This window comes from Sphingomonas tagetis (genome assembly GCF_024211275.1).
Taxonomy (GTDB): Bacteria; Pseudomonadota; Alphaproteobacteria; order Sphingomonadales; family Sphingomonadaceae; genus Sphingomonas; species Sphingomonas tagetis.
The window spans coordinates 1-110648 of sequence record NZ_JAMLDX010000012.1 but is presented as its reverse complement, the minus strand read 5'-3'; the positions used below and the strand labels follow the sequence as shown (position 1 = coordinate 110648).

Annotated in this window: 123 protein-coding genes and 2 tRNA genes (1 of these 125 running past the window's edge); 64 read left to right on the top strand and 61 right to left on the bottom strand. The window is 66.5% G+C overall.

The features are described 5' to 3' along the window. Positions 1-2724, top strand: partial view of a DNA gyrase subunit A gene (gyrA, locus tag M9978_RS15335; RefSeq protein WP_254294698.1) — the 3' portion only. It extends 27 nt beyond the left edge of the window; 2724 of the gene's 2751 nt are visible here — the last part of the coding sequence; its start codon lies off the left edge, out of view; the stop codon is at positions 2722-2724. Further along, complete coding sequence (locus M9978_RS15330; RefSeq protein ID WP_254294696.1) at positions 2721-3068, top strand: DUF952 domain-containing protein; 348 nt, start codon at positions 2721-2723, stop codon at positions 3066-3068. The genes gyrA and M9978_RS15330 overlap by 4 nt, the downstream gene beginning before the upstream one ends. On the opposite strand, the gene M9978_RS15325 is transcribed toward M9978_RS15330, so the two are convergent. The 3 genes from M9978_RS15325 to M9978_RS15315 are packed head-to-tail and all read right to left on the bottom strand — an operon-like array spanning position 3046 to position 4213. Beyond that, the gene (locus tag M9978_RS15325) at positions 3046-3369 is read right to left on the bottom strand and encodes a DUF6665 family protein (protein WP_254294694.1); all 324 of its coding nucleotides are present in this window, start codon (positions 3367-3369) and stop codon (positions 3046-3048) included. The two genes, M9978_RS15330 and M9978_RS15325, sit on opposite strands and share 23 nt — an antisense overlap. Then, on the bottom strand, positions 3366-3815 hold the full coding sequence (locus M9978_RS15320; protein ID WP_254294692.1) for a DUF488 domain-containing protein: 450 nt from the start codon (positions 3813-3815) through the stop codon (positions 3366-3368). The genes M9978_RS15325 and M9978_RS15320 overlap by 4 nt, the downstream gene beginning before the upstream one ends. A gap of 8 nt (positions 3816-3823) precedes the next feature. Continuing rightward, a complete protein-coding gene (locus M9978_RS15315; RefSeq protein ID WP_254294690.1) occupies positions 3824-4213 on the bottom strand; it encodes a VOC family protein in 390 nt (129 codons plus the stop codon). A 42-nt stretch (positions 4214-4255) separates the two neighbouring features. Between M9978_RS15315 and M9978_RS15310 the strand changes: the two genes are divergently transcribed. The 4 genes from M9978_RS15310 (at position 4256) to M9978_RS15295 (ending at position 6577) form a co-directional block, all read left to right on the top strand. Then, the gene (locus M9978_RS15310) at positions 4256-4807 is read left to right on the top strand and encodes a GbsR/MarR family transcriptional regulator (RefSeq protein WP_254294689.1); all 552 of its coding nucleotides are present in this window, start codon (positions 4256-4258) and stop codon (positions 4805-4807) included. Positions 4808-4876: 69 nt separating this feature from the next. After that, positions 4877-5695, top strand: coding sequence for a fatty acid desaturase (locus M9978_RS15305; protein ID WP_254294687.1), 819 nt, complete (start codon positions 4877-4879; stop codon positions 5693-5695). A 17-nt stretch (positions 5696-5712) separates the two neighbouring features. Further along, positions 5713-6087, top strand: a complete 375-nt coding sequence (locus tag M9978_RS15300) for a hypothetical protein (RefSeq protein WP_254294685.1) — start codon at positions 5713-5715, stop codon at positions 6085-6087. Between the two features lie 133 nt (positions 6088-6220). After that, entirely contained in the window at positions 6221-6577 is a 357-nt protein-coding gene (locus M9978_RS15295) for a hypothetical protein (RefSeq protein WP_254294683.1), read from the top strand. Here M9978_RS15295 and M9978_RS15290 read toward each other — a convergent pair. Next, the gene (locus tag M9978_RS15290; RefSeq protein WP_254294681.1) at positions 6544-7179 is read right to left on the bottom strand and encodes a lysoplasmalogenase family protein; all 636 of its coding nucleotides are present in this window, start codon (positions 7177-7179) and stop codon (positions 6544-6546) included. The genes M9978_RS15295 and M9978_RS15290 overlap by 34 nt on opposite strands. 140 nt (positions 7180-7319) lie before the next feature. Between M9978_RS15290 and trmFO the strand changes: the two genes are divergently transcribed. Continuing rightward, entirely contained in the window at positions 7320-8660 is a 1341-nt protein-coding gene (gene trmFO, locus M9978_RS15285; RefSeq protein ID WP_254294679.1) for a methylenetetrahydrofolate--tRNA-(uracil(54)-C(5))-methyltransferase (FADH(2)-oxidizing) TrmFO, read from the top strand. Position 8661: 1 nt separating this feature from the next. Here trmFO and M9978_RS15280 read toward each other — a convergent pair whose 3' ends face one another. After that, positions 8662-9156, bottom strand: a complete 495-nt coding sequence (locus M9978_RS15280; protein WP_254294677.1) for an EF-hand domain-containing protein — start codon at positions 9154-9156, stop codon at positions 8662-8664. 46 nt (positions 9157-9202) lie between these two features. After that, positions 9203-9850: a hypothetical protein gene (locus M9978_RS15275; RefSeq protein WP_254294675.1), complete on the bottom strand. Its 648-nt coding sequence runs from the start codon at positions 9848-9850 to the stop codon at positions 9203-9205. A gap of 110 nt (positions 9851-9960) precedes the next feature. Between M9978_RS15275 and M9978_RS15270 the strand changes: the two genes are divergently transcribed. The 3 genes from M9978_RS15270 to M9978_RS15260 are packed head-to-tail and all read left to right on the top strand — an operon-like array spanning position 9961 to position 13315. Beyond that, complete coding sequence (locus M9978_RS15270) at positions 9961-12036, top strand: TadE/TadG family type IV pilus assembly protein (protein WP_436977196.1); 2076 nt, start codon at positions 9961-9963, stop codon at positions 12034-12036. Further along, positions 12033-12662 carry a TadE/TadG family type IV pilus assembly protein gene (locus M9978_RS15265; RefSeq protein ID WP_254294671.1) on the top strand — a complete coding sequence of 210 codons (630 nt, stop codon included), beginning with the start codon at positions 12033-12035 and terminating at the stop codon, positions 12660-12662. The genes M9978_RS15270 and M9978_RS15265 overlap by 4 nt, the downstream gene beginning before the upstream one ends. Next, on the top strand, positions 12659-13315 hold the full coding sequence (locus M9978_RS15260) for a TadE/TadG family type IV pilus assembly protein (protein ID WP_254294669.1): 657 nt from the start codon (positions 12659-12661) through the stop codon (positions 13313-13315). The genes M9978_RS15265 and M9978_RS15260 overlap by 4 nt, the downstream gene beginning before the upstream one ends. Before the next feature lie 34 nt (positions 13316-13349). On the opposite strand, the gene M9978_RS15255 is transcribed toward M9978_RS15260, so the two are convergent. The 4 genes from M9978_RS15255 to eno all read right to left on the bottom strand — a co-directional run bounded on the left by M9978_RS15255 (position 13350) and on the right by eno (position 17571). Continuing rightward, entirely contained in the window at positions 13350-14741 is a 1392-nt protein-coding gene (locus M9978_RS15255) for a pyruvate dehydrogenase complex E1 component subunit beta (protein ID WP_254294667.1), read from the bottom strand. A 1-nt stretch (position 14742) separates the two neighbouring features. Beyond that, complete coding sequence (pdhA, locus tag M9978_RS15250; protein ID WP_254294665.1) at positions 14743-15792, bottom strand: pyruvate dehydrogenase (acetyl-transferring) E1 component subunit alpha; 1050 nt, start codon at positions 15790-15792, stop codon at positions 14743-14745. A gap of 104 nt (positions 15793-15896) precedes the next feature. Then, positions 15897-16208, bottom strand: a complete 312-nt coding sequence (locus M9978_RS15245; RefSeq protein WP_254294663.1) for an FtsB family cell division protein — start codon at positions 16206-16208, stop codon at positions 15897-15899. 88 nt (positions 16209-16296) lie between these two features. Next, the gene (gene eno / locus M9978_RS15240) at positions 16297-17571 is read right to left on the bottom strand and encodes a phosphopyruvate hydratase (RefSeq protein WP_254294661.1); all 1275 of its coding nucleotides are present in this window, start codon (positions 17569-17571) and stop codon (positions 16297-16299) included. Between the two features lie 139 nt (positions 17572-17710). Between eno and M9978_RS15235 the strand changes: the two genes are divergently transcribed. The 5 genes from M9978_RS15235 (at position 17711) to M9978_RS15215 (ending at position 19634) form a co-directional block, all read left to right on the top strand. Continuing rightward, positions 17711-18220 (top strand): DUF883 C-terminal domain-containing protein, encoded by a 510-nt coding sequence (locus M9978_RS15235; protein WP_254294659.1) that lies wholly within the window; start codon positions 17711-17713, stop codon positions 18218-18220. A 21-nt stretch (positions 18221-18241) separates the two neighbouring features. Continuing rightward, positions 18242-18589: a phage holin family protein gene (locus tag M9978_RS15230; RefSeq protein WP_254294657.1), complete on the top strand. Its 348-nt coding sequence runs from the start codon at positions 18242-18244 to the stop codon at positions 18587-18589. Then, a complete protein-coding gene (locus M9978_RS15225) occupies positions 18586-18930 on the top strand; it encodes a hypothetical protein (RefSeq protein WP_254294655.1) in 345 nt (114 codons plus the stop codon). Before M9978_RS15230 ends, M9978_RS15225 begins: the two co-directional genes overlap by 4 nt. Next, positions 18927-19268 carry a hypothetical protein gene (locus M9978_RS15220; protein WP_254294653.1) on the top strand — a complete coding sequence of 114 codons (342 nt, stop codon included), beginning with the start codon at positions 18927-18929 and terminating at the stop codon, positions 19266-19268. The genes M9978_RS15225 and M9978_RS15220 overlap by 4 nt, the downstream gene beginning before the upstream one ends. A 150-nt stretch (positions 19269-19418) precedes the next feature. Next, positions 19419-19634: a DUF4170 domain-containing protein gene (locus tag M9978_RS15215; protein WP_254294651.1), complete on the top strand. Its 216-nt coding sequence runs from the start codon at positions 19419-19421 to the stop codon at positions 19632-19634. Between the two features lie 38 nt (positions 19635-19672). Here the strand turns inward: M9978_RS15215 and greA are convergent, their stop codons facing one another. From greA to carA, 4 genes are all read right to left on the bottom strand, one after another. Continuing rightward, positions 19673-20149 (bottom strand): transcription elongation factor GreA, encoded by a 477-nt coding sequence (gene greA / locus M9978_RS15210; RefSeq protein ID WP_254294649.1) that lies wholly within the window; start codon positions 20147-20149, stop codon positions 19673-19675. 80 nt (positions 20150-20229) lie between these two features. After that, positions 20230-23562, bottom strand: coding sequence for a carbamoyl-phosphate synthase large subunit (carB, locus tag M9978_RS15205; protein ID WP_254294647.1), 3333 nt, complete (start codon positions 23560-23562; stop codon positions 20230-20232). A gap of 97 nt (positions 23563-23659) precedes the next feature. Beyond that, the gene (locus tag M9978_RS15200; RefSeq protein WP_254294645.1) at positions 23660-24103 is read right to left on the bottom strand and encodes a hypothetical protein; all 444 of its coding nucleotides are present in this window, start codon (positions 24101-24103) and stop codon (positions 23660-23662) included. Positions 24104-24120: 17 nt separating this feature from the next. Beyond that, the gene (gene carA / locus M9978_RS15195; RefSeq protein ID WP_254294644.1) at positions 24121-25284 is read right to left on the bottom strand and encodes a glutamine-hydrolyzing carbamoyl-phosphate synthase small subunit; all 1164 of its coding nucleotides are present in this window, start codon (positions 25282-25284) and stop codon (positions 24121-24123) included. Positions 25285-25428: 144 nt separating this feature from the next. Between carA and M9978_RS15190 the strand changes: the two genes are divergently transcribed. From M9978_RS15190 to rpoD, 3 genes are read left to right on the top strand one after another with little or no spacing between them, the layout of a single operon-like run. Then, complete coding sequence (locus M9978_RS15190; RefSeq protein ID WP_254294642.1) at positions 25429-25881, top strand: GatB/YqeY domain-containing protein; 453 nt, start codon at positions 25429-25431, stop codon at positions 25879-25881. Position 25882: 1 nt separating this feature from the next. Next, entirely contained in the window at positions 25883-27730 is a 1848-nt protein-coding gene (gene dnaG, locus M9978_RS15185) for a DNA primase (protein ID WP_254294640.1), read from the top strand. A gap of 50 nt (positions 27731-27780) precedes the next feature. Beyond that, entirely contained in the window at positions 27781-29805 is a 2025-nt protein-coding gene (gene rpoD / locus M9978_RS15180; protein WP_254294638.1) for an RNA polymerase sigma factor RpoD, read from the top strand. A 36-nt stretch (positions 29806-29841) separates the two neighbouring features. Here rpoD and chrA read toward each other — a convergent pair whose 3' ends face one another. Then, entirely contained in the window at positions 29842-31239 is a 1398-nt protein-coding gene (chrA, locus tag M9978_RS15175; RefSeq protein WP_254294636.1) for a chromate efflux transporter, read from the bottom strand. Beyond that, positions 31236-32060, bottom strand: coding sequence for a chromate resistance protein ChrB domain-containing protein (locus tag M9978_RS15170; protein ID WP_254294634.1), 825 nt, complete (start codon positions 32058-32060; stop codon positions 31236-31238). Before M9978_RS15170 ends, chrA begins: the two co-directional genes overlap by 4 nt. A 278-nt stretch (positions 32061-32338) precedes the next feature. Here M9978_RS15170 and M9978_RS15165 point away from each other — a divergent pair, with 278 nt between their 5' ends. The 3 genes from M9978_RS15165 to M9978_RS15155 all read left to right on the top strand — a co-directional run bounded on the left by M9978_RS15165 (position 32339) and on the right by M9978_RS15155 (position 35646). Then, a complete protein-coding gene (locus M9978_RS15165; protein WP_254294632.1) occupies positions 32339-33004 on the top strand; it encodes a DUF6975 family protein in 666 nt (221 codons plus the stop codon). A gap of 190 nt (positions 33005-33194) precedes the next feature. After that, positions 33195-34043, top strand: coding sequence for an AAA family ATPase (locus M9978_RS15160; RefSeq protein WP_254294630.1), 849 nt, complete (start codon positions 33195-33197; stop codon positions 34041-34043). A gap of 58 nt (positions 34044-34101) precedes the next feature. Further along, positions 34102-35646, top strand: coding sequence for a tetratricopeptide repeat protein (locus M9978_RS15155; protein ID WP_254294628.1), 1545 nt, complete (start codon positions 34102-34104; stop codon positions 35644-35646). 4 nt (positions 35647-35650) lie between these two features. Here M9978_RS15155 and M9978_RS15150 read toward each other — a convergent pair whose 3' ends face one another. The 7 genes from M9978_RS15150 to M9978_RS15120 all read right to left on the bottom strand — a co-directional run bounded on the left by M9978_RS15150 (position 35651) and on the right by M9978_RS15120 (position 42005). Further along, positions 35651-36652, bottom strand: coding sequence for an NADPH:quinone oxidoreductase family protein (locus M9978_RS15150; RefSeq protein WP_254294625.1), 1002 nt, complete (start codon positions 36650-36652; stop codon positions 35651-35653). Further along, on the bottom strand, positions 36615-37244 hold the full coding sequence (gene leuD / locus M9978_RS15145) for a 3-isopropylmalate dehydratase small subunit (protein WP_254294623.1): 630 nt from the start codon (positions 37242-37244) through the stop codon (positions 36615-36617). Before leuD ends, M9978_RS15150 begins: the two co-directional genes overlap by 38 nt. Positions 37245-37467: 223 nt before the next feature. Continuing rightward, positions 37468-38907, bottom strand: coding sequence for a 3-isopropylmalate dehydratase large subunit (leuC, locus tag M9978_RS15140; RefSeq protein ID WP_254294621.1), 1440 nt, complete (start codon positions 38905-38907; stop codon positions 37468-37470). 70 nt (positions 38908-38977) lie between these two features. Continuing rightward, positions 38978-39637 (bottom strand): ferritin-like domain-containing protein, encoded by a 660-nt coding sequence (locus M9978_RS15135; protein ID WP_254294619.1) that lies wholly within the window; start codon positions 39635-39637, stop codon positions 38978-38980. Positions 39638-39691: 54 nt separating this feature from the next. Continuing rightward, positions 39692-40342, bottom strand: coding sequence for a CoA transferase subunit B (locus tag M9978_RS15130; RefSeq protein ID WP_254294616.1), 651 nt, complete (start codon positions 40340-40342; stop codon positions 39692-39694). Further along, positions 40342-41301, bottom strand: a complete 960-nt coding sequence (locus M9978_RS15125; RefSeq protein ID WP_254294614.1) for an HAD family hydrolase — start codon at positions 41299-41301, stop codon at positions 40342-40344. The genes M9978_RS15130 and M9978_RS15125 overlap by 1 nt, the downstream gene beginning before the upstream one ends. After that, complete coding sequence (locus M9978_RS15120; protein WP_254294613.1) at positions 41298-42005, bottom strand: CoA transferase subunit A; 708 nt, start codon at positions 42003-42005, stop codon at positions 41298-41300. Before M9978_RS15120 ends, M9978_RS15125 begins: the two co-directional genes overlap by 4 nt. A 233-nt stretch (positions 42006-42238) precedes the next feature. Between M9978_RS15120 and M9978_RS15115 the strand changes: the two genes are divergently transcribed. Continuing rightward, positions 42239-42463 carry a hypothetical protein gene (locus M9978_RS15115; RefSeq protein ID WP_254294611.1) on the top strand — a complete coding sequence of 75 codons (225 nt, stop codon included), beginning with the start codon at positions 42239-42241 and terminating at the stop codon, positions 42461-42463. Positions 42464-42525: 62 nt separating this feature from the next. Here M9978_RS15115 and M9978_RS15110 read toward each other — a convergent pair whose 3' ends face one another. Further along, positions 42526-42798: a GlsB/YeaQ/YmgE family stress response membrane protein gene (locus M9978_RS15110; RefSeq protein ID WP_302054034.1), complete on the bottom strand. Its 273-nt coding sequence runs from the start codon at positions 42796-42798 to the stop codon at positions 42526-42528. Between the two features lie 114 nt (positions 42799-42912). Between M9978_RS15110 and M9978_RS15105 the strand changes: the two genes are divergently transcribed. Then, a complete protein-coding gene (locus tag M9978_RS15105; protein WP_254294609.1) occupies positions 42913-43437 on the top strand; it encodes a gamma carbonic anhydrase family protein in 525 nt (174 codons plus the stop codon). A 61-nt stretch (positions 43438-43498) separates the two neighbouring features. After that, positions 43499-44482: an NAD(P)H-dependent flavin oxidoreductase gene (locus M9978_RS15100; RefSeq protein WP_254294607.1), complete on the top strand. Its 984-nt coding sequence runs from the start codon at positions 43499-43501 to the stop codon at positions 44480-44482. Here the strand turns inward: M9978_RS15100 and M9978_RS15095 are convergent. Both M9978_RS15095 and M9978_RS15090 read right to left on the bottom strand, forming a co-directional pair. After that, positions 44479-44943 carry a DUF1465 family protein gene (locus tag M9978_RS15095; protein WP_254294605.1) on the bottom strand — a complete coding sequence of 155 codons (465 nt, stop codon included), beginning with the start codon at positions 44941-44943 and terminating at the stop codon, positions 44479-44481. The two genes, M9978_RS15100 and M9978_RS15095, sit on opposite strands and share 4 nt — an antisense overlap. 79 nt (positions 44944-45022) lie before the next feature. Next, on the bottom strand, positions 45023-45220 hold the full coding sequence (locus tag M9978_RS15090) for a YdcH family protein (protein WP_254294603.1): 198 nt from the start codon (positions 45218-45220) through the stop codon (positions 45023-45025). 152 nt (positions 45221-45372) lie between these two features. Here M9978_RS15090 and M9978_RS15085 point away from each other — a divergent pair, with 152 nt between their 5' ends. Beyond that, a complete protein-coding gene (locus tag M9978_RS15085) occupies positions 45373-45528 on the top strand; it encodes a YdcH family protein (protein WP_254294602.1) in 156 nt (51 codons plus the stop codon). A gap of 241 nt (positions 45529-45769) precedes the next feature. Here M9978_RS15085 and M9978_RS15080 read toward each other — a convergent pair whose 3' ends face one another. Continuing rightward, positions 45770-46141 (bottom strand): PilZ domain-containing protein, encoded by a 372-nt coding sequence (locus M9978_RS15080; protein ID WP_254294600.1) that lies wholly within the window; start codon positions 46139-46141, stop codon positions 45770-45772. A 90-nt stretch (positions 46142-46231) separates the two neighbouring features. Further along, complete coding sequence (gene dksA / locus M9978_RS15075; protein ID WP_254294598.1) at positions 46232-46696, bottom strand: RNA polymerase-binding protein DksA; 465 nt, start codon at positions 46694-46696, stop codon at positions 46232-46234. A 493-nt stretch (positions 46697-47189) separates the two neighbouring features. Between dksA and M9978_RS15070 the strand changes: the two genes are divergently transcribed. Further along, complete coding sequence (locus M9978_RS15070; protein ID WP_254294596.1) at positions 47190-47960, top strand: PEP-CTERM sorting domain-containing protein; 771 nt, start codon at positions 47190-47192, stop codon at positions 47958-47960. On the opposite strand, the gene M9978_RS15065 is transcribed toward M9978_RS15070, so the two are convergent. Further along, positions 47961-48419, bottom strand: a complete 459-nt coding sequence (locus tag M9978_RS15065) for a host attachment family protein (RefSeq protein ID WP_254294594.1) — start codon at positions 48417-48419, stop codon at positions 47961-47963. It abuts the gene before it with no gap. Positions 48420-48507: 88 nt separating this feature from the next. Here M9978_RS15065 and serS point away from each other — a divergent pair, with 88 nt between their 5' ends. The 5 genes from serS (at position 48508) to rimO (ending at position 54053) form a co-directional block, all read left to right on the top strand. Continuing rightward, a complete protein-coding gene (serS, locus tag M9978_RS15060; protein ID WP_254294592.1) occupies positions 48508-49785 on the top strand; it encodes a serine--tRNA ligase in 1278 nt (425 codons plus the stop codon). Beyond that, positions 49782-50546, top strand: a complete 765-nt coding sequence (gene surE, locus M9978_RS15055; protein ID WP_254294590.1) for a 5'/3'-nucleotidase SurE — start codon at positions 49782-49784, stop codon at positions 50544-50546. Before serS ends, surE begins: the two co-directional genes overlap by 4 nt. Before the next feature lie 55 nt (positions 50547-50601). Beyond that, entirely contained in the window at positions 50602-51630 is a 1029-nt protein-coding gene (locus M9978_RS15050; RefSeq protein WP_254294589.1) for a M23 family metallopeptidase, read from the top strand. Continuing rightward, positions 51631-52650, top strand: a complete 1020-nt coding sequence (locus M9978_RS15045; protein WP_254294587.1) for a potassium channel family protein — start codon at positions 51631-51633, stop codon at positions 52648-52650. 74 nt (positions 52651-52724) lie between these two features. After that, complete coding sequence (rimO, locus tag M9978_RS15040; RefSeq protein WP_254294586.1) at positions 52725-54053, top strand: 30S ribosomal protein S12 methylthiotransferase RimO; 1329 nt, start codon at positions 52725-52727, stop codon at positions 54051-54053. A gap of 18 nt (positions 54054-54071) precedes the next feature. Here rimO and M9978_RS15035 read toward each other — a convergent pair whose 3' ends face one another. Then, positions 54072-54533: a hypothetical protein gene (locus M9978_RS15035; protein WP_254294585.1), complete on the bottom strand. Its 462-nt coding sequence runs from the start codon at positions 54531-54533 to the stop codon at positions 54072-54074. A 92-nt stretch (positions 54534-54625) separates the two neighbouring features. Here M9978_RS15035 and M9978_RS15030 point away from each other — a divergent pair. After that, positions 54626-54699: transfer RNA gene (locus M9978_RS15030), tRNA-Gly, on the top strand. A 5-nt stretch (positions 54700-54704) separates the two neighbouring features. Here the strand turns inward: M9978_RS15030 and M9978_RS15025 are convergent. Genes M9978_RS15025 through glmU form a run of 4 tightly spaced genes read right to left on the bottom strand, consistent with a single transcriptional unit; the run spans position 54705 to position 58683 of the window. Next, complete coding sequence (locus M9978_RS15025) at positions 54705-55145, bottom strand: hypothetical protein (protein WP_254294584.1); 441 nt, start codon at positions 55143-55145, stop codon at positions 54705-54707. 29 nt (positions 55146-55174) lie between these two features. Continuing rightward, the gene (gene glmS / locus M9978_RS15020) at positions 55175-56998 is read right to left on the bottom strand and encodes a glutamine--fructose-6-phosphate transaminase (isomerizing) (RefSeq protein ID WP_254294583.1); all 1824 of its coding nucleotides are present in this window, start codon (positions 56996-56998) and stop codon (positions 55175-55177) included. Positions 56999-57019: 21 nt separating this feature from the next. Continuing rightward, the gene (locus M9978_RS15015; protein WP_254294582.1) at positions 57020-57331 is read right to left on the bottom strand and encodes a hypothetical protein; all 312 of its coding nucleotides are present in this window, start codon (positions 57329-57331) and stop codon (positions 57020-57022) included. Further along, positions 57328-58683, bottom strand: a complete 1356-nt coding sequence (gene glmU / locus M9978_RS15010; protein ID WP_254294579.1) for a bifunctional UDP-N-acetylglucosamine diphosphorylase/glucosamine-1-phosphate N-acetyltransferase GlmU — start codon at positions 58681-58683, stop codon at positions 57328-57330. The genes M9978_RS15015 and glmU overlap by 4 nt, the downstream gene beginning before the upstream one ends. 73 nt (positions 58684-58756) lie before the next feature. Here glmU and M9978_RS15005 point away from each other — a divergent pair, with 73 nt between their 5' ends. After that, positions 58757-59470, top strand: a complete 714-nt coding sequence (locus tag M9978_RS15005) for an HAD-IA family hydrolase (RefSeq protein ID WP_254294577.1) — start codon at positions 58757-58759, stop codon at positions 59468-59470. On the opposite strand, the gene M9978_RS15000 is transcribed toward M9978_RS15005, so the two are convergent. The 4 genes from M9978_RS15000 to M9978_RS14985 are packed head-to-tail and all read right to left on the bottom strand — an operon-like array spanning position 59412 to position 61949. Beyond that, positions 59412-60416: a nucleotidyltransferase domain-containing protein gene (locus tag M9978_RS15000; RefSeq protein ID WP_254294574.1), complete on the bottom strand. Its 1005-nt coding sequence runs from the start codon at positions 60414-60416 to the stop codon at positions 59412-59414. The genes M9978_RS15005 and M9978_RS15000 overlap by 59 nt on opposite strands. After that, entirely contained in the window at positions 60413-61276 is an 864-nt protein-coding gene (locus M9978_RS14995) for an HprK-related kinase A (RefSeq protein ID WP_254294572.1), read from the bottom strand. The genes M9978_RS15000 and M9978_RS14995 overlap by 4 nt, the downstream gene beginning before the upstream one ends. Beyond that, the gene (locus tag M9978_RS14990) at positions 61276-61545 is read right to left on the bottom strand and encodes an HPr-rel-A system PqqD family peptide chaperone (protein ID WP_254294570.1); all 270 of its coding nucleotides are present in this window, start codon (positions 61543-61545) and stop codon (positions 61276-61278) included. Before M9978_RS14990 ends, M9978_RS14995 begins: the two co-directional genes overlap by 1 nt. Positions 61546-61550: 5 nt before the next feature. Continuing rightward, a complete protein-coding gene (locus M9978_RS14985) occupies positions 61551-61949 on the bottom strand; it encodes a hypothetical protein (protein ID WP_254294568.1) in 399 nt (132 codons plus the stop codon). A gap of 376 nt (positions 61950-62325) precedes the next feature. Between M9978_RS14985 and M9978_RS14980 the strand changes: the two genes are divergently transcribed. The 9 genes from M9978_RS14980 (at position 62326) to M9978_RS14940 (ending at position 70928) form a co-directional block, all read left to right on the top strand. Beyond that, complete coding sequence (locus M9978_RS14980) at positions 62326-63522, top strand: ATP-binding protein (RefSeq protein WP_254294566.1); 1197 nt, start codon at positions 62326-62328, stop codon at positions 63520-63522. A 121-nt stretch (positions 63523-63643) separates the two neighbouring features. Next, complete coding sequence (locus M9978_RS14975) at positions 63644-64684, top strand: substrate-binding domain-containing protein (RefSeq protein WP_254294564.1); 1041 nt, start codon at positions 63644-63646, stop codon at positions 64682-64684. Positions 64685-64699: 15 nt separating this feature from the next. Further along, on the top strand, positions 64700-66073 hold the full coding sequence (gene pstC, locus M9978_RS14970) for a phosphate ABC transporter permease subunit PstC (protein ID WP_254294562.1): 1374 nt from the start codon (positions 64700-64702) through the stop codon (positions 66071-66073). Beyond that, positions 66066-67331, top strand: a complete 1266-nt coding sequence (pstA, locus tag M9978_RS14965) for a phosphate ABC transporter permease PstA (RefSeq protein ID WP_254294560.1) — start codon at positions 66066-66068, stop codon at positions 67329-67331. The genes pstC and pstA overlap by 8 nt, the downstream gene beginning before the upstream one ends. A gap of 71 nt (positions 67332-67402) precedes the next feature. Continuing rightward, positions 67403-68149, top strand: a complete 747-nt coding sequence (gene pstB, locus M9978_RS14960) for a phosphate ABC transporter ATP-binding protein PstB (protein ID WP_254294726.1) — start codon at positions 67403-67405, stop codon at positions 68147-68149. Continuing rightward, positions 68150-68848 carry a phosphate signaling complex protein PhoU gene (phoU, locus tag M9978_RS14955; protein WP_254294558.1) on the top strand — a complete coding sequence of 233 codons (699 nt, stop codon included), beginning with the start codon at positions 68150-68152 and terminating at the stop codon, positions 68846-68848. It abuts the gene before it with no gap. Between the two features lies 1 nt (position 68849). Next, positions 68850-69542 carry a phosphate regulon transcriptional regulator PhoB gene (gene phoB, locus M9978_RS14950; protein WP_254294556.1) on the top strand — a complete coding sequence of 231 codons (693 nt, stop codon included), beginning with the start codon at positions 68850-68852 and terminating at the stop codon, positions 69540-69542. 83 nt (positions 69543-69625) lie between these two features. After that, positions 69626-69925, top strand: a complete 300-nt coding sequence (locus M9978_RS14945) for a hypothetical protein (protein ID WP_254294554.1) — start codon at positions 69626-69628, stop codon at positions 69923-69925. Positions 69926-70031: 106 nt separating this feature from the next. After that, positions 70032-70928 (top strand): SDR family NAD(P)-dependent oxidoreductase, encoded by an 897-nt coding sequence (locus tag M9978_RS14940; protein WP_254294552.1) that lies wholly within the window; start codon positions 70032-70034, stop codon positions 70926-70928. A 22-nt stretch (positions 70929-70950) separates the two neighbouring features. On the opposite strand, the gene M9978_RS14935 is transcribed toward M9978_RS14940, so the two are convergent. Then, a tRNA-Ser gene (locus M9978_RS14935) sits at positions 70951-71040 on the bottom strand. Positions 71041-71172: 132 nt separating this feature from the next. On the opposite strand from M9978_RS14935, the gene hspQ reads away from it, so the two are divergent. The 4 genes from hspQ to M9978_RS14915 all read left to right on the top strand — a co-directional run bounded on the left by hspQ (position 71173) and on the right by M9978_RS14915 (position 73174). Continuing rightward, entirely contained in the window at positions 71173-71553 is a 381-nt protein-coding gene (hspQ, locus tag M9978_RS14930) for a heat shock protein HspQ (RefSeq protein WP_254294550.1), read from the top strand. A gap of 248 nt (positions 71554-71801) precedes the next feature. After that, positions 71802-72170 (top strand): 50S ribosomal protein L21, encoded by a 369-nt coding sequence (gene rplU / locus M9978_RS14925; protein ID WP_254294548.1) that lies wholly within the window; start codon positions 71802-71804, stop codon positions 72168-72170. Positions 72171-72183: 13 nt separating this feature from the next. Continuing rightward, complete coding sequence (rpmA, locus tag M9978_RS14920) at positions 72184-72453, top strand: 50S ribosomal protein L27 (RefSeq protein WP_254294546.1); 270 nt, start codon at positions 72184-72186, stop codon at positions 72451-72453. Positions 72454-72622: 169 nt separating this feature from the next. Continuing rightward, positions 72623-73174: a GNAT family N-acetyltransferase gene (locus tag M9978_RS14915; RefSeq protein WP_254294544.1), complete on the top strand. Its 552-nt coding sequence runs from the start codon at positions 72623-72625 to the stop codon at positions 73172-73174. Positions 73175-73231: 57 nt separating this feature from the next. On the opposite strand, the gene M9978_RS14910 is transcribed toward M9978_RS14915, so the two are convergent. The 4 genes from M9978_RS14910 to M9978_RS14895 all read right to left on the bottom strand — a co-directional run bounded on the left by M9978_RS14910 (position 73232) and on the right by M9978_RS14895 (position 80063). Further along, complete coding sequence (locus M9978_RS14910; protein WP_254294542.1) at positions 73232-74689, bottom strand: efflux transporter outer membrane subunit; 1458 nt, start codon at positions 74687-74689, stop codon at positions 73232-73234. Further along, positions 74686-77871 carry an efflux RND transporter permease subunit gene (locus tag M9978_RS14905; RefSeq protein ID WP_254294540.1) on the bottom strand — a complete coding sequence of 1062 codons (3186 nt, stop codon included), beginning with the start codon at positions 77869-77871 and terminating at the stop codon, positions 74686-74688. Before M9978_RS14905 ends, M9978_RS14910 begins: the two co-directional genes overlap by 4 nt. Before the next feature lie 12 nt (positions 77872-77883). Further along, the gene (locus M9978_RS14900; RefSeq protein WP_254294539.1) at positions 77884-79068 is read right to left on the bottom strand and encodes an efflux RND transporter periplasmic adaptor subunit; all 1185 of its coding nucleotides are present in this window, start codon (positions 79066-79068) and stop codon (positions 77884-77886) included. A gap of 125 nt (positions 79069-79193) precedes the next feature. Beyond that, positions 79194-80063, bottom strand: a complete 870-nt coding sequence (locus M9978_RS14895; RefSeq protein ID WP_254294537.1) for a metal-dependent hydrolase — start codon at positions 80061-80063, stop codon at positions 79194-79196. A gap of 33 nt (positions 80064-80096) precedes the next feature. On the opposite strand from M9978_RS14895, the gene M9978_RS14890 reads away from it, so the two are divergent. The 10 genes from M9978_RS14890 (at position 80097) to M9978_RS14845 (ending at position 89115) form a co-directional block, all read left to right on the top strand. Continuing rightward, positions 80097-80720 carry a TetR/AcrR family transcriptional regulator gene (locus M9978_RS14890; RefSeq protein WP_254294535.1) on the top strand — a complete coding sequence of 208 codons (624 nt, stop codon included), beginning with the start codon at positions 80097-80099 and terminating at the stop codon, positions 80718-80720. A 4-nt stretch (positions 80721-80724) separates the two neighbouring features. Then, complete coding sequence (obgE, locus tag M9978_RS14885) at positions 80725-81774, top strand: GTPase ObgE (protein WP_254294533.1); 1050 nt, start codon at positions 80725-80727, stop codon at positions 81772-81774. A gap of 51 nt (positions 81775-81825) precedes the next feature. Next, complete coding sequence (locus M9978_RS14880; RefSeq protein WP_254294531.1) at positions 81826-82620, top strand: MipA/OmpV family protein; 795 nt, start codon at positions 81826-81828, stop codon at positions 82618-82620. A 40-nt stretch (positions 82621-82660) separates the two neighbouring features. Next, positions 82661-83764, top strand: coding sequence for a glutamate 5-kinase (gene proB, locus M9978_RS14875; RefSeq protein ID WP_254294529.1), 1104 nt, complete (start codon positions 82661-82663; stop codon positions 83762-83764). After that, positions 83761-84663, top strand: a complete 903-nt coding sequence (locus M9978_RS14870; protein WP_254294527.1) for an NAD-dependent epimerase/dehydratase family protein — start codon at positions 83761-83763, stop codon at positions 84661-84663. Before proB ends, M9978_RS14870 begins: the two co-directional genes overlap by 4 nt. A gap of 215 nt (positions 84664-84878) precedes the next feature. Next, positions 84879-85124 (top strand): acyl carrier protein, encoded by a 246-nt coding sequence (locus M9978_RS14865; RefSeq protein ID WP_254294525.1) that lies wholly within the window; start codon positions 84879-84881, stop codon positions 85122-85124. A 1-nt stretch (position 85125) separates the two neighbouring features. Continuing rightward, positions 85126-86379, top strand: coding sequence for a serine palmitoyltransferase (gene spt, locus M9978_RS14860; RefSeq protein ID WP_254294523.1), 1254 nt, complete (start codon positions 85126-85128; stop codon positions 86377-86379). 94 nt (positions 86380-86473) lie between these two features. Continuing rightward, positions 86474-87673, top strand: coding sequence for an LPS export ABC transporter permease LptF (lptF, locus tag M9978_RS14855; RefSeq protein ID WP_254294521.1), 1200 nt, complete (start codon positions 86474-86476; stop codon positions 87671-87673). Beyond that, on the top strand, positions 87670-88770 hold the full coding sequence (gene lptG, locus M9978_RS14850; RefSeq protein ID WP_254294519.1) for an LPS export ABC transporter permease LptG: 1101 nt from the start codon (positions 87670-87672) through the stop codon (positions 88768-88770). The genes lptF and lptG overlap by 4 nt, the downstream gene beginning before the upstream one ends. A 99-nt stretch (positions 88771-88869) precedes the next feature. Continuing rightward, positions 88870-89115 carry a hypothetical protein gene (locus M9978_RS14845; RefSeq protein ID WP_254294517.1) on the top strand — a complete coding sequence of 82 codons (246 nt, stop codon included), beginning with the start codon at positions 88870-88872 and terminating at the stop codon, positions 89113-89115. Here M9978_RS14845 and M9978_RS14840 read toward each other — a convergent pair whose 3' ends face one another. Beyond that, complete coding sequence (locus M9978_RS14840) at positions 89116-89733, bottom strand: hypothetical protein (protein ID WP_254294515.1); 618 nt, start codon at positions 89731-89733, stop codon at positions 89116-89118. It lies immediately after the preceding gene. Positions 89734-89809: 76 nt separating this feature from the next. Further along, positions 89810-90907 (bottom strand): fatty acid desaturase family protein, encoded by a 1098-nt coding sequence (locus tag M9978_RS14835; protein WP_254294513.1) that lies wholly within the window; start codon positions 90905-90907, stop codon positions 89810-89812. Positions 90908-91022: 115 nt separating this feature from the next. Between M9978_RS14835 and M9978_RS14830 the strand changes: the two genes are divergently transcribed. Then, entirely contained in the window at positions 91023-92180 is a 1158-nt protein-coding gene (locus M9978_RS14830; RefSeq protein WP_254294511.1) for an N-acetyltransferase, read from the top strand. 84 nt (positions 92181-92264) lie between these two features. On the opposite strand, the gene M9978_RS14825 is transcribed toward M9978_RS14830, so the two are convergent. The 7 genes from M9978_RS14825 to M9978_RS14795 all read right to left on the bottom strand — a co-directional run bounded on the left by M9978_RS14825 (position 92265) and on the right by M9978_RS14795 (position 99152). Continuing rightward, positions 92265-92507 (bottom strand): hypothetical protein, encoded by a 243-nt coding sequence (locus tag M9978_RS14825; RefSeq protein ID WP_254294510.1) that lies wholly within the window; start codon positions 92505-92507, stop codon positions 92265-92267. A 196-nt stretch (positions 92508-92703) separates the two neighbouring features. Further along, positions 92704-93477 carry an exodeoxyribonuclease III gene (gene xth, locus M9978_RS14820; protein ID WP_254294508.1) on the bottom strand — a complete coding sequence of 258 codons (774 nt, stop codon included), beginning with the start codon at positions 93475-93477 and terminating at the stop codon, positions 92704-92706. A gap of 6 nt (positions 93478-93483) precedes the next feature. Continuing rightward, the gene (gene erpA / locus M9978_RS14815) at positions 93484-93825 is read right to left on the bottom strand and encodes an iron-sulfur cluster insertion protein ErpA (protein ID WP_254294506.1); all 342 of its coding nucleotides are present in this window, start codon (positions 93823-93825) and stop codon (positions 93484-93486) included. A 107-nt stretch (positions 93826-93932) separates the two neighbouring features. Then, positions 93933-95018 (bottom strand): peptidoglycan DD-metalloendopeptidase family protein, encoded by a 1086-nt coding sequence (locus M9978_RS14810; RefSeq protein WP_367305108.1) that lies wholly within the window; start codon positions 95016-95018, stop codon positions 93933-93935. Positions 95019-95200: 182 nt separating this feature from the next. Further along, positions 95201-95989, bottom strand: a complete 789-nt coding sequence (locus M9978_RS14805) for a ferritin-like domain-containing protein (RefSeq protein WP_254294503.1) — start codon at positions 95987-95989, stop codon at positions 95201-95203. 2 nt (positions 95990-95991) lie between these two features. Continuing rightward, on the bottom strand, positions 95992-96459 hold the full coding sequence (locus M9978_RS14800; RefSeq protein ID WP_254294502.1) for a peroxiredoxin: 468 nt from the start codon (positions 96457-96459) through the stop codon (positions 95992-95994). A 2-nt stretch (positions 96460-96461) separates the two neighbouring features. After that, positions 96462-99152, bottom strand: coding sequence for a bifunctional [glutamine synthetase] adenylyltransferase/[glutamine synthetase]-adenylyl-L-tyrosine phosphorylase (locus M9978_RS14795; RefSeq protein ID WP_254294501.1), 2691 nt, complete (start codon positions 99150-99152; stop codon positions 96462-96464). A 125-nt stretch (positions 99153-99277) separates the two neighbouring features. On the opposite strand from M9978_RS14795, the gene M9978_RS14790 reads away from it, so the two are divergent. Beyond that, entirely contained in the window at positions 99278-99415 is a 138-nt protein-coding gene (locus tag M9978_RS14790; protein WP_254294500.1) for a hypothetical protein, read from the top strand. A gap of 15 nt (positions 99416-99430) precedes the next feature. Here the strand turns inward: M9978_RS14790 and M9978_RS14785 are convergent, their stop codons facing one another. The 3 genes from M9978_RS14785 to M9978_RS14780 all read right to left on the bottom strand — a co-directional run bounded on the left by M9978_RS14785 (position 99431) and on the right by M9978_RS14780 (position 101130). Further along, the gene (locus M9978_RS14785; RefSeq protein WP_254294498.1) at positions 99431-100063 is read right to left on the bottom strand and encodes a sigma-70 family RNA polymerase sigma factor; all 633 of its coding nucleotides are present in this window, start codon (positions 100061-100063) and stop codon (positions 99431-99433) included. Positions 100064-100138: 75 nt separating this feature from the next. Continuing rightward, entirely contained in the window at positions 100139-100273 is a 135-nt protein-coding gene (locus M9978_RS23180; RefSeq protein WP_302054033.1) for a hypothetical protein, read from the bottom strand. Positions 100274-100329: 56 nt separating this feature from the next. After that, complete coding sequence (locus M9978_RS14780; protein WP_254294496.1) at positions 100330-101130, bottom strand: response regulator; 801 nt, start codon at positions 101128-101130, stop codon at positions 100330-100332. A gap of 234 nt (positions 101131-101364) precedes the next feature. Between M9978_RS14780 and M9978_RS14775 the strand changes: the two genes are divergently transcribed. Continuing rightward, positions 101365-101532, top strand: a complete 168-nt coding sequence (locus M9978_RS14775) for a NepR family anti-sigma factor (protein WP_254294494.1) — start codon at positions 101365-101367, stop codon at positions 101530-101532. A 19-nt stretch (positions 101533-101551) separates the two neighbouring features. Next, on the top strand, positions 101552-103120 hold the full coding sequence (locus M9978_RS14770; RefSeq protein WP_254294491.1) for a sensor histidine kinase: 1569 nt from the start codon (positions 101552-101554) through the stop codon (positions 103118-103120). Between the two features lie 172 nt (positions 103121-103292). On the opposite strand, the gene M9978_RS14765 is transcribed toward M9978_RS14770, so the two are convergent. Together M9978_RS14765 and ykgO are read right to left on the bottom strand one after the other, a co-directional pair. Beyond that, complete coding sequence (locus M9978_RS14765; RefSeq protein ID WP_254294490.1) at positions 103293-103907, bottom strand: HAD family hydrolase; 615 nt, start codon at positions 103905-103907, stop codon at positions 103293-103295. Between the two features lie 10 nt (positions 103908-103917). Then, the gene (ykgO, locus tag M9978_RS14760) at positions 103918-104043 is read right to left on the bottom strand and encodes a type B 50S ribosomal protein L36 (protein WP_254294489.1); all 126 of its coding nucleotides are present in this window, start codon (positions 104041-104043) and stop codon (positions 103918-103920) included. 192 nt (positions 104044-104235) lie between these two features. On the opposite strand from ykgO, the gene M9978_RS14755 reads away from it, so the two are divergent. From M9978_RS14755 to M9978_RS14740, 4 genes are all read left to right on the top strand, one after another. After that, on the top strand, positions 104236-104832 hold the full coding sequence (locus M9978_RS14755) for a DUF4136 domain-containing protein (protein ID WP_254294488.1): 597 nt from the start codon (positions 104236-104238) through the stop codon (positions 104830-104832). Then, entirely contained in the window at positions 104829-105947 is a 1119-nt protein-coding gene (locus tag M9978_RS14750) for a M14 family metallopeptidase (RefSeq protein WP_254294487.1), read from the top strand. Before M9978_RS14755 ends, M9978_RS14750 begins: the two co-directional genes overlap by 4 nt. Next, a complete protein-coding gene (locus tag M9978_RS14745) occupies positions 105947-106405 on the top strand; it encodes a GNAT family N-acetyltransferase (RefSeq protein WP_254294486.1) in 459 nt (152 codons plus the stop codon). Before M9978_RS14750 ends, M9978_RS14745 begins: the two co-directional genes overlap by 1 nt. An 85-nt stretch (positions 106406-106490) precedes the next feature. Then, complete coding sequence (locus tag M9978_RS14740; RefSeq protein WP_254294485.1) at positions 106491-107117, top strand: hypothetical protein; 627 nt, start codon at positions 106491-106493, stop codon at positions 107115-107117. A 7-nt stretch (positions 107118-107124) separates the two neighbouring features. On the opposite strand, the gene M9978_RS14735 is transcribed toward M9978_RS14740, so the two are convergent. Genes M9978_RS14735 through M9978_RS14720 form a run of 4 tightly spaced genes read right to left on the bottom strand, consistent with a single transcriptional unit; the run spans position 107125 to position 110571 of the window. Further along, a complete protein-coding gene (locus tag M9978_RS14735; protein ID WP_254294483.1) occupies positions 107125-107385 on the bottom strand; it encodes a DUF1467 family protein in 261 nt (86 codons plus the stop codon). Between the two features lie 11 nt (positions 107386-107396). Next, on the bottom strand, positions 107397-109037 hold the full coding sequence (locus M9978_RS14730) for a ribonuclease J (RefSeq protein ID WP_254294481.1): 1641 nt from the start codon (positions 109035-109037) through the stop codon (positions 107397-107399). 33 nt (positions 109038-109070) lie between these two features. Continuing rightward, positions 109071-109847, bottom strand: coding sequence for a type III pantothenate kinase (locus M9978_RS14725; protein ID WP_254294479.1), 777 nt, complete (start codon positions 109845-109847; stop codon positions 109071-109073). 10 nt (positions 109848-109857) lie between these two features. Next, positions 109858-110571, bottom strand: a complete 714-nt coding sequence (locus M9978_RS14720) for a biotin--[acetyl-CoA-carboxylase] ligase (RefSeq protein WP_302054032.1) — start codon at positions 110569-110571, stop codon at positions 109858-109860. Positions 110572-110648 lie beyond the last annotated feature (77 nt).

Here is a 110648-nt window from a genome sequence, read left to right as displayed (position 1 = left end):
CCCTCGGATATCACGCCCATCTCGATCGTCGACGAGATGAAGACCTCGTACCTCGATTACGCGATGAGCGTGATCGTGGCGCGCGCCCTGCCCGACGTCCGCGACGGCCTGAAACCGGTCCACCGCCGCATCCTCTACGCGGCGCAGGAGGGCGGCTATCTGCCCGGCCGCGCCTATCGCAAGTCCGCCCGCCTGGTCGGTGACGTGATGGGTAAATATCACCCGCACGGCGACAGCTCGATCTATGACGCGATGGCGCGCATGGCGCAGGACTGGGCTATGCGCGTGCCGCTGATCGACGGTCAGGGCAATTTCGGCTCGATGGACCCCGATCCGCCCGCGGCGATGCGCTACACCGAAGCGCGCCTCGCCAAGGTCGCGATGTCGCTGCTCGACGATATCGACAAGGATACGGTCGACTTTCAGGACAATTATGACGGCTCGGAAAGCGAGCCCACCGTACTCCCTGCCCGCTATCCGAACCTGCTCGTCAACGGCGCCGGCGGCATCGCGGTCGGCATGGCGACCAACATCCCGCCGCACAATCTCGGCGAAGTGATCGACGCCTGCCTCGCCTATATGGACAATGGCGCGGTCACGGTCGAGGAGCTGATGGAGATCGTCCCCGGTCCCGATTTCCCGACCGGCGGCATCATCCTCGGCCGCTCGGGCTGCCGCTCGGCCTATCAGTCGGGCCGCGGCTCGATCATCCTGCGCAGCCGCCACATCACCGAGCAGCGCGGCGAGCGCCGGTCTATCGTGCTCACCGAAATCCCCTATCAGCAGGGCAAGAACCGGCTGGTCGAACTGATCGCCGAGGCCGCCAAGGAAAAGCGCGTCGAGGGCATCAGCGACATTCGCGACGAATCGAGCCGCGAAGGCGTGCGCATCGTCATCGATCTCAAGCGCGACGCCACGCCCGAAGTCGTGCTCAACCAGCTGTGGCGCAACACCCCCGCGCAATCGAGTTTCCCGGCCAACATGCTCGCGATCCGCGGCGGCCGCCCGGAATTGCTCAACCTGCGCGACATCATCGAGGCGTTCGTCCGCTTCCGCGAACAGGTCATCACGCGCCGCTCCAAGTTCGAGCTGGCCAAGGCCCGCGACCGCGCGCACATCTTGCTCGGCCTCGTCATCGCGGTCACCAATCTCGACGAGGTCGTCCGCATCATCCGCGGCTCGTCCAGCCCGACCGCCGCGCGCGAGGCGCTGCTGATGCGCGAATGGCCGATCGCCGAGATCGCCTCGTACATCCGCCTCGTCGAAGCGGTCGAGACCGAGATCACCGGCGACATCTATCGCCTGTCGGACGTGCAGGTCCGCGCAATCCTCGACCTGCGCCTCCACCGCCTCACCGCGCTGGGCCGCGACGAGATTGGTGATGAGCTCGCCAAGCTCGCGGAATCGATCGCCGAACTGCTCGAGATCCTCGCCAACCGCGCCAAGCTCTACGAAGTCATGCGCGGCGAGTTCACCGCCGTCCGCGACCAGTACGCCACCCCGCGCCGCACCGAGATCGCCGCCGCCGCCGACGGGATCGAGGACGAGGACCTGATCGAGCGCGAGGACATGGTCGTCACCGTGACCATGCAGGGTTACATCAAGCGCACCCCGCTCGACGCCTTCCGCGCCCAGGCCCGCGGCGGCAAGGGCCGCGCCGGCATGGCGACCAAGGACGAGGATGCGGTCGGCGAGCTGTTCGTCACCTCGACTCACACGCCCGTCCTGTTCTTCTCGACGCTCGGCAAGGTCTACCGCATGAAGGTCTGGCGCCTGCCCGAAGGCGGCGCCAACACCCGCGGCCGGCCGATGATCAACCTGCTCCCGCTCGCGGCGGGCGAGACGATCTCGACCGTTTTGCCGTTGCCCGAGGACGAGACCGAGTGGGGCAAGCTCCACGTCATGTTCGCCACCGCCAAGGGCAGCGTCCGCCGCAACTCGATGGACGCGTTCACCAACGTGCCGTCGAACGGCAAGATCGCGATGAAGTTCGAGGGCGAGGACGAGGACGACCGGCTGATCGGCGTCGCCTTGCTCGACGAGGGCGACGACGTCCTGCTCGCAACACGCCAGGGCAAAGCGATCCGCTTCGCCGGCGACGACGTCCGCGAATTCCAGAGCCGCAACTCGACCGGCGTGCGCGGCATGCGCCTCGCCGACGGCGACGAGGTCATCTCGCTCTCGATCCTGCACCGCGTCGGCACCAGCTCGGACGAGCGCGAAGCCTATCTCCGCTTCGCCCCGTGGAAAGCCGAGAAGGAAGGCGAGCCCGACCTTGTGCCGGAGCGCTTCGAGGAATTGCGCACGCGTGAGCAGTTCATCCTCACCATCTGCGCCAACGGCTATGGCAAGCTCAGCTCGGCTTACGAGTATCGCCGCACAGGCCGCGGCGGCCAGGGTATCACCAATATCGACAACATCGCCCGCAACGGCCTCGTCGTCGCCAGCTTCCCGGCGACACGCTCGCACCAACTGATGCTTGTCACCGATCAGGCGAAGATGATCCGCCTGCCGCTCGACAGCCTGCGCATCATCAGCCGCGGCTCTGCCGGCGTGCGGCTGTTCAACGTCGCCGACAACGAACATGTCGTCTCCGCCGCACGCATCGAGGAGACCGAGGAGGACGCCGAGGCGAATCTGGCCGACAACGAGGCCGAGACGGCACCCGTGCCGGATGCGACCCCGGGCGACGACCTCGCCGCGGGGCCTGAGGACGGCGAATGAGCCGTCCCGTCACCGCCTACAAGGTCCTCACCGCCGATCAGATGACCGCGCTCGAGGCCGGCAGCTTCACCGGTGCGCCGATCGACGTGGCGGACGGCTATATCCACCTCTCCACCGCCGCCCAGCTCACCGAAACCATCGACAAGCATTTCGTTGGCCAGCCGGACCTGTGGGTCACCGCGGTCGACCTCGAAGCGCATGGCGACGCGATCAAATGGGAAATCTCGCGCGGCGATGCCGAATTCCCGCACCTCTACGGCAGGCTCACGCTCGCAACCGTGATCGCCTATTCCCCGCTCGAACGCGACGACGACGGCAGCGTCAGGCTGCCGGTGGCGGGCTAGGCCGCGCCCCGATCCGCACCCGCACCTCGCCCGGCACGCCGAAATCCTCGAGCGGCGAGCCAAGCCGATGGATCCCCGCCGCCTCGCGCTGGATCAGATAGACATGAGCCGCATCCGCCGCGGCCTGCACCAGCGCATCGCGATCCTCGTCCGCGCCCGCCCCACGCAGCGTCGCCAGCGCCACCTCCAGCGCCTTTCCCGCCCGTCCCAGCGATGCCGCCTTCTCGGCCAGCACCTCGCGCTGGAAATCATTGTAAACTTCCTCGGCGCGCGAGGAGACCGAAAGCGGACGGCTGCTCATGCCGCCGATATAGCATCCGCGAACAGGTCTTCCACCTCGACCCCCTCGCCCTCGGCCGCGATCAGCAAGGTCCGATGGCACATGCACGGATCGCGTTCGAAACACAGCAAGGCGCTAGGCTTCTCCGCGATCAGCTCGCGCATCTTCGCCGCCTGCGCCTGCGCCTCGGGCAATTCCAGCTGCCCGGCATAGACCGCCTCCAGCGTCGCGCGATCACCCTTCTTCGCCGCATCGCGCCCCGGCTTGGGCGTACCCAGCGCCTTCAGATGCACATAGCCGATCCCGCGCTCGGCCAGCGCCGCGGTCAGCGGCGCCTTGGAAAAGCCCGGCCGCCGCGACAAGGGCAGCTGCCGCACATCGATCACCTGCCCGACCCCGGCCCGTTCCAGCGTGCCCAGGAACGAGTCCATCGTCGCGCCCTCATAACCGATGGTGAAAACCTTCATGGCGTCCCTCATTCAGCCGCGTAGCAAACCGCCTCGATATTGATCCCATCGGGATCGAAAACGAAAGCCGCATAATAGGCCGGGCCATAATGGGGCCGCAGCCCCGGCGCGCCATGGTCGCGCCCGCCCGCCGCGATCGCCGCTTCGTAAAAGGCATCGACCTGCGCACGCGTTTCCGCCCGAAACGCCACATGCGTCCCCTCGCCGACCCTCTCATTGTCGCCCACCCAGAACTCGCCGCCACCCTCGACGCCGAAGCCATAGGCCGCCCCGCCCGACCCATTTTCCTCTGCCGGCACTTCGGTCAGGCATTTCATCCCCAACGGCTTCAGCGCGGCCTCGTAAAACGCCTTCGATCGCTTCGCATCGCTGACCGCCACGCCCATATGATCGATCATCGGTTGACTCCTTTAATTTCTGAAATTACAGAAATAACAAACATGACAAATTTCGCTGCCCATCCCGACGCCAAGGCGTTCATCCTCCACTGGGGCGAGATGGGAACGCATTGGGGCGTCAACCGCTCCGTCGCGCAGGTCCATGCCTTGCTCTACCTCGCCGACCGCCCGCTCCATGCCGAGGAAATCGTCGAGACGCTCGGGCTTGCCCGCTCCAACGTCTCGACCGGGCTCAAGGAGCTGCAAGGCTATGGCATCGTCCGCCGCGTGCATGTCGAGGGCGACCGCCGCGCCCATTTCACCGCCGAGACCGATTTGTGGGAAATGCTCATGCGCATCGTCGCCGAGCGCAAGCGCCGCGAGATCGACCCCACCGTCCAGCTGCTCGGCGAGCTCGCCCAGCGCCTCGCCGCCGACAAGTCCGCCCCGCCCCAGCTGCGCGAGCGAGTTACGCGGATGCACGAATTCATCGGCACGCTCGGCGGCTGGTACGATCAGGTCCGCGTCCTGCCCAAGCCTACGCTCGTCGCGCTGATGAAGCTCGGCGGCAAGGTCGCCCGCTTCCTCCCCGGCGCCCGCTCACCCAAGGACTGACCCAACCCGACCGAAGACCGCACATCCTCGTCAATCTATTTCTGAAATTACAGAACAGGGAGACATGACATGGCCAGACCCCATCAAGCCGCCACCGATCCGGCGCTGCGCCATGTTTCCTGGCGCGATCTCGTGCCCATGCGTCCGCGTGACGGCGCGATCGAGTGCCTCCACCCGCTCCCCTGGCTCGCCCTATCCCTGACCGCGGCGCAATTCCGCCTGTGGCCGCTTGCCGCGCTCAGCTCCTTCCTGTTCTTCCTCACCGCGTTGCGCCTCAACCATGAGGCGATCCACCACAATCTCGGCTTCGGCCCGCGCGGCACTCGCCGGGTGCTCCACGTTCTCAGCGCGCTGATGCTCGGCTCCAACAGCTCGGTCGCATTCAATCATCTGCATCACCACGCCCGGATCGGCACCGCCGACGATATCGAGGGCAAGTGCGGTCATATGAAGCTGTGGCAGGTGCTGCTCTACGGCCCGCGCTTCCCCATCGAGACCCACCTCTACGGCTGGCGCCATGGCGGCCCGCAGCTGCGGCGGCGGATGACTATAGACCTCGCGCTCAACCTGCTCATCGTCGCAATCGCACTCGTCACGCTATGGCCGCCGTTGCTCTACCACCTCGCCGCGATGCTGACCGCGCAATGCCTGACCGCCTTCTTCGCGGTGTGGATCACGCATCACGGCTGCGAGGACGGTCCGATCGCCCGCACCCAGCGCGGCCGGCTGCTCAACCTCGTCAGCTACAATATGTTCTTTCACCTCGAACACCACCTCTTCCCCGCGGTGCCCGTCAGCCGCCTCCCCACCCTCGCCGCCCGCCTCGACACCGCCGCGCCAAGGCTGGCCGCGCGGATGCGGATGGTCGTTCCTCTGCCAAGCCTCTAACTCAAAGGAGACGAACAATGGTCGAAACCACTTACGCGCTCTACCTCGTCATCACGATCGCGCTGACGATCTGGGTCGCCCGCACGCTCAGCCGCAACGGTATCGTGTTCCTGATCCAGTGCTTCGGCCAGAACGAGACACTCGCCCGCTCCACCAACCATCTGTTGGTCGTCGGCTTCTACCTGATCAACCTTGGGTTCATCACCCTGACGCTCAGCCTAGGCCGGGAGCCGACCACTGTTCCCGAGGCGATCCGTTTCCTCAGTAGCAAGGTCGTTCTTGCTGTGATCGTGGTCGGCGCGATGCACTTCTTCAACATGGGCGCCATCGCCCAGTTCGGCCGCAAAGTGAACCACTGGCTTGATAGCGAGACACGGCCGGTAGCCGCCTGACAGCAAGCAGCGAGCTCGTCGGAGCGGGCGCGCTGCTTCTCACCAGACGAATGCGGGGAGAGCCCTAATGCAAACCGAATTTTCGCACAGGCGTTTCATCGCTACACTGACCGCCGGCCCGCTGTTTCTGCTCATGATCGCACTCGCAACTATGATGCTCGACCCCGGCCAGGCAATCGAACCGAACCTTACACTGAACGATCTGACCGGCATTGCAGCGGCCCTTATCATGGCGACGATGTTCGGCGCGGCCCTCGCGCTGGTGCCGGTGTGGATTGGCGGCCGGCTGATGGGCCGGGCCGCCGCACTCAATCCGGGCCTCGCCCACCCCGCCATCTGGGCAATCGTGGGCGGTGCCGTAATGGCTTTGGGCGTTTTACCGCTCGATCCAGCTCTCGAATCGCCGCTAGGCTTGGCATTGATCGCCACTGGATCGATCAGCGGCGTAATCGTCCGTTACGACACCCGCTGGTCCGACGACAGCGCCTGAACGACGCCCCAGGCAACCAACGCCTGCCCCGCAAAATATAGCGGCCAGATCAGCATCCCCGGCACCGCCGATCCCGCCAGCGGCCCCATCCGCGCAAAGATCAGCAGGTCAGACGCCACGAACAGCATCGCGCCGATCCCCACGCGATAGCGCGGAAAGCGGCTGATCCACGCGGTCGCCGCCATCGCGCCGAGCAGCACGGCATAGACCGCCACGCCCTTGTCGCCGCGCGAGAACAGCAGCGCGATCAGCGTCACCAGCGGCACCAGCGCCCAGCCCAGCAGCCACTGGCTCATGCTCGGCGCCGCACGCCGATTGCGCAGATACAGCCAGATCGCCGCCACATGCCCCGCCGCGAACGCCGCGCCGCCCGCGGCAAAGCCATGCGTCTCCAGCAACAGATCGCCCAGCGCCCCAAGCGCCAGCACGCCCGCGATCAGCCCGCCATCGGCGTTCCGCGCCTGCGTCGCCGCCCACGCCGCCAGCAAGGCGACCCCCGACGTCTTCCACGCCGCCTGCCACGTGCCGGCCTCGACCAGCCCCCAGGCGCTCAGCGAATTGCTCGCCCCCGTCAGCACAGCGACCCAGAACAGCCAGCGCATCACTTTCCCTTTTCCTACAGCCCCACCCTTGGACTAAGGGTCGGTCAACGTCCGGCACATTCGGACAGACTGTCAAGCTCGCGCATGACACCCTGCAAAACTGTCAACTTCCCCTCAGAGACCTGTCAACTTCGATCATTATGAGTAACCACCAAATCCACATCATCGGCGGCGGCCTCGCCGGGTCCGAAGCCGCCTGGCAGCTCGCTCAGGCTGGTATCCGGGTGAAGCTGTCCGAAATGCGCGGCTCCGGCGACATGACCCCCGCGCACCATACCGACGGCCTTGCCGAGTTGGTCTGCTCGAACAGCTTCCGCTCCGACGATGCCAACAGCAACGCGGTAGGGCTGCTCCATCAGGAGATGCGCGCGCTCGGCTCGATCATCATGGCGCAGGGCGACCTCCACAAGGTCCCCGCCGGTTCGGCGCTGGCCGTCGACCGCGACGGCTTCTCGGACGGCGTCACCGCCGCCCTCGCCGCGCATCCCAACATCACCATCGTGCGCGAGCGCGTCGACCAGCTCCCCGCCGAGGGCCTGACGATCATCGCCACCGGCCCGCTCACTGCGCCCGGCCTTGCCGACAGCATCGGCGCGGCCACCGGCAAGGACGCGCTCGCCTTTTTCGACGCCATCGCGCCGATCGTCCACCGCGACAGCATCGACATGGACATCGCCTGGTTCCAGTCGCGCTGGAACAAGGGCGATGGCCATGATTACATCAACTGCGCGCTCTCCAAGGACCAGTATCTCGCCTTCCACCAGGGCCTGCTCGACGGCGAAAAGGCCGAATTCAAACAGTGGGAGAACGTGCCCTATTTCGAAGGCTGCATGCCGATCGAGGTGATGGCCGAGCGCGGCGTCGACACGTTGCGCTATGGCCCTATGAAGGGCGTCGGTCTCGACGATCCGCGCACGGCCTCGGCGGAGTTTCCAAACGGCCGCTGGCCCTATGCCTGTGTCCAGCTGCGGCAGGACAACGCGACCGGCACGCTGTGGAACATCGTCGGCTTCCAGACGAAGCTCAAACATGCTGCGCAAGTTGCTCTGTTCAGGACGATTCCAGGTCTCGAGAACGCCGAGTTCGCCCGGCTCGGCGGGCTTCACCGCAACACCTTCATCCGCTCGCCAGAACTGCTCGACGCGACGCTGCGCCTGAAGTCACGCCCCAACATCCGCTTTGCCGGCCAGATCACTGGCTGCGAGGGCTATGTCGAAAGCTCGGCGATCGGGCTGCTGGCCGGCCGCTTCGCCGCCGCCGAGATCCTCGGCCGCACCATGGCGCCACCCCCGGTCGAGACCGCGCTCGGCGCGCTGCTCGGGCACATCACCGGCGGCGCGGAAGCCGAGACCTATCAGCCGATGAACGTCAATTTCGGCCTGATGCCGCCGATCGAGGGCCGCACCAAAAAGGCTGACCGCAAGCTCATGTACACCGCCCGCGCCCGCGCCGCGCTCGAACCCTGGCTGGAGACGGTCTGAACTATTCCTCCGCCTCGGCCAGCGCCTTCGCCACCGCCTCGCGGCAATCGCATTTCGGCGCCGCCGCGGCCTTGCGCTTCGGCGCCGTCGTGGCGAACTCGGCCCGGCTCAGCACCGCTGACTTGTCGACATCGGCCCCGGCAAAGCGCGTCATCCCGCGCACCGCCCACTCCTCGAACGACAGTCTGCCGTCGCGGTCGCGGTCGAGCTTGGCGAACGCCTTGCGCCGCGGCTCCATCAGTTCGGCCAGCGTGATGCCGTCGCTGCGGTCCTTGTCGTACCGGTCGAACCGTTTCTGCTCGCGCGTCCGATCGCTGGCACGCGGAATCCGGGCGAGCGCCGGCAATGCCTCATCCACCGCCTCGCTGCCGTTGCCGACCTGTGCCGCCGGCGGTGCGGGCGGGAGCGCTTCGGGCGCCGCGCGGCTCTGGAACAGGAACACCCCCGCTCCCGCCATCAGCAACGCCGCGACCCCGCCCGCGAAATAGCGCCACATGCCGACTCTCCCGCCCTCGTCCCGCCACGCTAGCGACAGCAAGGCGTCACCGCCCGGTGAATCGATGCCATAATAGACGTAACACCCGCCGCGGCGATCCCGTGCGGCTGCCCGCTAGGTCCAGCCGCGCGAGATGCGCCATCGCCCCCAGCGCCCGCCCGCCACGACCCCACTGCAACCGCAACGCCGCATCCAGCCGCACCTGCGCCGCCGCCCGGGCCATCGCCGCCTCGCCGGCATCGCGCAGCCCCTGCGCCAGATCGGCCAGCGCCCATCCCTCACCCGCCAGCACGAGCGGATCGCCGCCTCCGGCACCCGCAATCCGCCCTGCCGCCTCGAACAACACCCGCCCGCGCACCGCGAACCGCTCGAGCGCCGCCGCATCCAGATCGTCGGTGAGCAACTCGCTCCACGCCTCGGCAAGCACGGCCACCTCCTCCCCGGCCACCCCAGCCGCGACGACGTCGCGCGCCACCGCTTCCAGCACGGGTTCGGCCGGGGACGGTCCGCTATCCAGTCCGGCGATGGCGTCATGCCACCATTTCAACCTTATCTGCCCGAGCGTCGGCTCGCTGGTCGTCCGCACCGCCTCCGCCAGTCGATCGTCGAGCATCAGCAGTGCCGCGAGCGCGCGCGCCGCCGCCGGGGTCGGCGAATAGGTCAGCACCAGCGGGCGTTCGGGATTGTCAGTCACCGCAAGCTCCGCGCCAGTTCATGGGTGCACGCGATGTTAACCATCCGCCTTCAACACCCGTTAGCCCAACGCAGTGCATGGCGTTGAATCGAACTGGGGGCCAGGCAGTGATGAGCGATCGCGAACAGAGTGCGAAAGGCGCGGGTGCGTGGCTCACCCGGCTTGCGCGCGACACGCGCGGCAACACGATGGCGATCGTGGCGATGTCGCTTATCCCGTTGGCGGGCATGGTCGGCGGCGGCGTGGACATCAGCCGCATGTACATCGTCAAGACGCGCCTGCAACACGCCTGCGACGCCGGCGCGCTCGCCGGCCGCAAGCAGATGGGCGGCGGCACCTGGGCCTATAATGGCTACGAGGCGCGGACTCAGGCAGAGAAGTTCTTCGATGCCAACATCCAGGCCAACCCCTATGGCGCGAACACGGTGACCAAGGCGTTCACCGAAAACGCAGGCAAGGTCACCGGCACCGCCTCGGCAGTACTGCCGATGACGATCATGCGCATCTTTGGCCGCACTACCGAAACGCTCGCCGTCACCTGCGACGCCGAAATGCGGCTGCCGAACACGGATGTGATGTTCGTGCTCGACGTCACCGGTTCGATGGCAAGCAAGGCGGTATCGACCGACACACAGACGAAGATCGAGGCGCTGCATTCGGCGGTCAAGTGCTTCTACGAGACGGTCGCGCGGCTCGACACGACCGAGAACTGCGTCGGCGGCGCGCCGTCCGGCGGCACCGGCAACACCGTGCAAGTGCGCTTCGGCTTTGTGCCCTATTCCGTGAACGTCAATGTCGGGAAACTACTGCCGCTCGACTTCATCGCTGACCGCTGGTCCTATCAATCTCGCGAGCCACTCTACCGCAAGGAACAGCAAACGACCTGGACCGACGGCACACCGACATTGGTCAGCGGTGTGCAAGGCACGGAAAGCACTGGCAATTGGAGCACGCAAAACACCATTTCGGGTCAGGCGAATCAGACGCCCGCTCAGGATCAGACCTGGTGCGCTGGCCTGGTGCCGGAAAACACCGAATGGGCGGCCACCGGGACTGAAGGCAGTCGGCAAAACGTCCAGACGACGACGCAAGGCACGACGCGCGTGACCACCTGGTACACCAACCAGGCGGGCGCGCGGTACGAGTATCGCTACCAATGGACCAACACCTCATCCAACCCACGGCGCTGCCAGATCCAGAGACGCACCGTCACCTCGACGCTTCGCCGTAACTACAGCCAGACCGACACCGGTACGACGGTCGAGGTCGATGTGTTCGACCGCTACCGCTATGCCTTCCTCGAAAAGGATGTCAGCGCCCTCAAGGACCGCGCCTCCAATACCTGGAACTCGTCGTTCGTCACCAACACCGGCAACAACGGCGCCGCAGCGACGATCGGTTGGGATGGCTGCATCGAGGAGCGTCCGACCGTACGTCAGGCAACCTATTCCCCGATCCCTTCGGGCGCGAAGGATCTCGACATCGATCTCGTTCCGAGCACGTCGGACTCGACCACGCAGTGGGGCCCGATGCTGCGCGGGCTGATCTACACGCGGCGCGGCTCGCAATCGAACTGGGACTTGGCTCCGGTCGAAACGCCGTCCAACTATGGCAATTCGTCCAGCTATTCCTGCCCGCCGGAAGCACGGCTTCTGCAGCGCTGGGACACCGCGTCCACCTTCGAAACCTACGTTGATAACCTGCTGCCGACGTCGAACACTTATCACGATATCGGCCTGTTGTGGGGTGCCCGCTTCATCTCACCCACCGGCATCTTTCGTGCGCAGAACCAATTCACCCCGCAGGGCGCGGAGATCGAACGTCATCTGATCTTCATGACCGACGGTGAGGCCTGTACGGAGAACTACAATTACACCGCCTATGGTGTGGCATGGTTCGACCGGCGGCAGACCGACGAAGGCAGTGTGCCAACCGACGGCTGCCTCACTACCGGTACAATTACGCAACAGGTCAACGCCCGCACCGCAGCGTTGTGCACGGCCGTCAAGAACAAGAACATCACGCTATGGGTGATCTGGTTCGGCACGTCCAACTCAACGATCGAGGACATGCTGGAGAATTGTGCGACGTCGGGCCGTTTCTTCACCGCACGCAACTCGACCGATCTGCAGACGACCTTCCGCTCGATCGCCGATCAGATCTCCCAGCTCAGGCTCACCAAATGACGCGGCGATTCTCCCTCCGCCGCATCACCGCCGGCGCGCTCGCGCGCGACGAGGCTGGCGTCACCATCGTGGAATTCGCGATGGTGGCGCCGGTCCTGTGCCTCGTGCTGCTCGGCGCGTTCGACGTGTCGCACACGCTCTACACCCGCGCCGCGCTGCAAGGCATCGTGCAGAAGACCGCGCGCGACTCCACGCTGGAAAGCGGCGCGATTACGACGCAGCAGACCGCGCTCGACAACAAGGTCAAGGACCAGGTCCGCGCGCTCGCCAATAACGCGACGATCGACATCACGCGGCGCTATTACCGCACCTTCGCCGAGGCGTCGGCGGCGCGGGCTGAGGTCTATTCCGATACCAACAGCAATGGCACCTGCGACAATGGCGAACCCTATGAGGACGCCAACCGCAATAGCAGCTGGGACAAGGACGGCGCCAATTCGGGTCAAGGCGGCGCGAAGGACGCAACGCTCTACACCGTCACGATGAGCTATCCGCGCTTCTTCCCGATCTACAATCTGGTCGGCGGGTCGAACACGACCAAGGTCACCGCCTCGACCGTGCTGCGCAACCAGCCGTACAGCGATCAAGGGACGTATGCGGCCATGCAGGTACGAAATTGCACATGACCCGCCGCCTCACCTCCTTCGCGCACCGGTTGCGCCGCGATCGCAGCGGTGTCGCGCTGCTCGAATTCGCCTTCTCGCTGCCGCTCCTGTTGCTGCTCAGCCTCACCGGCGCGGAGCTGACCAACTACATCATCACCCGCATGCGGATCAGCCAGATCGCGCTGCACCTCGCCGATAACGCCGCGCGGATCGGCTCGGGCAGCCAGCTTCAGGCGAAGCAGATCACCGAGGCCGACATCAACGACCTGTTGACTGGCGCTGGCCTGCAAAGCGGCGAACTCGCGCTGTTCACCAATGGCCGCGTGATCATCTCGAGCGTCGAGCCGTCGACGGTCAATACCGCCAATTCGCGCATCCGCTGGCAGCGCTGCCGCGGTGCGAAGACTTCGCACGCCTCGACTTATGGCACTGTCGCCAACAGCACCAACGTCACTGGCATCGGCCCGACCGGCCGCCAGGTCGCGGCGCCGGCGAGTGGCGTGACGATGTTCGTCGAGGTGTATTACGAATATCAGCCGCTGGTGAAGACCTCGCTCGCGCCCACCACCGACATGACCGAAATCGCCTCGATGATGGTCCGCGACCGCCGCGACACCACCGGCGGGACGAACGGCGTGTATCAAGTCACCGGCGTGACGGCGTCGGGCTGCTGAACTCTGATCCTCCCCCGCCAGGGGGAGGATTGAGTCAGCGGTAAGTCACCGTCTTCACCGCCGCGACGACCTTGTCCGCGGTGATCAGCGCCAGCTTTTCGAGGTTGGCGGCATAGGGCAGCGGCACGTCCTCGTTCGCAACGCGCACGACCGGCGCGTCGAGATCGTCGAATCCGTCTTCCATCGCGATCGTCACGATTTCCGACGCGATCGAGCAGACCGGCCAGCCTTCCTCGACCACCACCATGCGGTTGGTCTTCTTGAGGCTCTTGAGCACCGTGTCCTTGTCGAGCGGGCGCAGCGTGCGCAGGTCGATGACCTCCGCGTCGATCCCCTCGCCCGCCAGCGTCTCGGCGGCTTCCAGCGCCAGCCCGACGCCGATCGAATACGACACGATCGTCACGTCCTTGCCCTCGCGCATGATGCGCGCCTTGCCGATCGGCAGCACCCAGTCGTCGAGCTTGGGCACCTCGAAGCTGCGGCCGTACAGCAGCTCATTCTCGAGGAACACGACCGGATCTTCCGATCGGATCGCCGCCTTGAGCAGGCCCTTGGCATCGGCCGCGTCGTAGGGCGCGATCACGATCAGGCCGGGCACGCCGGCATACCAAGGACCATAATTCTGCGAATGCTGCGCGCCGACGCGGCTCGCCGCGCCGTTCGGGCCGCGGAACACGATCGGACAGCGCATCTGGCCGCCGGACATATAGTTGGTCTTGGCCGCCGAATTGATGATGTGGTCGATCGCCTGCATGGCGAAGTTGAACGTCATGAACTCGATCACGGGCTTGAGCCCGCCCATCGCCGCGCCGGTGCCGACGCCGGCAAAGCCATATTCGGTGATCGGCGTGTCGATCACACGCTTGGCGCCGAACTCGTCGAGCAGGCCCTGCGTGACCTTGTACGCGCCCTGATACTCCGCGACTTCCTCACCCATCACGAACACGCGCGGGTCGGAGCGCATTTCCTCGGCCATCGCGTCGCGCAGCGCTTCGCGGACGGTGGTCTTCACCATCTCGGTGCCGGCCGGCACCTCGGGATCGGCCACGCTCGCCGCCTTGTCGCTGGCGAGCTGCTTGGTGCCGCTATCGGCCTTCTTTGGCGCGGGCGCTTCGGACTCTGCCGCCTTCTGCTCTACGGCAGGCGCCTCGGCCTTGGGTGCAGGCGCAGCGGATGCATCCTCGCCCTCACCCGCGATCGTCGCGATCACGGTTCCGACCTTCACGCCGTCGGTGCCTTCGGCGACCAGGATCGACGCGATCGTGCCTTCATCGACCGCTTCGAATTCCATCGTCGCCTTGTCGGTCTCGATCTCGGCGATGATGTCGCCCGACTTGATCGAGTCGCCTTCCTTGACCAGCCACTTGGCGAGCGTGCCCTCTTCCATCGTGGGCGACAGCGCCGGCATCTTCAGTTCGATCGCCATCTCAGTACGTCCCCACCAGCACATCGGTATAAAGCTCGCTCGGATCGGGTTCCGGCGTCTGCTCGGCGAAGTCGGCGGATTCGTTCACGGCCTTGCGGATTTCCGCCTCGATGGGTTTCAGCTGATCCTCGGTCACGCCCAGCGCTTCCAGCTCCTTCTTCACGCCCTCGATCGGATCGCTGTTGTCGCGCATCGACTGGACTTCGTCGCGCGAGCGATATTTTGCCGGGTCGGACATCGAATGGCCGCGATAGCGATAGGTCTTCATCTCGAGGATGATCGGCCCCTTGCCGCTGCGCACCCATTTGAGCGCTTCCTCGGCCGCGCCGCGGCACGCCAGCACGTCCATGCCGTCGACCTGGATGCCAGGGATGCGGAAGCTCTCGCCGCGGCGGAACAGCTGGTCCTCGGCCGACGAACGGTTGACGCTCGTGCCCATGGCATATTGGTTGTTCTCGATCACATAAATGATCGGCAGCTTCCACAGCTCGGCCATGTTGAAGCTCTCGTACACCTGGCCCTGGTTCGACGCGCCATCGCCGAAATAGGCCATCGCGACGCCGCCATCCTCGTTGTACTTGTGCGCGAAGGCGAGGCCGGTGCCGAGCGAGACCTGCGCGCCGACGATGCCGTGGCCGCCATAGAACTTCTTCTCGGTCGAGAACATGTGCATCGACCCGCCCTTGCCGCGCGAAATACCCGCGGCACGGCCGGTCAGCTCGGCCATGATCTCCTTGGGATCGATCCCGTAGGCGAGCATGTGACCATGATCGCGATAGCCGGTGATCACCGAATCCTTCTCGCCATCGAGCGCCGACTGCAGGCCGACCGCGACCGCTTCCTGGCCGATATAAAGGTGGCAGAATCCGCCGATGAAGCCGAGGCCATAGAGCTGGCCGGCTTTCTCCTCGAAGCGGCGGATTAGCAGCATCTGCCGATAGAATTGGAGCAGCTCCTCCTTGGAGGCGCTGTACCGATCCGGTTCGTTTGGACGCTCGCGGTTTGTCACCGGCGGTTCGATCTTACGGCTTTTAGCAGGCGTTTTTGCCACGATGTCCTCATCCTGGGGAAAGATGGAAGGCGCGCTATAGGGCGGTTACCCGCGCCCGGCAATGCTAACGCTGGCGTAAAGTCGTATGATTGATCGCCCGCGCCTCAATTCAGCGGGACGATGACCTCGTCGGGATGCACGACATTGAGCTTCTTGCGGGTCAATTCGTCGACCATGTCGGGGTCCGCGCCCTTCTGGTCGAGCAGCGCGACGCGGTTGCGCAATTCGGCGCGCTGCTTCTCCAATTTGGCGAGTTCGACGCCCTTCGCTGCCTGCTGGCGCTTATAGTCGCCATAGACCAGCACGCCATTGGGGCCGAGCACCGCCGAATAAGCGAAAAAGCCCATGAAGATGATCGCCACCGCGGGCAGGCCCGCGCGCGTCAGGATCGTCTTCAAGGGGATGGTCCGTGCCATGACCCCTTTGTGACGCAACGCGACTCGCGGATCAAGCCCGCAGAGTCGCGCCTCGTTCAAAAATCAAGCTGATTCGATTCCGTAATGTTCAACGCAGAATCGAGCGCCCGGCATAGACCGCCGCATCGCCCAGTTCCTCCTCGATCCGGATCAGCTGGTTGTACTTCGCCAACCGGTCCGACCGCGCCAGCGAGCCCGTCTTGATCTGTCCGCAATTGGTCGCAACGGCAAGGTCGGCGATCGTCGCGTCCTCGGTCTCGCCCGACCGGTGCGACATGACCGCGGTATAGGCCGAACGCTGCGCCAGGCTGACCGCCTCCAGCGTCTCGGTCAGCGTGCCGATCTGGTTGACCTTGACCAGCAATGAGTTGGCCAGCCCCTTCTCGATCCCCATCGCCAGCCGCTTGGGGTTCGTCACGAACAGATCATCGCCGACCAGCTGGACCTTGCCGCCGACCTTGTCGGTCAGCGCCTTCCAGCCCTCGAAATCGTCCTCGCTCATCCCGTCCTCGATCGACAGGATCGGATAGGCGGCGCACAGATCGGCGAGATAATCGGCCATCTCGACCGGCGACAACGACAGGCCCTCGCCCGAAATCTCGTATTTGCCGTTCTTGAAGAACTCGGTCGCCGCGCAATCGAGCGCCAGCATCACGTCGTCGCCCGGCTTGTAGCCCGCCTTCTCGACGCTGGTCATGATGAAGTCGAGCGCCTCGCGGGTCGAGGCGATGTTCGGCGCGAAGCCGCCCTCGTCGCCCACCGAGGTCGCCAGCCCGCGGTCGTGCAGGCCCTTTTTGAGCGTGTGGAAGATCTCCGCGCCACAGCGCACCGCCTCGGCCAGGCTCTGCGCGCCGACCGGCATGACCATGAATTCCTGGAAGTCGATCGGGTTGTCGGCATGCTCGCCGCCATTGATGATGTTCATCATCGGCACCGGCAGCACATGCGCCGAGACGCCTCCTACATAGCGGTAGAGCGGCAGCCCGCGCGCATCCGCCGCCGCCTTCGCCACGGCCAGCGAGACGCCCAGGATCGCGTTTGCGCCCAGCCGGCCCTTGTTCTCGGTCCCGTCGAGCTCGATCATCGCGCGGTCGACATCGGCCTGATCCTCGGCATCGAGCCCGACGATCTCCTCGGCGATCTCGCCGTTGACGCCTTCGATCGCCTCCAGCACGCCCTTGCCGAGATAGACCGACTTGTCGCCGTCGCGCTTCTCGACCGCCTCATGCGCACCGGTCGATGCGCCCGACGGCACCGCCGCGCGGCCGAAACTGCCATCCTCCAGCAGCACGTCGACCTCCACCGTGGGGTTACCGCGGCTGTCGAGAATCTGGCGTGCATGGATGTCGATGATTGCGGTCACGAAACGGCCTCCCTAACTTGTGCCAATCGGCGTCGCGCGGGCCTCTATCCCGTTCGCCGCCGCCGGGCAAATCGTGACGTGAAGGGAACCCTCCCCGCGCGCCATGGTTGAACCGGAAACGGCAGAAAGGTCTTGAGCGATGGCTGACGAAACATTCCCCAGGGACACGAGCCTCGATCCGGCGAGCGACGCGCTGGTCGCCACCGCGCCGGTCAAGGATACCGGCGACGCGGCTGTCGAGGGCAAACGCGGCGCCGGCCAATATGCGCGCGAGGAAGCTGGCAAGCTGTTCAACCAGGCCGGCGACAAGGCGCGGTCCTTTGCCGATACCGGCAAGGAAAAGGCGACTGGCGCGCTCGACGAATTCTCGACGCTGATGCGCGACGCCGCCGGCTCGGTCGATGAAAAGCTCGGCGAGCAATATGGCGCCTATGCCCGCAACGCCGCCGACCAGATTTCGGGCTTTGCCGAATCGCTGCGCGGCAAGCAGGTTGATGACCTGATCGGCGACGCGCGCGACTTCGTGAAGAAGAGTCCCGCGGTCGCGGTCGGCATCGCCGCCGGCGTCGGCTTCGTGCTGGCCCGGCTGCTCAAATCAGGCCTCGATGCGGCAGGCGATCTGGCCGACAAGGGCGACAAGAAGGCGTAAGCGCCGCATCCGGGGGGCGAGGTGGACGAACGCAACGAAGACGATAACGGCATCGGCGCCCTGGTCGCCCGCGCGATCGCGGACGGCCGCGCCTATGCCGATGCCGAGATTGCCTATTGGCGAGCGCTTGTGCTCGACCGCGTCGCTGACGCGCGCGCGGTCGCGATGCTCGGCATCGTCGTGTTCCTGCTCGCCCAGGCGGCGGCAATCGCGCTGATCGTCGGGTTCGTCATGATCCTCACCCCCCATGTTGGCCCGGCGTTGGCGACGCTGATCGTGGTGCTCGTCGCCGCGGGCGCGGCGGCGCTGTTCGCCCGCGTCGCAATCAAGCGCTTCCGCCGCGTCACCCGCCCACGGAGCGAGCCATGAGCGATACGCCCCTGCCCCCGGCACTCATCGAGGCCGAAGCACGCAGCCGCAATGCGCGCGAGCGGCTGTTCGGCACGCTCGGTCAGGTGCAGGAAAAGCTCAACCCGATGGCGCTGGCACAGGGCGCGGTCGAGAGCGTCGCGATCAATGTCGTTCGCGATACGGTCGAGACGGTCCGCGCTCGCCCTCGCACCATGGCCGTAGCAGCGGGCGCAGCGCTGCTGTTCATGGCCCGCAAGCCGCTCGCGCGCCTGCTTTGGAAGGGCGCGCGGAATGCAACTGCTACCGTACCTGCGAGTTTGAAAGCTCGCGCCAAGCGTAAGAAAGGATCGAGCAAATGACCGAAGCGAACGAGGCTCAGCCGCAGACCCGCCGCGAGAAGGCCGGCGAGGCGATCGAGAACAATCCGCTGGCGCTGGTCGCGGGCGGTGTGGCGCTCGGCGTGGTGCTCGGTGCGCTGATCCCGCGCCTCGCCAAGGAAAAGGAACTGCTCGCCCCGGTCGGCAAGCGCATCGCCGAAGGCGCGACCGCAGCAGCCGCAGCCGCGCGCGACGCGGGCAAGGCCGAGATCGACGCCCTCCTGCCCCAGCGCGACGCAGCCAAGGAGCAGATCGGCAAGATCATCGGCAACGCCTTCACCGCGGCCAAGGATGCGGCAAGGCCGAAGACCGACGCCTGAGTGGCAGCGCGAGCCTGACCGACCGACAGCTGTCGTCCCCGCGAAAGTGGGATGACAGTAGAAGGACAGTTTCGGGGGTTACTGCGCGCGCTTGAGTGCAGTGCGGCGCCGCCCTAAGGGCATCGCGCAATCCCTTCCCCAGGAGCTTCCATGAGCCAGCTTTTGCACCTCGTCTTCGGCGGCCGCGTCAAGGACCCGATGACGCTTGATTTCGTCGATCCGGGCAATCTCGACGTCGTCGGCATCTTTCCCGACTATGCCAGCGCCGAAAAGGCGTGGCGCGGCGCGGCGCAGCGCACGGTCGACGATGCCGAGATGAAATATGTGGTGGTGCACCTCCATCGCCTGATGGAGCCGGATCTATAAGCAAAATCTCCCCTCCCGCCTGCGGGAGGGGAACTCGCTCAAATAAACTCGATCTTGCTGACCTCGTACCAGCGATCCCCCGCCGGCACAGTCACCTCGACCTCATCGCCGACGCTCTTGCCGATCAGCGCCCGCCCGATCGGCGAGTTGTAGCTGATCCGGCCGGTCTTCACGTCCGCCTCGGCCTGGCCGACGATCTGGTACTTCACCGACTTCTCGTCCTCGTCCAGCAGCGTCACCGTCGCGCCGAACACGATCTTGTCGCCTGACAGCTCGCGCGGATCGATGATCTGCGCGCGCGACAGCTTGTCCTCGATGTCGGCGATGGTCGCCTCATTCTGGCCCTGCTGCTCCTTGGCGGCATGATATTCGGCGTTTTCCGACAGGTCGCCATGCGCGCGGGCTTCCTCGATCGCGTCCACGATCAGCGGCCGCTCGGCTTTGAGGCGCTTCAGTTCCGTCGAGAGCTTCTCATAGCCCTCCTGGAGCATCGGCATCTTTTCGACCGTGGCCATCGCATTCGTCCTTCGTCAAAGCCCCTACCCCAAGCGTGCCCGTTCCGGCACGCCCGCACACTAACCTCGATTGTGGGGGATCAATTGTGCGACTGCGAATAATAAGCCTGTAACGGGCGGACTTCAAGGGACTGGCCGCGCAACCCTGCAATCGCCCGCGCCACCGCTACGCTGCCCGGCGCCGTCGTGACGTGCGGAATCTTCTGCGACACCGCCGACGCGCGGATCGATTGCGAGTCCTTGAGGCTCTGCCAGCCCTCGGTGGTGTTGAAGATCAGCGCGATATCGCCGTCGCGGATTCGGTCGACGATATGCGGCCGCCCCTGCGCCACCTTGTTGACGCGCTCCACCGAAACGCCATTGGCTTCCAGATAATCCGCCGTGCCGCCGGTCGCGATGACCGAAAAGCCCTGCTCGACCAGGATCTTCACGCCCGGCAGGATCACCGGCTTGTCGCTGTTCTTGACGCTGACGAACACCGTGCCCGATTCGGGCAGCACCACGCCTGCACCCAGCTGCGCCTTGGCGAAGGCGATCGAGAAATCACTATCGATTCCCATAACTTCGCCGGTGGACTTCATTTCCGGTGACAGCACCGGATCGGTGCCGGGGAAGCGCGCGAACGGGAATACCGCTTCCTTGACCGCGATATAGTCGATGTCGCGGTCGATCTTGGGCAGGTCCTTCAATTTCTCGCCCGCCATCACCCGGCTTGCGATCTTGGCGATCGGGGTGCCGATCGCCTTTGCAACGAAGGGAACGGTGCGCGAGGCGCGCGGATTGACCTCGATCAGATAGACCACGCCATCCTTGACCGCGAACTGGATGTTCATCAGCCCCTTGACGCTCAGCGCACGCGCCAGCGCATCGGTCTGCCGCTCGATCTCGGCGATCACCTCGTCCGACAGCGAATAGGGCGGGATCGAACAGGCGCTGTCGCCCGAATGGACGCCGGCTTCCTCGATATGCTGGAGCACGCCCGCGACCACGACATCGTCGCCATCGGCGATGGCGTCGACATCGACCTCGATCGCGTCTCGCAGATACTGGTCGATCAGCACCGGCGCGTCGCCCGACACCTGCACCGCGGTCTGGATATAGTGATCGAGTTGCTCGGGCGTATCGACGATCTCCATCGCCCGCCCGCCGAGCACGAAGGACGGCCGCGTCAGCACCGGATAGCCGATCCGCTCCGCTACCGCGATCGCCTCGTCGCGGCTGCGCGCGATCCCGTTGGCGGGCTGCTTGAGGCCCAGCCGCGACACCAGATCAGCGAACTGCTCGCGGTCCTCGGCCAGATCGATCGCGTCGGGCGAGGTGCCGAGGATCGGGATGCCCGCCGCCTCCAGCGCGCGCGCCAGGTTCAGCGGCGTCTGCCCGCCGAACTGGACGATCACGCCGACCAGCTCGCCCTTCGACTGTTCGACGTGGAGGATCTCCAGCACGTCCTCGGCGGTCAGCGGCTCGAAATAAAGCCGGTCCGACGTGTCGTAATCGGTGCTGACCGTTTCCGGGTTGCAGTTGATCATGATCGTCTCGAACCCGGCATCTGCCAGCGCGAAACAGGCATGGCAGCAGCAATAATCGAACTCGATCCCCTGCCCGATCCGGTTCGGCCCGCCGCCCAGAATGACGATCTTGCGGCGGTCGCTCGGCCCCGCCTCGCACTCGGGCTCGCCAAAGCTCGGCGCTTCATAGGTCGAGTACATATAGGGCGTCTTGGCGTCGAACTCCGCCGCGCAGGTGTCGATGCGCTTGAACACCGGCCGCACGCCGAGCTTGTGGCGATGCGCGCGCACGTCGGCTTCGGTGACGCCGCCGGTCATCGCCTTGACGACCTCGCCGATCAGCCCGGACGAGCGCGCCATCTGTGCCGCGCCCTCGCGCAGGTGGGCCGAACTCAGCGCCAGCCACGACAGGCGCTTGTCGGAAAAGCCCATCGACTTGAGCTTGCGCATCCCGGCCGCGTCCTGCGGCAGGCCATTGGCGCACACGTCGCGCTCGGCACGGATGATCTCGGCGATCCGCTCGAGGAACCACGGATCATATTGCGCCAGCGCATTGACCTCGGCGACCGTGAAGCCTTCCCGAAGGGCCTGCGCCGCGATCAGCAGCCGGTCGGGCGAACGCACGGCCAGCGCCGCCTCGATCTCCGCGCGCGGCGCGCCCTGCAAGCGCTCGACATTGTTGAAGCCGGTCAGCCCGGTCTCGAGGCCCCGCAGCGCCTTCTGCATCGATTCATGGATGTTGCGGCCGATCGCCATCACTTCGCCGACCGACTTCATCGCGGTGCCCAGCACCGCCTCGGCGCCCTTGAACTTCTCGAACGCGAAGCGCGGGATCTTGGTCACGACATAGTCGATCGTCGGCTCGAACGACGCCGGCGTCGCGCCGGTGATGTCGTTGTCGATCTCGTCGAGCGTGTAGCCCACCGCCAGCTTCGCCGCGACCTTGGCGATCGGGAAGCCGGTCGCCTTCGACGCCAGCGCCGACGAACGCGACACGCGCGGGTTCATCTCGATCACGATCAGGCGCCCGTCCTTCGGGTTCACCGCGAACTGCACGTTCGACCCGCCGGTCTCCACGCCGATCTCGCGCAGCACCGCGATGCTGGCGTTGCGCATGATCTGATATTCCTTGTCGGTCAGCGTCAGCGCGGGCGCGACCGTGATCGAATCGCCGGTGTGCGTGCCCATCGCATCGACATTCTCGATCGAGCAGATGATGATGCAGTTGTCCTTCTTGTCGCGGACCACCTCCATCTCATATTCCTTCCAACCGAGGAGCGATTCCTCGATCAGCACCTCGGTCGTGGGCGAGGCATCCAGCCCCTTGCGCACGATCTCCAGGAATTCCTCGCGATTATATGCGATGCCGCCACCGGTACCGCCCAGCGTGAAGCTCGGCCGGATGATCGCGGGCAGCCCGACCTGCTCCAGCCCGGCCAGCGCCTCGGCCTCGCTATGCGCGATCGCCGAGCGGGCGGATTCGAGCCCGATCTTGTCCATCGCCTCGCGGAATTTCAGCCGGTCCTCGGCCTTGTCGATCGCCTCGGCATCCGCGCCGATCATGATGCAGCCAAACTTTTCCAGCGTGCCGTCATTGGCCAGCGCCAGCGCAGTGTTGAGCGCGGTCTGCCCACCCATCGTCGGCAGCACCGCGTCGGGCCGCTCCTTCTCGATGATCTTGGCGACGATAGCGGGCGTGATCGGCTCGACATAGGTCGCGTCGGCCAGCTCGGGATCGGTCATGATCGTCGCCGGGTTCGAATTGACCAGGACGATGCGATAGCCCTCTTCCTTGAGCGCCTTGATCGCCTGCGTGCCCGAATAGTCGAACTCGCACGCCTGACCGATCACGATGGGGCCGGCGCCGATGACGAGGATGGAGGAGATGTCGGTGCGTTTGGGCATTATTTTTCTTCCGGAACCAGTTCGTTACCGACAAAGCCGAATTTCAGAGCGAGTAAGCTGTCCTGCGCCACCGCTACAGCGAGCGCGAAAAGCACATTCATTCCGTTGCCTTCCTCGCCGCGGCATCCACTACGTCCCGCGCGTTCGCCGCCGCAAAGGCTTCGCCGAAGCCGGCCATCAGAGCCGCCTCGGTGACTGGTGCCGCGCCGCACTTCGCTGCGAACTTGAGAAACGCATCATGTATTTCGCGCCGAACCACGTCGGCTGGCTTCACCGCCGGATCGTCGAAGACCAGTCGTGCGCCGAACCATTGGTCGCGGCATGATTTGGTTGCTGGGAAGTCCGTCGAAACGCTCCCGCCCTCGCCCTTCGCGAACGTGACGTAGGTCACAGTCACGCCGGACGCGGTCTTGCTGATCTGCGCGACGGTGTTGCTGCCATTGTCGACCGCCGTGGCGGGATCAGCGAGCGTCCAGCCGGCAACAACCTCGCTGCGCTCCTGCGCCATCGCCGCGACACCCAGGGACGCGAGCAGCGCCATGCCTAGCACGGCGCGCTTCACCGCATCATCCCCACGAACCGCTCGAACAGATAGAAGCTGTCCTGCGGCCCCGGCGACGCCTCGGGATGATACTGCACCGAAAACGCCCGCCCGCCGTTCAGCTCGATCCCGCAATTGCTGCCGTCGAACAGCGACACATGCGTCTCGACCACGCCCGCCGGCAGGCTCGCGCTCTCGACCGCAAAGCCGTGGTTCATCGACGTGATCTCGACCGCGCCATCGCTCAGCCGCTTGACCGGATGGTTCGCGCCGCGATGCCCCTGGAACATCTTGGTCGTCGTCGCGCCCACCGCCAGCGCCAGCAGCTGATGGCCGAGGCAAATGCCGAACAGCGGCTTGCCGGTCTCCAGCAGCTCGCGGATCACCGGCACCGCATAGGCGCCCGTCGCCGCCGGATCGCCCGGCCCGTTGGACAGGAAGATGCCATCCGGCGCGAACGACAGCACTTGGCTTGCAGTCGCGGTCGCGGGCAGCACCGTCACCTTCGCCCCGGCCTTCACCAGATTGCGGAAGATATTGTGCTTCGAGCCATAGTCGATCGCCACGACATGCGGCCGCGCGTCGTTCACCGCATCCGCATCATAGCCGAACCCCAGCCGCCACACGCCGCCTTCCCAGCCGAAATGCGTCTCGGTGGTGACGGTAATGGCGAGGTCCATCCCCTCCAGCCCCGGCCACGCCTTTGCGCGCTCCAGCAGCCAGGGAATGTCGAACTCGCCGCTTGCCGAATGCGCGATCACGCCATTGGGCGCGCCGGACCCGCGAATCCGCCGCGTCAGCGCGCGCGTGTCGATCCCCGACAGGCCGATGCGGCTGTGTTGCTTCATCCAGTCGTCGAGCCGCTGGACGCTGCGGAAATTGCTCGGCTCGGTCACGTCCTCGCGCACGATCATGCCCAGCGCGTGCGGGTTGTCCGCCTCGACATCGTCCGGATTGGCGCCGACATTGCCGATATGCGGGAAGGTGAAGCAGATCATCTGGCCCGCAAAACTCGGGTCGGTCATGATCTCCTGATAGCCGGTCATCGCGGTGTGGAAACACACCTCGCCCGCGGCATTGCCCTCGGCCCCGAATCCACGCCCCCAGATCACCTCGCCGCTGGAAAGAACCAGAACGCCGGTGGCGTTTTCAGGCACGGTAAAGGGCGTCGCGTCGGCCATTATGAAAGGGCGCTCCTAAGGGGGTTTCCGGCAATGTGTGCTAAGGCCCGCCCGCTAGACCCCTCCCCCCCTTCCGTCAACCCTCGCCTCGGGCGTTCGCGGGGTCTATTGCCGCTAAATTCCGATTCATTTTTGGGTAGAAGCATGATCCGCGACGACATCCAGGCCGCCGTCATCACCGCGATGAAGGGCGGCGACAGGGCGACGACCGCCGCCATCCGCCTGATTCAAAGCGCGATCAAGAACCGCGACATCGAAGCGCGCACCCAGGCGCCGGTCGCCGACGACGACGCGCTGGTGGTCGAGGTGCTGCAAAAGATGGTCAAGCAGCGCCGCGAATCGATCGAGATGTACGAAAAGGGCAACCGCCAGGAACTCGCCGACAAGGAAAAGGCCGAGGTCGCGGTGATCGAGGGATTTTTGCCGGCGCAGATGAGCGAAGCGGAAACGAGCGCCGCGATCGAGGCGATCAAGGCTGATCTCGGCGCCAGCGGGATGAAGGACATGGGCCGCGTCATGGCGGAGCTGAAGGCGCGGCATGCGAGCCAGCTGGATATGAGCAAGGCGTCGGGGCTGGTGAAGGCGGCGCTCGCTTGAGGTGAGCCTGACCCCCGCCTTCCTCGACGAGCTCCGCGCCCGCACCACGCTCTCGGCCCTGATCGGCCGCAGCGTGAAGATCACGCGCGCCGGGCGCGAGTGGAAGGCGTGCTGCCCGTTCCACAACGAGAAGACGCCGTCGTTCACGATTAACGACGACAAGGGCTTCTACCATTGCTTCGGCTGCGGCGCGCATGGCGACGCGATCCGCTGGCTGACCGATCAGCAGGGCCTTCCGTTCATCGACGCGGTCAAGGAACTCGCCGCCGCCGCCGGGATGGACGTGCCGCAGGCGGACCCGCGCGCCGCCGAAAAGGCCGAAAAGGCCAAGGGCCTGCACGAGGCGATGGCCAACGCCGCCAAATTCTATGCCGACCAGCTGCACGGCATCGCCGGGGCCGAGGCGCGCGCGATACTCGAACGCCGCGGGATCAACGCCGACACCGCCCGCGCCTTCGGCCTCGGCTATGCCCCGGATTCGCGCACCAAGCTCAAGGAGGCGCTCAAATCCTACGGCGACCCCATGCTGGTCGAGGCCGGTATGTTGATCCAGGTCGAGAACAAGGAGCCATACGACCGCTTTCGCGGCCGGCTGATGATCCCGATCAACGACGCGCGCGGGCGGGTGATCGCGTTCGGCGGGCGGATCATCGGCGAGGGCGAGCCGAAATATTTAAACTCCCCCGAAACGCCGCTCTTCGACAAGGGCCGCACGCTCTACAATCTCGACCGCGCCGCCGCCGCCTCGCGCAAGACCGGACGGATCATCGCGGTCGAGGGCTATATGGACGTGATCGCGCTCGCTCAGGCCGGGTTCGGCGAGGCGGTCGCGCCGCTCGGCACCGCCCTCACCGAACACCAGATCGAGCGGCTGTGGCGCATGGCCGACGTCCCCCTGCTCGCCTTTGACGGCGACAGCGCGGGGCAGAAGGCCGCGATCCGCGCCGCGCACCGCGCTTTGCCCCATCTCGCGCCCGGCCGCAGCCTCGCCTTCGTGACGCTCCCCAACGGCCAGGACCCCGACGATCTCGTCCGCAGCGCCGGCCCGCAGGCGTTCGAGGCGCTGCTCGCTGCCGCCCAGCCGCTCGCCGACCGTATCTGGCATCACGAGCTCGCCGCCGAGCCGCTCGAAACCCCCGAGGCGCGTGCCGGGCTCAAGCGCCGCCTGTCCGATCTCGCCGCGACGATTCAGGACGGCAATGTCCGCCACGAATATGTCGCCGAGTTCCGCAACCGCTTCGACGCGCATTTCGCCCCCGCCCCGCGCAGCTTCAGCCCGCGGACGCCGTTCAAGCCGGGTAAGCCCGGTCAACGCTGGCAGCCGCCCGAACCTCCGCCCAGCCCGGCGACGCAGGCGCTTGGCGCCACCGGTATCGACCGCGTGCTGGCCAAGGCGATCCTCGCCGGCCTGATCCGCCACCCCGCCGAGATCGCGCGCCATATGGAGACGCTGTCGAGCCTGCGGCTCGCCGACAATGCCCTTGGCCGATTGTTCGAGGCGGTGGTCGATGTCGCGCTGGAAGATCAAGCGCTTGATACCGCTCGCCTGCGCACCATATTGGCCGCGTCCGGTTTCGATTCAGTGGCATCCGAGCTGCTACGTGCAGACACGCTGCCCTTCACCTTCACGCAGAAGGAATGGGACGCGGGGCGCGCGTCGCTCGATCTGGGTGAGGCGATCGCGGTGCTGGCGGCCAGGCCGCAGGTCGATGCCGCGCTTGCCGAGGCGACGGCGGCGGTGCAGGCGCGGTTCAGCGACGAGGCGTTCGAGCGGCAAGTGGCGCTCGTGCGGCGCAAGGCGGAACTCGAATCGCGGCTCGCGAATCTGATGCTTGCGGACGACGACTAATTCAGCGAATAGGCGGCGTATAATAGCCGCCATCCGATAAAAGGCATTCGATGGCAAAGGCAATCATGGCGGACACTGCGGACACCACGGAAACGGGCGACGCGCCGCTGATCGATCTCAACGAAGGCTCCATCAAGAAGCTGGTGGCCCGCGCCAAGAAGCGCGGCTACATCACCGTCGACCAGCTCAACGAGATGCTGCCGCAGGATCAGTTCACTTCCGAACAGATCGAGGACGTGATGTCGGCGCTGTCCGATATGGGCGTCAACGTCGTCGAAAATGAGGATGTCGGCGAGGACGACCAGCCCGAGGACGATACCCCTGACGAGGTCGATGCCGAGAAGGACGACGAGCCCGCCTTCGAGATCCAGAAGAAGAAGGAAACGGTCGATCGCACCGACGATCCCGTTCGCATGTACCTGCGCGAGATGGGGGCGGTCGAGCTGCTTTCGCGCGAAGGCGAGATCGCGATCGCCAAGCGGATCGAGGCCGGCCGCGACACGATGATCCTCGGCCTGTGCGAATCGCCGATCACCTTCAACGCGATCATCGGCTGGTCCGACGCGCTCAACGAAGGCACGATGCAGCTTCGCGAGATCCTCGACCTCGACGCCATGCTCAACAAGGGTCCTTCGGCCGAGCAGGTCGAAGGCGCCGAAGAGGATGACAGCGGCGAGATCAGCGAGAAGACAGCCGGTGCGAGCATCAAGGAAGAGGAGGAGCCCGAAGAGGCCCCCGCCGACGACGAGGATGACGAGCTGACCGAGCGCCGCACCCCGCGCCAGTCGGACGACGACGAGGAGGACAACACGCTCTCCCTCGCCCAGATGGAGGAGACGCTCAAGCCGCAGGCGCTCGAGAAGTTCGCCAACATCACCGCGATCTACAAGAAATTCTCCAAGGTCCAGCAGCAGCGGCTCGACGCGATGGCGGCGGGCGGCGAACTGACCGCGGCCGACGAGAAGAAATATCAGAAGCTGCGCGAAGAGCTCACCGCCGAGGTCGAGAGCGTCCAGTTCCATCAGGCGAAGATCGAATATCTCGTCGACCAGCTCTACAGCTTCAACCGCCGCCTGACCGCGCTAGGCGGCCAGATGCTGCGCCTCGCGGAGCGCCACAAGGTCAACCGCAAGGACTTTCTCGATCGCTATGTCGATCACGAGATGGACGAGCAGTGGCTTCAGGCGGTCGGCAATCTCGACAAGAAGTGGGCCGCCTTTGCCACGAACGAGGCCGCTGCGGTCGATCGCATCCGTGTCGAAGTCGCCGAGATCAGCCAGCAGACCGGCATGGCGCTCACCGAATTCCGCCGCATCGTCAACATGGTGCAGAAGGGCGAGCGCGAGGCGCGCATCGCCAAGAAGGAAATGGTCGAGGCGAACCTGCGCCTCGTGATCTCGATCGCCAAGAAATACACCAACCGCGGCCTGCAGTTCCTGGATCTCATTCAGGAGGGCAACATCGGCCTGATGAAGGCGGTCGACAAGTTCGAGTATCGCCGCGGCTACAAGTTCAGCACCTATGCGACCTGGTGGATCCGTCAGGCGATCACCCGCTCGATCGCTGATCAGGCGCGCACGATCCGCATCCCGGTGCACATGATCGAGACGATCAACAAGCTGGTCCGCACCAGCCGTCAGTTCCTCCACGAGCAGGGCCGCGAGCCCACGCCCGAGGAAATGGCCGAGCGCCTCTCGATGCCGCTCGAGAAGGTCCGCAAGGTGATGAAGATCGCCAAGGAGCCGATCAGCCTCGAAACGCCGATCGGCGACGAGGAGGATTCGCATCTCGGCGATTTCATCGAGGACAAGAACGCGATCATTCCGGTCGACGCGGCGATTCAGGCGAACCTCAAGGAAACCGTGACCCGCGTGCTCGCCTCGCTCACGCCGCGCGAAGAACGCGTGCTGCGCATGCGCTTCGGCATCGGCATGAACACCGATCACACGCTCGAGGAAGTCGGCCAGCAGTTCTCGGTCACCCGCGAACGCATCCGTCAGATCGAGGCGAAGGCGCTGCGCAAGCTCAAGCACCCGAGCCGCAGCCGCAAGATGCGGTCGTTCCTCGACCAGTAGAAGCAGAGGGCGGGCCGCAAACCCGCCCTTTTTGGTTCAGATCAACCCGGCGAGGTGCAGTCCGATGCCCGCCGCCGCGGCGCTCGCCAGCGTCGTGAACACGCCGACATTCCACCGGAACATCGCGACGATCGCCGCCAGGGCCAGCACCGCCGCCCAGGGATCGATGCTCATCAGCACCGGCATGTCGAATCGCAGCGGCCCCGCCGCGACCGGCAGCGTCTCGCGAAACAGCGTGTGGATCGCAAACCAGATGGCGAGGTTGAGCACAACGCCGACCACCGCCGCCGTGATCGCCGACAGCGCGCCCGACAGCGCCTTGTTGTCGCGCATCCGCTCGATGAACGGCGCCCCCAGGAAGATCCACAGGAAACACGGGGTGAACGTCACCCAGGTCGCCAGCAACCCGCCCAGCGTGCCCGCCAGCAGCGGCGACAGCATACCGGGATCGCGATAGGCGCCGAGAAAGCCGACGAACTGCAGCACCATGATCAGCGGCCCCGGCGTCGTCTCCGCCATGCCCAGCCCGTCGAGCATCTCGCCCGGCGCGAGCCATTGATAGGACTGCACCGCCTCCTGCGCGACATAGGCGAGCACTGCGTAAGCGCCGCCGAACGTCACCATCGCCATGGTCGAGAAGAAGGTCGCGATCTGGCTGAACACATCGTCCGGCCCCAGCCACGCGATCAGCGCGGCGACCGGCGCGAGCCACAACACCAGCCAGACCAGCGCGTCGCGCACCGTCTGGCGGATCGTCGGCCGCGCATGCGCCGGCAATTCCTCGCCGAGCAGCGTATCGGCATCGGCCACCTCGACGCCGCCCGAGCTGCCATGCCCACCGCCCACGCTGAACGCCGCGACGCCACGCTTTCCGCCGACATAGCCGATCAACGCTGCCGCCAGCACGACCAGCGGAAACGGCGCACCGAGGAAGAAGATCGCGACGAATGCGCCCGCCGCAATCCAGCGCATTGCCGCATTCTTCAGCGCCCGCCGCCCGATTCGCGTCACTGCCTGCAGCACGATCGCCAGAACCGCCGCCTTGAGGCCGAAGAACAGCGCCGAGACGAAGCCGACCCTTCCGTACAGCACATAGATCCAGCTCAGCGCCATGATCGAGATCATGCCCGGCAGCACGAACAGCGCCCCGGCGACGATCCCACCTTTGGTCTTGTGCATCAGCCAGCCGATATAGGTCGCCAGCTGCTGCGCCTCCGGCCCCGGGAGCAACATGCAATAGTTGAGCGCGTGCAGGAACCGGTGCTCACCGATCCAGCGCTTCTCCTCGACCAGAATGCGATGCATCACCGCGATCTGTCCCGCCGGCCCGCCGAACGACAATGCGGCGATGCGCAGCCAAACCCAAAAGGCTTCGCGCAACGAGACCGGCGCCGGACGCACCGGCACCGCCTCTGCGATGGCCACGCCGCTCATGCGCGCACCTCGCGCGGCTGGTGCACGCTCCAGTCATGCGTCTCGTCGCGCGCGTCGCGGCACCATCGGTACAGTGCGTCATAGACGAGCATTCCGGCCTCGAGTTGCTCGAGATCGTCGGCATACATTCGCGACAGGCCGAGCGAGACGGCGAGCAGGCCAGCCGCCTCCGGCACCAGATCGGGATGCCCCGTGTCCGCCCCGCGGACGATCCCGGCGAGATAGTCGAGCGCGGGCGTGCCGCTCAGCCCGAACTCCTCGACCATCAGGTCGAAGGTGCAGCGCTCGCCACGGTGGCTCCAGAACACGCCGTCCTGATTGAGGTCGAACGCCGCCGCGCCCAGCCGCTCGGCGATGGTGATGACCTCGCCCGCCGGAACGAACAGGAACCGTGCGCGCGGATCGACGAAACGGCGGATCAGCCACGGACAGGCGATGCGGTCGATCTTGGGCCGCACGCGCGTGACCCACAAGGTTCGCCCTTCGCCATCGCGGCGCGGCAGCCGGTGGAGCGAGACGGTGGGCAGTTTCGCCGTGCGCCACGCCGCATAGCCGCCGTCCAGCGTTTCCGCCTGCAATCCCGTGCTGCGCAGCCACGCCGCGACGGCCTGCGCCGTGGTGCCGCCATCGTCATCGATGACCACGGCCGAGGCGGCGCCGACGGCGCCCGCCCAATGCTCGACCTGATCCGCCGGATATTGAATCGATCCCGGAATGATGCGGCCGTCGGAACCGCCACGGACGTCGACGAGCGCCGGCGCGGCCGGCGTGGCGATCAACCGCGCGAGCTTGTCGACGGCAATATTGTTGAACGAGGGCATGATGCGTCCTTCTAAATGGCCAGGACGCGATTCTTCAGCTGTCGCCTCGTGGGGAGATCGCGATCCCCATGCCATCCAATTCGCGCGCGGCAGCCCCGCCTGTCAATCGAGATTTGGTTGAGCCGATGCGACGTACCCCGTCATTTGCTCGCCTGCGAATGCTGCACGAACGGTAAACCCGGCATCAACCAGGTCTTTACGCGCTTCGGTATAGACCCCGGTTGCACAAGATCGGCACGCGACGGGCTTTCCGGCGCGCGTTCGAGCGTGGGGATATGATGGCTTTCGATTCGGTCCAGACTGCGGGATTGGGCGGTGCGTCGGGCACCCTGACGGCGCTCGTCGCCGCGGATGGCAGCGCCAGCCATCGGTTTCTCGCACGTCTGGGCACCGGCACGCCGGCGATGCGAGACTTGTCGGACGTGGTGCATCAGCTCTGCCTGCTCCACGCGCGCCATCCTGACGTGGTCGAACAGGCCGCATCGCACTCGCGCGAACCCGCCACTTCCGCCTGGCTGGCCGAGGTGATGCCCGCCTTTGCCGCCGAACGCGCCTTCGTCGTCCGCCTCGTCGCCGCCGCCGGTCCGCTGCCCAGCACGCCGGGGCAGGCCGCTTCGGAAGCCGCCGTTGCCGCGCAGCGCCACGCACTCGACATGCTCGCCCAGTCCGACCGCACCGGCTGCGCCGACGGCACTGCGCTCGCGCTGATCATGGACTGGCCGGCGATCCGCTCGGTGCTCGACATCGCCGCGCGCCGCCTCGGCATCGACCCGCCCGGCTCGCCGCTGCCGCCGCTGTACGAGACCGCGACCGTGATCGACGCGCTCGCCGCGCGTCTCTCGGTCGAACGCGCGATGCTTTTCGGCGCGCAGCAGATGCTCGCCCAACATCGCGGCCTGTGGGACCTGCTCGAAGCCCGCGCGAGCGCCCGCGACCGGCACTGACTTTTGCGAATGCGCCTGGCGCATTCGGCCGCACCAGCCCGCTCCCCCACCCGGCCACCCATCGAAGGTACCGTGTGGGAGGCCGGGTGGGGGAGCGGGCTGGTGCGGTTCTACGAACAAAAGCGCGCTTGCGCTGCGGCGCAAAACCTCGCTACCGCCTACCCGATCTTCCAATCTCGCGGGAACCGGCATGCGTTTCGAAGGCACACAGGATTATGTCGCGACCGACGACCTCAAGGTCGCGGTCAACGCCGCCGTCACGCTGCGCCGTCCGTTGCTGGTCAAGGGCGAGCCGGGCACCGGCAAGACCGTCCTCGCTTATGAAATCGCCAAGGCGGTCGGCGCGCCGCTGATCGAGTGGAACGTCAAGTCGACGACCAAGGCGCATCAGGGCCTATACGAATATGACGCGGTCGCCCGGCTGCGCGACGGCCAGCTCGGCGACGAACGTGTCCACGACATCGGCAACTATATCCGCAAGGGCAAATTGTGGGAGGCGTTCACCTCGCCGCAGCTCCCCGTGCTGCTGATCGACGAGATCGACAAGGCCGACATCGAATTCCCCAACGACCTGCTCCACGAACTCGATCGCATGGCGTTCCACGTCTATGAGACCAACGAGACGGTGCGCGCAGCCGAGCGCCCGATCGTCGTCATCACCTCGAACAACGAGAAGGAACTGCCCGACGCGTTCCTGCGCCGTTGCTTCTTCCATTACATCAAATTTCCCGACCGCGAGACGATGCAGGCGATCGTCGACGTCCACTTCCCCGGCATCCAGAAGATCCTCGTCAGCAAGGCGATGGACATCTTCTACGACATCCGCGAGGTGCCCGGCCTCAAGAAGAAGCCGTCGACCAGCGAACTGCTCGACTGGCTCAAACTGCTGCTGCACGAGGACATGCCGCTCGACGTGCTGCAGAACCGCGACCCGACCAAGGCGATCCCGCCGCTCCACGGCGCGCTGCTCAAGAATGAGCAGGACGTGATGCTGTTCGAACGGCTCGCGTTCATGGCGCGGCGGCAAGGCGGCAAGTAACGCTTTCCTTTGCAACATCGCTCGCTAACCTCCCGGGATCGTTCGGGGGATCGAGACGATGCTGCTCGGCTTGAAGGCAATTACCGTCCACATTGCGGCACCGCTGTCGCTGCTTGTGGCGCTCGCCGTCCCGCAAACCGCCGACGCAGCACTGGCGCGACGCTGGGAGGTGACCGAACAAGCCGAGCTGGCCGTGCGGTCGGGACGGGTCTTGCAGGGGCTCAAGCTCCTCGACGCTGAACTCAAGCAATGCAAGCGCCCCGACGGCTGTCACGACGCGGCAGTGCTGCGCGCCTTTGCGCTGGCTAAGATCGGCCGTCACAACGAGGCGGAAAAGATCGGCGTGGAACTCGCGGCCAAATCGAAGGCGGGCAAACTGCCTGCGATGAAGACGGTCGAAGCGCTGCTCGTCGTCGCCGAGGCACGCATCTACGCCGGCAGCTGGGAACCGGCAGTCGATGCGCTGGGCGAGGCGATCGGACTGATCCAGTCGAACAACCTGATGGCCTCGGTGCAGATGGGCGAAGCGGCGTTCAATGTCGCGACGCTACAGATCATTCGCGGCAACACCGATGACGGTGCCAAGATGCTGATGCAGAGCATCAACCTCTTCCAGGCGCTGGGCGCGGGCCATCAGGATTCGCTGGCCGAAGCGATCGAGGCGCTGGTCGATCTGGCGGAGGTGAAAGGCAATGAAAAGGCAGCCGCCGAGGCCAGCGCCGTGGCGGATCAGGTGATCGCGCAATTCGCCGCCGCCGATAACGCGCGCTTCACCAACCCCATGCTGCGCCGCGCCCGCGCACTGCAGAAGGCGGGGAAGGCGCAGGAAGCGGAGAAGCTCTACCAGACGATCGCCGATCTGAAGGAAGCGGGCTATGGCCGGGACGGCTTCGAATCTACGCTGGCCGTTCTCGACCTCGCCGATTCGATGGAGGCGCAGGGCCGCGTGGTCGAGGCGCTGACGATCAAGCTCAACGCAACGATGACCATGATGCGCGTCTATGGCGGGCATCCGCTGACCGCGGTCAGCGCGCTCAATATCGGCTCGACCTTGCTGGAAAAGGGCCGCGCCGATCTCGCCGGCAGCTTCCTGGAGGCCGGATATTATATTTCGCGCGCGGCGTTGGGCGACACCTCGGTACTAACGCTGGTGTCGGCGTTGAAGCTCGGTTCGTTGAAGCTCGAACAGCGCGCCTATGCCGAGGCCGAACCGCTGCTCGACCATGCGATCAAGCAAGGCGAGATCGCCGCGCCGGGCGGCGCGCTGGCGGCGAACGCGAAGCTGCACATGGCGATCCTCTATGAGAAGACCGGACGCGCCGCGCAGGCCGGCCCCTATTATCGCGACGCGGCAATGGTGTTCGAACGCGTGTTCGGGCCGACGGTGCCGGTGACCGTGCAGGCGCTGGCCAACTGGGCGATCTATACGCAGGACCGCGGTGATTTTCCGCGCTCGCGCACGCTCTATCGCCGCGCTGGAGAGCATATTCGCCAGATCGCCGCGCGCCAGACCGGCGAAGGCGCCGACACGTTCCGCCAGTTCAGCCAGGTGTTCGCGCGTCAGGCCGCGGTGAACTGGCAACTGGCGGCGGCAGCACGCTGAACGGTCAGTTCGCCACCCTCACCACCAGCTTGCCGATCGCGCCGCGCCCGGCGAGCTTCGCGATCGCCTTGCCGCCATCCTCCAGCGCGAAGGTCTCGCTGACATGGGGCGAGATCTTGCCCGCTTCCCACAGCCGGAACAGATGCTCGACATGCGCCGCGTTGGCCTTGGGATCGCGCGCCGCGAAGGCGCCCCAGAACACACCGCAGACGTCGCAACTTTTGAGGAGCGTGAGGTTGAGCGGCAGTTTCGGGATGCCCGCCGGAAAGCCGACCACCAGATAGCGCCCTTCCCAGCCGATCGAGCGCAGCGCCGGCTCGGCATAGTCGCCGCCGACGGGATCGTAGATGACCTGCGCGCCATTCGGCCCGACCGCTGCCTTGAACTGCTCGGCAAGCGCCTTGGACTGGTCCTTGTCGAACGGCGCGCGGCCATAGACCAAGACCTCGTCCGCTCCCGCCGCGCGTGCGGCCGCCGCCTTCTCCTCGCTCGATGCCGCCGCGACCACGCGCGCACCGAACGCCTTGCCGAGTTCGATCACCGACAGCCCGATCCCGCCCGCCGCGCCCAGCACCAGCAGCGTGTCGCCAGCCTTCAAATGCCCGCGGTCGAGCAGCGCATGGATGCTGGTGCCATAGGTCATCAGCAGCGACGCGCCCTGCTCGAAGCTCATGCCGTCCGGCATTCGGTAAAGCCGCCGCTGATCGACCGCGACCTTCTCCGACAGCCCGTTGAACCCGGTCGCGCCCAGCACCCGATCGCCGATCCGGAGCGCAGTTACGTCCCCTCCCACCGCCTCGATCACGCCGGCGATCTCGCTGCCCGGCGCGAACGGGCGCGGCGGCTTCAACTGGTATTTGTCCTCGATGATCAGGACGTCGGGATAGTTGATCGCACACGCCTTGACCGCGACCAGCACTTCGCCCGGCGCGACGGTCGGATCAGGCAATTCTTCGAGCGTTAGAGTTTCAGGTCCGCCCACCTGCTTCGACAGCAACGCCCGCATTACTGCTCTCCCGCACGAGCCACGGCCGCGATTCCGCCGCCGACGACTCATATTTCGAAATCGCGGTATCTCTTGCCAGCGTCAGCCCGACCTCGTCCAGCCCTTGCATCAGGCAATCGCGGCGGAATGGGTCCATCTCGAATGCGAAGCGGTCCTGAAACGGCGTGGTGACCGTCATCGTCTCGAGGTCGATCGTCACCGCATCGGTTTTCGCCACCTCGACCAGCCGGTCGATCGCTTCCTGCGGCAGCACCACGGCGACAATCCCGTTCTTGAAGGCGTTGCCCGAGAAAATGTCGGAATAGCTCGGCGCAATCACCGCCTTGATGCCCATGTCGGCAAGCGCCCAGGCGGCATGCTCGCGGCTCGACCCGCAGCCGAAATTGTCGCCCGCGATCAGAATCGGCGAGCCGGCATAAGCGGGATCGTCGAAGATGTTACCCGGCTGCGCACGCACGCTCTCGAACGCGCCCCTGCCCAGCCCTTCGCGGCTGATCGTCTTCAGCCAATGCGCCGGAATGATGATATCGGTGTCGATATTCTTGGCGCCCCACGGATAGGCCTTGCCCTCGACCTTCTTCACCGCTTCCATCTTCAGACTCCCGATGCCTGACGCGCCAATGCGGGCGCGCGGTTGCCCGCCGCCCGTTCGCGATCGGCCGTGTTTCGAACGTGCCGCGCGCTCAGGGCGCGGCGCGTGCCTGCACGGGCGTTTCCACCGCCTGCGCCGTCGCGGTCGCATAGAGCGCCGCTGCGCCACTCAGCGCCGTTCCTGCAACCAGCATCACCAATACGCGCTTCACCGGCCGTTCCCCTCATTGGGCACCCATCAGGTCCCGAACGTCCGTCAGCTTTCCAGTCACCGCCGCCGCCGCCGCCATTGCGGGTGAGACGAGGTGGGTACGCGCCCCCGGACCCTGCCGTCCTACGAAATTCCGGTTCGAAGTGGAAGCGCAGCGTTCGCCCGGCGGCACCTTGTCCGGATTCATCGCCAGGCACATCGAACAGCCCGGCTCGCGCCACTCGAACCCCGCCTCGGTGAAGATGCGGTCGAGCCCCTCGGCCTCAGCCTGGCGCTTGACCAGCCCAGAGCCGGGCACGATCAGCGCCTGCCGCACGCCGTCGGCGACGTGGCGCCCCTTCACCACCGATGCGGCGGCACGCAGATCCTCGATCCGGCTGTTGGTGCAGCTGCCAATGAAGATGTTTTCGACCGCGATGTCCTGCATCCGCGTGCCCGGCGTCAGACCCATATAGTCGAGCGACTTCTGCGCGGCGATCCGCTTGGCGGGGTCCGCGAAGCTCTCGGGATCGGGCACCACGCCAGTGATCGGCACGACGTCCTCCGGGCTGGTGCCCCAGGTGAGCGACGGCGAGATGTCGCTCGCGTGAAGCTGCACGACCTTGTCGTATTGCGCGCCAGCATCGGTCGGCAGCGTCCGCCACCACGCCAGCGCCCTGTCCCAATTCTCGCCCTGCGGCGCCATCGGCCGCCCTTTGAGATAGGCGTAAGTGGTCTCGTCGGGCGCGATCAGGCCGGAACGCGCGCCGCCCTCGATCGACATGTTGCTGACCGTCAGCCGCCCCTCGACCGAGAGATCACGGATCACATCGCCGGTATATTCGACGACATAGCCGGTGCCGCCCGCCGCGCCCGTCTTGCCGATGATCGCCAGCACGACATCCTTGGCCGACACGCCATAGCCCAGCGTGCCATCGACGCGAATTTCCATCGTCTTGGATTGCTTGAGCAGCAGCGTCTGCGTGGCGAGCACATGCTCGACTTCGCTCGTGCCGATGCCGAACGCCAGCGCCCCCAGCGCGCCATGCGCCGAGGTGTGGCTGTCGCCGCAAACGAGAGTCGTGCCGGGCAGCGTGAAGCCCTGTTCCGGCCCGACGACATGCACGATGCCCTGCTCAGGCGCGGTCGCGCCGAAATAGTCGATGCCGAATTCGGCAACATTGCGCTCCAGCGCGGCGAGCTGCTGCGCGCTTTCGATGTCGGCGATCGGCAGGCGGTTGCCCGCCGCATCGATCCGCGCGGTGGTCGGCAGATTATGGTCCGGCACCGCCAGCGTCAGGTCGGGCCGCCGCACGCGCCGTCCGGCCATGCGAAGCCCCTCGAACGCCTGCGGGCTGGTCACTTCGTGGACGAGGTGGCGGTCGATATAGATCAGGCAGGTGCCGTCGTCGCGGCGCTCCACGACGTGCGCGGCCCAGATCTTCTCGTAGAGGGTGAGCGGTTTGCTGGCCATGATGCGCTCGCCTTACGCCTTTGCTGCGCGGCGGCAAGCACAGGCGACGTTTCCAAGGGCGAAGCTGGGCTTAGATCGCAGCCTCGCCCGCGTCCGCCCAGGTGTCGCGCCGCCGCAGCCGCGGATTGAGGAACAAAGCCGGCAGCTTGAGGAACAGCAGTTCGGAATGGATGAACCCGTCGACCGCGCGCTCCCACCAGCGCGGCTCGCGCTTGCCGTGATCGCGCAGCCAGCCGTCATAGGGCGCCCAATGGCTCGGCTCGTCGCGGTGAATCACCTGAAAGATGCGGATCAGCGCCTTGTCGTGCCGCACCAGCGGGTGGCGCAACAGGATTTCCACCTGCCTGAACCCGCGCTGCTCGGTCAGCGAGATCACCCGGCACAGCCGTTCAAACTGCGCGTCCTCGGCGATGATGCGATCAGTGTCGAGATTGTCGATCGTGCGGCAGAACATGATCTCGACGAAGCGGTCGATATGGCCGCAGGTGCGGTCGATGCGCAGCGGCATTTGCCCGCGCAGCTCGAACCAGCGCTTGAACATCAGGTAATGCTTGCGCTCGTCGGCGCGGTGCTTCTCGATCGCGGCGATCAGCGCATGATCGTCGGGCGCCCGCGCCCGCACCGCCTCCAGCACCCGATCGATGCTCGTATAGCCGCGATGCTCGTTATAAATGTAGATGGAGCCGAGCAGGTCCAGATAACGGCGGCGGAACCATGCAATCATAATCATGGACGCTACGCCCGCGCCGGTACCCGCACAAGCGGAACCGGCGCGGATGTGACGTCACGCCGCCGCGAGCGCGACTTCGTAATTCGCCGTCGTTTTCGCGGCGACCTCTTCTTCGGTCACGCCCGGCGCCAGCTCGATCAGGCGGAACGGCGAGTCATGGTCGGCGCGCTGGAACACGGCGAGATCGGTCACGATCATGTCGACGACATTCTTGCCGGTCAGCGGCAGCGTGCATTCACCGATGAACTTGGGGCTGCCGTCCTTGGCGTTGTGCTCCATCACGACGATCACCTTCTTGACCCCGGCGACCAGGTCCATCGCGCCGCCCATCCCCTTGATCATCTTGCCGGGGATCATCCAGTTGGCGATGTCGCCATTCTGCGCGATTTCCATCGCGCCCAGCACGGTGAGATCGACATGCCCGCCGCGGATCATCGCGAAGCTGTCGGCGCTGCTGAAATAGACCGACTGCGGCAATTCGCTGATCGTCTGCTTGCCGGCGTTGATCAGGTCGGGGTCTTCCTCGCCTTCATAGGGGAACGGGCCGATGCCGAGCATGCCGTTTTCCGACTGCAGCGTCACCGTGACGCCCGCCGGAATATGGTTCGCCACCAGCGTCGGGATGCCGATGCCGAGGTTCACGTAAAAGCCGTCCTTCAGCTCCTTGGCAGCGCGGGCGGCCATTTCGTCACGGGTCCAGGGCATCACTTCTCTCCGTTGGAAGCAGTTGAAATCGCCGCGGTGCTGCGCACCGGGTTGGGGAGCAGGAACCAGCCCGCGCCCCATAACGGCGCGACCATCGTCTCGGTCACGGCGGCCGGCTGCCGACCGCTCGCGTCGGCCGGCGGGAAGAGGTCGCTGAAATCGCCCAGCGCGTCGCCGACCATCGCGACCACGCAATAGCTGGCAGCGATGGTCTGGCGGACGCCGTCGCCCGGCAACCCACCGCGCAGCTGCAGCGTCTTGCCCGGCTCGACTTCTCCAAGCCCCAGCCGAGCAACCGCCGCCGCCACGCCGCTCGCGCCCTCCGGCATGCGCGCGCTCGTGAAAATCACGGCGATCCCTTCGCGCCGCGCCGCCGCGACGCCATCGACGGCGCCCGGAACCGCAACGAGCGGGTCGCTGCCGTCGCCCTTCCACCGCCGCCATCGCGCGTCAGCGTCCGCGCTCTTGGCCGGGTTCTCGTCAAGGTCGAACAGGATCGCGAGCGGCTTGGACTCGCACGGCACATAGCGCGGCGCGTCCAGCGTCGATCCGGGCTCGAGAACGACCGAACGCAGCGGTTCGCCGCGCCGCCGTTTGGCGGCCTGAGCGGACAGATAGATCCACAGCGCCTGATAAGCCTGCAGGCTCGCCGCCGCATCCTCACCCGCTGCGCTATCCGGCCGCGGCAGCTCGGTCAGCGTCGTCGGCACGATGCGATCCGCCGACGGCAACGCTGCCGTGCCGACGTCGCGCACGGCATCCTGCGCGGCCTGCGTCTTCAGCGTCGCGGGCACCGCTTCGCGCTTCGCCGCATCCGCCTGTCTGCGGACAGCTTCGCGATCGCGCAGCTTGTCGCGTGCGATCACGCCGCCCGCCATCACCGGAATCGCTGCCGCCACGCATCCGCCCGTCAGCACCGCCGCCGACGCAAGCACCAGCGCGGCGCGCAGCCGGATCACACGGCTTCCCGGGCTCGCGTCGTGCGGAACTCGATCTTCTTGTCGTAGGGCGCGCCGATGATCATGCGCTTCACATAGATGCCGGGCAGGTGAATCGCGTCGGGATCGAGGCTGCCGACCGGCACCACTTCCTCGACCTCGGCGACGCAGACGTTCGCCGCGGTCGCCATCGGCTGGTTGAAGTTGCGCGCGGTCTTGCGGAAGATCAGATTGCCCGCCTCGTCCGCCTTCCAGCCCTTGATGATCGAAAGGTCGGCGCGGATGCCGCGTTCCAGGATATATTCCTGGCCGTCGAACACCTTGCTCTCCTTGCCCTCGGCCACCTTCGTGCCGACGCCGGTCTTGGTATAGAAGCCCGGAATGCCCGCCCCGCCCGCGCGGCAGCGCTCGGCCAACGTGCCCTGCGGGCAGAATTCGACCTCGAGTTCGCCGGCAAGATACTGGCGCTCGAACTCCTTGTTCTCGCCGACATAGGACGAGATCATCTTGCGGACCTGACGCGAACGCAGCAGCTTGCCCAACCCCTCGCCGTCGATCCCGGCATTGTTGCTGGCGATGGTCAGGTCCTTGACGCCATGGTCGCGGATCGCGTCGATCAACCGCTCGGGGATGCCGCACAGCCCGAACCCTCCGGCACAGATGGTCATGCCGTCATGCAGCAATCCGTCCAGAGCGGCGGCTGCGTTGGGGTAGAGCTTGTTCATCGCGCGAGTCTCCCTCTCTCGTCTCGCGCGGCGGATAGGGGAGCGTTGCGGCCCGCGCAAGCGCAGCGCCGCCGGGCCAGCAACGCCTGCGGACGGGCAAAGCGGTCGCACAGCTCGGCGTTACGCGACGAAATTACGCTGCAGTGCGGCGAAATTACGTGCGGCCGGATTGTGAAGATTTAATCGTTCGCGCATAGGCTGGCGTCGGGGACACGCGTGGGCGGGGTTGAGGAATGATCGAGTTTTCCGTTTTCATCTACGGCATGTTGTCGATGTTCGTGTTGCTGTCGGCTGAGCAAAATCGCCGCCTCGCGCGCCCGAACCCGCAAATGGTGACCGTAGTCGGCTGGGGTCTGTTCTCCATGTCGTCGACGCTGGCGGTGCTGTTCGGGGCCGTGGGGCTGGCGGTCGCACTCGGTGTTCACGTCCCTGGCCTGCCCGACGCGGCGCTTCGCTGACGCAAAAAATTGGGGCGGACAAGCCGCCCCAGTTGCTTGGGAACTTCTGCTTCAGGCGTGGATCAGCGCACCGATCCGCGGCGCACCAGATTGACGATCGCAAGCAGCACGACCGCACCCAGGAACGAGATCAGCAGCGACGTCGCGCTGAACGAACCTTCGGTGATGCTGGCGCCGCCGATCATCGGCGTGATCAGCAGGCCCGCCAGCAACGCGCCGACAATGCCCACGATGACATTCAGGAAAATGCCCTGCTGGGCATCGGTGCGCATGACGATGCTGGCCAGCCAGCCAAGCACGCCGCCCACGATAAGCAATACGATAAGGTTGATCATCTGCCGTCTCCCGTAAACCGGCTCGGCAGCGCCGAGTCATGTGGATATACGGTTGAAACGGCGGGACGTTCCGCCACCGTGCAAAATGCGCAGTCGCGGCAAGGGGGCTGAAAAATGGCGATTTATGCATTCGAGGGCGTGACGCCGGTGGTCGATGCGGATGCTTGGGTCGCGCCGAGCGCCGACGTCATCGGCGATGCAAGGCTAGCAGCCGGCGCCAGCGTGTGGTTCGGCGCGGTCATCCGTGCCGACAACACGCCGATCATTGTCGGCGAACGCAGCAACATCCAGGAAAATGCGATGCTGCATTCCGACGCCGGCGTACCGTTGACGATCGGCGAGGACTGCACGGTCGGCCATCAGGCGATGCTCCACGGCTGCACGCTCGGCGATCGCGTGCTCGTCGGCATGGGTGCGATCGTGCTCAACCGCGCGGTGATCGGCGACGACTGCCTGATCGGTGCCGGCGCGCTGGTGACCGAGGGCAAGAGCTTCCCGCCGGGCAGCCTGATCGTCGGCAGTCCCGCGCGCGCGGTGCGCGAGCTGGACCCTGCGGCCCGCGCCCATTTGTTGTTGTCCGCGCAAAGCTATGCGGACCGGCAGCGCCGCTTCCGCGCCGGACTTGTTCGCATCGATTGATTTTTCAAAGATCGGGTACGGCGCGCTGGACAGCCCGATCGGTTCGGTTATGAAACGGGTCATGGCCCTGCCCCCGCTCTTCGATCGCCTGCGCCTGCCGGTCATCGGCTCGCCCTTGTTCATCGTCTCCGGACCGGATCTCGTCATCGCCCAGTGCAAGGCGGGGATCGTCGGCTCGTTCCCCGCGCTCAACGCGCGGCCACAGAGCCAGCTCGATGAATGGCTGCACCGCATCACCGAGGAACTCGCGGCGTGGAACCGCGATAATCCCGGCCGCCCCGCCGCACCGTTCGCGGTCAACCAGATCGTCCACCGCTCGAACGACCGGCTCGAAGCCGACCTCGCCACCTGCGCCAAATGGCAGGTGCCGATCGTCATCACCTCATTGGGCGCGCAGGAGGCACTCAATCAGGCCGTGCACAGCTGGGGCGGCATCACGCTGCACGACGTCATCAACGACCGCTTCGCGCGCAAGGCCGTGGAAAAGGGCGCCGACGGGCTGATCCTGGTGTGTGCCGGCGCGGGCGGCCATGCCGGCATGCTCAACCCGATGGCGTTCGTGCAGGAAACGCGGACCTGGTTCGACGGGCCGGTGATCCTGTCGGGCGCGATCGCCAATGGCGGCGCGATCCTCGCCGCGCAGGCAATGGGCGCCGATCTCGCCTATATCGGTTCGCCCTTCATCGCCACGGCCGAGGCCAATGCCGAGGGCCCGTACAAGGCCGGCATCGTTGCCAGCGGCGCGTCCGACATCGTCTACACCAACCTGTTCACCGGGGTTCACGGCAACTACCTGCGCGCCTCGATCGAGGCCGCCGGGCTCGATCCCGACAAGCTGCCGGTCAGCGACCCCAGCACGATGAATTTCGGCTCGGGCGGCAACCAGAAGGCCAAGGCGTGGCGCGACATCTGGGGATCTGGCCAGGGAATCGGTGCGGTCAAGGCGGTGACGCCAGTCGCCGACTTCGTCGATCGGCTCGATGCGGAATATCGCGCGGCGCGGGCGCGATTCGCGGCAATGGGCGCCGGGGGCTGGGCCGCCTAGAAGGCGTGCGCCAGCCGGTCGAGCATCGTGCGCGCCGGACTGACGATCACCGGCGCTTCCTCGCCCTGCGCGCTGTCGAGCCGTTCGACTCGGCGATACAGGTCGATGCTCGCCGTGATGAGCCCCTGCGCCGCCACCGGCATCACCCCGAACGACGCCTCGTCCGTCTCCGGCGCGACGCCCAGCCGCCGCGAGGGATCGAGCGCGTCGAGCGCCGGCAGCTCGCCGGCATCGACCGCGCGCTGGGTCAGCAGCCAGGCGATGACGTGCATCAGGCGAGTCGTAACCTTGAGCGACTCGCACGAGAACATCACGCGCGTCATCGCGTCGAGCGTATCCCGCTCCGCGCGCCCGAACTCGTCGAAATAGCCGCGCGCCTCGTCCGCCAGCAGCATCGATTCGGTGTAGAGCGAATCGATCAGCTTGCGGTGGATACGCGATGTGCTCACAGCCCCGATCATGCCGGCTACGCTGTCAGAAACTTCTCGTTAACGAAATAGCCAATTCACGGGAAAATCGGAGCGGCTGTGCCGGAACGAATCACGCGATGATGTCGGGGATCAGCTGATCCTCGAGCAGGGCGATCTCGTCACGCAGCCGCAGCTTGCGCTTCTTGAGCCGCGCGATCTGGAGTTGGTCGGGCGCGCCGGCCATCCGCAGCGCGTCGACCGCGACGTCGAGGTCGCGATGCTCGACCCGGAGCAGCTCCAGCCGGCGCAGAATCTCGCTTTCTTCCATCACCAGCCGCAACCCCCGCGCGCGTTCCGCAACATCGGCCCGTCGCAGATCAGCGTTGCCTTGTCGATCACCCGAATCGCAAGGGGCGACAAGCGCCGCGAATCGTGATTTACTCCATGATCCTTGCAACGATGAGCAGGAGGATTGCTTCCATGCAGAACGCGCATCTCTCGGCACTTGAGGCCAAGCACGCGACTCTCGATCGCAAAATCAGCGACGAAACGCACCGGCCATTGCCCGATCAGATGATCATCGCCCAACTGAAGCGCCAAAAACTCAGGGTAAAGGAAGAAATCGCGCTGATCTGACGCGCATATCCGGTGTCACCCTGGGCCTGGACCGGGGTGGCGCCGCTACTCGAACATTTTTTGATCCAGCACAGCTGGATGAGTGCGGCACCGGCCCGCTCCCCCACCCGGCCACCCATAGAATACACTTCCGTTGGGTGGCCGGGTGGGGGAGCGGGCGGAGCAGCTAGGCTCCAGCGATCGAAGATCGATGGAAGCTGCGGAGGGCGGTGCCGCGTTCAGCGAAGCTGAACCAAAACCGTCAGATCGCGCGGCGAACCGGCTTGGCAACCGGCGACGAGCGGCCCGCGGCGACCGGCTTGCGCGCAGCCATCGGGTCGATCTCGCGCTCGAACGCGATGCCGATGCGGCCCTCGGCAGTCCAGGCGATGCGGCCGTTGATCCAGCCTACGCCGCGCACCTCGACCTCGACCGGCGTCCCTTGCGTGATCGGCTGCGAATATTCAGCCATCAGCCCGCCCGAGGACAGGTTGCGAACGCGCACCGTCACATCCACCCCATCAGCCGTGCGCAGCTGAGCCGACAGCAGCAGACTATCCCGCGACCCATTGCGCTGGCTCGCGAGGTCGTCACTCGACAATTCGTTCAGGGGGTCGGTGGAAAACTGGTCCATCGGGCGCTCATGTTGATCTCGATGCGCGCGATTAGAGCAGCAATCACTATCCAAAGCGTTAACCCGGCGCTTCCGTGACGGGCCGCCGGATTATTCTTCGCGCGAGACCTTCTCGTTGCGCTCGTGACGCTCCTGCGCCTCGACGGTCATCGTCGCGATCGGCCGCGCCTCGAGCCGGCCGAGGCTGATCGGCTCGCCGGTCACCTCGCAATAGCCATACTCGCCATCCTCGATCCGGCGCAGCGCGGCATCGATCTTGGCGATCAGCTTGCGCTGGCGGTCGCGAGTGCGCAGTTCGATCGACCAGTCGGTCTCGCTCGATGCGCGGTCGGTCAAATCGGCTTCACGCAGCGAATCGACCTGAAGCTGGCTCAGCGTGCCCGCCGCCTCGCGATGGATCGCGTCCTTCCACGCCAGCAGCTTCTCACGGAAATACTGAAGCTGGCGGGGATTCATGAAAGGTTCGTCGGCACTCGGCCGATAACCGTCAGCCGCGTCATTGGCGGCCGGCGGCAGCTTTTCGGGGTCATCGCGATGATCGTACACGGTCGCCATTTGCACTCTCCACCCCGGATTTCCGACAGCGAAGCCGATCGAAAGTCCGCTTTTGCCCGCCGGCGCTATACGAGTGCGCAGCGCTCTCCACAAGCGTCCGAATCCACAGATTCGCGCGGCAAACCGTTATTGCCATGCGGGAAATTGCAGCGGCCTGAATCCGCTGGTCAGCAATCCTTAATAATTAACCATCTTTACTAACATTCTGGTAGTAATGAACCACCACATGTCCCTTTCAGGAACATTAACTATCGAACAGCCGACGAACCGCCTGAAATATATCGAATGATAGCCCGATATATGGTTAACGCGGTTGCGCTTAATACTTTCTTCTGCCCTTTTCTGTCACTGAGCCATCAAGGAAGCTGCTTGTTGCAGCACGGGGAACAGGTTCAGGGACAAGAGAGTAGTCGTCATGTCGGTACGGATGGCCTTGGCTAAACTTTGCGCATGTGCTTGCGGCGGCGCGGTTGTGGGTGGCGGTGCGGTCCATATGGCCGACACTGCCCGCGCCGAACGCGTCTATGTGAAGAAGCAGGCGGCGAAGAAGCGCGTGATCGTCAAGAAGCGCGTCGTGTCGCGCCCGGTCAAAAAGCGCATCGTGCGCCGCACGGTCACGACGACGCAGTGCCAGCCGCAAGTGGTGACGGTGACGACGCAGGGCGCACCCGTGCCGCTCCCGCCTGCACCCGTCTATGCCGCGGCAGCCGATACCGGCGGCGCGGTCGTCGGCGGCGGTGGCTTTGGCGGCGGCGGCGGCTTCTTCGCAGGCGGATTCTTCGGCGGCTCGGGCGGCTCGGGCAGCAGCGGCATCGTCATCTCGTCGACCACCAGCTCGGGCGAGATCTCGACCGGCGGCACGTCCAGCTCGACCTCGACCGGTGGTTCGTCCACCTCGACGGGGGGCTCCTCGACTTCGACCTCGACCGGCGGCTCGTCGACCTCGGCCTCGTCCTCGGGCGACGTCTCGACCTCATCGTCCACCTCGGCATCGACGTCCGCGTCGACCTCGTCCTCGACCTCGGCCAGTTCGTCCGGCGATGTGTCGACCTCGACTTCGAGCGGCTGGAGCACGTCGAGCGGATGGAGCACGTCGAGTTCCACTAGCACCTCGTCCTCCACCTCGAGCGGGACCAGCAGTTCGTCGGGCGGCCCCGAGCCGGTCCCGGCGCCGCCGATGGTGCTGCTGTTCGGCGCCGCCGCTGCGGCCCTGGTCGCACGCAAGCGCTTCCAGAACCGCAAGGTGAAGGAAGTGGCCGGGTAACTAAGCGGCGATCAACGCCTGCTCGATTTCAGCTATGGTATGGCGGGTGAGGTCCTTGTCGATCTCGCCCGCCAGCCGATTCTCGACCTCCTTGTGATAATGTTTGCGCAGTTCGCCCAGCGTCCCGGGCGGCGCGACGATGATCAGCGATTCGAAGTCGTTGTTGAGCGCGCGCTTGTTGAGCAGTTCCGCCGTATCCGCCGCGAAGCGGTCCTCCTCGATCTGGTGGAAATCGGCATTCTCCATCGTGCCGCCGCCCGCGGCGAAGGTGCCGCCTTCCATCCGCGTCGATTGCGCACGGCCCGACACATCGGCCGATTGCTCGTGATTGTCGGGATTATCCTGCACGCGCTTGCGCTCGACCTGCAGATTGGGATGCTCGACGTCGCCCTCGTTCCTCAGGAACAGCATCTTGCGGCCATCGGCGACCACGACAAAGGCGTTGTGGGGAACCTGCATCTCTCGTCTCCTCGATTTATTGCGGGGTGAACGCGCGGGACGCGGACCGGGTTGCGCCGTTCAACGCGCAACGCCATAGCCTGCGCCCATGCACGACATCCGCCTGATCCGCGAAAATCCCGAAGCCTTCGATGCCGGCCTCGCCCGCCGCGGCGCCGAGCCGCTCGCCGCATCGCTGACCTCGCTCGACGAGGCGCGCCGTGCGCTGACCACGCGCCAGCAGGAGGTCCAGGCGCGCCGCAACGATCTGTCGAAACAGGTCGGCCAGGCCAAGGCGGCGAAGGACGAGGCGCGCGCGCAGGCGCTGATGGCCGAGGTCGGCACGCTCAAGGACGAGCTGGAGACGCTGACCGCCGATCAGGCCGAGGCTGACGAAGCGCTGCGGACGGCGCTTGCCGCCATCCCCAACCTCCCCGCCGCCGATGTCCCGGAAGGCAAGGACGAGGACGACAACCAGCTCGTCCACACCCGCGGCACCCAGCCCGCCTTTGCGTTCGAGCCGAAAGAGCATGACACCTTCGGTCCCGCGCTCGGCCTCGACTTCGAGACCGGCGCCGCGCTCGCCGGCGCGCGCTTCACGCTCGTTCGTGGCCACGCCGCGAAGCTCGCCCGAGCGCTCGGCCAGTTCATGCTCGACACGCTGACCGCCGATCACGGCTATGAGGAAGTGAACCCGCCGCTCCTCGTCCGCGACGAGGCGGTGTATGGCACCGGCCAGCTCCCCAAATTCGCCGAGGACCTGTTCCGCACCACCGACGGCCGCTGGCTGATCCCCACCGCCGAGGTCAGCCTGACCAACATCGTGCGCGAGCAGATCCTGCCCGCCGAGGCGCTGCCGCTGCGCTTCACCGCGCTCACCCCCTGCTTCCGCTCGGAGGCGGGCGCCGCCGGGCGCGACACGCGCGGCTATATCCGCCAGCACCAGTTCGACAAGGTCGAGATGGTCTCGATCACCGCGCCCGAGGCCTCCGAAGCCGAGCATGAGCGCATGACCGCCTGCGCCGAAGGCATACTCGACAAGCTCGGCCTGCCCTTCCGCCGCATGAAGCTGTGCGCGGGCGACATGGGCTTCTCGGCGGCGCGCACCTACGACCTCGAAGTGTGGCTCCCCGGCCAGGCGCGCTACCGCGAGATCTCGTCCTGCTCGACCTGCACCGATTTCCAGGCGCGGCGGATGAACGCACGCTACCGCAACGCCGACGGCAAACCCGCCTTCGTCCATACGCTCAACGGCTCGGGCCTAGCTGTCGGCCGCACGCTGGTCGCGGTGCTGGAGAATTATCAGCAGGAGGACGGCGCGGTCGCAGTGCCCGAAGTGCTCCAGCCCTATCTGCGCGGCCTCAACCGTCTCGAACCCGCCAAGTGAAAATCCTCCTCACCAATGACGACGGCGTGCATGCGCGCGGGCTCGAAGTCCTCGAGCGCATCGCCCGCACGCTGTCCGACGACATCACCATCGTCGCGCCACTGGAGGAACAGTCCGGCAAGGGCCGTTCGCTCAGCCTGACCGAACCGGTCCGCCTGCGCCAGTTCGGCGAGCGCCGCTTCGCCGTCACCGGCACGCCGACCGACGCGGTAATGATGGCGCTCGCGCAGATCATGAAGGACGACAAGCCCGACCTGATCCTGTCCGGCGTCAATCGCGGCGCCAATCTCGCCGAGGATGTCAGCTATTCCGGCACCGTCTCCGCCGCGATGGAAGGCGCGCTCGCCGGCATCCGCTCGGTCGCGCTCAGCCAGCGCTACGGCGCGACCGCACCAGGCGAACGCGTGAGTTTCGACGCGGCAGAGACATGGGGCGAGCGCGTGCTGCGCCCGCTGCTCGAGGCACCCTGGGCGCCGCGCACGCTGATGAACGTCAATTTCCCGCCCATCCCGGCCGCTGACGTCCGCGGCATCAAGCCCGTCCATCAGGGCCTGCGCGACTATGGCCGGCTCAAGCTCGACAAGCGCACCGACCCGCGCGGTTTCGACTATTACTGGTTCGGCCTCGGTCGCGTGCCGCACACGCCAGTCGCCGATACCGATCTCGAAGCGATCGAGCAGGGCCTGATTACCGTCACGCCGCTCCATCTCGACATGACTCACCGCGAATCCTTGGATATGCTCGCCGCTGCTTATGGTTAATGCCGGGGGAGGCATGATCGCAAAGGGGGCAATGCGAGCGGGTCTGACGGTAGCGATGCTGCCGCTCCTCGCCGCGTGCATCCCGCAGGGCGCGGGACCGCGCCCCGAACCACGGCCCCAGCGTGTCGTCTATACCGGCGACCCCACCACCGCCCCTCGCCGCGAACAGGACGTCCCCGCCCTTCCCGCCCCGCCGCCCGCGTGGGAGGCCCGCCCGGTCACCCCCGACGCGCGCACCGTCACAAGCTCGACCTACATCGTCGAATCCGGCGACACGTTGCGCGGTATCGCCGGCAAGACCGGCGCCGGCTCCGAAGCCATCGCCCGCGCCAACGGCCTGGAACCGCCGTTCGCGATCCGCATCGGCCAGCGGCTGACCATTCCCGGCGGCCGCTACCACCTCGTCCGCGCGGGCGAGACCGGTATCGCCATCGCGCGTGCTTATGGCGTCGACTGGGGCCGCGTGGTCACCACCAACGATCTGGCCGAACCCTATATCCTGCGCGTCGGCCAGCGCGTGCTGATCCCGGGCGAAGACCGTCCGCTTACGCGCGAGGAGCGCGCCGCCGCGTTCCGCATCGACATCGACGACATCGTCACCGGCAGCCAGCCGGCGATCACCGAACGCGCACGCCCCGCTAAACCCTCGGCATCCGCTGCCCGCGTGCTGCCTTCGACCAGCCCGGTCGCCCCGCCCGCCGCGCTGGTCGGCGGTTTCCAATGGCCCGCACGCGGCCAGATCCTGCGCCGCTTCGGCCCCGTCGCGACCGGCGAGCGCAGCGACGGTCTCAAGATCGCCGTCCCGCTCGACACCCCGATCCTCGCCGCCGCCGATGGCACGGTCGCCTATGTCGGGAGCGACATCCCGTCGCTCGGCGGACTGGTGATGATCCAGCATGGCGGCGGCTGGACGACGATCTACGGCCATGCCGGCCAGCTCATCGTCCAGCGCGGCCAGTCGGTGAAGCGCGGCCAGATGATCGCGCTGTCGGGCGACAGCGGAACGAACCGGCCCCAGCTGCATTTCGAGATGCGGCAGGGACGCACCCCCGTCGATCCGATCCCGAGGCTCCCGGCACGCTGAATGGCGCTACTGCCCCACTCGACCCTCAAGCGGAAATCCACCCTTCCCGTCTGGGTGTCGATCAGCTGGCGCGTCCTCGCGGTGATCGGCATGTTCGTGCTCGCGATCGGCGTCCACTGGTTCGACCGGTCGGGCCTTCGCGACAATTATGACGGCCATGTCAGCTTCGCCGACGTCGTCTATTTCACGATGATCTCGATCACCACGGTCGGCTATGGCGACATCACCCCGGTGACCGACGAGGCGCGGCTGTTCGACGCGCTGGTGGTGACCCCGATCCGCATCTTCGCGGTGCTGCTGTTCATCGGCACCGCCTATAATTTCGTTCTCAAGCGCACATGGGACAAATGGCGTATGGCCGTGATCCAGAAGAATTTGACCGGCCACATCATCGTCGCCGGCTACGGCACCACCGGCGCCGAAGCGGTGGATGAGCTGATCGCGCGCGGCACCGATCCGGGCCACATCGTGGTGATCGACTGCGTCGCCGAGACGCTCGAACGCGCCCGCGATTGCGGCTGCAACATCCTTCAGGGCGACGCCACGCGCGACGCGACGCTCGAGGACGTCAAGATCCGCAGCGCCGCCTCGATGATCGTCAGCGCCGGCCGCGACGACACCTCGGTGCTGATCACCCTCACCGCGCGCCACCTCGCGCCGGGCCTGCGCATCAGCACGGTGATCAAGGCGGAGGACAATGAACTCCCCGCCCGCGCCGCCGGCGCCACCACCGTCATCAACCCGGTCAGCTTCGCCGGCCTGCTGCTCGCCAATTCGTGCAAGAGCCAGCACATCGCCGACTACATGATGGACCTGGCATCGATCGACGGCCCGGTCGCGCTCGCCGAGCGTGCCGTCACCCCGGCGGAAGTCGGTCAGCCGCTCTCGGCACTCGCCACCGGCATCGGCTTGCGCATCTTTCGCAACAACGAGATGTTCGGCTTCTTCACCCCCGAAGCGAATGCGCTCCAGCCCGGCGACACCATCGTCGAGGTGATCCACACCCAGGCGAAAGGCTGAGCGAGTCCGTCTGCGCGCGTTCGCGGCGCTGGCCACTATCTTTTTCCCCAAAAATCCCTATGTGCGCCTGCCTCATGGCAACGCGACTCCCCGAAGCCCCCAAGGTGGGCATGGTGTCGCTCGGCTGTCCCAAGAATCTGGTCGACAGTGAGCGTATCCTGACCAAACTCCGGTCCGACGGCTATGCCATGTCGGCCGATTATGCCGGCGCCGACGTGGTGCTGGTCAACACTTGCGGCTTCCTCGACAGCGCCAAGGAGGAGAGCCTCGAGGCGATCGGCGAGGCCATCGCCGAGAATGGCCGCGTCATCGTCACTGGCTGCATGGGCAAGGAGGCCGAGGTCATCCGCGCCCGCTTCCCGGGCGTGCTCGCGGTCTCGGGGGCGCAGGCTTATGAGGAAGTCGTCGGGGCCGTGCACGACGCCGCGCCGATGCCGGCCAACGCCTTCATCAATCTGGTGCCGGAAAGCGGCCTGAAACTCACCCCGCGCCACTATAGCTATCTGAAGATTTCCGAGGGCTGCAACCACCGTTGTTCCTTCTGCATCATCCCCTCGATCCGCGGCGATCTCGTGAGCCGCCGCCCTGATGCGATCCTGCGCGAAGCGGAGAAGCTGGTCGAAGCGGGCACCAAGGAACTGCTGGTCATCAGCCAGGACACCTCGGCATACGGGGTCGATATCCGCAAGGAACCGCGCATGTGGAAGGGCGCGCCGGTCGTCCCGCACATGACCGACCTCGCCCGCGAGCTGGGCAAGATCGCGCCGTGGGTGCGGCTCCACTATGTCTACCCCTACCCGCATGTCGATCAGGTCATCCCGCTGATGGCCGAGGGGCTGGTCCTCCCCTATCTCGACATCCCGTTCCAGCACGCCAGCCCCACGGTCCTGCGCACGATGAAGCGCCCGGCGAACGAGGCCAAGGTGCTCGAACGCCTCAAGAAATGGCGCAGTATCGCCCCGGACATCACGATCCGCTCGACCTTCGTCGTCGGCTTCCCCGGCGAGACCGAGGCGGACTTCCAATATCTGCTCGACTGGCTCGATGAAGCCCAGCTCGACCGCGTCGGCGCGTTCCGCTTCGAGCCGGTCGAGGGCGCCGCCGCCAACGATCTCCCCGGTGCGGTGCCGGAGGAGATCAAGGAAGAGCGCTACGCCCGCATCATGGAAAAGACCGCCGCGATCTCTGCCGCCAAGCTCCAGGCAAAGATCGGCCGCACGCTCGAAGCGATCGTCGATGAAGTCGATGGAGACGGCGCCAACGCACGGTCACAGGCCGATGCGCCCGAGATCGACGGCACGGTCTTCCTCCGCGACGCCGGCCATCTCAAGCAGGGCGACATCGTCAAGGTCGAGATCGAGGACGCCGACGATCACGACCTCTTCGGCGTGCCCGTAGCCTAACCTTGCAGCGTTGAAACCTCAGCGGCGCCGGGAACGCAGCTCGATCACTTCACCGCGATAGGCGAGCAGCGGCGTGCTGCCTCGCTCCGCGTATCGCGGGCCGGCGATTTGAGCGGGCAATCTGCACACGCGTATCGCATCCCCCATGGGCCGGGGCTCAGCCGCAGGCTTCGCCACCGCCGCTCGCGACGCCGCATAATGTAGTTCGCTCAGTTGCAGATGTGCTACGCGTGCTGCGTCCGATTGCGTCAATTGCGCGCGAACACGCTCTTCATACGCTCGTGCGAGATGATAGTTATCGGCCTCTTGCCGACCCGGCTTCCAGAGCTGGAACATCGCTTCCCCCTCCAACAATGTCGCGCGCGGCGCACCGGTCCGCCGGTTTCTTCCGCCGCGCGTGATCATTATGGGTAATGCAGGAAACTTACGTAATGTGATGAGAACATGGTTAATGCCAATTTTACCATTTCCGCCAACCATGCCGCGTCCCGGCTGCCGCGCGCCCAAGGCGAGCGACCGCTTTTTGCCCTTGCTTAGAACAGGTGCGATGTGGATAGAGGGCGCGGCCTCTCGCGGGTGTAGCTCAATGGTAGAGCAGAAGCTTCCCAAGCTTACGACGAGGGTTCGATTCCCTTCACCCGCTCCAGCTTCCTAGCCGTCGCGGCCCCAGTTCAGCGTGATCTTCGTGCGCGCGCCGACCGCCTCGGTCAGCACCATGAAATTGCGCTTCGTCCCATCCTTCGCCGAATAGATCGGGCTGGGCGTATCCGCGATCAGCGCGTCCTGCATCCCGAACGCCTTGGCCTGCTCGCGATACCAGGCGGTTACGTCGGCAGCCTTGTCGGCGGTCAGATAGATCACGGTGCCGCTCTCGCGGCGCGGCGACGGCCCCTTGCCCGAGGTGCAGCTCTGAATCTGCGCATCGGGTCGCAGCACGACGAAATCGGGCCGCTGGTCGCATTTGACATGGGCCGGATCGATCGGCGCCTCGGGACCGGGCTGCGCGCCCTCGGCCTTGGCGGTCTCGTTGCCCGCCGGTGCGCCACCACATGCCGCCAGCATCGCCGCTGCCCCGAGAACCAGCCACCGCATCGCCTACCCCCGTCCGTTGCGCGGCCAGCCTATTCGACGGTGACCGACTTCGCCAGATTGCGCGGCTGATCGACATCGGTGCCCTTGGCGACCGCGACGTGATAGGCGAGCAGCTGCACCGGCACCGCATAGACGATCGGCGCGATCAGCGGGTGCGCCTTGGGCATCTCGATCGTCGCGATACACCCCTCGCCCGCCGCCGCGATCCCCTCGGCATCGCTGATCAGCACGACCTTGCCGCCGCGCGCCTGCACTTCCTGCATGTTGCTGACGGTCTTCTCGAACAGCGGCCCCGATGGCGCGATCACGATCACCGGCACATGCTCGTCGATCAGCGCGATCGGCCCATGCTTCATCTCCCCCGCGGCATAGCCTTCGGCATGGATGTAGCTGATTTCCTTGAGCTTGAGCGCGCCTTCCAGCGCCAGCGGATAGTCGGTGCCGCGGCCCAGATACAGCACGTCGCGCGCGCCCGCGACCGCGCCCGCCATCGCCTCGATCGCCTCGTCCCGGCCCAGCGCATCGTTGAGCGCCGCCGGCGCCTCGGCGAGGTGCGCGACGATCGCCTTTTCTTCCTCCGGCGTCATCCGGCCCTTGGCCTTGGCGAGGTTCGCCGCCAGCGCCGCCAGCACCGCGAGCTGGCAGGTGAACGCCTTGGTCGAGGCGACGCCGATCTCCGGCCCGGCATGCGTCGGCAGCAGCAAATCGGCTTCGCGCGCCATCGTGCTGGTCGGCACGTTGACCACCGCCGCGATCGTCTGCCCCTCGGCCTTCGCGTGACGCAGCGCCGCCAGCGTGTCCGCCGTCTCGCCCGACTGGCTGATGACGATCATCAGCCCGCCATCCTCCATCACCGGCGCGCGATAGCGGAACTCGCTCGCCACATCGATGTCGACCGCGACGCGTGCGAACTGCTCGAACCAGTATTTGGCGACCATGCCGGCATAATAGCTGGTGCCGCACGCCACGATCGTCACGCGCTTGATCACCGACAGGTCGAAGTCGGGAATCGGCAGCGTCACCTTGTCCTCGAGCCGCTGGAGATACGCGCGCAGCGTCTGCGCCACCACGATCGGCTGCTCGTAAATCTCCTTCGCCATGAAGTGGCGGTGATTGCCCTTGTCGATCAGCTGGCCCGACGCGCCCGAATTGACGATCGCCCGTTCGACCGGGTTGTTGGCCTGGTCATAGACCTGCGTGCCGCCGCGCGTCAGCACGACCCAGTCGCCTTCATCGAGATAGGAAATGCGCTGCGTCAGCGGCGCCAGCGCCAGCGCATCGGAACCGAGATAGGTTTCCCCATCCCCATAACCGACCACCAACGGCGAGCCCAAGCGCGCACCGATCAGCATGTCCGGATGATCGCGGAACAGGATCGCCAGCGCGAACGCACCGTGCAGCCGCGGCAGCACGACCTTGACCGCCTCGACCGGATCCAGTCCCGCCTCGATCTGCTCGCTCACCAGATGGCAGACGATCTCGGTATCGGTCTGGCTCTCGAGCTTGCGGCCGCGCGCCAGCAATTCCTCGCGCAGCGGTTTGAAATTCTCGATGATGCCGTTGTGGACCAGCGCGACACGATCGGTGGCATGCGGATGCGCATTGTTGGTGGTTGGCCCGCCATGCGTCGCCCAGCGCGTGTGCGCGATACCGGTCACCCCCGCCAGCGGTTCCGCCGCCAGCACCTTGCCGAGATTGACCAGCTTGCCCGATGCGCGCCGACGCTCGATCGCACCACCGACCACCGTCGCGATGCCGGCCGAATCATAGCCGCGATATTCCAGCCGCTTGAGCCCGTCGAGCAGCCGGTCGGCGACGTCGTCCTTGCCCAGGATTCCAACGATTCCACACATCGAAACTCGTCCCCCAGCCGCTCAATGCGGGAAATTGGTGTCCACGAACGTCCGCGTGAATTCATGCGGGTCGGGCTGGTGGCCCTGCGCCGCGACGAACTTCGCGCTGCCCTTTTCCCACACTTCACGGATCGCGCCGGCCATCCCCTTGGGGAATTGCATGCGCTCGGCGACGATCGTGCGCCAGTCGCCGCTCGCACCGAAGATCTCGCGAAACCTGGATTCCATCGCGGTCAATGAAGCATCGCTCGCCGGATCGAGCGCGCCGATCGCGTCGAGCACATAGCTGTCGAGCAGCTTGAGGAATGGCTTGCCGGCATAGCGGTCGGTCATTTGGCCTCCTTGCGCGCCGTCATCATCGCGCGAAAGCGCTTCGCCCAGCCCGGCTTGGCGGTCTGCGGCGGCCGCACCAGCGCCAGCGCGTCGGCCGCCACATCCTGCGTCACCACCGATCCAGCCGCCACGATCGCGCCATCGCCGATCGACACCGGCGCGACCAGCGCGCTGTTCGATCCGATGAACGCACCCGCGCCGATCTGCGTCCTGTATTTGAAGAAACCGTCATAATTGCAGGTGATCGTACCCGCGCCGATATTCGCCCCGGCCCCGACCTCGGTATCGCCGAGATAGGTCAGGTGATTGGCCTTGGCGCCCTTACCCAGCACCGCCTTCTTCATCTCGACGAAATTGCCGACATGTGCGCCTTCGCCGACCACCGCACCGGGCCGCAGCCGCGCATAGGGTCCGACCGTCGCGCCGGTCGCGATGGTCGCGCCCTCGATATGGCTGAACGCACGGATGGCGACGCCGTCCGCCACGCTCACGCCCGGCCCGAACACGACATTGGGCTCGATCGTCACGTCGCGCCCGATCGCCGTGTCATGCGCGAACCACACCGTCTCGGGCGCGGTCAGCGTGGCGCCGTCCGCCATCGCGCGCGCGCGGCGGGCCTGCTGCCATTGCGCCTCCAGCGCGGCGAGCTCGGCGCGGCTGTTCACGCCGGTCACCTCGACCGCATCGGTCTCGATCACCGCGCTGGCACGCCCGTCACCGGCGGCAAGCATCACGATGTCGGGCAGATAATATTCGCCCGCGGCATTGTCGTTGCCGACCCGCGCCAGCAGCGCGAACAGGTCGACCGACCGCACCGCCATCAGCCCCGAATTGCACAAAGTCTCAGCGCGTTCCTCAGGCGAGGCATCCTTATACTCGACCATCTTGGCGATCCGCCCATCGGCATCGGCGATCACCCGGCCATAGGCGCCCGCATCGGCGGGTCGAAAGCCCAGCACCACCGCCGCCGGCGAATCCGCGCCGTGGAGCCGCTCGACCATCCGCCGCATCGTCTCCGCGCTCACCAGCGGCACGTCGCCATAGAGGATCAGCACGTCGCCCGCGAACCCCGCCAGCGCGGCCTCCGCCTGCGCAACCGCATGGCCGGTGCCGAGCTGCTCGGCCTGATGCGCCATCGCCACGCTATGCGGCGCGACCGCCGCCTCGACCTGCTCGCGCCGCGCGCCCACCACAACCACCGTGCGCTCGGGCGAAAGCCCCGCCACCGTATCGACCAGATGCAACAGCATCGGCCGCCCGGCGATCGGATGCAGCACCTTGTGCGTGTCGGATTTCATGCGGGTGCCGCTGCCCGCGGCGAGGATGACGGCGGCGACTGGACGGGCGGTCATTGGATGGTCCCCATATGTCGCCCCTGCCACGAAGATATTGCAATTTCCATAGCGTAGCGGGCATCGGGGCAGCATGGCTGATTTCCCCTTCGACATTGTCGGCTTCGACCTCGACGGCACGCTGTTCGACACCAGCCCCGATCTGACCGCCGCCGTGAACCACGCATTGGCGCTGGTGGAAAGACCGCTACTGCCCGCCGAGCGCGTGCGCCCGATGATCGGCCGCGGCGCGAAATATATGCTCGAACAGGGGCTGGAGGCGTCAGGCGGGTTCGATCCCGAGGTGATGCGGGTCGCCTATCCGGCGCTGCTCGACTTCTATGAAGCCAATCTCAGCCACGGCACCACGCCCTTCCCCGGCCTGATCGAGGCGCTCGACGATCTCGAAGCGCGCGGCGTCAAGATCGCGATCGTCACCAACAAGTTCGAGCGCTTCGCGGTCAAGCTGGTCGCCGAACTCGCGTTGCATCACCGTTTCGCTTGCGTGATCGGCGGCGACACGATGGGCAAGGGCAACGCCAAGCCTTCCGCCGAGCCGATCCACGAGATGATCCGGCGCTGTGGCGGCGGGCGCGCGGCGTTCGTCGGCGATTCGATCTACGACATTCTCGCCGCGAAGAATGCCGGCATCCCAAGCATCGCGGTGAGCTTCGGCTTCCTGATGCAGCCGGTCGAGGAGCTGGGCGCGGACGCGGTGATCGACGGCTTTGACGAGCTGATCCCCGCGCTCATCCGGCTGGGCGATACCCCTTCCGCCATTTCGTCCAGAGGTGCTTTGCCAGCATGAGCGGCGGCATGCGCAGCCAATGGCCGCGCAGGTAAAAGGCCTGTTCCGTCAGCTTGCGCGTCGGCTGCCCCCACCCGTCGCGCGCAAGCAAGCGGCGGATATAGAGCCGGTCAACCAGCGTCACGGCGTCACCGTCACCGAACAACGCGCCGGATAGCCGCACCGCGCGCGCCACTTCCCGCGTCAGCCCATGCCGCGCCGCGCAGACCGCGAGCCGCTCGTCGAACTCAGCCCCGCCGAACTCGTCGGTCAGGCAATGGATATCCCACAGATTGCGCAACCCGCCCTGCAAATCGCCGTCGGCGAACAGATGCGCCGCCGCGTGCACCACCATGCCCTCGGGCGGCAGCACATACAGGCCGTTCTCCAGCGCCACCCGGCTCTCGATCAGCGCCGTCGCATCCGGCGTCACCTTCGCTGTAAGCGGCAGGATCGTGTGGTGCACGTCGATCATCCGGTCGCGCTCGCGGTGGATCAGCGGCGGCAGCTCATGCATCCAGCGGCGGTAATATTCGTCGTCATAGGGATCCGGCTTCACCCACTCCCACCCCGCCGCCAGCAGCGCCGTCTCCGCCTCCTCGATCCGCTCACGCGGCACGAGGATGTCGAGATCACCGATCTGTCGCCCCATCCCCGCCGCCAGACCCGCCGCGACGAACGCCGTGCCCTTGAGCAGCACCACCGGCATGCCCGAGGACGCCAGCGCACGCCGCGCCATCTCCGCTTCCCACAGGGCTGCCAGCCGCCCCTGCTCCACCGCCGCGCGCGCATCGGCGAGTACCCGCCGCGCCGCATCCGGCATCGCCAGCCCATCCACCCGCCACGCCAGCGAACCGATCAGCTGCTCCGCCCGCGCTGCCGCGAGCAACGCGGTCCAGCCCGCGCCATCGAGCGCCTCGACCGATTGCGGCTCGCGCAGCGCCCGTGCCAGCAACGCCCCGCTCATGCGAGTTCGCCCCACAACCGCTCCACCAGCGCCACCGCGCTTGCCGTATCGGGATAGTCGATCGCCCGCGCCGGCACCGCCCGCACGAAGCGCGTCAGCGCATCGAACCCCGTCTCCGCCAGCGAAACATAGTTGGTCGATGCCTGGGTCAGCCGCACGAAACACTCGCTCGGCGGCACTTCGCGCGCCGCCGCCTCGAACCCGAAATTGGGAAACAGCAGCAAAGCGGGCACCGCTGGCTGGTCCATGGCCGCGATCGCCCGGGCATCGGGCACCAGATGCCGGATCGTCCCCTTCGGCGTCCCTTCCAGCAGCGGCCCCCAACGCCCGCCCGGCGCCTCGCGCGCCATCACCCCGATCGCTTCGTTCTTGAGGCTGATCAGCCGCGGAAAGCCGTGCGCATGCCCCGTCACCGGGTCGATCAGCACGAACTCATCGCCCAACAGCCGCCAGCCGCGCGCCATCAGCAACGCTGCCAGCGTCGACTTGCCCGCGCCCGACTCGCCCGTCATCAGCAGCGCCTTGCCGTCCTTCTCGACGCCCGAGGCATGCAGCAGCAGATAGCGCCGCTGCCCCAGCGCCATCTGCAGGTTCATGCCCATCTCGGCCGCCAGAAGGCCCTGCGCCAGCGGCAGCGGCGCGGCATCCGGAATGACGAAATCGCCCCCGATATGCACGGCCGATCGCACGAATCGCCGCCACGGCCGCGCCGCGAACAGCCGCACGCTGAAATCCGGAATGCCGTCCTGCGGCTTTGGATAATTCCGGTACAGCGCCTCCAGCGCCGCCACCGGCGCGCGCCAGTCGCTGCCCACGCGAAACCCGACCGGCCCGATCCGCAGCATCGTCGAATGCCGCATCAGCAGCGCTCCACCAGCCCGGCCTCGACCAGTTCGTCCAGCCTCGCCGCGAGCGCGCCCGCATCCGGATCGATCAGGTCATGCGCCTCGGCCAGTGCCGCCAGCGTTTCGTCCAGCGTGAGCGCATCGCTGCCAAGCACCGCAAGCAGCTCGGGCACCGGCGAATCCACGACATGCGTGATGCCCGACGACCGGTGATAGATCAGGGTGAGGCTATCGAGCGGTTCGATCCGGAGCGTCGCGGGGTCCGCGGCGCAATAGCGAGTCACGAAATTCAGCCGCGCGGCATCTGTAGCGACGCAAAGCAGGTGAACCCGCTCGTGCCGCGCTGCAACCGGCGGATGTAGTTGGTGTAGGCCCGGCTCTGCTCATAGCTCGTGCCCGGCAGGTTGGCGCCGCCCAACGCCTGCTTGACCTCTTCGCCCCTGAACGGGCGCGCAGCGGGCGGAAACGCGCCCTGCGTGCCCGACGGCACCAGCGATCCGTCGGCGGCGATATAGTTGCCCGCGCGTCCGGCATCGGGCACCGGGATCTCGCAATTGAGCACCGACCCGGCGGTTTGCGCCAGCGCCGGCTTGATCGAGACGATCGCCGATGCGCTCGCCGCGCCGAGCATCAGCGCCCGGCGGCTCGGGCTCCTGGCCTTGTCGGTCGGTGGCGTCTTCTCGCTCATCCTTCCCTCCCTGCCACAGCTGCCTTTCACAAAGGTGAATCGCGCGCAAGCACCAAGGCTATCGCACCTGTCTCACGCTGGGCTAGGGTCAGGACCCATTGCTCGCAATGGTCGTGATTGCCCGGACGGGTTCGTCCGGCAAGGAGCGGCGCGCAGCGCGTAGCGGCGCTACGCGCAAGCCCCGCGACGCAGCCGGCGGACGCGTCCGGGCAACCGCTTCGCGGCGGGCGGAATTCGGCCCGTGGCGGCGTCGCGAGCCAAGGTCCCTTGGGGTCACGATGCATCTGCATCACTCCCTCCTCTCTCCTAGCCCCGAACCGAATTCCGCTCCGTCACGGCCGTTGCGAGCAATGGGTCCTGACCCTAGAGAGCGCTCATGGCCCGCCGCTCGCCCCGCACGATCATCGCCGTTCTGGTCGTGCTCATCATCACCGGCGCGATCTGGCTGGCAGGCGGCATCGAGGCCGCCGGCATCGCCCTTATCGGCGGCATCGTCATTCTGATGATCGCCACCCCGCCCGGTGAGGTCGAGGCGCCGTTCCCGGGCGAGGGCGAGGCGCCGCCGCCGGCGGGCATCGCCGATGCGATCGAGGCGATCTTCGAACCGGTGCTGCTGGTCGCGTCGAACCGCGTCGCCGCCGCCAACCGCGCTGCCCGCGCGCTGCTCGGCGAGCATGTGCTGGGCGAGGATGTCCGTGTCGCGATCCGTCACCCCGCCGCCGCCGAACGGCTGCTCGACCCCGAAGAATCCGCGTCCGATGCGCCGATCCAGCTGATCGGCCTGGGCAGCCGCGACCAGCATTGGGAAATGCGCGTACGCTCGCTCCCCGGCGGCCAGCGCATCGTGCATCTGAGCGACCGCACCGGCAGCCACGCCGCCGACCGCATCCGAGTCGATTTCGTCGCCAATGCCAGTCACGAGCTGCGCACGCCGCTCGCCTCGATCCTGGGCTTCATCGAGACGCTCGAGGATGCTGCGGACGATCCCGAGACGCATGCGCGTTTCCTCAACGTCATGGGCACCGAGGCGCGCCGCATGCAGCGGCTGATCGATGACCTGATGTCGCTGTCGCGGATCGAGGCCGAAAAATACCGCGCGCCCGACGATTCGGTCGATCTCGCGGCGCTGGCCCGTGAGGTCCGCGACGAACTCGCCGCAGTCGCGCCGGAACGCGCATCCGACGTCGTCATCGACGCGGCGGCGCTCCCCCCGGTGCGCGGCGACAAGGTCCAGCTCTCGCAATTGCTGCACAATATTGTCGGTAACGCCATGAAATATGGCCGCGCGGGGACGCCGGTGGCCGTGACTCTGAAGGCATCGGGCGATTCGATGATCCGGCTGTCGGTGGCCGACGAGAGCGAGGGCATCGCGCCCGAACATCTGCCGCGCCTCACCGAGCGCTTCTACCGAGTCGATTCGAGCCGCAGCCGCGCGGCGGGGGGCACCGGCCTCGGCCTTGCCATCGTCAAGCACATCGTCGAGCGACATCGCGGTCGGCTCGACATCGGCAGCGTGGTCGGCAAGGGCACCACCGTAACAATATTTTTGCCCGCGGCCCCAGCGTCACAATAGCGTGTCACAATAGCTTCGCGACGCTGTCATAAATAGGTAACGTAACTGCAACAGAGGCCCGGCGACGGGGCCGGCCCCCCGCAACATTGCGACTCGCAACGATGGGCCGAGGGGACTTCAGATGCGCAGCTTTCCGTTGATCGCGCTCACCGCGCTGGCGCCAATGCTCGCCTTGACCGGCTGTGGCCAGCAGGCCAGCCGCGACCAGATCAAGGTGGTGGGTTCGTCCACCGTCTATCCGTTCACCACCGCCGTCGCCGAGGCGTTCGTCAACAAGAGCACCCAGGCCAAGGCTCCGGTGATCGAACAGGGCGGCACCGGCCCCGGCATGAAGCTGTTCTGCGGCGGCATCGGCGTCGCCCATCCCGACATCGTCAATGCGTCGCGCCGGATGAAGAAGTCCGAATTCGAGCTTTGCCAGAAGAACGGCGTGACCGAGATCATCGAGGTGCAGATCGGCAGCGACGGCATCGCCCTCGCCGAATCCGTCAACGGCCCGAAGCTCGCTTTGACCCGCAAGGACATCTACCTCGCGCTCGCCGCCAATCCGGGCGGCAAGCCCAACACCGCGAAGACCTGGGCCGACGTCAATCCGTCGCTTCCGGCGATCCCGATCAAGGTGCTCGGCCCGCCCTCGACCTCCGGTACGCGCGACGCCTTTGCCGAGCTTATCCTCGAAAAGGGCTGCGAGGCCGTGTCGCCCGACGCCAAGGCGCTCAAGGACTCGGACAAGACCAAGTTCGAGAATCTCTGCCTGCTGATCCGCAGCGACGCCGCCTATATCGACTCGGGCGAGAACGATAACCTCATCGTCCAGAAGCTCTCGACCGATCCCAATTCGATCGGCATCTTCGGCTATTCGTATCTCGAGGAAAATGCCCAGCGGCTGAAGGGCATTCCGGTCGAAGGCGTCACGCCGACCTACGAGACGATCGCCGGCAGCACCTATCCCGGCGCCCGCGCGCTCTACATCTACGTCAAGAAGCAGCATCTCAAGGCGGTGCCCGGGCTCAAGGAGTTCCTCGCGCAATATGCCCAGATGTGGGCGCCCGACGGCCCGCTGGTGAAGCGCGGCCTGATCGCCGGCCCGCAGGCGGCGCGCGATGCCTCGGCCAAGGCGATCGAGATGGAAACCCTGCTCGACCCGGCTTCGCTCAAGTAAGCGCCGGCCAGCCCCGTGAACCTCTACGCGCTTCTTTTTCTGGTCACGGGGCTGGGCGTCATTGCCTGGCTCACCGGCCGCGCGCGCGCCGCGCGGTACGGGGCGGCGAGCAAGCACCGGCTACACTCGCTGCCCGGCCAGCATGGCCTGTACGTCGCGATGTGGACGGTGATCCCGGCGCTGTTCTTCGTCATCATCTGGTCGATCTTCACGCCCAACCTCGCGACCGAAGCCGTGCTGCGCGATCCCCAAGCCTTCGCGCTGCCGGCCTTCGGCTATGAACGCGAGGCGGTGCTGAACGAGATCCGCGCGCGCGCCGCGGGCAGCGAATACGGCTTCTACCCGGCCGCCGAGCAGCTCGCGCCGGTCTATCTCCAGGCCAGCCGCTTCTATAGCTGGATCGGCACCGGCATCGCGATCCTGCTGGCCTTTGCCTGCGGTGCATTCGCTTACACCCGCATCCGCGCCGACTTCCGCGCCCGCACCCGCGTCGAGCGCACCGTAATGCTCGCGCTGCTGGTCGCCTCGCTGATCGCGATCCTCACGACGCTTGGCATCTTCCTGTCGCTCCTGTTTGAATCACTGCGCTTTTTCGCGATGGTCCCGATCACCGACTTCCTGTTCGGCACGACCTGGAGCCCGCAGGTGATCGATCCCGCGGATCCCGGCGCGACGCTCGGTGCGGTGCCGCTCTTCTGGGGCACCTTCTTCATCGGCGCGGTGATCGCGATGCTCGTCGCGATCCCGTTCGGGTTGATGAGCGCGATCTACCTCACCCAATATGCCAAGCCGGTCGTCCGCAAATGGATGAAGCCGATGCTCGAGATTCTCGCGGGCGTCCCCACCGTGGTCTATGGCTATTTCGCCGCGCTCACCGTCGGCCCGGCGATCCGCGACTTCGCCGTGTCGCTGGGCTTTACCTATGCCAGCTCGGAAAGCGCGCTGGCGGCGGGCCTCGTCATGGGCGTGATGATCATTCCGTTCGTCTCGTCGATGGCCGACGACAGCATCGCCGCCGTCCCCAGCGCGATGCGCGACGGCAGCCTGGCAATGGGCGCCACGTCGAGCGAGACGATCCGCAAGGTGCTGCTCCCCGCCGCGCTGCCCGGCGTGGTCGCGGGCGTGCTGCTCGCGGTCAGCCGCGCGATCGGCGAGACGATGATCGTGGTGATGGCCGCCTCGGGCGCCGCCAACATCACCGCCAACCCGTTCGAGAGCGCGACCACCGTGACCAAGCAGATCGTCGACCTGCTCACCGGCGAGGCCGAGTTCGACAGCCCCAAGACGCTCGCCGCCTTCGCGCTCGGGCTCACGCTGTTCCTGATCACCTTCCTCCTCAATATCGTCGCCCTGCGCGTCGTGAAGAAGTATCGCGAAGCCTATGACTGACGCCGTCGGCTTTCGGGCGCCCACCGACTGGAAGACGGATGCGATGCAGAAGCGCATCCGCAAGCGCTATCGCGCCGAACGCCGCTTCCGCGCGCTCGGTCTCGCCGCCGTGGCGATGTCGGCGGCGTTCCTGATCTTCCTGCTCGCGGTGATGGTCGGCAACGGCGCTGCCGGTTTCATGCGGACCGAGGTCGCGCTGCCGATCGACTTCAAGGCCGCCCCGCTCGACATCGACCGCGCCCAGCTCGCGACGCGCGGCGCCGATCTCGCGCTCGCCGGCGCCGGTCTTCAGGACCGTGTCGCCACCGCCGCCACCGCTGCGTTCGGCGAAAAGGGCGAGGAACTGATCGCCGAGAATGCCTGGACCGCGGTGCGCGACGCGATCAAGGCCGATCCCAACCTGCTCAGCCAGCGCGCGCATGTCTGGGTGCCCGCCTCCAGCGATCTCGACGCGGCCGCGGACGGCGGCGGCGAGCCCGCGATGCAGGCCGAAGTGCGCAAGCTGCGCGAGCGCGGGGCGTTGCAGAGCGGCTTCAACGCCGGCTTCCTCAGCCGTGCCGACTCCACCGATCCGACTGCAGTCGGCATCTGGGGCGCGTTCAAGGGTTCGCTGCTGACGATGCTGGTGACGCTGCTGATCGCCTTCCCGATCGGCGTGCTGTCGGCGGTCTATCTCGAGGAATATGCGCCGAAGAACCGCTGGACCGACCTGATCGAGGTGTCGATCAACAACCTCGCCGCGGTCCCCTCGATCATCTTCGGCCTGCTCGGCCTCGCCGTCTTCCTCGGCACGTTCGGCCTGCCGCGCTCGGCGCCTTTGGTCGGCGGCCTCACGCTCGCGCTGATGATCATGCCGGTGATCGTCATCGCCGGGCGCAACGCGATCAAGGCGGTACCGCCCTCGATCCGCGACGCCGCGCTCGGCATCGGCGCCAGCCGCGTGCAGGTCGTGTTCCACCATGTCCTGCCGCTCGCGCTCCCCGGCATCCTCACCGGGACGATCATCGGCATGGCGCGCGCACTCGGCGAGACCGCGCCGCTGCTGCTGATCGGCATGCGTGCCTTCATCGTCACCCCGCCCGGCGGCGTGTTCGATCCCGCCACCGTGCTGCCCGTCCAGATCTTCCTGTGGTCGGACGAGGTCAGCCGCGGCTTCATCGAGAAGACCAGCGCCGCGATCATCGTGCTGCTGGTGTTCCTCCTCGCGATGAACGCCCTCGCCATCTATCTTCGCAACCGATTCGAGACCCGCTGGTGATGACCCAAGTCGATTTCGCAGACACTGCCGAAACCAGCGCCGCCCCCGCGGTCGCGCCGGGCGTGCCCAAGATGGCGGCGCAGGGCGTCAACGTCTTTTATGGCGAGAAGCAGGCGATCCGTGACGTCTCCATCGATGTGAACATGGAGAATGTCACCGCTTTCATCGGCCCGTCGGGCTGCGGCAAGTCGACCTTCCTGCGCACGCTCAACCGCATGAACGACACCGTCGCCAGTGCGCGAGTCGAGGGACTGATCACACTCGACGGCGAGAATATCTACGACAAGACGATGGACGTGGTTCAGCTGCGTGCACGCGTCGGCATGGTGTTCCAGAAGCCGAACCCCTTCCCCAAGTCGATCTACGAGAATGTCGCCTACGGCCCGCGCATCCACGGCCTCGCCCGCGCCAAGGGCGACATGGACCAGATCGTCGAGCGCAGCCTCAAGCGCGCCGGGCTGTGGGAAGAGGTCAAGGACCGGTTGCAGGACAGCGGCACCGCGCTCTCGGGCGGCCAGCAGCAGCGGCTGTGCATCGCCCGCGCCATCGCGGTCGACCCCGAAGTGATCCTGATGGACGAGCCGTGCAGCGCGCTCGACCCGATCGCCACTGCCAAGATCGAGGAACTGATCCACGAGCTGCGCGGCCGCTACGCGATCGTGATCGTCACGCACAACATGCAGCAGGCCGCCCGCGTCTCACAACGCACCGCCTTTTTCCACCTCGGCACGCTCATCGAATATGGCGAGACCGACCAGATCTTCACCGCGCCCCGCCAGGAGCGCACGAAAGACTATATCACCGGAAGGTACGGCTAAATGGCGACCGGTCACGAACATACCGTCAAGGCGTTCGACAGCGAGATCAAGCAGCTGCGCGCGCTCATCTCGCAGATGGGCGGGCTTGCCGAGCAAGCGATCGGCGACGCGATGACCGCGCTCCAGCGCAACGATACCGAGCTTGCCAAGCAGGTCCGCGCCAAGGACAAGGCGATCGACGCGATCGAGGCCGAGGTCGAGAAGCTGGCCGTCCGCGTCATCGCGCTGCGCGCGCCGATGGCCGACGATCTGCGCGACGTCGTCGCCGCGCTCAAGATCGCGGGCGTGGTCGAACGGATCGGCGACTATGCCAAGAACATCGCCAAGCGCGTGCCGCTGATCCACGCCTCGGGCAGCGACCGGATCGAGGCGATCTCGGTCATCCCGGCGATGGCGCAGATGGCGAGCGAGATGGTGCACGACGTGCTCGACGCGTTCGCCTCGCGCGATGCCGAGGCCGCGATCCGGGTGTGCGAGCGCGACAGCCGGCTCGACGATTTCTACGACAGCATCTTCCGCACGCTGGTCACCTATATGGTCGAGAACCCGCGCACCGTGAGCGAGGTCGCCCATTTGCTGTTCGTCGCCAAGAATATCGAGCGGATCGGCGACCATGCGACCAACGTCGCCGAGATGGTCTATTTCGCGGCGACCGGCAGCTACCTCGCCGACCGCGACACCGACAGTTCGGAGGGTTGAGATGAGCCGCGTCCGGATGCTGCTGGTCGAGGACGATGCCGCGCTCGCCGAGCTGCTGATCTATCATTTCAAGCGCGAGGATTTCGAGATCCGCCACACGCCCGACGGCGAGGAGGCGCTGCTGCTCGCCAAGGAATCGCCGCCCGACATCGTCCTGCTCGACTGGATGGTCGAGAGCCTGTCGGGGATCGAGGTCTGCCGCCGCCTGCGCCGGATGAGCGAGACCGCTAACGTCCCGATCATCATGCTGACGGCGCGCGGCGAGGAGGAGGACCGCGTGCGCGGCCTCGAGACCGGCGCCGACGATTACGTCACCAAGCCCTTCTCGCCGCGCGAGCTGGTCGCGCGCGTCGGCGCGGTGCTGCGCCGCGTGCGCCCGGCGCTCGCCGGCGAGGCGCTGAGCTATGCCGATATCGAGATGGACACGGTCGGTCACAAGGTCCGCCGCGGCGGCGACGTCGTGCCGCTCGGCCCGACCGAATTCCGCCTGCTCAAGCATTTCCTCGAGCATCCCGGCTGGGTCTTCTCGCGCGAGCGGCTGCTCGACGCGGTGTGGGGCCATGACAGCGACATCGAGAGCCGCACCGTCGATGTCCACATCCGGCGGCTGCGCAAGGCGATCAACATCGGCAACCGCCCCGACATCATCCGCACGGTGCGCTCGGCCGGCTATTCGCTCGACGCCGGGCACTAGGATCGTTTCGGAAAGATTCGCCGCCTGATGCGTTGGCGGGCCGAGCAGATTGCTCTGACCGTCAATGTCAGGAGGACACCCCGATGAAGCTGATCGCCCTAGCTGTGGCGCTCGCGATGACCGGCACCGCTGCCATCGCACAGGACACGGCCCCCGCCCCCGCAGCGCCTGCCGCGCCGACCGCCGGCCAGACCGTCGACGATCCGGTCGGCGGCTACCAGCCCGCCACGCCGCCGATGTCGGTTGCGCCCGCGCCGGGGCAGCAGGTCATCTTCCAGGCGTCGCCATCGCCGACCGAAGCCTATCCCCCGCCCCCGCCGCTGCAAAGCTATCCGATCTGCAAGCGCGGCCAGTTCGACAATTGCCGCCAGCGCGGCGGCTGACCCCAGCGGCGCGGTCCTGCCGGGCCGCGCTGCCCACAGCGCGATTTGCATATTCCCGCGGGTTCGCTAGCGGTGCGGCATCGCATCTTCACTCGCGGGACAAGATATGAGCATTCGATTCGACGGAAAGACCGCCATTGTCACCGGCGCTGGCGGCGGCCTTGGCCGCGCCTATGCGCTCGAACTCGCCCGGCGCGGCGCGCGGGTGGTGGTCAACGACCTGGGCGGCGCGCGTGACGGCGCTGGTCATTCGGACGCCGCGCTGCAGGTCGTCGCCGAGATCGAAGCGGCCGGCGGCGAAGCCATCGCCAACGGCGCCAGCGTCACCGATTACGAGCAGATGCAGGCAATGGTCGCCGAGGCCAAGGCGCGCTGGGGCGGGGTGCACATCCTGATCAACAATGCCGGCGTATTGCGCGACAAGAGCTTCGCCAACATGGAGCCCGCCGACTTCCGCTTCGTCGTCGACGTGCACCTCAACGGCTCGGCCAACGCCACCAAGGCGGTGTGGGCGACGATGCGCGAGCAGAATTACGGCCGCATCCTGATGACCGCTTCATCGACCGGCCTCTACGGCAATTTCGGGCAAGCCAATTATGGCGCGGCCAAGCTCGGGCTCGCCGGCCTGACCAAGACGCTCTACCTCGAAGGCGCCAAGTATAACATCCGCGTCAACACCCTCGCCCCCACCGCGGGCACGCGGATGACCGAGGACATCTTCCCCGAAGCCGCGTTCAAGGCATTCACGCCCGAGAGCGTCGCGCCCGCCGCGCTCTATCTCGTCAGCGAGGACGCGCCGACCAACGCGATCGTCGGCGCCGGCGCCGGCGTGTTTCAGGCCGCCTATGTCACGCTGACGCAGGGCGTTCGCCTGCAAGGCGACGAACTGACTCCGGAAGGCGTCGCCGCCCACTGGCAGGCGATCGCCGACCGCACCGGCGAGATCGTCCCCAAATCGGGCGGCGAACAGTCGATGATGATTCTGGGCAAGCTGCAGAGCTGAACGCCGGGACGGGGCGAGTAAATGGCGGAGAGGGTGGGATTCGAACCCACGTTACGGTTCCCCGTAAACCGCATTTCGAGTGCGGCGCGATCGACCACTCTGCCACCTCTCCGCGAGGGGTCCGAAATGCGCCTGGCGGCGCCATCGACCGGTCGAGCGGGCGCCTCTAACCGAAAGGTCCGGGCCGCACAAGCACCCTTCCGGCAGTTCTTGTGCAGCGCGCAATGCACACTAGATTGAGGACATGACTCGCGCCCACACGACTCTCGATCTTTCCACCGCCGGGGTTCCCTTCCCGCCGGTTTCACACGCCCGCTTCAACGTCGGCGATGTCGTGCGGCATCGCGTGTTCGACTTTCGCGGGGTGATCTTCGACATCGATCCGGTCTTCGCCAACACCGACGAATGGTATGAGGCGATCCCCGAGGACGTGCGCCCGCGCAAGGACCAGCCCTTCTACCACCTGCTCGCCGAGAATGCCGAGTCGAGCTATGTCGCCTATGTCAGCCAGCAGAATCTGCTGCACGACGACAGCGACGAGCCGGTCGATCATCCGGCGATCAGCGGGCTGTTCGAGGAAATGAGTGGCGGCCGTTATCAGTTGAAGCGCGAGCACCGGCACTGATAATTTGCTGAGTGCGCGGAAGAGCGCACTCAGGCGGTGCCAGCCCGCTCCCCCACCCGGCCACCCATCGGCAGGATATTCTGAAATGGGTGGCCGGGTGGGGGAGCGGGCTGGCACCGCAACCGGGCCGCGAGGCCCGCAAACAGCAACCGCAAGGTTGACTTCCGCACCCGAATCTCATAACCGCGCCCTTCCTCCCGCCGGGTCTGGCCTGCGCGGGCACATGCATTTGAATTGAGAAGAGGCCCATGTTCGCTATCGTGCGCACGGGCGGCAAGCAGTATCGCGTTGCCGCAGGAGACAAGATCGTCGTCGAGAAGCTCGACGGTGAAGCCGGTTCGTCGATCACGCTCGGCGACGTGCTGCTCGCTGGCGAGGGTTCGGACCTCAAGCCGACCGACGGCCTGACCGTCTCGGCCGAGATCATCGCGCAGGCGAAGGGCGAGAAGGTCATCGTCTTCAAGAAGCGCCGTCGGCACAATTATCGCCGCAAGAACGGCCATCGCCAGAACCACACGATCCTGAAGATCACCGCGATCGGTGCGCAGGAGACCAAGAAGAAGGCCGCGAAGGCCAAGGCGACCGAGGGCGACGCCCCGGCGGCCGCTGAAGCGTAAGGAGTAACGCGAAATGGCACATAAGAAGGCAGGCGGCTCTTCGCGTAACGGCCGTGATTCGGAATCGAAGCGCCTTGGCGTGAAGAAGTTCGGCGGCCAGGCTGCGATTGCCGGCAACATTCTCGTCCGTCAGCGCGGCACGAAATTCTATCCGGGCGCCAATGTCGGCATCGGCCGCGATCACACGCTGTTCGCGCTCACCGATGGCCGCGTGCGATTCCACGACGGCAAGCTCGGCCGCAAATTCTGCTCGGTAGAGATGATTGCGGAAGCAGCCGAATAACATTGGGTAACCAGCCGGGTTGCCCGCCAGGGCGATCCGGGTCTCCGCCTCAGGAGACCGCAAAAGGGAGACGGGTCGCCCCGGTCTCCCTTTTTCTTTGCTCCCTCCAGTCGCAATCGTCGCGGTCCCGTCATCAAAACGGGCCACGGCGCAAACGAGGAGAGTGCAGATGTTCGCAAGGACACAAAGACTGACGCTGCGTCCCGGCTGGATCGAGGACGCGCCCGAACTGGCCCGCGCGATCGGGCATGCCGCCGTAGTTCAGAATCTCGCGCGCGCGCCCTGGCCCTATGCGCTGGGCGATGCCGAGGATTTCCTGACGCGCCCGCGCGGCCCGGCCGACGCCTTCTTCCTGATCTGCGCGATCGAGGACGGCGTCAGCCGCATCGTCGGCGGGATCGGCTATGGCCCGGACGAGCGCGAACCGGCTGAATTCGGCTATTGGCTCACGCCGGACGCGTGGGGCCGCGGCTATGCGACCGAGGCGGGCCGCGCGGTGATCGACATCGCGCGCACGCTGCGCATTCCGCGGCTGTCGGCCGGCCATTTCGTCGACAACCCGGCCTCGGGCCGCGTCCTGCGCAAGCTCGGCTTCCGGCCCACCGGCCGGATCGTCCCGCGCTTCTCGCGTGCGCGTTGCGAGGTCGTCCCGTGCGCCGAATTCGAGCAGCGGTTGTCGGAGTCCGACGTCACTGACCCGTATGATCGAATGGCGGCCTGAGAAAGTAACGAACGGGCGAAGCCGATACGCAACACGGCTTCGCCCGTTCTCCGGGTATCAGCTACCCGAAACCGGTCCCTCGCGCCGCGCCGGCGCCGGCGCAGATTCCCAGCCGCCGCCCAGCGCCTTGAACAGCGCCACCTGCGCCTCCGCCAGCGCCGCATTCGACTGCGCCAGCGCGGCGCGGGTCCCTGCCCGATCGCGCTCGGCGTCGATCCGCTGGAGCAGGCTGTCGCGCCCCGCCTCGAAGCGCAGGATCGCGATCCGCGCGGCATTGGTCGCCGCCGCATCGGCGCGACGCAACGCGACGTTGCGCTCGATCTCGCCCGAATAGCGTGCCAGCGCCTGCTCGACCTCGCGCAGCGCGGTCAGCACGGTGCCGTCGAACGCCGCGAGCGAACCTTCCGCCCCCGCCTCCGCCTGCCGCACCTGCGCGCGCGCCGCGGTGAGGTTGGGGATGCTCCAGCTCAGCAGCGGCCCGAGCGAAAAGTTGAACGACGATCCCTTGCCCAGATCCTCGATATTCTGCGCGCCGAGCGACACCGACCCGAGCAGCCGGATCGACGGATAGAGCGCCGCGGTCGCCACGCCCACCCGCGCCGTCGCCGCCGCAAGGCTGCGTTCGGCCTGCCGCACGTCCGGCCGCCGCGCGAGCAGCGCCTGTCCGTCGCCGACCGGGATCAGCGCCGACACGCCCGGCGGCGTCGCGCACTGGCTCGCCGCCGCATCGAGTTCCGCCGGCGGTTTGCCCGTCAGCGTCGCCAGCGCATAGAGCGCCGCGCGCCGTTCCGCCTCGAACTGCGGCACCTGCGCGCGCGCATTCTCCGCCAGCACGCGCGCCTGATCGACATCGCGCACCGTCCCGCGCCCCGCCTCGAACAGCCGTTGCGTCAGTTCCAGCGTGCGCGTCTGCAATCGCACCGTCTCGCGCGCCACCTCGGCCTGCGCCGCGAAACCGCATGCCTGCGCATAAGTCCGCGCCGTCTCCGCTGCGATCGCCACGCGCGCCGCATCGAGCGCCGCCTGCGCCGCATCGACATCGCCGCGCGCCGCCTCGATCGAACGCGTCACGCGCCCGAAAATGTCGATCTCATAGGAGGCGTCGAAGCCAAGCTGGAAGAAGTCGCTTTCGATCCCGTCCACACCCGCCGGCAACGCACCCTGCGCGCTTTCCGCCCCGGTCCGCGAGCGCGTATAGCTCCCGTTCGCCCCGGTCGTCGGCAGCCGCTGGCCACGCGTTTCGGACAGTTGCGCCCGCGCCCGCTTCAAATTCGCCGAAGCCTGCCGGATGTCGGTGTTGTAGCTCAGCGCCTCGACGACCAGCCGGTCGAGCACCGGGTCCTTGAACAGCCGCCACCATTCGCCCTCCGCCGCGCCGGGCGACACCTTGGTCGTCCCCGGATCGACGAACGGACCGGCTGCGGTCGGTGCTGTTTCTGGCCGTTGATAGTTCGGCCCGACGGCGCAGCCAGCGAGCAGCGATCCGGCCATCAGCGAAAGGATCAGGCGCTTCATTCTGCTGGCTCCACGACAGGATCTTGCGGCTTGCGGCGGACCTTCGCGAACTGCGCGCTGGTCCAGTCGCCGAACTTGCGGCTGATCACATAGAAGGCCGGGGTGAACAGCAGCCCGAAGATGGTCACGCCGATCATCCCGAAGAACACCGCGACGCCCAGCGCCGAGCGCAGTTCCGCCGCCGCGCCGCTCGCGATCACGAGCGGCAGCACGCCGAGGATGAACGCGATCGACGTCATGATGATCGGCCGCAGCCGCTGGTGCGCGGCATGCTCGGCCGCAGCGCGCGGGTCCATGCCCTGATCCTCGTTCTGGCGCGCGAATTCGACGATCAGGATCGCGTTTTTCGCCGCCAGACCGATCAGCACGACCAGCCCGATCTGAGTCAGGATGTTGTTGTCCTGCCCCATGATGTTCACCCCGACGATCGCGGCGAGCAGGCACATCGGCACGATCAGGATCACCGCCAGCGGCAGCACCAGGCTCTCGTACAACGCAGCGAGCAGCAGGAACACGAACACCACCGCCAGCGCGAACGCGATCGCCCCGGTATTGCCCGCCTGCTTCTGTTCGAACGCCAGCTCGGTCCACTCGAAGGTCATACCCTCCGGTAAGGTCTTCGCCGCCAGCGCCTCCATGTTCGCCAGCGTCTGGCCGGTCGAATAGCCGGGCTTGGTGTCGCCCTGCAGCTCGGCCGCGGGATAGAGGTTGAAACGAACCACGCGATACGGCCCGGCGTCGTTCTTCAGCGTCATCAGCGAGCTCATCGGCACCATCTCGCCCGATGCTGACCGCGTCTTGAGCGACTGGATGTCCGACGGATCGTCGCGATATGGCGCATCGGCCTGCGCCGTGACGCGGAAGGTGCGTCCGAGATAGTTGAAGTCGTTGACATAGGCCGAGCCGAGATAGGCGCCCAGCGTCGAGAACACGTTCGCCACCGGCACGCCCATCCGCTCGGCGCGCTCGCGGTCCACATCGGCGGTCAGCCGCGGCGTGCCCGTGTTGAACATCGTGAACGCGCCCGCGACGCTCTCCTGCTGGTTCGCCGCCATCATCATCGCGAAGCCCGCTTGCGCCAGCGCCTCATAGCCGAGGCCACTGCGGTCCTCGATCATCATCTTGAATCCGCCACCGGTGCCGATACCCTGCACGGGCGGCGGCGCGATCACCATGATGTCGCCGCCCTTGATCCCGGCGAACGCCCCATAGAGTTTCTGCAAGACCTCCTCTGCGCTGTCCTCGCGATCGGCATGCGGCTTGAGGCCGAAGAAGATCACGCCCGCATTGGGCGCGGTCGAGAAGCTCGCGCCATCGAGGCCGGCAAAGCCCATCGCGTCGGCCATCGCCGGCAGCTTGAGCGACTCCGCCACCGCCTGCCGCACCACCGCGTCGGTGCGGTTGAGCGACGAGCCCGGCGGAAGCTGCACGACGCCGATCAGATAGCCCTGGTCCTGTTGCGGAATGAAACCGCTCGGGGTCGCGGTGAAGCGCCAGCCGGCGATCAGGATGAGGCCGGCATAGACGACGCCGATCAGCATCAGCGCCCGCACCGCCTTCGCGGTGAATTTTCCGTAATTCGCCGACAGCTTCGAAAACCCGTCGTTGAACCGCCGCGCCGCGCGCGTCGGCAGCCCGCGCCAGCCCGGCGCCGGTTCCTTGCCATGTTCGGGCTTCTTCAGGATCAGCGCGCACAGCGCCGGCGACAGCGTCAGCGAGACGAAGGCCGAGATGACCGTGGCCGACGCGATCGTGATCGCGAACTGCTGATAAAAGGCGCCCGAGATGCCCGGAATGAACATCGTCGGCACGAACACGCCGGTCAGCACCAGGCTGATCGCGATGATCGCGCCCGACACTTCGTCCATCGTCTTGTGTGCGGCGGCGCGGGGGTCGAGCCCCTCTTCCTCCATCAGCCGCTCGACATTTTCGACCACCACGATCGCGTCGTCGACCACGATGCCGATCGCGAGCACCAGCCCGAACAGCGACAATGTGTTGATCGAATAGCCAAAGCCGAACAGCACCGCGAGTGCGCCGATCAGCGCCACCGGGATCGCGATCACCGGGATCACCGCGGTGCGCCAGCTCTGCAGGAACACGATCACCACAAGTACGACCAGCACCAGCGCCTCGATCAGCGTCTGGTACACCGCATCGACCGACTCCTGGATATAGGTCGTCGGGTCGTATGCGACGCGATAGGTCATCCCCGGCGGGAAGTCCTTGGCCAGCGTGGCCAGTTCCGCCTTGACCGCCGCCGATGCCTCCAGCGCGTTGGTGCCGGGCGCCGCGAACACGCCAATGCCAACCGTAGGCTCCTTGCCGAGATAGCCATTCAAGCCATAATCCTGCGCACCCAGCTCGATCCGCGCCACGTCGCGCAGGAAGGTGAGCCGCCCGGCAGCATCGCGCTTGATCACGATCTTGCCGAACTCGTCCGGCGAGCTGAGCCGTCCCTTGGCCTGCACGCCCAGCTCGAATGCGGGGCTGGCATTGCCATAAGGCGGCTGGCCGACCGATCCCGCCGCGACCTGAACATTCTGCGCGCGGATCGCGTTGACGACTTCGTCCACCGTCATGTCGCGCGCGGCGGCGAGGCCCGGATCGATCCACACGCGCATATTGTAATCGCGCCCGCCGAATGCCTGCGCCTGACCCACGCCGGGCGTTCGCGCGACACGGTCGAGGATCTGCAGATTGACGTAGTTGCCGATATATTGAAGGTCGAGGCTCTTGTCGGGCGAGGTGAAGAACACGACCATCAGGAAGTCGGGCGAGTTCTTGTTCACCGTCACGCCGATGCGCCGCACGTCCTCGGGCAGACGCGGTTCGGCGGTCGACACGCGGTTCTGTACCAGCACCTGCGCCTGATCGACATCGGTGCCCTGCTTGAAGCTGATCGTGATCTGCGCGACGCCGTTGCCGGTCGAGGACGAGGACATGTAGATCATGTTCTCGACGCCGTTGATCGCCTGCTCGATCGGTGCGGCGACCGTCTCGGCCAGCGTTTCCGCGGTCGCGCCGGGATAGGTGGCGGTGACCACCACCGTCGGCGGCGCGATGTTGGGATATTGCTGCACCGGCAGCGCCGGGAAGGCGAGCAGCCCGACAATCACGATCAGGATCGACAGCACCGCCGCGAAGATCGGCCGCTCGATGAAGAAATGCGGGAATTTCATCGCTTCGGTCCTTTAGCGGACGGTGGCTTGACTCGACGCAGGCTCCTCGATCGGCTTGGTCGGCGCTGCCTGCTTGGTCGCGTCCGGCTTGATCACGCCCTTTTTCGGGCTGACCGGCGCGCCCGGCTGCAACCGCCCGATGCCGGTGATGATCACGCGATCGGTCGGCGCGAGGCCGTCACGGATGATGCGCAGCCCCTCTGCCTTGGCGCCGATCTCGACCACGCGCGGGGTCGCCTTGTTGTCCTTGCTGACGACATAGACGAGGCGGCGGGTCTGGTCGGTGACGATCGCCTCGTCGGGTACCAGCATCGCGCGATAGGTGCCCGATCCCAGCAGGCGCGCACGCCCGAACATGCCCGGCGTCAGGAATCGCGTCGGATTGGGCACCACCGCGTGCGCGCGGATCGTGCCGCTGTTGGGATCGACCGCATTGTCGAGGAACGCCATGCGCCCGTTCCAGCGATAGTCATTCTCGTCGGCGAGCTGGATCTGCACCGGATTGGCGGTGGTGCGCGACGAGCCGCGCTCGCCGCGCGCATCCTGCCGCAGATTCTTGAGGTAGAAGCTCTCCGCCCCCTCGAACTCGAACCAGATCGGGTCGAGCGAGACGATGCGGGTGAGCACGGTCTGACCGTCGGCGACCGAATCGCCGATGCTGACCTTGCGGTCCGAGACGCGCCCGCTGAACGGTGCGCGGACGGTGGTGAAGCCAAGATTGAGCTGTGCCGCCGACGCCGCCGCCTGCCCCGCCGCGAGATCGGCAGCGGCGGCGCGTTCGGCCGCGACGTTGGTCTCGAGCTCCTCGGCGCTCACCGCCTGCGCAGCGGCGAGCTTGCGGCTGCGCGCGGTCACCTGCCGGGCATTGGTCAGCGCCGCCTGCGCGCGCGCGATCTGTGCCTGCGCCTGCATCAACGTCGCGCGGTACGGCCGCGGGTCGATCGTGAACAGCGGCTGGCCCTGGCGCACATCCTGGCCGTCGCGGAAATGCACGCCGGTGATCACGCCGTTGACGCGCGCGCGGATCTCGACATCCTCCGGCGCAACGAAGCGCCCGGTATAGTCGTCCCAGTCGATTACTTCACGCTGCAGCGGGGTCGCGAAGGTCACTTGCGACGGCGGCGGCGCGGCCGGTTGCTGCGCGCCGCTACAGGCCGCGAGAAGCGTAAGACCAAGAATAGCGAAAGCCGCTCGCATGCATATTCCCCTTTGCTGCAATGCGGCAATTGGGACTTCGTTACGGGTGTTTCAACCCCGCAACGGACAATTTCTGAAATTGTTCGTTCAGTAATCCCCATCGCCAATGATGGAGATTGAACGGCTCAGGCAGCAGCTGGCAAAACCGCCGCTTCATAGGCGCTGTCGGCCTTCGCGATCAGCGCGCGGTCGTCGTGATTCCACGGATGAAAGCCCGGAAGGAAATAGCTCAGCCACGCCGGAATCATCCGCGTCACCAGCCCCGGCGACACCAGCAGATACCGCGCCACCGCTGCTCTCGCACGCCAGCCGGTGATGCCGTCCTGCCGCAGCAATTCCAGCGTCCCTTCGATCCGGTGCGCCCAGAAGGTGCCGGTGATCAGCATCATCGTCAGCGACTTGATCTTCCACCGCCGCCACCGGCTCATGCCGCGCGTCGCGTGCAGATAAGTATCATAGGCGACACCCTTGTGCTCGATCTCCTCGAGCGCGTGCCAGCGCCACATCTCGCCATTCTCGGCGTCGGCGCCCGCGAGGTGGCTGGGGTTACGCAACAGCTGCGACGCCAGGATCGCGGTGTAATGCTCGAGCGCCATCGTCGCCGCGAGCTGGACGATCGCCGGCCGCGCCCGCGCGATCTCCAGCACCTGATCGATCCGCGCCTCCAGCCGGCTGATGTCATAGCCATGGTCGAGCACGCGCTTGTTGAACGCGACATGCTCGCGGCTGTGCACCACTTCCTGCACGGTGAACGCCTTGATCTCGCGTGCGAGCTTGTCGTCCACGCCTTCGCGGAACTGCTTCACGCTCTCGATGAAATAGGCCTCGCCCTTGGGAAAGGTGACCGACAGCGCATTGTAGAACGCCGTCGCCACCGGATCGCCGTTCAGCCACCAGCGGTCCTGCCGCGCGGCCCGTCCGAAGCGCCGGTCGCGCGGCGTGATCGTCAGGTCGGCGGGAGTCTTTGCGTTCGACACGGTTTTCCTCCAAGGCATCGTGGCATTGGAAACTAGCGCTTACTTACACAGATGTCAATAACACCCCTCCCCGAACGGCGGCGCCTCAGCCCCGAGGAATCGCGTGACGCCGCGCTCGAAGCCGCACGCGCGATCCTGATCGAAGCCGGCCCGCAGGCGGTGACGCTCAAGGCGGTCGCCGCACGCATCGGCCGCACCCATGCCAACCTGCTCCACCATTTCGGTTCGGCCGCGGGGCTTCAGCGCGCGCTCGCGCGCAGCCTCGCTGAGACGGTCTGCACACGCATCGCCACGCTGATCACTGAGGCTCGCGCCGACCAGAGCCAGCGCAGCGAGGACAAGCCGCGCCAGGTCGTCGATCTCGCCTTCGACGCCTTCGACAAGTCCGGCGCCGGCGCGCTCGCCAGCTGGATGATCCTGTCGGGCAATGAGGACGCGCTCGACCCGATCCTCGAGACGATCCACCAGCTGGTCGATCAGATCGCCGAGGTCGAGGGCGAGGAATCGAGCGTCGAGTTGCGCGAGGACACGCTCAGCCTCGTGCTGATGGCGATGGGCGACGCGCTGCTCGGCGAACCGCTTGCCAAATCGCTCGGCCTGCCGCGCGGCGCGGCGCGCGAAATCGCGCTGCGTCAGCTGATCGCTTCGCCGCGCTTCGAAAAGATGTGGGGCTGATCCAGTGCATTTCCTCGACCAGGCCAAGATCTACGTCAAATCCGGCTGGGGCGGCGGCGGCGCCGTCGGCTTCCGGCGTGAGAAGTATATCGAATATGGCGGCCCCGACGGCGGCGACGGCGGCAAGGGCGGCGACATCATCTTCGAAGCCGTGCCCGGCCTCAACACGCTGATCGACTTCCGCTACACCCAGCATTTCCGCGCCCAGCGCGGCCATGGCGGATCGGGCAGCAACAAGACCGGTGCGGGCGGCGACGATCTCGTCATCAAGGTCCCCGTCGGCACCCAGATCCTCGCCGATGACGAGGAACGCACTTTGCTCGCCGATCTCACCAAGGCGGGCGAACGCATCGTCTTCCTGCGCGGCGGCGACGGCGGCCGCGGCAATGCGAGCTACAAGACCAGCACCAACCGCACCCCGCGCCAGCACGGCACCGGCTGGCCGGGCGAGGAAGCCTATGTCTGGCTGCGGCTCAAGCTGCTCGCCGATGCGGGGCTGGTCGGCCTGCCCAATGCCGGCAAGTCGACCTTCATCAACGCCGTCACCAATGCGCAGGCCAAGGTCGGCGCCTATGCCTTCACCACCACCCGCCCCCAGCTCGGCGTGGTGCGCCACAAGGGCAACGAATTCGTCGTCGCCGACATCCCGGGCCTGATCGAGGGCGCGGCCGAAGGCGCCGGCATCGGCGACCGCTTCCTCGGCCATATCGAGCGCTGCAAGGTCCTGCTCCACCTCGTCGACGCCAATGACGTTGACGTCGGCGAGAGCTATCGCATCGTCCGCGATGAGCTCGACGCCTATGGCGCGGGCCTGCTCGACAAGAAGATCATCGTTGCTCTCAACAAGATCGACATGCTCGACGACGAGCTGATCGCGGCGCTGTCCGCCGAACTGGAGGAAGCCAGCGGCGCCGAGGTCATCGCCATTTCGGGCGCGGCCGGCATCGGCCTCGACTGGGCGCTCGACAAGCTGCTCGAAGCGATCGGCCCCGATCATGCGCGGGTGAGCGAAGACGACGAGGGCGAAGACGAACTGGAATGGTCGCCGATCTGACGGAACACCGGGCACCCCGGCTCGTTCGCGCCGCGTAACATCGGAGTATCCATGCCCGTCCGCACCTTCACGCTCGTCGCGCTCGTCATCGCGACGCCCGCCGCCGCACAGACCGACGCGCCAGAGGCAGAACGCGAGCCGATGCGCACGCGAATCTATGCCGGGCCGCAATTGTCCCCCGCCACGCCGGGCGCATCGGACCTGTCGTTCGGCCCGTTCTTCGACATCTCCCGCGCCCGCGGCGACGATCCCTTCCCGTTCGAGGCGCCCGACGAGAGCTTCGGCTTCACCATCGCCCGCACCGGCGGCGTCGAGTTCGGCCCGGCGCTGGGGTTCGAGAGCAAGCGCAAGCCATCCGATATCGGCCTCGCGCTGCACGAAGTCGATTTCAGCTTCGAAATCGGCGGCTTCGTCCAGACGTACCTGGCCGACCAGCTGCGCGTCCGGGCGGAGGCGCGCAAGGCGGTGAGCGGCCATCGCGGGTGGGTGGGTGAAGTCAGCCTCGACTATGTCTGGCGCGACCGCGACGACTGGATGTTCTCGATCGGTCCGCGCGTCGCCCTCGCCGATGCCGGCTATCACCGCGCCTGGTATGGCGTCACCCCGGCAGACAGCGTCGCATCCGGCCTGCCGACTTACAGCCCGGGCGGGGGGATCGAGAGCGTCGGCGTCACTGCGGGCTATCTGCACCAGCTCAGCCGCCGCTGGGGCATCGCCGCCTATGCTCGCTACGACCGGCTGGTCGGCGACGCCGCGGCTTCGCCCTATGTTCGCACCGCCGGCTCGCGCAACCAGCCCTCGTTGGGGTTCGCGCTCAGCTATACGTTCGGGGGCAAGCAAGACTGAGATTGGCGACGGGGGCCGCGCACGCTAAGCGCGCGTCACGATGCATCTCTTCCCGCCCGCCTCCTGCCCGCGTCTCGTCGTCAAGATCGGCTCGGCGTTGCTCGTCGATCCCGAAGGCGCGATCCGCCGCGGCTGGCTCGAAGGCATCGCCGCCGACATCGCCGCGCGCGTGGCTGCGGGCCAGCAGGTCGCGGTCGTCTCGTCCGGCGCGATCGCGCTCGGCGCCCGCCGCCTCAAGCTCGTCAAGGGCGGCCGCGCCAGCCTCGAGGACGCGCAGGCCGCCGCCGCCACCGGCCAGATCGCGCTGTCGCAGGTCTGGGCGGAGGTGCTCGCGGCGAACGGCCTCACCGCCGCGCAAATGCTGGTCACGCTCGACGATCTCGAGGACCGCCGCCGCTACCTCAACGCCGCCGCCACGCTCGGCCGCCTGCTGTCGCTCAATGTCGTCCCGATCATCAACGAGAATGACAGCGTCGCCACCGCCGAAATCCGCTTCGGCGACAATGACCGCCTCGCCGCGCGCGTCGCCCAAGCAGCGGACGCCCACGGCGTCGTGCTGCTCAGCGACATTGACGGCCTTTACGACCGCAACCCCGCTCTGCCCGGCGCGGAGCATATCGCCACGGTCGAGCGGATCGACCGCCGCATCGAGAATATGGCCGACCGCGGCTCGGCCTCGGGCATGGGCTCGGGCGGCATGGTCTCGAAAATCGAGGCGGCGCGCATCGCCGCCAGTGCCGGCGTGTCGCTCGCCATCGCCAATGGCCGCATCGACCGCCCGCTCTCCGCCGACGCCCGCCACACCGTCTTCCTCCCCGAAAAGCGCACCCGCGCGCGCAAGGCGTGGCTCGCCGGTCGCCTCACCGCCAAGGGCAGCATCACCGTGGACGAAGGCGCGGCAAAGGCGCTCGCCGAGGGCCGCAGCCTGCTCGCGATCGGCGCGACGTCGATCCGCGGCATGTTCTTCCGCGGCGATCTGGTGACGATCGAAGGTCCCAACGGCCCGATCGCGCGCGGCCTCGCCGAATATGACGCCGCCGACGCACAGGCGATCCTCGGCATCCGCAGCGAGGATCAGGCCGACCGCCTCGGCTACGCCCCGCGCTCCGCGCTGGTCCACCGCAACCACATGGCGCTGCTGTGACCACCCTCGCCCTCACCGGCGCCACCGGCTTCGTCGGCAAGGCAACGGTGGACAACGCCCTCGCCCGCGGCTTCCACGTCCGCGCGCTCACCCGCCGCGATCAGCCGCCGCGCGACGGCGTCACCTGGGTCAACGGCACGCTGGCGAAAGAGGACAGCCTCGCCCGCCTCGCCAGCGGCGCCGACGCGGTGATCCACATCGCCGGCGTCGTGAACGGGTCGAAGCTCGATTTCATCCACGGCAATGTCGACGGCACCCGCAACATGGCCGCCGCCGCGGCCTCGATGGGCGTCAAACGCTTCGTCCACGTCTCGTCGATGGCCGCCCGCGAGCCGGACCTGTCCGAATATGGCCGCTCGAAGGAACGCGCCGAGCATGCGGTGCGCAAGTCCGGCCTCGACTGGACCATGATCCGCCCGCCCGGCGTCTATGGTCCCGGCGACCTCGAAATGCGCGACGTCTTCCGCATGGCAAAGCTCGGCCTCGTCATCCTGCCGCCGCCGGGCCGCATCTCGCTGATCCATGTCGCCGACCTCGCCCGCCTGCTCGTCACGCTCACCGCCACCGATCCCGGCCGCGAAACCTATGAATGCGACGACGGCCATGACGGCGGCTACACGCACAGCGAATTTGCGCGGCTGGTCGGCGCTGCGGTCGGCAAGCGGCCTTTGCCCCTGCCCATGCCCCGCGCGCTGCTCAAATTCGCCGGCTGGGCCGACCCGTTCTTCCGCGACAGCTTCGCCAAGCTCACCCCTGACCGCGCCGCCTATCTGTGCCACCCCGACTGGACCGCCACGCCCGACCGCCGCCCGCCGGCCAGGCTCTGGGCGCCCCAGATCGCCACGCCCGAGGGGTTGAAGCAGACCGCCGACTGGTATCGCGCCAACCGGCTGCTTTAGCTTGAAATGTAGGATTTCGCCTGCTTGGCTCAGCCGATGACGCCGCCCCTCGCCAACCGCTGATCTGCCGCGCATGACACCCCCCAAAACTGTCAACTTCCCCTCAGGACACTGTCAACTTCGATCATTTTGGGTAGGTCACGCTCCGCCCCAACCTCACCCCGTTTCCGCCGCAATCGCTTGGCACTGCGGGCACAGCAATCTAAGGACCGCGCATGAGCGACCGTAACGACATCTTCGCCACCGTCTCGGCCCAGATCGAGCCCTTCAACAAGAAGGGCATCGAACTCACCGACGCCACCACCTTCGCCGGCGATCTCGAATGGGACAGCCTGACCGTGATGGATTTCGTCGCAGCGATCGAGGACGAATTCGACATCATCATCACGATGAACATGCAGGCCGAAATCGAGACCGTCGGCCAGCTGGTCGATGCGGTGCAGAAGCTGAAGGCCGACTGAGATGACCGACGCGATCGCAACGCCCGACGCGCCGACCGAACTGGTTGGCGCGAAGCCCGACCTGATGAGCAAGTTCGACGCGATCATCGCCGAACGCCGCGCGCTGCTCGATGCCGGCTTCACCGATCCCTATGCGGTGGTGATGGAGCAGGTGAAGTCGCCGACCGAAGCGGTGATCAAGGGCAAGGACACGATCCTGCTCGGCACCTACAATTACATGGGCATGACGTTCGACCCGGACGTCATCGCCGCGGGCAAGGCTGCGCTCGATCAGTTCGGCAGCGGCACCAATGGCAGCCGCATGCTCAACGGCACCTTCCGCGACCATATGGAGGTCGAACAGGCGCTGCGCGACTTCTACGGGACGACCGGCGCGATCGTCTTCTCGACCGGCTACATGGCCAATCTCGGGATGATCTCGACCCTCGCCGGCAAGGGCGACTACATCATCCTCGACGCGGACAGCCACGCCTCGATCTATGACGGCTGCAAACAGGGCGTCGCCGAAATCGTCCGCTTCCGTCACAACAGCGTCGAGGACCTCGACAAGCGCCTCGGCCGCCTGCCGCCCGAAGCCGGCAAGCTGGTGGTGCTGGAGGGCGTCTATTCGATGCTCGGCGACATCGCCCCGCTCAAGGAAATGGTCGCCGTCGCCAAGAAGCACGGCGCGATGGTCCTCTCGGACGAAGCGCATTCGATGGGCTTTTACGGCCCCAACGGTCGCGGCGTGTACGAGGCGCTGGGGTGCGAGGGCGATGTCGATTTCATCGTCGGCACCTTCTCCAAATCGGTCGGCACGGTTGGCGGCTTCTGCGTGTCGAACCACCCGAAGTTCGAGGCGATCCGCCTCGCCTGCCGCGCCTACATCTTCACCGCCAGCCTGCCGCCTTCGGTGGTGGCCACCGCCGCGACCTCGATCCGCAAGCTGATGACCGCGACCGCCAAGCGCGAGCGGCTATGGGACAATGCCCGCACGCTCCACGCCGGGCTCAAGGAAATGGGCTTCAAGCTCGGCACCGAAAATGCCGACAGCGCGATCATCGCCGTCATCCTGACCGATCAGGTGCAGGGCGCGGCGATGTGGCAGACGCTGCTCGAAAACGGCCTGTACGTGAACCTCGCCCGCCCGCCCGCCACCCCGGCCGGCACCTTCCTGCTGCGCTGCTCGCTCTGCGCCGAACATACGCCGGAACAGATCCAGCGCGTGCTCGGCATGTTCAAGGCGGCGGGCCAAGCGGTGGGTGTCATCGCGTAACGCTAACGGGTGGATTTACTGGTCTCATTCGATATAGCTGCCCGTCCCAGCCGGTTCGTCCGGCGAGCTTGATGATCTAGGGCGCAGCTTCCGAATGACCGCACTCGACCGGTACATGGCGCGCCTGATCGCGGTTCCGCTGATCTCGACGCTGCTGATCTCGGCGATGCTGCTGGTGCTCGACCGCATGCTGCGCCTGTTCGACTTCGTCGCGAGCGAGGGCGGGCCGGTCAGCGTGGTGTGGCGGATGCTCGCCAACCTGCTGCCCGAATATCTCGGCCTCGGCATTCCGATCGGGCTGTTGCTCGGCTGTCTCCTCGCGTTCCGCCGCCTCGCGACCTCGTCCGAGCTCGACGTGCTGCGCGCCGTCGGCATGAGCTACGGCCGCATGCTGCGCGTGCCGTACATGTACTGCCTGCTGCTGGCGGGCCTAAACCTCGCCATCGTCGGCTACATCCAGCCCTATGCCCGCTTCAACTATGAGGCGCTGCGCTTCGAGCTGCGCACCGGTGCGCTGGGCGCGTCGATCAAGGTCGGCGAGTTCACCAACATGGGCGACCGCATGACACTGCGGATCGAGCGCAGCGAGGACGAGGGCCGTAATCTCTCGGGCATCTTCGTCAACGCCCGCGCCCCCGGCGGCGATCAGGTGTCGGCGACCGCGGAAAAGGGCCAGTTCCTCCGCACTGACGATCCCGACGTCATCATCTTCCGCCTGACCAAGGGCACGCTGATTCACCAGTCGCCCAAGTTCGGCACGCCCCGCGTGCTGACCTTCGATGCGCACGACCTGCCGATCGACCTGCCCAAATTCGAGCAGTTCCGTCAGCGCGGCGAGCGCAATCTCGAGCTGACCTTGCCCGAACTGGCGCGGATGGGCGGCGATCCCAAAGAGACCGAGAAGAAACGCGACACCAGCCGCTCCGCCTTCCACTTCCGCGTAGTCGAGGTGGCGACGATGTTCCTGCTGCCCTTGCTGGCGCTCGCGCTCGGCGTGCCGCCCAAGCGATCGACCTCCGCGCTCGGCGTGTTCGTGTCGATCGTGATGATCGTCACCTATCACAAGATCAACGAATACGCCCAGTCGATCGGCAGCCTCGGGCGGATCGATCCGATCCTCGCGCTATGGGGGCCATTCCTGATCTTCGCCGGGCTGGTGATCTGGATGTTCTACACCATTGCCTTCGTGCCCGGCGGCCAGCCGATCGGCGCGCTCGAGAAATTCTTCGCCAAGACATGGAAGGCGATCCGCCGCTATCTGCCCGGACGGCGGCGCAAGGCGGTGTCGGCATGAGCGGGCTGACCGACTTCTTCCCGTCGCGGACGGTGTCGCTCTACATGGCGCGTTCGTTCCTGATCAACACCTTCGCCTTCCTGTTCGGGCTGGTGCTGATCCTCCAGACGCTCGACCTGCTCAGCGAATCCGGCCGCATCCTGACCTATCCCGGCAATGGCGACGCGCAGGTGTGGAAATATGTGAGCCTGCGCACGCCGCAGATCATCGCGACCTTCCTGCCCTTTTCGGTGCTGCTCGGTACGATCATCACGCTCTCGACGCTCAACCAGAACAGCGAAGTGATCGCGATGAAGGCGTCGGGGCTGTCGGCGCATCAGGTGCTGGCGCCGCTGATGCTCGCCGGGCTGGGTGTCGCGGCGATCTCGTTCACCTTCAACGACCGCATCGTCTCCCGCGCCAGCGCCACGCTCGCGCAATGGAAGAAGGTCGAATACGGCCCGCTCCCCGTCGATCGCGGCGACCGCAGCAATGTGTGGGTGCGCGACGGCACCCACCTCATCCACGTCCAGCAGATTCGCGGCCGCGGCGATGCGGCGCAGCTGGCTGGCGTGACCGTCTATGAACGTGAGGGCGCGGTGCTCAAGTCACTGGTCAGCGGCAAGCGCGCGACCCGCGACGGCAGCGGCTGGCGCCTTCCCGCCGCGCAGCGCTTCGACGTCGCCGGCGGCACGATGACGCCGCTCGGCACCATCAAGATCGGCGACGGTGTGCGGCCCGATCAGTTCACCCTGTCCAACGTCGACGCCGAATCGATGTCGTTCGGCGCGCTGCGCGAGGCCGTGAGCGATCTCAAGGCGGCTGGACGCCCGACCAAGGCGCTCGAAGGTTCGCTGTGGCACAAGCTGTCCGGCCCGCTGTCGGCGGTGCTGATGCCACTGCTCGGCGCGGTCGCGGCGTTCGGCATCGCGCGGTCGGGCAAGCTGTTCGTCCGCGCCGTGATCGGCATGGGCCTCGGCTTCCTCTACTTCGTCGCCGACAATTTCGCGCTCGCGATGGGCAATCTCGGCGCCTACCCGCCATTTCTCGCCGCCTGGGCGCCGTTCCTGCTGTTCGCGATGATCGGCGAAGCGGTGCTGCTCAAGACCGAGGAATAGGGCGGCACGGCCGCGATCTGCCCTCTGTATCTTGAGTCGTATTTGTTGTAACCAACGGCCATGCCGCCGCGTGGCGAGATGGAGAAGCAAGTGATTGTAATGTCGATGTTGATGGCTGCCGGCCTGGCAGCCACCCCGGCGCTGGCGCAGGACGCGCCGCAGGGGAAGGCCAAGGATCCGACCAAGCTGGTCTGCAAGAAGGTCGCCCCGGTCGGCACGCGCATGGGCAAGCGCGATTGCCGCACACAGCAGGAATGGGACAAGCAGGGCGAGGCCGCCCGCCGCGGACATAGCGAGGGTGAGCGAAACGTCACCCGCTTCGACAACAGCTCGCCCGCTTTCTAATCAGCCGCGCGATCCCTGGGCGCTGGTGAGGCCGCGATACAGCGCGGTGGCCGCCAGCGCCCGGAACGACTGCAAGTCGATTTTCGACGTCTCGCCCGGGTTCAGACACGGCTGAATGCCTTTGGCGAGCGATTCGGCCGACTGACGCTCGGCGTCGCTTCCGGGTTCGCTCATCGCCAAACCCTGCGCTGCCTTCGGGTTACGCGCCGCGACGCACAACGCGAAATCCTCCGACGCATTCAGCGACGTTACCTTGACCAGTTCGGCAGAGACCCGCTTCAATCCGACGCGGTCGAGCTCGGTGGTCAGGAAATGCTCGGCCAGCCCGCTCACCATGCCCGACGAGCGCACCGAGACTTGCAGCTTCGATCCGCCGTTGAGGCAATTGTCACCGCCCGACATTGCGTCGCGCAGCAGACTTTCCTGATCGGGGCTGAGATAGGGTTTGGCCAGCGCCTGCCGCGCCCAGCGCGGGCGCGACTTGGCGAGACAGGCCGAGAGGTTGCGCAGCGTCACGCGCTCGGCCGCGGAATCGACGCTGGGCTGCACCGCCGCCTCCTGCGCCTGTCCAGCGGGGATCGCCGCGCCGAGCGCCATCGCGAATACCAGCTTCAACATCCCATCTCTCCCGTTCGCTTCCGGCGCATCATGCGCGGCGCGAATGTTCAGGACAAGTGGTTGAATTGATACGCCGTCAGGCGGCGCGGCGGCCCATCGTGCTGGCTGCAAGGCGACCCATCAGCCCGCGTAACGTCGGATAGTTTGCGCCATGATAGGTGGTGCCCTGCCCCAGCGCCGCCGACAGCCGCCGATGCGCCTCCGCCAGCGAATGATAGGGCAGGCTAGGCAGCAGATGGTGAAGCGCATGGAAGCGCAGTCCGACCGGCGCCCACAACCACGGCAGCACGCCGGTCGGCACATTGACGCTGTCGAGATATTGCGCGGTCACCGTCAGCGGCTCGCCGTCATTCTCCCACAGATGCGCGACCAACGTGCGGACCTGATTGAGCATCGCCACTGCCGAGATCACGCCCATGAAGACGAGGAACGGCTTGAGCGCCAGCACGCCGGTGGCCACCGTCGCGATCAGCGCGACCGCGACGAGGGTAGCGCCCGCCTCCTGCCAGCGCCACTGGCGCGCGAACTCGCCCTCGGGCGCTCGGCGCTCGAACGACGGGTTGATCTGCAAGCCCGAATAGCGCGCAACGACCAGCCGGCGCAGCCGCGGCGACAGCATCGAGATCGGGCCGAGCAGGCCGAAGCGTAGCAGTAGCCCGACCGGCATCAGCACCGAGACGAGCAGGAACAACGGCAAAGTCCACGGCTTCATCAGCGCGAGCGGCAGATATTCCGGGTCCTCCGCCGTGCCATAACGCGTGCGCGAATGGTGGAGGCTGTGAATCCCCTCGTACATGAAGGACGGCAGCATCATCGGCATGCCAAGCAGCAGGTTCCAGCCGACGCGAAACCCGGGCAGGTCCGAATGTTTGAGATGCGTGATCTCATGGATGAACAGGCTCGCGCGGTAGAGCGCCAGCACCGCCAGCACGCCCGAAGCGATCGCCCAACCAGTCGCAGGCAGCAGGATCGCGCCGGCCAGCGCAGCATAGCCGACCGCGGCCGAGCCGAGGAAATCGCCCCAATAGATCACCGGATTCGGCTTTTGCAGGTCGCGCGTCAGATCGGCGGCGGCGCGCAGCATGGCGCGGTCGTCGGCCATGCCGGACAGCCGGATCCTGGCGCCGGCGACCGCCGCCGGAACGTCCGTCGTATCGAGGGCAAGCGTATTCATGCGATGAGCCATTGGCAGGAGATAGTGGCCATTGCGTGGCATTTCACCCGCTGTTGACTTGGCTCCGGCAACGCGAGACTGGATCACAACCAATCCAACCACAAAGGTCCGCGCCTTGGCCAATTCCCCTCTCACCATCCGTCCGGTCAACGGCAAAGCGGACACGCGCGACTTCATTGAACTCGCTTATCGGCTCAACCGCGGCGATCCGCACTGGGTGCCGCCGCTGCGCAGCGAGGTCGCGGCGGCGATCAGCCCGAAGAAGAATGGCTGGTTCAGCCACGCCGAGGCGCAGCTGTTCCTGGCCGAGAGCGACGGACGCACCGTCGGGCGCATCTCGGCGCATATCGACCGGCTTGCGCTGGAAATGCCCGCCGAACAGGGGTTCGGCCCCGGCACCGGCTTCTGGGGGCTGTTCGAGGCGGAGGACGCCGATACCGCGCACGCGCTGATCGCGGCCGCCGAAAGCTGGCTGCGCGGCAAGGGCATGACCCGTGCGCTCGGCCCGGTTTCGCTGTCGATCTGGGAAGAGCCGGGGCTGCTGGTTCAGGGGCACGATCACGCGCCGATGGTGATGATGGGGCATCACAAGCGCGAATATCAGGCGTGGATCGAAACCGCCGGCTATCACTGCGTCAAGCGGCTGCTGACCTATGATCTCAACGTCATCCAGCCGTTCCCGCCGCTGGTTCAGCGCATCGTCGAGATGGGCGAGAAGAGCGACCGCATCCGCATCCGCAAGGTCGACAAGTCGCGTTTCGAGGAGGAGGCCGCCATCATCCTTGCGATCCTCAACGATGCCTGGGCGGACAATTGGGGGTTCGTGCCGCTGACCCCGCCGGAGATCGACGATGTCGGCAAGAAATTGAAGCCGATCGTGTTCGAGGACCTGATCCGCATCGCCGAGCTCGATGGCGAGCCGGTCGCGTTCATGATCACGCTCCCCGACCTCAACGAAGCGATCAAACCGCTCCATGGGAACCTGCTCCCATTCGGCTGGGCCAAGCTGCTGCTATGGCTGCGCCGCGGCAAGGCGGACGGGATGCGCGTGCCGCTGATGGGCGTCGTCAAGCGGCTGCAGGGCTCGCGCATGGCCAGCCAGCTCGCTTTCATGATGATCGAATATATCCGGCGCATCGCCGTCGAGAAGTTCGACGCCAAGCGCGGCGAGATCGGCTGGGTGCTCGAGGACAATCAGGGGATGGTCGCCATCGCCGACGTCATCGAGAGCAAGATCAATCGCGTCTATCATATCTACGCGAAGACGCTTTGATGTTTGCGGCGCGAGCCGGCGCCGACTGTTATTCGGAAGGACGTTGCGGCCCGCGGCATAGGGGAACCGCGGGCCGCGCCCTCGTCACTTCTGCGCGAGGGGGTCGAAACCGTCTTCGTCAATCCACTGGGCGCGGGTCTTGCAGACCTTCTTGGCGATGCGGCTGCCCGTGGCGCTGTGCTTGGCGCAATAGCGCTTGTCCTGGGCGGCGGCCTGCTCGCTCGACTCGCCCGCGGCAGGGGTCGGCGTGCCGGGCTTGGTCTCGGCCAGCGCGGGGGCGGCGATCAGGATGGCGGCGGCGGCAAAACCGTTGATGATGGTACGCATGGTATGACAGCTCCTCTTCTGCACCTGGGCAAGAGGCCGGAGTTCCCTCCCGGTTTCCGCCCGTATCTGTGTTAGTGCATTAGTCGTGCCAAACGCTTAGCGCGTGTAAAATCAGTTACTTAGCGAGTTTCAGTTGTTACGATGGCGGAATACGTCACCGATGGTTGGGAAAATTCGCCAATAGTTCGGCAAACGTTTACACGCGTAAACGAACCCAGGTCGGCGCGTGGTCGCTGGCCTTTTCGCGGCCGCGATAATCCTTGTCGACGCCCGCCCCCGCCAGCCGGTCAGCCGCCTGCGGGCTGAGCAGCAGATGGTCGATGCGGAACCCGGCGTTGCGCTGCCAGGCGCCGGCCTGATAGTCCCAGAAGGTCCATACCCGGCCCGCCGGAAACCGCGTGCGCAACGCATCGGTCCAGCCTTGCGCCAGCAGCGCGCGATAGCCTTGACGCGATTCGGGCTGCATCAGCGCGTCGGTCGCCATCGCCCGGACCGAGAACACGTCGTCGTCATTGGGGATGACGTTGTAATCGCCGGCGAGCACCACCGGCCGCTCCTCCGCCAGCAATTCGCGCGCGCGCGCCGACAGCCGGGCGATCCAGCGCAGCTTGTAGTCGAACTTCGGCCCGGGAACCGGGTTGCCGTTGGGCAGATAGATCGAAGCGATCGTCACGCCATCGACATCGGCCTCGATATAACGGCTATGCTCGTCCTCCGGCTCGCCTTCCAGCCCGCGCTTGCGCTCGACCGGATCGCCACCCTTGGCGAGGATCGCGACACCGTTGAAGCCCTTCTGGCCATGCCACACCGCACCATAGCCGGCCTCTCGGATTTCCGCTTCGGGAAAGCCCTCATTGGCCGATTTGAGCTCCTGAAGGCACACCACTTCGGGCTGCTGCTCGGCAAGATACTCCAGCAGGCGCGGCAGGCGCGCCCTGATGCCGTTCACATTATAGCTGACGATCTTCAACGCGAATCAGACCGAAAAACTGGTGCCGCAGCCACAGCCCGAGGCCGCCTGCGGATTGGTCACGCGGAACGCCGCGCCGCCCAGCGATTCGACGAAATCGACGCTGGCGCCGCGCACCAGGTCGAGGCTGACCGGATCGACCACCAGCCGCACGCCATCGGTCTCGGCGATCGTGTCATCGCCCTCCGGTCCTTCGGCCAGCTCGAACTTGTACTGAAAGCCCGAGCAGCCGCCGCCCTCGACCGACAGGCGCAGCAGCGCGGGCTTGCCCTGTTTGGCCGCGATCGCCGCGACGCGCGCGGCGGCGGAGGGGGTCAGAGCGATGTCTTCGGAAAGTGCGGTTGCCATGCTGTGGAGATAGGAGAGCCGCCGCCTCGCCGCAACCGAAACGGGCCGCAAAGAAAATGGGCCGCCCGTGCGTGCGGGCGGCCCTTTCCTCTCCGGTACCTCGGAAATCAGTTGCCGGTGGCGGCGGTCAGCTGGACGCGCGCGGCGCGCTCCTGAATCTGGTCGAGCACATTGGCATTCTGCATGAACGGCATCGGGTTCACCGCCGCGCCGTCGATACGGACTTCGTAATGGAGGTGGCTGCCGGTCGAACGGCCGGTCGAGCCCATCAGGCCGATCAGCTGGCCGCGGCGCACGCGGGTGTTCGAGGCGACGAGAATCTTCGACAGGTGGCCATAGCGGGTCTCGATGCCCTTGCCGTGATTGATGGCGATCAGATTGCCATAGCCGCCGAAACGGCCCGAGCGGCCGATCACGCCATCGGCGGTCGCATAGACCGGCGTGCCCTGCGGCCCCGGAATATCGACGCCGGCGTGCATCGCGGCGCTGCCGTGGAACGGATCGGCGCGGACGCCGAAGCTGCTGGTCAGCTTGACGTTGTCGACCGGCTGCATCGACGGGATCGCGATCACCGTCTGCTCGAGCACGTCGAGCTTCTGCCAGGTCTGGAACAGCGAACGGAATTGCGCGTCGGCATTGCCCTCGGCCACGGCGCCATCGGCGGGCGCTGCCTCGAACGGGCCGCCCATGCCGCCCTGCACATAACGCGCCGGGCGGACGCCGAGGCTGCGCAGGTGACGCTCGGTCAGCGTCAGGCGAAGCTGCGCGACACGCTGCGCCTTGGCGGCGAGCTGCGCCTGATTGGCCTCCACCTTGCGCAGCGGCGCGAGCACGTCACGCGCCATGTTGTTGGTCGCGGCGGCATCGGCCGGAACCGGCGCGCCGATATCGGCGGGCGAACCCTTGCCGTCCAGCACGCCGTTGATGATCTTCTGGCGCTGCTCGACCCGCGCGGCATGCTTCAGCGCGGCCTGCTTCACGGCGGCGACATCGGCTTCCATCTGCGCGATTTCGGCCTGCATCCGGGCCATGCGTGCTTCGGGGGTGGTGGCGCTGGTTGCGGTCATCGCGCCGAACGCGGCCTGCGAGACGCCATAAGCGGAGAAGGTCACGGTGATCGCGGCGACACCGGCCAGCAGCGCCTGGGTCCGGCCGGCAATGCTGAAACGGCGCAGATCGCGACCGTCATGCAAAATGAAATCCCGGGTGACGAAGAAGTTACGGAACCGCTGTGCCAGGTTCGCGTTCGGTGCAGTAGTTACCATGTATCCCCGGCGACCACAGACACGCGCCAGCCGGCACACGCCTTCGTTGAAACAAAATCCAGGATGCAGCCCCACCGCATCTGACGGATTTTGTTAGAACCTGCCCGCGCTCAGGTCGCAAGGGGCGCGTAATATTCCCGCGTTAAACCGGCTGACTGACGCGCCGAGTCGTTGAACGGTGGCTTAATCGAGCCACCGAAATAGCGTTTCAGCAACGCCCGCCACTCGGTCTCGGGTGCGAATCCCTTCGCAGCGCAACATGATTCGAACCAGCGCGTGCCCGCCGCGACATGGACGATCTCGTCGTTGAAGATGCGCCGCAGGATGCGTCCCGTCGCCATATCGCCCGCCGCCTCGAATCGCTCGATCGTCATCGGCGTCACGTCGAGACCGCGCGCTTCGAGCACCATCGGCACGACCGCCAGCCGCCCCGCAACGTCATGCGCGGTGGCCTCGGCCGCTTCCCACAATCCGCCATGCGCCGGCATCGCGCCATAACGACTGCCAAGCTGACGCAACCGCCGGTCGAGCAATGCGAAGTGCATCGCTTCGTCGGCCCCGACCTTCAGCCAGTCATCGGTGAACGCCCGGTCGAATGCGCCGCCGAAGCGCCCGGCCATGTCGAATGCCAGATCGACCGCGACGAACTCGATATGCGCCAGCGCGTGGATCAGCGCGATCCGGCCATGCGCCGAACCGCGTCCGCGCTTGGGCATGCGATTGGGCGGCAGCAGCTCGGGTTGGGCGGGCGAGGCAGGCCGGTCGGGCATCGCCACGTCGAACACATGCGCCAGCCGCCCCAGCCGCCAGTCGCGCGCGACCCGCCGCGCCGCCTTGACCTTGGCGATCGGCTCGGCGGTCAGCAGCACGTCGCGCACCGCCTGCGCCACGCTTCGCATGATCAGCCCAGCGCCTTCACCGCGGCCAGCACCTCGTCGATATGGCCCGGCACCTTCACCTTGCGCCAGGCGCGCACCAGCTTCCCCTCCGCGTCGAACAGAAAGGTCGAGCGGTCGATGCCCATATATTTCTTGCCGTACAGCGTCTTCTCGACCCATGTGCCGAAGGCTTCGAGCAGCTTGCCGTCCGGATCGGTCGCCAGCGGCACGGTGAGATCATATTTGGCGGTGAACTTCTGGTGCCGCGCCGCGCTGTCGCGCGACACACCGAGCAATTTCGCACCCGCAGCATCAAATTGCGGCTTGGCGGCACTGAACTCCTGCGCCTCGCGCGTGCAGCCGGCGGTATCGTCCTTGGGATAGAAATAGAGCACGAAGGGCGCACCGACATGGCCATCGAGCGCGAACGCATTGCCTTCGATATCCAGCAGTTCGACCGCCGGAATCCGGTCGCCTTCCTTGATCGCCATGCTCAATTTCCTCCTTCGGCCACACCAGCCCACGCCGCCGCGACCTCCTGCCGGTGCCGGTCGAGCGATGCAACCACCTGCGGCCAGTCGCGCACGCCGACGGCATGCGCCACGACCGGCCGACTCGCGCTCGACGGCGGTTCGGCATCGGGCGCCACCAGCCGCAACGTCACCAGCAGCCGCGTCAGGAAATCATGCGCCGCAGCCAGTTCGGGCGGCAGGCGGCCTTCCCCGGCCAGCGCAGAGATCGCGCGGCGCAGATCGGGATCGAAGCCGGTGCGGTCGATCAACTGACGCGTGTGCACCGCGAATTCGAGATCGACCAGCCCGCCCGGCAACAGCTTCGCATCGAGCGGGCCCTTGGGCGGTTTGTGCCCGGCCATGTCCTCGCGCATCTTGCGCGCATCGGCGAGGATGTCGCGCGGCGGACGCTCGCCGCCCAGCACGGCGTCGATCACCTGTTGCACGACCGCGCGCGCCGCGACCGATCCGAACACGGGACGCGCGCGGGTCAGCGCCATATGCTCCCATGTCCAGGCTTCCTCGCGCTGATATTTTGCGAAGCCGTCGAGCGATACGACCAGCGGCCCCTGCGCACCCGAGGGCCGCAGCCGCGTATCGACCTCATACAGTGCACCGGCAGCGGTCGGCACGGACAGCGCGGCGATGACGCGCTGTGCCAGCCGGTTGTAATAGGTCACCGCGCCGAGCGGCTTCTCGCCATCGGATTCGGCCAGATGATTGCCGGTGAACAGGAACACCAGATCGAGATCCGACGCATGGGTCAGCGCGCCGCCGCCGAACCGGCCCAGCGCCAGCACGACCAGCTCGCTGTCGGGTACGCGGCCGTGGCGCACGGTGAACTCGTCGATCGCGGCCTCGGCCAGCACCGCAAGCGCCGCCTCCGCCACGCGCGAATAGCCCGCCGACACGTCGAGCGGATCGCTCGCGCCGGCGACGATCTGCGCGCCGAGCGCAAAGCGCTTCTCGCCGACCAGCTTGCGGACATGGTCGAGCAGCCGCTGATAATCGTCGCCCGCCTCGCGCTCGCGCATCTGCGCGGCGAGTTCGTCCACCATTCCGACCGGCGCCAGCGCGGTCGCGTCGATCAGCCCGTCGATCAGTTCCACCCGCCGCGCCAGCGCCTCGGCCAGCGTCGGCGCATGGCACAGGATCGTGCTGAGCAACCGCGCCAGCGCCGGCCGCGCCTCGAGCAGATGGAACAGGTTGAGCGCGCTCGGCAGCCGCGAGAGGATCGTATCGAGCCGAGCAAGCGCGCGGCCCGGATCGGGCGCCTCGCCGATCGCCGCGAGCAGCCCCGGGAGCACTGCCTCGAGCGCCGCTCGCGCCGGCACGCTGCGCAACGCCGGATAGCGCGCGCTGCGCCAGCCCTCGATCAGCCGTGCCGCGCCGCCCGCATCGGCGAAGCCCGCCTGCGCCAGCGCCTGCTCGACCCCTGCGCCTCCTGCGGCGACCTGGGTCTGCCCATCGCCGTCGAGCGCATCGTAGATCCGACCCACCCGCTCGACATGCGGCGCCAGCAGGTCGAGCAGCGCCGCGCCGCTCTCCAGCCCATGCAGCCGCGCCACACGGTCGAGCGCCTCACCCTGCGGCAGCTGGTGCGTCTGCCGGTCGTCGATCATCTGCACGCGATGCTCGATCGTGCGCAGCAGCACATAGGCTTCGGCCAGTTGCGCCGCCTCACCGCGATCGATCTGCCCCGCCTCGGCCAGCGCAGCGAGGGCATCGAGCGTCGCAGGCGCGCGCAAGGCGGCATCGCGGCCGCCATGGATCAGCTGGTGGATCTGCGCGAAGAACTCGACCTCGCGGATGCCGCCGCGGCCGCGTTTTAGGTCATAGCCCGCGCCGAACGCCTGCCCCTGCGCATGATGGTCGCGAATGCGGCGCGAGATACCGCGAATGTCGCGGATGGTTCCGTAATCGAGCGCGCGCCGCCACACGAACGGGCGGATCGTGTCGAGGAAGCCCTGTCCCAGCGCGACATCGCCCGAGGCAGCCCGCGCGCGAATGAACGCCGCCCGCTCCCACGCAACCGCCTGCGATTCATAATAGCTGATCGCCGCATTCACCGGCAACACGATCGGCGTCACCTCGGGCGAGGGCCGTAACCGCAGGTCGATGCGCAGCACATAGCCATCGGCATCGCGCCCCTGGAGCAGCTCGACCACGCGGCGGCCGATCCGTACCGCCCCCTCCTCGACCGCCTCGCGCTCGCGGTGCGGGAGCGTCGCCGGGTCGAACAACAGGATCGGATCGATATCGGACGAATAGTTGAGTTCGCGGCTCCCCTGCTTGCCCAGCGCGATCGCGGCGAACCCGGCGGCGTCCGCGCCGGGCACGCGCTCGGCAATCGCGGCGCGGATCGCACTGTCGAGCGCGTAATCGGCGAAATCGGATAGCGCTTGCGTGGCTCGCCGGAAGTCGAGCAACCCGGCAAGATCGCCGATCGCGGTGATCAGCGCCAGCCGCCGCCGCTCGATCCGCAGCCGCCTGGCCACAGGCATGGCCGGGTCGTCGATGCGCGAAGCGACCACCGGATCGTCCAGCGCTTGCGCGATTTCGGCGACGGTCTCGGCCTCGCGCTCGATGAGATGGGCAAGGAACGGCGAGTTGGCCTGCGCGCGTTCCAGCGCACGCCCGACCGCATCCTCGTCACCGACCGCCGTTTCCATCAAAATCGGTCAGGACGCGCCGGACCGAGTGCTGTCAAGCAACAAATCGGGCTAACCTTCGTTTAGATCGCATGGCACGCAACAAGCCCTCGACTGGACCCGGATCGTCCGACAACGGTTACCGGGTGGAACTGCCTCGCACCTGCGACGCGATCGGCGTCGTGCTGCGTGACGCGTTCGAGCGCGATCTGGGCCTGCCCGACGACATGCTGCTGCTGCTGCGCAAGATCAACGGCCGACCCGCGACCAGCCGCGATTGCTGAGCGCGCGGCCGCGGTTCAGCGGTCGCGGCTCAGTTCGTCCACTTCGTCCATGATCGTATCGAGCGCGCTGCGGCCAGTGACTTCGCTGTCGCGGCGCGAGGGAAGCTGACCATCGGTCATCAACCCTTCGAGCGCGACGCGCCCGCGCGCCACGCGGCTCTTGATCGTGCCCACCGCGACGCCGCAAATCTCGGCGGCTTCCTCATAGGCGAAGCCGCCCGCGCCGACCAGGATCAGCGCCTCGCGCTGCGGCTGCGGCAAGTGCAGCAGGGCACGCTGCATGTCGGCAAGATCGACATGCTTGTCCTGCGACGCCGGCGCCGCGAGCAGCCGGTCGGCGACGAGATCGTCCCACTCGCCCTTGAAGCGCGCGCGGCGCATCTGGCTGAGATAGAGGTTGCGCAGGATGATGAAGGTCCAGGCGCGCATGTTGGTGCCGGCCTGAAAGCGCTTGCGCGCCGCCCACGCCTTGAGCAGCGTTTCCTGCACGAGGTCGTCGGCCACGTCGCGGCTGCCCGACAACGAGCGGCCGAACGCGCGCAGGTGCGGGATGACCGTCGCCAGCTGTTGCTTGAACTCCGGATCGGAGAGCGAAACATGCTCTACCGGCGCCGCGTCCTGCTCGCCTTCCTCGTCGCTGTCGGTCATTCGATTCCGTTCGTCGGGCGCGGCGGCATGCCGCGCCGGGTCAGATAGGTGCGCGGCCCGCATCCGCCAGCCTGCTCAGATCAGCAGGTAGATGGCGTAGATGACGATGATCGAGACCAGCGATATCGCGAGGATATAGCGGGTCATGTGCGGCGTCGCGCCGGCACGCGCATCCTGAGTGGAGATGTGCTGGGGTTCGTTGTCGTCCATATCGCATCAACCCGTGAGAAACGTTTTGGGTCCGAAAGAAATGGAACTTTCGCGTCCTAGCCGGCCGGAACTGTGGATTCGTCGAAGAACAAAGCCTGGCTGATCGCCGCCTTAACCGTCGAGCGCTGGAAGGGCTTGGTGATCAGGAAGGTCGGCTCGGGCCGCTCACCCGTCAGCAGCCGCTCTGGGAAGGCGGTGATGAAGATCACCGGCACGCTGAACTGCGCGAGGATGTCCTTGACCGCATCGATGCCAGAGCTGTCGTCGGCGAGCTGGATGTCGGCGAGCACGAGGCCGGGCCGATCCTCCATCGCCAGCGCAACCGCCTCGTCGCGAGTCACCGCAACGCCGGTCACGTCATGCCCCTGGTCGCGAACGATCGTCTCCAGATCCATCGCGATCAGCGGCTCGTCCTCGATGATCAGCACGCGCGCACGAGTCTGCTTGTCGATCTCCGACAGCGCCTCGGCGACGAGGCCCTCGACCGAATCCGGCGTCTCCTCGAGCAGATAGGCGGTGTCCTCGCTTGTGAAGCCCTCCATCGCGGTCAGCAGCAGCGCCTGACGCGAGCGTGGCGCCAGCCGCGACAACCGCGCGCGGGCAATCGCCTCGCCTTCGTTGAGCGGATCGAAATCCTCGGCGCGGTCGTCGAGATGGGTCGAGCCCCAGATCGCCTGAAAGGTGCGATAGAGTCCCAGTCTGGGATCGACGTCGCGCGGGAATTCCTCCGGCGCCGCGACGATCGCCTCCAGCGTCGCGCGCACATAACGGTCGCCCTCGGTCTGGCTCCCGGTCAGCGCGCGGCCATAGCGGCGCAGGAAGGGAAGATGCGGCGCAAGCTGCTGTCCAAGCGACATTGTATTCGTTTCTCCTCCGGTACGACGCCTATTGATGCTGGCGCCGCCGCTGCAATTCAAGTGCTGCGGTCCCGAAGAATGGCCCCTCCCCGGAAATCGCATCGCCTGTGGAACAAACGAAGCGTGAATTGGTTTCATGCGTCGGACACGAGGTGCAATCTTCGTGTTTCCGGGAACTTGCGGTTCCCGGCTTTTTTGTGCATCCGCCCGTTCTTGGGCTGTCAGGGGGACGTAGTGCGTTCGGCCGAAGAGAAGAAGAAGGAACCGCTTGAGCGGACGGGCGGCGGCATGAACGCGCGGAAGGACCGGAATATCGGCGATGCGCTGCGCCGTGTGTACAGCGATGCGGTCGACGAGCAGGTGCCCGACGATCTGCTGAACCTGCTACGCAAGCTCGACTGACCGACGGCCTGATGGCCATATGGAGGGGGAAGACCAGAAGTCCGGCCTGATCGGTCCGCTCGACGTCCTTGCCCGGATGCCCACCGGCGCCAAGGTTCTTTTCATTCTCAGCGCGGCGCTGCTGCCGCTCGCGCTCATCGCTTTCTTCGCCTCGATTCAGACCAGCCGCATCGCCGATCAGGAGGTGCGAGCCCGCTTGCGCATCGCGATCGAGGAATCGGCGCGCTCGCTGCGCAGCGAGCTTGCCTATGAATTGCGCGAGTTGCGCGGCGCCCTGCCCGCGTCACCCGATCGCCTCCCCAATTGCGGACGGCTAGCGGGCGTGTTCGAGCCGCAGGCCGCCAGCGGTATCCGCTATGCGATGACCGACCCGAACGGGCGCCTGCTGTGCGGGACGCCGATCGGAGCAGCGCGGAGCGGCCCGGCGGTACCCGGCGAATCCGACATCCGGCTGATCGCCGATCGTGGCATCCAGATCGAGGTTGCCGGGATGACCGGCCATACCGCCCGCGCCTTCTTCCCGATCGCGTTTCTGGCGACCGCCGCCGAGCCCAGCGCGATGGGCGACGACTTCGGCGTCGCACTTACGAGCGCAGGGCAGTTGCTCGACCTGCGCAAGCTGCCGGGCGGCGGCATGCTCAGCCGGCGCGAGACCCAGCAGGTCGCGATCGGCGTGCAGAATCTGGCGCTGCGCATGACGGTGGCGAGCGCGCCGATCACCTCGTCGATGATCCTCGCCGCACTGCTGCCGTTCGTGATGTGGATTTCGGCCGCCGCCATCGCATGGTTCGTCGTCGACCGGCTGTTGATCCGTCCGCTGCGCCGTTTGCGCACGACCGTCAGCGCCTATCAGCCGGGCGAGCTGATCGACCCGGTGGCAGGCAGCGACATTCCGGCGCAGGAGATCCGCGCGCTCGGCGATACCTTCCGCCAGATCAGCCGCACGGTGCAGGCGCACGAAAGCGATCTGGCCGAGGGCTTGTCACGCCAGACCAAGCTGACGCGCGAGGTGCACCACCGCGTCAAGAACAACCTCCAGGTCATCGCCAGCCTGATCAACTTCCACGCGCGGGGCGCGCAATCGCCCGAGGCGCTCGCCGCCTATGCCTCGATCCAGCGCCGCGTCGATTCGCTCGCGGTGGTGCATCGCCATCACTATGCCGGGTTCGAGGAAACGCGCGGGATCGAGCTGCGTCCGGTGATCGGCGAGCTGGCGTCGAACATCCGCGCGACCGCGCCCGAGGATCGGCCGGTCGGCATCGTTCTCGACCTCGAACCGCTGCTGGTGTCACAGGACAATGCCGTGGCGGTGGCCTTCCTGATCACCGAGATCGTCGAGCTGGCGATGAACTGCAGCCCGATGGCGCAGGTCCGCATCTCGCTCAAGGAAGGCGCCGGCGAACCGAGCCGCGCGACGCTGCGGATCAGTTCGCCCGCGCTGGTGGAAAGCCCGGATTTCACGCGTCTCAACGACACGCGCTACGGCCGCGTGATCGGCGGCCTCGTCCGCCAGTTGCGCTCAAGGCTGCATCACGACCCGCTGATCGGTGCGTTCGAATGGCAGATCGCCACCACCGGACGCATCTGAAAAAAGATTCAAAAAAATCGCAATGACGCGGAACCGGGTGCCGAAGTCGGCGTTTTGAACTTCGGATAGTGACCTTTTGCCCCCCCGCTCTCGCTATCCAAGACATGGGCCCGGAAGCGTCAACCCCTCCCCCCCCCGGTGACGCTTCCGGGCCTAAAACTTTTCCAGACAGTCAGATGAGGTTCGCGGCGGCCAGTTCGGCGCGGGTCGATGCCGCGTCCTTGAAGTGGATCGAGCGGATGCCGAGGGCCTGTGCGCCCGCGACATTGGCGGCGCTGTCATCGATGAACACCGCATCTTCGGCGCGCAGCCCGAAGCGGTCGAGCGCGAGCCGGTAGATCGCCGCGTCAGGCTTCACCAGCCGCTCGTCTCCCGACACCACTACATCGCGGAAGCGGTCGAACAGCGCCGGCCATGCCGCGCGGAACGGCGGGAAGAACTCGTGGCTGAAATTGGTGATCGCGAACAGCGGCACGCCCGCCGAGTCGAGTTCGGCGACCAGCTCGTGCATTCCTGCGACCGGCCTGTCGACGCTGTCGTTGAAGCGCGGCCCCCAAGCGGCGATCAGCTTGGCATGTTCGGGAAATCGCGCGCTCAGCTCCGCCGAGGTGTCGGCGAAGTCGCGACCCGCATCATGCTGGAAGTGCCACTCGACCGTGACAACATCCTTCAGAAACGCTTCGAGCGCCCGATCGTCACCGATCAGGCGCTCGTAGAGAAACCGCGGATGCCAGTGGAACAGGACGTTGCCGATATCGAAGATAACGGCGTGCGGACGTCCCGCCACAGGTCAGGCTTCAGCCCTGGCGGGCCTTGAAGCGGCCCTGGGTCTTGTTGATGACGTACACGCGGCCGCGGCGGCGGATCACGCGGTTGTCACGGTGCCGCCCCTTGAGCGACTTAAGGCTGTTGACGATCTTCATGACCCGTCTCGTACTCGTTGTTTGGCTATGCCGGAAAAGAGGCGCCCGCCTAGATGTGAGTCCTGCGGAAGTCAAGGAAGCAGGCGAGAATTTCGCGGTTCGCCGCGCAACCCATTGCACGGAACCGGCAGGGGCGTAACGATGTTGATCAGGATGCGCCGTTCGTGCCGAGCGGCAGGAGGACATGTTCCGATGAAGACCCGCGCGCTGCTCGCCCTCGCCGCCACCGCCGCGCTGGTGGCAGGCTGTTCGACCACCACCAGCCGTACCGCGCCGGTCGACGTCGTCCGCTATCACCTTTCGCAGCCGATTCCGGCCGGGACGGTCGCGCTCGCGCCGCAGAGCCCGGCGCAGGGCGGCCCCGAATATGCGCTCTATTCGGGCGCGGTCGGCGCCGAGATGGCGCGGCTGGGCTTCGCGCAGGCAGCCGACGCCACCAGGGCCGACTATATCGCCACGGTCGGCTTCAGCCGCACCGACCGCGGCCAGGTCCGCACTCGCCCGCCCGTGACGATCGGCATCGGCGGGGGCAGCTATGGCGGCGGCGTGGGTCTCGGCGGCGGCGCCAGCTTCGGCATCGGCAGCAAGACGCGCACCGTCTATGCCAGCGAGCTCACGGTGCAGCTCCGCCGCCGCGGCGACAACACGATGATCTGGGAAGGCCGCGCACTCGCCGAGACGCTGGAGGGCCAGCCCGGCGCGCAGCCGGTCGACGGCGCTGCACGGATGGCAGCTGCGCTGTTCAAGGGGTTCCCCGGACAATCCGGCATCACTATTCAGGTGAAATGACGATCCACATCAACGCCGCGTTCGACAGCGGCAACATCCGCGTCGCCGCCATCGACGGCGACCGAATCGACCTCGAAATCGTGGCGGATCACCAGTCCGATTTCTTCCAGTGGTTCCATTTTCGCGTCGCCGGCGCGCGCGGGCGTCGGGTGACCTTCCGCATCGTCAACGCCGGCAAGGCCGCCTATGCGTTCGGCTGGCCCGGCTATCGCGCCCGCGTCAGCACCGACCGCGAGACCTGGCGGCTGACCGATGGCGCCTATGCCGACGGCGTCTTCTCGTTCAATCACAGCTTCGAGAGCGACATCGCCTGGTTCGCCTATTTCGCGCCCTACAGCATGGAGCGGCACCAGGATCTGATCGCACGCATGGCCACAACGGCCGGCGTCACCCACCGCGAGCTTGGCCGCACGCTCGACGGGCGGGCGCTCGACCTGCTGACGCTTGGCGACGGGCCGAAACAGGTGTGGCTCTACGCCCGCCAGCATCCGGGCGAATCGATGGCCGAATGGTGGATGGAGGGCGCGCTGGAGATGCTCACCGACCCCACCGACGCGGCCGCCAGGGCGCTGCGCGAAAAGACGACGCTGCATCTCGTTCCCAACATGAACCCGGACGGCAGCTTCCGCGGCCATCTGCGCACCAATGCCGTCGGCGTGAACCTCAACCGCGAATGGCATTCGCCGAGCATGGACAAGAGCCCCGAAGTGTTCCTCGTCCGCGCGGCGATGGACGAAACCGGGGTCGATTTCGCGATGGACGTGCATGGCGACGAGGCCATTCCCGCCAATTTCCTCGCCGGCTTCGAGGGCATTCCGAGCTGGACCGACGCGCTCGGCGATAAATTCTACGATTACGGCCGCCGCCTCGCCGACGCCACACCGCTGTTCCAGCTCGAACAGGGCTATGAGAAGTCGGCGCCGGGCATGGCCAATTTGTCGATGTCGACCAACCAGCTCGCCGAGCGGTTCGGCGCGGTCGCGATGACGCTGGAAATGCCGTTCAAGGATCACGATCCCAGCCCCGACGCCGAATTCGGCTGGTCGCCCGAGCGGTGCAAGGCGCTTGCCCACGCCTGCCTCGATACGCTGGCGGGCATGATCGACGACCTCTGATGGAGATCCGCGAGGGCGGCCTGGATGATCCGCAGGTCATCGGCCTGCTGGAAATCCATGCCGGCGGCATGCTCGCCAATTCGCCGCCCGGCACCTGTCATTTCCTCGACCTGTCCGGGCTCAAGACGCCCGACATCACCTTCCTGTCGTGCTGGGACGGCGAGACGCTGCTCGGCATCGGCGCGCTCAAGGCGCTCGGCGACGGCACCGGCGAGATCAAGTCGATGCGGACTGCGCAGGCGGCGCTGGGCCGCGGCGTCGGCACGGCGATCCTGCGCGACATCATCGCCCGCGCCCGCCAGCGCGGCTATCGCGCACTCAAGCTCGAAACCGGCACCGGCCCGGCCTTCGACGCCGCGCACGCGCTGTACAAGCGGCACGGCTTCGTGCCCTCGCCCGCGTTCGCCGATTACGAGGCGACCGAGTTCAACTGTTTCTACGCCCTGCCCCTGACGTGATGGCTAATGCCGGATTAGGGATGCTTATTGGGCGGCGATTGACGCCCGTGCGCTAACCCGGCCCCGCAACCATCGGGGGCTGACGATGAAGGAATTGATGTTCGGCGGCGTGGCCGCGGCGCTGGCGGCGGGCGTGTATTTCCATGGTCCGCTCAAGGGCGGCGAGACCTATGACAAGCCCGTGGCCGAGGTCTATCGCATCGTCGAATCGAGCCCGCTGCCCTCGGCATTCGACAAAATGGTCTATAACCAGCGCGGCGGATCGGTGACACGCGGCGGTACGCCCGAAAAGTCGATGGTCTGGTATTTCCACGCCAACGGCGTGCAGGTCGCCAAATACACCGTCGATATTGCGTCTGCGGGCGAAAAGAAGGCGCGCATCTCGACCAGTTTCGAGATGACCGACGCGGCGGAGAAGGCGCTGGGCAAGGGCTTCGCGATCAAGGGCGCCGACCAATATGAGGTGATCGGCCGCGCCTCGATGGACGAGCAGATCGACGCGCGCCTCGATGGCCGCGAGTTCGACTATGCCCGCATTTCCGACGCCATGTCCGGCTATATGATGACGAACATGGGCAAGATTCAGGGCGAGGCGATCAAGTCGATGGACGAGGCCGCAGCCAGCTTCAAGAAATCGGACGAGCAGCGCGCTTACAGCAAGGCGCAGGCCGACAACGCCAAGTTCAAGGCCGGCGAACCGATGGTGAGATAGTCCCGGCTCAGTTCCAGTAGTCGAGCATGTCGCTGGTGATCCAGCCGAAGACATAGTTGAGATAGAAGAGGCCGAACATCACCGTCGCGACGATGGTGGTGCGCAGCGCGATGCGGCCCGCCTCGAACCGGTGCGGCGCGCTCTCCGCCTGCCCCGGCACCAGTGCCTCGCCCGCCTCGACGCTGGTGCGCGCCGAAAAGGGCAGCACCAGAAACAGCGCCAGGAACCAGAACAGGAAATAGATCGCGAGCGCGCTGCCCCACCACATCGGCTAAACCCTCAGACCTCGATCAGCATCACATCGACGACCGGCTTCTTGCCGGTCCATCTGACCGCCACGCGCCGCGTCGCCAGCCGCACCGCCTCGCGCAGCTTCTCGCGGTCGCCGCCTTTTGCAGTGGTCACGGCCTTGGCCGCAGCCTCGCAGGCTTCCTCGAGGAACGGTTCGCGATCCTCCTCGACCGGCACCCCTTGGATGCGGACCTCGGGCGTGCCGGCGAGCTTGCCGTTCGCCTTGAGCGCCACCGCGACCGACATCTGGCCGTAAAGGCCGAGCTTGCGGCGCTCGTTCATTGTCGAGCCGTCCGCCGGCAGGATCACATCGCCGTCGAGCACCAGCCGGCCAGCGGGGGCGAAGCCAAGCTTTTCGGGCTTGCCGGGGGCGAGACGGACGATCTCGCCATTGTTCTGCACGACCGCGCTGGGAATGCCCTGCTCGACCCCGAAATGCGCCTGTTCGGCGATGTGACGCATCTCGCCATGCACCGGCACCAGAATTTGAGGCCGAATCCAGCGGTACATCTCGGCCAGTTCCGGGCGCCCGGGATGGCCCGAGACATGGACGAAGGCCTGGCGGTCGGTGACCATGTCGACCCCCTTGGTCGCAAGCTGGTTCATGATCCGGCCGATCGCCATTTCGTTGCCGGGGATCTGCTTGGACGAGAAGACCACCAGATCGCCGTCATCGACCTTGAGCTGGTGATTGCCCTCGGCGATGCGCGCGAGCGCGGCGCGCGGTTCGCCCTGCCCGCCAGTAGCAACGATCATCACCTTGTCGCGCGGCAGCGTCATCGCGGTGTCGAAGTCGACCGTCTCGGGAAAGTCGCGCAGATAGCCGGTGGCCTTCGCCACGCGCAGGATGCGGTCGAGCGAACGCCCGGCGACGCACATCGCGCGCCCGGTATCCTTGGCCGCCTGCCCCAGCGTCTGCAGCCGCGCGGCGTTGGAGGCGAAGGTGGTGACCAGCACGCGCCCCTTGGCGCCCGCGATCACGCGGTCGAGCCCTTCGCGCACTTCCTGCTCGGAACCCGACGCCTCGGGATTGAAGACATTGGTCGAATCGCAGACCAGCGCCAGCACGCCGGCGTCACCGATCTCGGTCAGTTCCTGCGCGGTCGAGGGCGATCCCATCACCGGCGTCTCGTCGATCTTCCAGTCGCCGGTGTGGAACACGCGGCCATAGGGGGTGTCGATCAGCACCGCATTGCCCTCGGGAATCGAATGCGCCAGCGGCACGTAACGGATGCCGAACGGACCGAGCTCGAACGGCTCCTCCTCGCGCACGACGTTCAGTTCGACGCGATCGGCGATGCCTTCCTCGTCGAGCTTGCCGTGGATCAGCCCGGCGGTGAACGGCGTGGCATAGAGCGGCACGCCGAGGTCGAGCGCGAGATAGGGCAGCGCGCCGATATGGTCCTCATGCCCGTGCGTCAGCACGATGCCGAGCAGATCGTCCAGCCGCTCCTCGATGAACTGCAAATCGGGCAGGATCAGGTCGATGCCGGGATAGTCGGGATTGCCGAAGATCACCCCGCAATCGACCATGATCCACTTGCCGCGGCAGCCGTAGAGATTGACGTTCATGCCGATCTCGCCCGAACCGCCGAGCGCGAGGAAAAGAAGTTCGTTGCCGGGTGTCACGTTATTCCTTCGTTCCGCATGATGCGGGAATGTTCAGGCAGACGCCTGGGTCCGTTCCCACAGAAGCGCAAGCCCCTGAATGGTCAGATCGGGTTCGATCGCGTCGAACACATCGGTATGCTTCTCGAACAGCACCGCGAGGCCGCCGGTGGCGATCACCTTCACCGGTCGCCCGATCTCGGCCTTCACCCGCGCGACCAGCCCCTCGATCATCGCGATATAGCCCCAATAGATGCCGATATGCATCTGGTCGGCGGTGTTGACCCCGATCACGCTGGTGGTCTGCGGCGCCTCGATCGCGACGCGCGGCAGCTTGGCCGCCGCGTTGACCAGCGCGTCGAGCGACAGGTTGATCCCCGGCGCGATGATCCCGCCCTTGTACGCGCCACTGTAATCCGCGACCTCGAAGGTCGTCGCCGTGCCGAAGTCGATGACGATCAGGTCGCCGGGATGCTTCTCGTGCGCGGCGATGACGTTGAGCGCGCGGTCGGCGCCCATGCTCTGCGGTTCCTCGACATCCAGCCGGATCGGCCAGCCGTCCGCGCCGGCGATCACCGCGTCGGTCTTGAAATATTTGCTCGCGAGCACTTGCAGATTGTGCAGCGCGCGCGGGACGACGGTGCCGACGATGACGGCGGTCACGTCGGCGCGGTCGAAGCCTTCGAGGCTCAGCAGCTGGCTCAGCCACACGGCATATTCGTCGGCGGTGCGGCGCGGATCGGTGGCGATGCGCCAGCGCGCGCGGATCTCGCGCCCTTCGAGCAGCGCGAAGACGACATTGGTGTTGCCGGCATCGATGGCGAGCAGCATTTCGGGTCCTTCAGATCAGGAACACGTCGCCCGCGTGAATGACACGCCGCGAGCCATCGGCCAAGCGCAGGATCAGCGCGCCGTCATGGGTCAGGCCGTCGAACAGGCCATCGGCCGCGCTACCGTCGGGCAGCCGTGCGGTCAGCGCGGTTCCAGTTGAATGCGCGCGCTCCAGCCACCGCTGGCGCACCGGATCGAGCCCCTCGCCTCGCCACCGCCCAAGCCAGCGGGCGAACGCTTCGGCGAGCACGTCGAGCAGGGTCGCAGGGTCGGCGGATGCGCCGTGCGCGGCAAGGCTCGTCGCCGGCCGGTCGGGCAGATCGGGACGATGCGCGAGATTCGCGCCGATGCCGATCACCACCGCATCGCCCGCGCGTTCGAGCAGGATACCGGAGAGCTTGGCGCCATCGACCAGCAGGTCGTTGGGCCATTTGAGCGTACCACCTGAGGGCAGGAACACGCGCACCGCCTCTTCCAGCGCGACCGCCGCGACCAGCGCGAGCGTTGCGGCGGGCGGATCACTCGGCCGCAGCCGGACGAGCGTGCTGGCGTAGAGATTACCCGCAGGCGATTCCCACGCCCTGCCCTGCCGGCCCTTGCCCGAGGTCTGGCGCTCGGCACGAAGCCAGCTGCCCTCGCTCGCACCCGCCGCGGCGAGCGCGAGCATGTCCGCATTGGTCGATCCGGTCTCCTCGACCGTGCGGATCAGGCTGGTCAGAACCATGCGCGATGCGGCACCGGCCCGCTCCCCCACCCGGCCACCCATTCAGGATACGATGTGGGTGGCCGGGTGGGGGAGCG

Coding starts and splice junctions, on each gene's coding strand:
- carA (WP_254294644.1), bottom strand. CDS start 25,284: ATGGCCGACGCGACGCCCTTTACCGTGCCTGAAAACGCCACCGGCGTT.
- M9978_RS14795 (WP_254294501.1), bottom strand. CDS start 99,152: ATGGAAACGGCGGTCGGTGACGAGGATGCGGTCGGGCGTGCGCTGGAA.
- M9978_RS15150 (WP_254294625.1), bottom strand. CDS start 36,652: ATGCGGGCGTTGCTGTCGAAGCAGGTGGGCGGACCTGAAACTCTAACG.
- pstB (WP_254294726.1), top strand. CDS start 67,403: ATGGCGGCGCAGGGCGTCAACGTCTTTTATGGCGAGAAGCAGGCGATC.
- M9978_RS14750 (WP_254294487.1), top strand. CDS start 104,829: ATGACGATCCACATCAACGCCGCGTTCGACAGCGGCAACATCCGCGTC.
- M9978_RS14895 (WP_254294537.1), bottom strand. CDS start 80,063: ATGCCTTGGAGGAAAACCGTGTCGAACGCAAAGACTCCCGCCGACCTG.
- M9978_RS15265 (WP_254294671.1), top strand. CDS start 12,033: ATGACGCGGCGATTCTCCCTCCGCCGCATCACCGCCGGCGCGCTCGCG.
- M9978_RS14980 (WP_254294566.1), top strand. CDS start 62,326: ATGGCCCGCCGCTCGCCCCGCACGATCATCGCCGTTCTGGTCGTGCTC.
- M9978_RS15155 (WP_254294628.1), top strand. CDS start 34,102: ATGCTGCTCGGCTTGAAGGCAATTACCGTCCACATTGCGGCACCGCTG.
- M9978_RS14840 (WP_254294515.1), bottom strand. CDS start 89,733: ATGTTGAAGCTGGTATTCGCGATGGCGCTCGGCGCGGCGATCCCCGCT.
- M9978_RS15225 (WP_254294655.1), top strand. CDS start 18,586: ATGAGCGATACGCCCCTGCCCCCGGCACTCATCGAGGCCGAAGCACGC.
- erpA (WP_254294506.1), bottom strand. CDS start 93,825: ATGGCAACCGCACTTTCCGAAGACATCGCTCTGACCCCCTCCGCCGCC.
- serS (WP_254294592.1), top strand. CDS start 48,508: ATGCACGACATCCGCCTGATCCGCGAAAATCCCGAAGCCTTCGATGCC.
- M9978_RS15295 (WP_254294683.1), top strand. CDS start 6,221: ATGATCGCACTCGCAACTATGATGCTCGACCCCGGCCAGGCAATCGAA.
- lptF (WP_254294521.1), top strand. CDS start 86,474: ATGACCGCACTCGACCGGTACATGGCGCGCCTGATCGCGGTTCCGCTG.
- M9978_RS15310 (WP_254294689.1), top strand. CDS start 4,256: ATGACAAATTTCGCTGCCCATCCCGACGCCAAGGCGTTCATCCTCCAC.
- ykgO (WP_254294489.1), bottom strand. CDS start 104,043: ATGAAGATCGTCAACAGCCTTAAGTCGCTCAAGGGGCGGCACCGTGAC.
- M9978_RS15050 (WP_254294589.1), top strand. CDS start 50,602: ATGCTGCCGCTCCTCGCCGCGTGCATCCCGCAGGGCGCGGGACCGCGC.
- dksA (WP_254294598.1), bottom strand. CDS start 46,696: ATGGCGACCGTGTACGATCATCGCGATGACCCCGAAAAGCTGCCGCCG.
- carB (WP_254294647.1), bottom strand. CDS start 23,562: ATGCCCAAACGCACCGACATCTCCTCCATCCTCGTCATCGGCGCCGGC.
- M9978_RS15315 (WP_254294690.1), bottom strand. CDS start 4,213: ATGATCGATCATATGGGCGTGGCGGTCAGCGATGCGAAGCGATCGAAG.
- rpoD (WP_254294638.1), top strand. CDS start 27,781: ATGGCAAAGGCAATCATGGCGGACACTGCGGACACCACGGAAACGGGC.
- M9978_RS14780 (WP_254294496.1), bottom strand. CDS start 101,130: ATGTCGCTTGGACAGCAGCTTGCGCCGCATCTTCCCTTCCTGCGCCGC.
- M9978_RS15320 (WP_254294692.1), bottom strand. CDS start 3,815: ATGAAGGTTTTCACCATCGGTTATGAGGGCGCGACGATGGACTCGTTC.
- M9978_RS15280 (WP_254294677.1), bottom strand. CDS start 9,156: ATGTGGCGCTATTTCGCGGGCGGGGTCGCGGCGTTGCTGATGGCGGGA.
- M9978_RS15270 (WP_436977196.1), top strand. CDS start 9,961: ATGAGCGATCGCGAACAGAGTGCGAAAGGCGCGGGTGCGTGGCTCACC.
- M9978_RS15200 (WP_254294645.1), bottom strand. CDS start 24,103: ATGGCGCTGCTCGCGTCCCTGGGTGTCGCGGCGATGGCGCAGGAGCGC.
- M9978_RS15025 (WP_254294584.1), bottom strand. CDS start 55,145: ATGCGGTGGCTGGTTCTCGGGGCAGCGGCGATGCTGGCGGCATGTGGT.
- trmFO (WP_254294679.1), top strand. CDS start 7,320: ATGAGTAACCACCAAATCCACATCATCGGCGGCGGCCTCGCCGGGTCC.
- M9978_RS15015 (WP_254294582.1), bottom strand. CDS start 57,331: ATGACCGACCGCTATGCCGGCAAGCCATTCCTCAAGCTGCTCGACAGC.
- chrA (WP_254294636.1), bottom strand. CDS start 31,239: ATGAGCGGCGTGGCCATCGCAGAGGCGGTGCCGGTGCGTCCGGCGCCG.
- M9978_RS15190 (WP_254294642.1), top strand. CDS start 25,429: ATGATCCGCGACGACATCCAGGCCGCCGTCATCACCGCGATGAAGGGC.
- M9978_RS15330 (WP_254294696.1), top strand. CDS start 2,721: ATGAGCCGTCCCGTCACCGCCTACAAGGTCCTCACCGCCGATCAGATG.
- M9978_RS15245 (WP_254294663.1), bottom strand. CDS start 16,208: ATGGCACGGACCATCCCCTTGAAGACGATCCTGACGCGCGCGGGCCTG.
- rimO (WP_254294586.1), top strand. CDS start 52,725: ATGGCAACGCGACTCCCCGAAGCCCCCAAGGTGGGCATGGTGTCGCTC.
- glmS (WP_254294583.1), bottom strand. CDS start 56,998: ATGTGTGGAATCGTTGGAATCCTGGGCAAGGACGACGTCGCCGACCGG.
- spt (WP_254294523.1), top strand. CDS start 85,126: ATGACCGACGCGATCGCAACGCCCGACGCGCCGACCGAACTGGTTGGC.
- M9978_RS15135 (WP_254294619.1), bottom strand. CDS start 39,637: ATGATTATGATTGCATGGTTCCGCCGCCGTTATCTGGACCTGCTCGGC.
- M9978_RS15130 (WP_254294616.1), bottom strand. CDS start 40,342: ATGCCCTGGACCCGTGACGAAATGGCCGCCCGCGCTGCCAAGGAGCTG.
- M9978_RS14805 (WP_254294503.1), bottom strand. CDS start 95,989: ATGCGAAGCGTGGCGCAGGCGGTGCGCGACGTGCTGCTGACCGCCGAG.
- M9978_RS14835 (WP_254294513.1), bottom strand. CDS start 90,907: ATGAATACGCTTGCCCTCGATACGACGGACGTTCCGGCGGCGGTCGCC.
- M9978_RS14880 (WP_254294531.1), top strand. CDS start 81,826: ATGCCCGTCCGCACCTTCACGCTCGTCGCGCTCGTCATCGCGACGCCC.
- M9978_RS15000 (WP_254294574.1), bottom strand. CDS start 60,416: ATGAGCGGGGCGTTGCTGGCACGGGCGCTGCGCGAGCCGCAATCGGTC.
- M9978_RS15105 (WP_254294609.1), top strand. CDS start 42,913: ATGGCGATTTATGCATTCGAGGGCGTGACGCCGGTGGTCGATGCGGAT.
- M9978_RS15325 (WP_254294694.1), bottom strand. CDS start 3,369: ATGAGCAGCCGTCCGCTTTCGGTCTCCTCGCGCGCCGAGGAAGTTTAC.
- M9978_RS15305 (WP_254294687.1), top strand. CDS start 4,877: ATGGCCAGACCCCATCAAGCCGCCACCGATCCGGCGCTGCGCCATGTT.
- M9978_RS15115 (WP_254294611.1), top strand. CDS start 42,239: ATGATCGAGTTTTCCGTTTTCATCTACGGCATGTTGTCGATGTTCGTG.
- M9978_RS23180 (WP_302054033.1), bottom strand. CDS start 100,273: ATGGACGACAACGAACCCCAGCACATCTCCACTCAGGATGCGCGTGCC.
- phoU (WP_254294558.1), top strand. CDS start 68,150: ATGGCGACCGGTCACGAACATACCGTCAAGGCGTTCGACAGCGAGATC.
- M9978_RS14800 (WP_254294502.1), bottom strand. CDS start 96,459: ATGGCGATCAAGGAAGGCGACCGGATTCCGGCGGTCGAACTGCTGGAT.
- M9978_RS14995 (WP_254294572.1), bottom strand. CDS start 61,276: ATGCGGCATTCGACGATGCTGCGGATCGGGCCGGTCGGGTTTCGCGTG.
- M9978_RS14890 (WP_254294535.1), top strand. CDS start 80,097: ATGTCAATAACACCCCTCCCCGAACGGCGGCGCCTCAGCCCCGAGGAA.
- M9978_RS14785 (WP_254294498.1), bottom strand. CDS start 100,063: ATGACCGACAGCGACGAGGAAGGCGAGCAGGACGCGGCGCCGGTAGAG.
- M9978_RS15090 (WP_254294603.1), bottom strand. CDS start 45,220: ATGGAAGAAAGCGAGATTCTGCGCCGGCTGGAGCTGCTCCGGGTCGAG.
- proB (WP_254294529.1), top strand. CDS start 82,661: ATGCATCTCTTCCCGCCCGCCTCCTGCCCGCGTCTCGTCGTCAAGATC.
- M9978_RS15100 (WP_254294607.1), top strand. CDS start 43,499: ATGGCCCTGCCCCCGCTCTTCGATCGCCTGCGCCTGCCGGTCATCGGC.
- M9978_RS15290 (WP_254294681.1), bottom strand. CDS start 7,179: ATGCGCTGGCTGTTCTGGGTCGCTGTGCTGACGGGGGCGAGCAATTCG.
- M9978_RS14910 (WP_254294542.1), bottom strand. CDS start 74,689: ATGAAGCGCCTGATCCTTTCGCTGATGGCCGGATCGCTGCTCGCTGGC.
- lptG (WP_254294519.1), top strand. CDS start 87,670: ATGAGCGGGCTGACCGACTTCTTCCCGTCGCGGACGGTGTCGCTCTAC.
- M9978_RS15235 (WP_254294659.1), top strand. CDS start 17,711: ATGGCTGACGAAACATTCCCCAGGGACACGAGCCTCGATCCGGCGAGC.
- glmU (WP_254294579.1), bottom strand. CDS start 58,683: ATGACCGCCCGTCCAGTCGCCGCCGTCATCCTCGCCGCGGGCAGCGGC.
- M9978_RS14725 (WP_254294479.1), bottom strand. CDS start 109,847: ATGCTGCTCGCCATCGATGCCGGCAACACCAATGTCGTCTTCGCGCTG.
- M9978_RS15095 (WP_254294605.1), bottom strand. CDS start 44,943: ATGATCGGGGCTGTGAGCACATCGCGTATCCACCGCAAGCTGATCGAT.
- M9978_RS14770 (WP_254294491.1), top strand. CDS start 101,552: ATGGAGGGGGAAGACCAGAAGTCCGGCCTGATCGGTCCGCTCGACGTC.
- M9978_RS14915 (WP_254294544.1), top strand. CDS start 72,623: ATGTTCGCAAGGACACAAAGACTGACGCTGCGTCCCGGCTGGATCGAG.
- M9978_RS15220 (WP_254294653.1), top strand. CDS start 18,927: ATGACCGAAGCGAACGAGGCTCAGCCGCAGACCCGCCGCGAGAAGGCC.
- M9978_RS14745 (WP_254294486.1), top strand. CDS start 105,947: ATGGAGATCCGCGAGGGCGGCCTGGATGATCCGCAGGTCATCGGCCTG.
- M9978_RS15080 (WP_254294600.1), bottom strand. CDS start 46,141: ATGGACCAGTTTTCCACCGACCCCCTGAACGAATTGTCGAGTGACGAC.
- M9978_RS15160 (WP_254294630.1), top strand. CDS start 33,195: ATGCGTTTCGAAGGCACACAGGATTATGTCGCGACCGACGACCTCAAG.
- M9978_RS15065 (WP_254294594.1), bottom strand. CDS start 48,419: ATGCAGGTTCCCCACAACGCCTTTGTCGTGGTCGCCGATGGCCGCAAG.
- M9978_RS15255 (WP_254294667.1), bottom strand. CDS start 14,741: ATGGCGATCGAACTGAAGATGCCGGCGCTGTCGCCCACGATGGAAGAG.
- M9978_RS15070 (WP_254294596.1), top strand. CDS start 47,190: ATGGCCGACACTGCCCGCGCCGAACGCGTCTATGTGAAGAAGCAGGCG.
- M9978_RS15215 (WP_254294651.1), top strand. CDS start 19,419: ATGAGCCAGCTTTTGCACCTCGTCTTCGGCGGCCGCGTCAAGGACCCG.
- M9978_RS14985 (WP_254294568.1), bottom strand. CDS start 61,949: ATGAGCGAGAAGACGCCACCGACCGACAAGGCCAGGAGCCCGAGCCGC.
- M9978_RS15170 (WP_254294634.1), bottom strand. CDS start 32,060: ATGCCCTCGTTCAACAATATTGCCGTCGACAAGCTCGCGCGGTTGATC.
- rplU (WP_254294548.1), top strand. CDS start 71,802: ATGTTCGCTATCGTGCGCACGGGCGGCAAGCAGTATCGCGTTGCCGCA.
- M9978_RS15005 (WP_254294577.1), top strand. CDS start 58,757: ATGGCTGATTTCCCCTTCGACATTGTCGGCTTCGACCTCGACGGCACG.
- M9978_RS14740 (WP_254294485.1), top strand. CDS start 106,491: ATGAAGGAATTGATGTTCGGCGGCGTGGCCGCGGCGCTGGCGGCGGGC.
- M9978_RS14975 (WP_254294564.1), top strand. CDS start 63,644: ATGCGCAGCTTTCCGTTGATCGCGCTCACCGCGCTGGCGCCAATGCTC.
- pstA (WP_254294560.1), top strand. CDS start 66,066: ATGACTGACGCCGTCGGCTTTCGGGCGCCCACCGACTGGAAGACGGAT.
- M9978_RS14945 (WP_254294554.1), top strand. CDS start 69,626: ATGAAGCTGATCGCCCTAGCTGTGGCGCTCGCGATGACCGGCACCGCT.
- greA (WP_254294649.1), bottom strand. CDS start 20,149: ATGGCCACGGTCGAAAAGATGCCGATGCTCCAGGAGGGCTATGAGAAG.
- M9978_RS14865 (WP_254294525.1), top strand. CDS start 84,879: ATGAGCGACCGTAACGACATCTTCGCCACCGTCTCGGCCCAGATCGAG.
- phoB (WP_254294556.1), top strand. CDS start 68,850: ATGAGCCGCGTCCGGATGCTGCTGGTCGAGGACGATGCCGCGCTCGCC.
- M9978_RS14905 (WP_254294540.1), bottom strand. CDS start 77,871: ATGAAATTCCCGCATTTCTTCATCGAGCGGCCGATCTTCGCGGCGGTG.
- M9978_RS14735 (WP_254294483.1), bottom strand. CDS start 107,385: ATGTGGTGGGGCAGCGCGCTCGCGATCTATTTCCTGTTCTGGTTCCTG.
- M9978_RS14845 (WP_254294517.1), top strand. CDS start 88,870: ATGTCGATGTTGATGGCTGCCGGCCTGGCAGCCACCCCGGCGCTGGCG.
- M9978_RS14940 (WP_254294552.1), top strand. CDS start 70,032: ATGAGCATTCGATTCGACGGAAAGACCGCCATTGTCACCGGCGCTGGC.
- leuC (WP_254294621.1), bottom strand. CDS start 38,907: ATGGCCAGCAAACCGCTCACCCTCTACGAGAAGATCTGGGCCGCGCAC.
- M9978_RS14825 (WP_254294510.1), bottom strand. CDS start 92,507: ATGCGTACCATCATCAACGGTTTTGCCGCCGCCGCCATCCTGATCGCC.
- M9978_RS15300 (WP_254294685.1), top strand. CDS start 5,713: ATGGTCGAAACCACTTACGCGCTCTACCTCGTCATCACGATCGCGCTG.
- M9978_RS15110 (WP_302054034.1), bottom strand. CDS start 42,798: ATGATCAACCTTATCGTATTGCTTATCGTGGGCGGCGTGCTTGGCTGG.
- M9978_RS15045 (WP_254294587.1), top strand. CDS start 51,631: ATGGCGCTACTGCCCCACTCGACCCTCAAGCGGAAATCCACCCTTCCC.
- M9978_RS14755 (WP_254294488.1), top strand. CDS start 104,236: ATGAAGACCCGCGCGCTGCTCGCCCTCGCCGCCACCGCCGCGCTGGTG.
- leuD (WP_254294623.1), bottom strand. CDS start 37,244: ATGGAAGCGGTGAAGAAGGTCGAGGGCAAGGCCTATCCGTGGGGCGCC.
- M9978_RS15120 (WP_254294613.1), bottom strand. CDS start 42,005: ATGAACAAGCTCTACCCCAACGCAGCCGCCGCTCTGGACGGATTGCTG.
- rpmA (WP_254294546.1), top strand. CDS start 72,184: ATGGCACATAAGAAGGCAGGCGGCTCTTCGCGTAACGGCCGTGATTCG.
- hspQ (WP_254294550.1), top strand. CDS start 71,173: ATGACTCGCGCCCACACGACTCTCGATCTTTCCACCGCCGGGGTTCCC.
- M9978_RS14900 (WP_254294539.1), bottom strand. CDS start 79,068: ATGCGAGCGGCTTTCGCTATTCTTGGTCTTACGCTTCTCGCGGCCTGT.
- M9978_RS15165 (WP_254294632.1), top strand. CDS start 32,339: ATGGCTTTCGATTCGGTCCAGACTGCGGGATTGGGCGGTGCGTCGGGC.
- M9978_RS15035 (WP_254294585.1), bottom strand. CDS start 54,533: ATGGTTGGCGGAAATGGTAAAATTGGCATTAACCATGTTCTCATCACA.
- M9978_RS15085 (WP_254294602.1), top strand. CDS start 45,373: ATGCAGAACGCGCATCTCTCGGCACTTGAGGCCAAGCACGCGACTCTC.
- M9978_RS15260 (WP_254294669.1), top strand. CDS start 12,659: ATGACCCGCCGCCTCACCTCCTTCGCGCACCGGTTGCGCCGCGATCGC.
- M9978_RS14720 (WP_302054032.1), bottom strand. CDS start 110,571: ATGGTTCTGACCAGCCTGATCCGCACGGTCGAGGAGACCGGATCGACC.